This is a genomic window from Adhaeribacter rhizoryzae (assembly GCF_008629685.1).
In the GTDB taxonomy this organism is placed as follows: Bacteria; Bacteroidota; Bacteroidia; order Cytophagales; family Hymenobacteraceae; genus Adhaeribacter; species Adhaeribacter rhizoryzae.
The window spans coordinates 1-115,343 of record NZ_VWSF01000007.1 but is presented as its reverse complement, the minus strand read 5'-3'; the positions used below and the strand labels follow the sequence as shown (position 1 = coordinate 115,343).

Below are 115,343 nucleotides of genomic sequence, written 5' to 3'. Positions count from 1 at the left end.
AGCCCCCCGGAATTATTGCGGGTGGCGAGGCAATATTTCAATCGCGGCATTTTGGCGAAGTTGATTTACTGAAACTATCAAGTAAACAACTACAGAAAATCCGGGGTAACGAAATATCCATGATTTTTCAGGAGCCCATGTCGTCGCTTAACCCAGTGTATACCTGCGGCAGTCAGGTAGCCGAAGTGTTGATATGGCACCAGAAATTAAGTAAAGCCGAAGCAAAAGAACGTACCCTCGCGCTTTTTGAGCAGGTAAAACTACCCCGGCCCGAAAAAATATTCCGGGCTTATCCACACGAAATATCGGGTGGGCAAAAGCAGCGGGTGATGATTGCCATGGCCATGGCATGTGGTCCTTCTATTCTTATTGCCGATGAGCCTACTACGGCTTTAGATGTAACAGTGCAAGCGCATATTCTGGATTTACTAAACGACTTACGGGTACGAAGTAATACTTCTATATTATTTATTACCCATGATTTAGGCGTTGTTGCTGAAATAGCCGATAAAATTATTGTGATGTACCGGGGCCGGATTGTAGAGCAGGGTTCCGTCTGGGATATTTTTAGTAATCCACAACATCCTTATACCAAGGCTTTACTGGCTTGCCGGCCAAAATTGTCGATGGGGATTAAATATCTGCCCACCGTTAGCGATTTTATGGAGGTTGATTCTAGTGGATATATTATCCCCAAAGTAGTTTCTGTAAGTAAGGAAGAATCTGGTAGCCAGTTAGATAGTGCGTATATAAATAATCAGGATAAACCTTTATTGCTGGTGAATAACTTAAAGGTGCACTTCCCGGTACGTAAAGGAATATTTGCCCGCAGCACCGAATATATTAAAGCCGTAGATGGTGTAAGTTTTGAGGTTTATCCAAATGAAACCATTGGTTTAGTAGGTGAATCTGGTTGTGGAAAAACTACTTTGGGCAGAGCTTTATTGCGGTTGGTACAGCCTACGGCAGGTTCTATCTATTTCAACAACATTAATATTGCCGGGTTATCCACGGAAGCATTACGTAAAAGCCGCAAGAACTTCCAGATGGTTTTCCAGGACCCTTATGCCTCGCTTAACCCTATGCAAACCATAGGAGAGGCCATTATGGAGCCGATGCAAGTGCACCAAGTGTTAAAAACCGAAAAAGAACGGCGAGATAAAGTATACCAACTTCTTGACACTGTTAATCTTTTGCCGGAGCATTTTCACCGCTATCCACACGAGTTCTCGGGAGGACAGCGGCAGCGTATCAGTATTGCGCGGGCGCTGGCCTTAGAACCAAAATGTATTATCTGCGACGAGTCGGTTTCGGCTTTGGATGTATCGGTGCAGGCGCAGGTGCTCAACTTGCTTAATAAACTTAAAGCCGAGTTTGGCATAACTTATATTTTTATAACCCACGATTTGGCGGTAGCGCGGTTTATGGCCGATCGTATTTTTGTAATGAATGCTGGCAAAATAGTAGAGTCGGGTCCGGCGCACGAAGTATACACTAATCCGCAGAATGCGTATACACGTACATTATTAGCCGCTATTCCGAAGGGCGAACTGGAAAATATTAAAGAAGCCCAGGCTCGGCGAGAAGCCCTAATGATCCAATATTCTGCTTAGCTATATAAAGAATACTTCTGTAATCAGATGGAAAGAAAAAAGAAAAACAGTGATTCCGGCCGTAGTAACCGGTCCGAAGGTAAAAACAGGACCGGTAAACGGGGTGGGGTAGAAATAACCAAAAGTAAGTTGTTGCAAATATTTGTGACCCACCCCGGTAAAGCTTTTGGCTATAAACAAATATCGCGTCGGTTTGATGTAACTGATAAAGAAGGCCGCGATCAGATAAACGATTATTTAAAGCAACTCCGGAAAGAAGGTAAAATAGTGCCGCTCTCCGAAGGCAATTATATTTTAAATATTACCGAAAGCAAAGAAGTAATAGGTACCGTAGATTTGGCTAATAGCCGGCATGCTTACGTAATTTCGGCCGAGAGCGAAGAAGATATCAGGATACCCACCGAAAATCTGCAATTTGCCATGGGCGGCGACCGCGTGAAAGTACGCATCAACAATACCCGCGATGGCCGCCCCGAAGGCGAGGTGGTAGAAATATTAGAGCGGGTGAGTGATGAAGTGGCCGGACGCATAGAAGTTTCTAAAAATTTCGCTTTTGTAATTCCTAATTTCCGCAAGCTGTACTTCGATATTTTTATCAACGAAGAAGATATAAATGATGCGCAGAACGGCGATAAAGTTTTAGTTAAAATTACCGAGTGGCCCAAGTCGGCGAATAAAAGCCCGATTGGTAAAGTTACCAGGGTGTTTGGCCCCGCTGGCGAAAACGAAGCCGAGATAAATTCTATCATGGCCGAATTTGGGCTGCCGTTCGAATTTCCGGAAGTAGTAGAACAAGAGGCCGAAGCTATTCCCGAAACCATTACGGAAGAAGAAATAAGCCGTCGGCGCGATTTCCGGGATATTACTACCTTCACTATAGACCCGGTTGATGCCAAAGATTTTGATGATGCTTTGTCAATTCGGTCTCTAGAAAACGGGCGCTGGGAAATTGGCGTGCACATTGCCGATGTAACGCATTACATTGAAGAAAAATCAGGCCTGGAAAAAGAAGCTTTGCACCGGGCCACTTCGGTTTACCTCGTAGACCGCACCATTCCCATGTTACCCGAAAAGCTGTCGAATGGCTTGTGCTCTTTGCGTCCGCACGAAGATAAACTTACCTTTTCGGCGGTATTTGAAATGGACGAAACTGGCCGCTTATACGATACCTGGATTGGTAAAACCATTATTCATTCAGACCGTCGCTTTGCTTACGAAGAAGCGCAGGAAGTAATGGATACCGGTGATGGTGATTACGTAGAGGAATTGCAAACCCTGAATAAAATTGCTAAAGCTTTAAAAGATAAACGTTTTAAAAACGGTGCCATTAGTTTCGAAACCGTTGAAGTACGTTTTAAACTGGATGAAAATGGCAAGCCGCTTCACGTTTATGTAAAAGAGCGGAAAGATGCGCATAAGCTGATTGAAGAATTTATGCTGCTGGCTAACCGCAAAGTGGCTGAATTTGTCTTTAATATTAAAAAGCGCGGCAAGCGCTATACCATGGTGTATCGTACCCACGATGCCCCTGACCCGGATAAACTTACTAACTTCTCCTTATTTGCTTCTAAATTCGGGTATAAAGTAGATTTGGAAAGTAAAGAAGTATCTAACGAATTAAATCGGTTGGCCGAGCAAACGTTAGGTAAACCGGAGCAAGGTGTACTGCAAAGTTTAGCTATTCGTACCATGGCCAAAGCCAAATATACCACCGAGCCTTTGGGCCACTTTGGTTTGGCTTTCGAGCATTATTCGCATTTTACGTCGCCAATCCGGCGATACCCTGATATGATGGCGCACCGGCTAATATTTAAATATTTAAACGGCGAGCAATCCCAGGAAAAAGAAGAATACGAAGAAAAATGTAAGCATTCGTCGGAGCAGGAGAAACGAGCCGCCGATGCCGAACGGGCTTCTATTAAGTATAAGCAAGTAGAGTTTATGCAGAATACCGTTGGCCAGAAATTTAAAGGCATTGTGTCTGGCTTAACTGAGTGGGGCTTGTACGTAGAAATAGAAGAAAATAAATGCGAAGGCATGGTGCGCCTAAGCGATTTGGAAGATGATTTTTACGAATTAGATTCACAAAATTACCGCATTATAGGCCGCCGGAACAAACGCATTATTTCGTTCGGCGATGAAGTTTGGGTAGAAGTAAAAGCCGCTAATCTAAATGATCGTACCATCGACCTCATTTTATTAACCAATGGCGATTCTACGGATGGAACGGAAAATAGCCGGTTTGCCGAACGTAATGAACGGAACCGCGACAAATCTTCTCGTTCCAGAGGAAGAGGCGAACAAAATGAACGTGCCGTTGTTGAAGCTAAAGGAGGTGGAGGTAAGAAAAAGAAAGCTAAAGCTTCGGAAGTAGTCCCGGATTGGGAAGAGCAAGACGAACAAGTAATTACCGAAACTCCTAAATTTGAAAAAGAAAAAGGATTGCCGAAAGAGCGAGAGCAAAGAGGTCGCAATCTGAAAGACTACTACGGTTTTGATGAATAATAATTATGTGTTACCGGAAGCAGCGCAATCAGCTACTTCTGTGGATATTTCCTTTTTTTCAGAAAAAATAAATCAAACTTTATCCACCATTTCTTATGGGGATAATCCGGTCGAGTTATACGAACCTATCCGCTACATTATGCAATTAGGCGGTAAACGGTTACGGCCATTGGTTACTTTGCTTGCCGGTTATTTATTTCAGGATGATATTCAGCAATGCTTAAAGCCAGCCTGTGGGGTAGAGGTTTTCCACAACTTTACCCTTTTACACGACGACATTATGGATAAGGCTCCGCTGCGGCGGGGCCAACCAACCGTTCACGAAAAATGGAACCATAATATTGCCATATTGAGCGGCGATGTAATGATGGTGCGGGCTTACGAGCTTTTTTTAGATGTAGAGCCAACCAAACTGCAGAAAGTACTCCGGTTATTTAGTAATTGTGCCGCTGCTGTGTGCGAGGGTCAGCAACTGGATATGAATTTCGAAACCCAGGATGCGATTACCATTGATAATTACCTGCACATGATAACGTTGAAAACAGCCGTTCTGCTTGGTTTTAGCCTGGAACTTGGCGCTGTTTTAAACGGTGCTTCCGATAATGATGCCTTGCTGCTCAAAAACTTTGGCATAAATGTGGGCATAGCTTTTCAGCTGCGCGACGATTTGCTGGATGTTTACGGCGACCAGGATAAGTTTGGTAAACAAGTAGGCGGCGATATATTAGCCGATAAAAAAACGTTTTTGTTAATAACAGCTTTAGCCCAGGCCAACGAAGTACAGAAAGCAGTTCTTACCCGCTATAAAAACCAAACTGTTTTTTCTTCGGAGCAAAAAGTACAGGAGTTTACTACAATTTATAACGAATTAGCAATCCGTGCCCAAACCGAAAACAAAATAAATACTTATTTTGAAGAGGCTATTCAAAGTTTAGATGCCGTTAATGCGCCGGAAGTGCGCAAAGCTTTATTGCGTAACTTGGCTATGCAATTAATGGAGCGAGAAAGCTAAACTTCTTTTATTGGCTAAATTTGCTGCCAATAACATCTTTTCCCCTAATTAATCAACTCATGAGTGTAACGCTTATCTTAATTATTATTACAGTTGGTATATCTATGTATGCCTGGTCTAACGAAGACTTAATGCGTAAATGGATATTTCACCCGTTTTACGTTAATAAAAATCACCAATATTACCGGTTTATCACTTCGGGGTTCCTACACGCCGATTGGGTGCACTTATTTTTTAACATGCTTACCCTATACTTTTTTGGCGATATTGTAGAAACTGTATTTGTTTATCATTACGGGCCGGAGATAGGAATATTGTTATACCTGTTTATTTATTTTGGCGGGATGATTGTGGCGGATATTCCATCTTACATTAAGCACAAAAAAGATTATGATTACCGGGCTTTAGGTGCTTCCGGCGCGGTATCAGCCATTATTTTTTCCAGCATTTTGTTTAGCCCTACCCGCGAAATTTGCTTGTATGCTTTTATTTGTATGCCAGGCTTTATTTTTGGGTTGTTGTACCTGATTTATTCTTACTACCAGGGCAAACGGATGGGCGATAACATAAACCACGATGCTCATTTTTACGGAGCGGTATTTGGCTTTATTTTAACTATCTTCCTGGTGCCAGGATCATTCGGCAACTTTGTGCAAAAAATAATGCACTGGGGAATATTCTAATTCTTTACTCTAATTTGTGGGATGATGTTAATTCAGTTTGTAGATTTTAACATCTTCCCACAAACCCATTATATTTTCCTTTTCTCCTACCAAAATATCAATCTGGTTTTTAATGCGCTTGTTCATGGTGTCGCGCACTACGTAAAAACCGTCCATCTTATTATTAATGCCTTTTACATGTAGGGTGTCGCCGTAATTAATAGTGCCGCCCCAACGTGTTAGCAAATTACGCGATACAGCTACCCAACGGTGTTTGCTTGGTTTAGTATACTTAATCTTAGAATTATCGGCTGTTATTAATGGGCTATCATCGGTTTGGTTTTCAACCGGAAAATATACCGAGGCTTTAACCTTTATGGGTTCGATGGGCTTAGTAGCTACTGCTACTTCTCTAATTGGTAATTGTACAACTTCGGTTATTTTGGTAGGTGCGGCTGGCGCAGGATTCTCTTTTTTAGTGGGTGTGGTGAAGGGAAGAATCTTAGGAAGGGAAAAAATAAACATCGAGAGAATACCAAATAGCTTGTATTTAATCATAGATAGTGCTTTAGTGGAACATATTTTTAAAAAGCATGGAGTTCTTTAACGAACCTAATTAGTAAAGGTTTCAGAACTAGATTAAGCCACCTTTGGTAATTAGTTCAGCACGAGTATACTTAACGGGGTTTGTTATTGTGGATAAGTGGTATGTTCCACGTGAATCCGGGCTTTAAAAGAAGAAATTCGATGTAGAAAAAGAGGTTTAATAAAGTAGTTAAAGATAAATATTGATAAACTTATGCTGGGTCAACTATTAAATGCATCAGCTATATTTTTAAGTGATAATCTTGCAGGTATTAGATAAAAAATTGCCGATTTAAGTAGAATAAATATTCAATAAAATTTAGGTAAATAAGTACTACTAACCAGCAAGTAGGAGGTTCGGGAAAGTAGTTCAAAGAAAATAATGTAAGTGTATTTTACAGAATACCAACAAATATTTAATAGCTGCTATAAAAGAAAAACGGGGTGCCGGCTAAAAGATTAAACCGGCACCCCGTTATTATGAATGTATTTTATAATTAAAAATTATTTTCAGTGTTGGCATCACCATCATTATTATCCCGGTCTTCTATATCCTTTTCATTCGTTTGACGGAACGTATTATCAAAGTTCTCGTCAGATTTTTGAGCTCCAGTACCTATAAAGGTTCTTTTATAGAAATCGCTATCAGACTTTGTTTCGTTTGCCGGATCTTCTTGCGTTTGTTCGTTTTTAGTTTTGGTTTGATCCTGGCGGTCTTTATTTTTATCTTCTTCCATAATTGTATGTTTTTAAATAATAAACTTATGCTCGCTTGTATTACTCCGTCTGGTAAGAGAAGGTTTTATGTAAGATTGGCCAGTAAATTAAATTCGGAGATTTCCTGTAGCTATCAAGTAAGAATTCAGTAAGTAATAATTATCAGTATTACTTCAAAAGCTATAGCTTACGCCAGGTATAATGTTGATAAGAATATTCAAACACCCGGTTATTGCTTATCGTAAATACAAGAAGGGCAGAGGTTTGTAATATTTTAAAATTATTGTTATAAACAAGAAATCCTGCCAGGAAGCAGGATTTCTTGTTTAAGTCTTGGTCATTTATTCGGCTTTGGCATTTATCCAGCCTTTAGCTAATTTATTTAATTTAGCATCGGTATCTTTTTCTTCTTTTAAGGTAGCAGCCAGCAATTCATGTGCTTCAGTTTGTCCTAATCTTTCGGCGTAATAAGCAGCAGTACCATAACCGGATATTTCGTAATGTTCTATGCGCTGAGCCGAAGCAACCAAACCAGCATCTTTAACAGCGGGCTCTGCTTTCTCATCTATCATATCCTGACCTTCTTCTATTAAACCTTCCATGGCTTTACACTTGGTACGGCCAGGACTGATGCCAACGATTTCACAAACTTTTTCCAGCCGTTCTTTCTGCGCTTTGGTTTCTTCTAGATGTTGCTCAAAAGCTGCTTTCAGCTTTGGGTCTTGAGCCGTTTCGGCCATTTTAGGTAATGCTTCTAATAATTGCTTTTCGGCACTATATAAATCTTTTAGTTCGTGGTGAAAAAGGTCTTCTAAATTCTTAAGTTTAGTCATAGCTCTATTTTTTTCAGGTTTAATTATTATCTTTCACCCTATACGGGCAAGTTTTAACAGGGTTAAAACCTATTTTTCATTTAAAGTAGGTTTCAAATTAAGCCTTATTGCATTTATAAAACCAAACACAATAAAAACTATGGATAACTTTATGCAAAACACAAAAACCAAATTATTTACTTTATTAATCGCCAGTAGCTTATGGGCTTGTAACAAATCGGCTACCAACACTACCACAGAAGGCGAAGCCACTACAGACACTTCTACATCGGAATCTGTTACGCTGGAAAAAAAGTGGGAAACAGAAGGGAATTTATTAACACCGGAGTCGGTGTTATACGACCGCACAAATAAAGTGCTTTATGTTTCTAACATTAATGGGCAACCCGGTGAAAAGGACGGCAACGGCTCTATTGGTAAAGTAGATTTGAACGGTAAGATAGAGCAAGCCGAATGGGTGAAGGGATTAGATGCTCCTAAAGGAATGGGCTTACACAACGATCAGCTTTATGTAGCCGATTTAATCAAAGTAGTAGTAATAGATATTAAAACGGGGAAAAAGGTAAAAGATATTCCGTTGCCGGAAGCACAGTTCCTGAACGATATTACTGTGGATGCAGAAGGTAATATTTACGTTTCTGATTCGAGCGCCAAAAAAGTATACCTGATTAGCGGCGACAAGGCGAGTGTTTACATGCAAAGTGACTCGTTGGAAAGGCCAAATGGTTTGCTGGCCCACGAAGGCAAATTATTTTTAGTAGATATGCAGCCTGGCATTTTTTACGAGATAGATAAAAGCACGAAAGCTTTAAATAAAGTGGCCGAAGGCTTAACCAGCGGTGACGGCATTGTGCCGGTAGGTAATGGCGATTATGTTGTTTCTAACTGGAACGGTGAAATTAACTACTTATTTGCCAATGGGCAGGTGAAAAAACTTTTGGATACAAAAGATGCTAAAATAAATGCCGCTGATATTGATATAATTCCGGACCAGAATTTAGTGCTGGTACCTACCTTTTTCAACAACAAAATAATGGCTTACGAACTCAAGCGCTAATATTTAATTACAAATGTTAATAGCGGCCGGATGAGTTTTAAACTTGCCCGGCCTTTTTATTTCTGCTTTATATGCTGCTCTTCTTTATTCTGCTGTATTTGCTTTTTAATGTACTGTTGGGTTTGTGGGCTTCGCGGCGCGTTAAAAGTACCGATGATTATTTGTTAGCAGGGCGAAAGCTTAATTTCCCGATGGCAACGGCGGTGGTTTTTGCTACTTGGTTTGGTTCCGAAACATTGTTGGGTGCTTCTTCGGAGTTTGCGGAAAAAGGAATATTAGGCGTAATTGAAGATCCTTTTGGTGCATCACTTTGCTTATTGTTAATAGGGGCGTTCTTCGCCAAAAAATTGTACCGCCTCAATTTACTTACCTTCGGCGATTTTTACCGGGTACGTTATAACCGACAAACCGAACTACTTGCTTCTTTTTTCCTGGTTATTTCTTACTTCGGCTGGATTGCCGCACAGCTGGTTGCTTTAGGCATTATCTTAAATTTAATTGTGGATATCTCTTTGCCAGCGGGTATTGGGTTAGGCTTTGTGGTAGTAGTGGGATATACCTATATGGGTGGTATGTGGTCCGTGTCGATAACCGATTTTCTACAAACCATTATGATCATATTGGGCCTCGCGGTAGTAGTAATTAGTATGTGGATTAAATACCCAATTGAGACTATTACCAAACAGCTTCCACCTGATTTCTTTCGGTTTACACCTTTGCCAACTGCTAATAATACAGCATGGATTAACTATTTTGCCATGTGGATAACCATTGGCTTGGGTTCTATTCCGCAGCAAGATGTTTTTCAAAGAGTAATGTCTTCTAAATCGGAGAAGGTTGCCATAAAAGCTTCTTTTGCCGCCGCCGGACTTTACCTCACGGTCGCCTTAATGCCGCTATTGTTAAGTTTATATGCCAAAGCAGCGCATCCGCATCTCATGCAACAAGATACTCAATTGCTTCTACCAGGCTTAATTTTAAACCAATCTTCTCTGTGGATAAAAGTATTATTCTTCGGGGCGTTGCTTTCGGCTATTATGAGTACGGCAAGTGGGGCAATATTAGCGCCAGCGGCTATCTTAAGCGAGAATATTTTTAAACCGTTATACACCAATATCACCGATAAGCAACTGCTGCACTTATCCCGGTTAAGTGTGTTATTCGTTGCCTTTGTATCATTAGGGTTTGCTTTGCTGCGCAGTAATATTTACGAATTGGTTAGTGAATCGTCGGCGTTGAGTTTAGTTTCTTTGTTTGTGCCCATGGTGGCCGGTATTTATTTGCCGCGTACCAGTTCAGGGGCGGCTATATTATCTATGCTATTGGGTATGGGTGTTTGGTTGGGCGCTTTAGCTTTTAATACTCAAATTAATCCTTTAATATACGGTTTAGCTGCTAGTGTATTTGGGCTGGGAGCAGGCTTACTATTCTGGCCAATTACTAAAAAACAACAGGCTTAGTAACCTAGCACAATTAGATATTTTAACAGGCTTTTTTAACTTTGTAAAATACACTCAAATTATAATTACCAGAACCTATAACTATTATGGGAAGAGCATTTGAATTCAGGAAAGCCCGGAAGTTTAAAAGATGGGATAAAATGTCTAAAGCCTTTTCGCGACTGGGCAAAGAAATAGTAATAGCGGTTAAAGAAGGTGGCCCTAACCCAGAAGGTAATGCACGTTTACGCACCGCAATCCAGAATGCGAAGGGCGTTAACATGCCCAAAGATAGGGTAGAAGCAGCTATTAAACGGGCCTCGTCTAAAGAAGAGAAAGATTACGAAGAAATTGTTTACGAAGGCTACGGGCCTTACGGCATTGCCATTTTAATTGAAGCCGCTACTGATAATATTAACCGCACGGTTGCCAACATTCGGGTATATCTTTCCCGGTCTGGTGGCAGTCTAGGTAAAACCGGTTCACTCGATTTTATTTTCACGCGCAAAGGTATATTCCGGTTACCCGCCGAAAATATTAACCTGGAAGAACTGGAACTTGATTTAATAGATTATGGTGCCGATGATATTTACGAACACGAAGGTGAAATAATTATTGAAACGGCTTTTACTGATTTTGGCGCCATGCAGAAAGCTTTAGAAGAAAGAGGCTTACCCGTTACTACCGCCGAACTGCAGCGCATACCCAATACCCGCACCGAATTAACCGATGAACAAGCGGAAGAAATTGAGGAACTGCTGGAGAAAATAGAAGAAGATGATGATGTACAGGCTGTATATCACAATATGAAATAAGTGGATAACGTTAGAGGAACTAACTGAATAACTTATTAGTTGGGTTTAGATAATTAACTAAGAAACAGCCTATTTCATGAAAAAACTGCTCTTGTTTTTAACATTATTCCTCTTCCTGTTTGCTTATGCCGAAGCTGCTAAACCCAAGCGTTATGGCTTTACTGCTTCCTTCCGTGTTCCACGTGCAACAAAAGAAATTTTACTCGATTCTACCTTGTCCTGGATCAGAGAAAACTTACCTACTAATCAGTTTTATTTGCGCGATATTAACGAAACTGAGAGCTACGTAACTTACCGGGCAACCAACAAAGGCGACTTTGGTAAAGTATCTTATGACCTTACTTTTTATGCCAAAAAGAACGTAGTTGATATGGTGGTAGATAATGTGGTGCATTCCAGAAGCGGGCGTTTACCCCGTGAGCTCCGCACCAAAGGAACACCTAAGCATAAGACCAAGCAATATTTAACTTCCTTGTCCCGCGATTTAGGGCATCATTTAAGAAGGCTAAAAGGCTCCCGCGAAATGGCTTTTGTAAATTAGTGAATTTACTTTTGTAAGAATTAGGAACGCCTGGTAAATGCCGGGCGTTTGTTTTTTTAGTTAGTGCCAGCTATAGGCATTTAACCAAGCTGCTAATTTTAACTAACCAAAATTTCCATAATTCGTTACCTCTACCTGTTACTTAAAAATATTACCTATTATTTACCCTTATTTTATGAACGAGAAATTTGCCGTAATTTTTGATATGGATGGTGTAATCATCGATAGCAATCCTTACCACCAAGAGGCCTGGCTACAGTTTGCCGAAAAATATAATGTTGCGTTAAAAGAAGAAGAAGTACCGGAAAAGATTTTTGGAAAGACTAATACCACTGCTTTGCGCGATGTTTTTCAACGGGAATTCAGCCCCGAAGAAAACTTTAAAATGGGCGAAGAAAAAGAAGCTATTTACCGCGAACTACACGGCAAAGATATGGAGCCTATTACGGGGTTTCGGGAATTTATTCAAATGCTGAAGGACAACGGCATTCCCATGGCCGTAGCTACCAATGCCCCGGTATCTAACGTCGATTTTATTATGGAGAAAATTGGCCTGCGCGATTATTTTAGTGTGGTAATAGATGCCAGCTCTGTTAAACACGGCAAGCCTGATCCGGAAATTTACCTGAAATCGGCAGAGCGCTTAGGTGTGCCGCCCGAGCATTGTATTGTAATGGAAGATTCGGTGCCGGGTGCCGAAGCTGGCATAAGAGCCGGTATGAAAGTAGTGACTATTACAACTTCGCATTCCAAAGAAGAACTAAACCATACCGATTTGGTAATAGATGGCTACGAAGAATTAACCATGGAAAAACTAATATCTTTGTTCGACTAAAAAGAACAAAGCAAAAATATTCCTCACTTAACCTATCAACCCATGCCCGCACATCCGTGGCTCGAATTTGCTAAACGCGTACAAGCCCTGGCCCAAGCCGGCCTTACATACGCCGAAAATAGTTATGATCAGGAGCGCTACCAGGAACTTAGTGATATAAGCGTGGCCATGCTGGCCGAACTCACTGGCGAAGAAGTACCCCGGATTAAAGAATTATTTACCAACGAAATTGGTTACCAAACGCCAAAAACCGATGTGCGGGCAGTTGTTTTTCAGGAAGGCAAAATTCTGATGGTGCGCGAAAAGATAGATAATTGCTGGTCGTTGCCCGGAGGCTGGGCCGATGTGGGGTTTTCGCCGGGCGAAGTGGCTGTAAAAGAAACCCGCGAAGAAGCCGGTTTAGAAGTGAAACCAGTAAAAATATTAGCTGTCCTCGACAAAAAATACCATCCGCATCCGCCCTCGCCGTACCATACCTACAAAATATTTATTCAGTGCGAAATTATTGGTGGCTCTTTGCAACAAGGTTCCGAAACTTTAGCTGTTGAATATTTTAATAGCACGGAATTACCCGAATTATCTACTGAACGTGGTACAGCATCGCAGGTGCAACTTATGTTCGAGTTCCTGGATAACCCAGATAAAGCAACAATTTTTGACTAAGCTAGATTTTTGTTAATCGTTTTTCAGGCTTAGTTTAGAAAGTAATTTATATTCCTCTGCAGCTACAAAGCTTACTGCTGAAATCATTTTCCTGCTCAAAATAAAAGCAAGAGTAGGGATAGAAGCATTTATAAATTGCTTCGGAAATTTCCATGTTAATTGTTTGCGCGATGTACATATAAGAAATATATCGTTGCTAAAAGAAGAATAAGAAGGCCATTCTGAATATTGTTGCGATCACAAGGCAAGCCATACATCTAAGCGTCTAATCAGGAAGTAGTGGTTTTAATATAGGTTAAATCTTTCGGGTAAGATTTTCGTAAATATTTTGTAAAACCAATATTTATACGAACCCTAATAACCCGAACTATGAAAAAACTAGCAATATGGAGTTACAGTCTGGCTTTAAGTGCCGTTATTTTGGCCTGCGAATCCCGGACTACCACCCAAACCACAACTACCACGGATGGCAACGATACCACCACGGTAACCCGCCGTACTACCAAAGCCTCCGATGAACTGGAAGAATTTCGGGGCTGGGTGAAAAATAAAGCTGACCGCACCGATAGCGCTGCCCGGGAAAACTGGCCCGAAGTAAAAGAAGACTTTAAACGCCGTACAGCCCGCCTCGACAGCAAAGCGGATAGCTTATCGGCAGAGGCTAGGGCCGAATACAACCGGTTAAAAGCAGAATATCAAATCTGGGAAGAGAAAAATGCGCAACGTGCTTCGCAGCCTTTAGACCCGAATAAATTGCGGCAGTGGGAGCAGGAATTATTAGGCCCTACGAAAGAATTAACCACCTTAACGGCCGCCGATATGCGCGAAACGTATTTATTGTTTATGGGTATTGTGCGGGCGAAAAAGAACAAATGGACCCAGGACGATTGGGATTATGTAGATAATGTGTATGCGCGGCTGAACGACCGCAAAGAAGAATTAGAAGGCGGCTTATCTACGGCAGATAGGCTTAAAATTAAATCGTTGCAAGCGGAATATTTAGCTTTGGAAGCTACCCACGATGCCAAAGATTTGTACCAGCACGTTCGGAAATAAAAAATATTCTTTTGGTAAGCAAAGCCTGTTATAGTACATAACAGGCTTTTTTATTAGTTTACACCTGAATATTTGCAAATCTATAATCTGCTGCCAAATAATTAACCGGAACGGCTTTGGTAATTATTTGATCAGCTAGCCTCAACCAATATCAGGTAACCAATATGCGGGTAAAACTGCTTCTTGCGCTCTTTTGCTTAGCCAGTCCGGCAGCTTTCTCCCAAACCGGTACCAACCCGCCATCGGTAAAATGGCGGCAAATAAATACCGAAAGTTTTAAAATAATATTTCCGGCCGAACTGGAGCAGGAAGGACAGCGCATGGCCAACACCATGCAATATATTCATAAGCCGCTGTCGGGATCGCTGGGCCACGCGCCGCATAAAATTCCGTTGGTGTTGCAAAACCAGGGGGTTATTTCTAACGGCTTTGTAGCTTTATCGCCGCGCCGCAGCGAATTTTATACCACTGCCCCGCAGAACTACAACTTAGGCGGTACCAATAACTGGCTAAATTTATTGGCCATGCACGAGTTCCGGCACATGGTGCAGTACGAAAAAGCTTACCACAGCCGCGTTAAGCTGGCCTATTATCCTTTCGGGCAGAATGGTATATTGGCTTTGAGCAACGCCGCCGTGCCGAGTTGGTTCTGGGAAGGCGACGCCGTAGCCACCGAAACAGCATTCTCGCCGAGTGGCCGCGGGCGTATTCCGGATTTTGATTTATTGTTCCGGACTATTTTGCTCGAACGCAAACCTTACAGTTACAACAAGCAGCATTTAGGTTCTTTCCGCGACAATGTACCCAACCATTATGTTACCGGCTACCACCTGGTTACGCACCTGCGCCGCAAAGCCGGTACCGATATTTGGGGAAAAGTGATGCAGCAAGCCCTGGATCAGTTTTATGTGCCGTTCACCTTTTCGCGAGCCATGCGCCAGCAGGCCGGCAAACGGTTAACCCCTACTTACCGCGCCATGACCCACGAACTGGATTCGCTCTGGACCCAACAAGCTAATAGCTTACCCGAGACACCGGCTACTATTTTAACCCAGCGCCGCAACCGCACTTACACCGATTATTTATACCCGCAGCCTTTATCCGACGGCGGCATTATTGCTATTAAAAGTGGGTTGAGCGATATACAGACTTTTGTGCGTTTAGATGCCGATGGTGGCAACGAACGCAAAATATTTACGCCGGGTATTTTAACGAGCAACGGTATGCTTTCGGTGGTAGACGATAAAATTGTCTGGAGCGAATACGAGTACGATCCGCGCTGGGATACCCGCAACTACTCCGTAATAAAAACTTACGACTTAGAAACCGGAACTTACCAGGTACTTAAACGCCAGACCCGCTTGGCTGCTCCGGCTTTTTCGCCCAACGCCCACACCATTGCCGCTATTGAGGTAAACACCCAAAATATTAATTCGCTGGTTTTGTTAGATGCCGATACTGGCGAGGAACTAAAGCGCTGGCCTAGTCCGGAAAACGATTTTATTTCGATGCCGCGGTGGGCACCCGATGGAAAAAGCGTTGTGTTGCTGCGCACCCGAAATAATACCCGCACCATTGCCCAGGTTGCTATAGAAACCGGCACCTTCACCGATTTAATACCACCCACCTCCGAAAATATTGGGCACCCGGTTATCACCGATAAACATGTTTTCTATAATTCGCCTTACAACGGCATTGAAAATATTTATGCAATAGATTTAAGTACCCGCCAGCAATACCAGGTGGCTTCCCGCCGCTATGCTGGCATAAATCCGGCCGTAACTGCCAATGGAAAAGGAATATTGTTCAACGATTTTTCTTTAAGCGGGTACAACATTGCTACCATGCCGCTCAGCCCGGCCAATTGGACGCCACTAGAGAAGGTTGTTCGGAGTAAAGTAAATTATTACGAGCCATTAGTGGAGCAGGAGGGAACCCCTAATATTCTGGCCGATGTGCCAGCCAAAACGTACCCTGTTCAGAAATATAGCCGCCTGAAACATATTTTTAACCCGCATAGCTGGATGCCGAGCCTGGACCCGGAAGGTAATTCTGTTTCGCTGGCTATATTATCCCAGGATATTCTGAGTACGGCGGTATCGACGGTAGGCTACACCCGCAATTTAAGTGAAAGCAGCAGCCGGGTATTTGCCGGTGTTAGTTACCTGGGTTATTACCCGGTAATTAATTTAAACGGTGCTACCGGTTACCGTGTCACCCAGGAAAACGACTCGACTTACCAGTGGCGCGAAAAAAATATTACCGCTGGTCTGGCTTTGCCGCTCAACCTGACCCGCTCTAAATATTTGCAATCTTTAACTCTAGCCACCAATGCCCAAATTAATAGCATCTCGGATTTTTACCGGCCCCGCCGCCTTTTAACCGAACAAGCTAACGGCATTTTGCGCAATGTTAATTATTCGGCCAGCTACAACCGGGTACTGCGCCAAAGCCGTCGCGATTTGGCGGGTCGCTTCGAGCAGCGGGCTTCTTTGTATTACAACCATACACCTTTTGGTGGCGACTATAGCGGCGAAATTTTTACGGCGACTACCCGGCTGGCTTTCCCGGGTTTGTTTAAGCACCACTCGCTACAGTTAACCGGTAATTACCAGAAAGAAGATACCCACGATTATATATTTAGCAGCCCCATGCGGTTTGTCAGGGGTTATGGTTACCGGCCGCACGACGAATTCTACGGGGGCTCGGTGCAGTACAAGTTTCCGGTGTTTTATCCTGATTTTGCACTCGGCCCATTCTTCTATTTTCAGCGCCTGAAGAGCAATATTTTTTATGATTACGGCCACGGCGAACGCTACGACCGGCGAAACCGAGTCAACCGAAATTATACTTATCAATCAGTCGGGTTGGAGCTTACCACCGATTTTAATTTCATGCGCTTACAAGGCGTTTTATTTGATGCCGGTGTACGGGTGCTTTATCGGCCAGATACCCAAAAACCTTCTATAGAATTTATTGTGGGTGAGTTTAATTTATAAGAACATTGTGAAAGTGAGTAGTTGATTATCTTCCACGAATAAACTTTACCTCGCGCGAGCGTCTCGCTCGTGTGGAATATCTTCTGGCCTCTGGCCACTTTAATATTTTGTTGAAGTTTCAATACCCGTTTAGTTTGGATAGAAAACAGCTAAATACAAAAACACCAGTTTAGACGTCTAGCTGAGGAAAAGAGTAATTCGAAAAATAGCAGTTAAATACCTGGTATATAATAGAATAGAAGAATATTTCTTGTGGATAAGTAGGAGTTGTAACAAAAAAAACTCCGGCTAAAAACAAATTGCTTTTAACCGGAGGTTTTTTGTTGATAAATAGATATCCACAAAGATTATTTATTGCTTATTGGCTCCTGTAGTAGTTTGAATGGCTAATTCGTCTTTGCTTTTAGCTTCCAGTTCGGCTAGTGTCCAGGCTTTGGTGCGGTTAGCATGGGCAGTTCTGATTCTCTTTACTTCTTCGGGCATAACAGCGGCTGAAACAGTAGGCCGGATTGTAAAACCATTCGCCTTGCTCGCGGAAGGTGGCGCCATGCCGGGTTGCACACCACCGTAATTGCGGGGCGGGGGGCCGCCAAACTCATGGCGAATATAACTGACAATGCCCGCTATCCATTCATCGCTGTTCTCCGCCATAGCCGGCATTACACTCGCATACGTTTTGCCATCTACCGGACCCGATAAGCCATGCATTACAATCCGGATAGCAGTATTTTTTTCGAGGAAGCCAAGACGCTTAGAGTCTTTAAGCGGCGGTGCGGCCATGCTGCTGCCGGCAACCGCTAATCCTTTGCCATCAGCGCCGTGGCAAGAAGCACACAACGATTTAAAAGTAGCGGCGCCCTGTAATATTAAGCTGCGGTCAGCGGCAGGTAAGTTAGCCAGTTTGCTGCCGAAATTTTTGGTATTTTCGTTCTTAACTAAAGCCGTTTGGGTAGCTACCAGCATCTCGTTATTAGCGTTTATGTCCAAAATATGTTTAGTAATGGCTTTCGCAGCCGGGGCTTTACTTTCGTACAATGATAAAAGCAACTGTACCCGTACATCGTAGCTGGCATCGTTCTGAAGCTTAGCTACTTCGGCCAGCATTGGGGCATCATTCTGCTTTAAATAAGGTTCACTTATCCACACGGCAGTTTTTCTTACTTGCGGATGTTCGTCTCTTAAAGCAATTGTTAATGTTTCTTTATCCACCGCTTCTAAACCTTCCAATGTCCATAGTGCATGAATGCGGGCCAAGTGGCTTGGGGTTTTGGATTTTCCAATGGCTTGGCCCGAAATAATGCTTTTCAAGGCGGGAACCACCGATTTATCCTGCTTTACAATTATTTGTTTCTGCGCATTATCGCGCCACCAACCGTTCGGGTGGTCGAGGTAAGTCAGGAGTTCTGCACTGGTTTGGTTTAGGAGTTGGGGCTTAGGTGCCTTGGTGCGGGCGGTGCTGTTGTGTACCAGGCGGTAAATACGGCCGTGACCAACATTTTTATCTAAGCCTAAACTATCAATCCGCTGGCGCAGAAAGGAGCCGGGTTTAGTCCAGTTGCCTTGCTGAATAATTCCCCGGTGCATATCCACAATATACAGGTTCCCATCAGGGCCGGTTGCGGTATTTACCGGCCGGAAATTCATATCAGAAGAAGCTATAAACTCCTGACGGTCATAGGCATTCTCTAAAGTGGTTTTACCGTTGTTGTTGATAACTTTCGCACGGCGGATAATACGGGCCACCGGTTCGCAAACAATATAATCGCCGCGTAAATCAACTGGTAACCGGTCGCCGCGGTAAATAGATTGTCCACAAGAAGCGGTGAAGTGGTTCAGGGTTACATCCGGCCGTAAGCGCGGAAAGCCGCCTTGTACATCGGGGGTAGCAATAATGGGCCATACTTCCTGAAACTCGGCACTGTACTGGTCTGGGAACTCCAAGCCGCCGTAAACCGGATTTATCTGAAAGCCAGAAGCCGGAATTTCGCCGCCCGCCCGCGAATAATAGATGCGGCCGTAATCGTCGTGGGTTACGCCCCATTGCCCACCCGAACCGCTGGTCATGGTATCTACCTGCATGGTGCCGTTGGTATACCGCAAACGTACTGGGTCGTAGGTCATGTACATCCAGTTATCCAGGTTCCAATCTAAGCCGCTGCGCTGGTGTTCCATGTTGGCGCCGTTTACATCGTACTTATCGTTCTGGTAAACTAATTTTTTCTGGTCGGCTTTGCCGTCGCCGTCTGTATCGCGATAGCTATGAATATTAATGGTATTGGTTTCGTTTACCAGCAGCTCGTCGTTTACGCATTGTATCATCCGGGGCAAAAGCAGTTTATCAATAAACACCGAGCTTTTATCCATTTTACCGTCGTTGTTCGTGTCTTCTAACCTGGTAATGCGACTAATGGGCTGGCGTTCGCCACTGGCATCGGCATCCTGCATGTAAGTCAGCATTTCGGCCACATACAAACGACCATTTCCGTCCCAGGCTATGGCTACCGGTTCCTTAATCATGGGTTCACTAGCCACCAGTTCCAGTTTGTAGCCAGCCGGCACGTGAATGGTTTTCATGCTTTCCTGCGGCGATAAATAAGCCGGCGAAGGTTTTGGATTAAATTCGGGCATTGCATTGGCCGTATCGCCGGAAGTACCTTGGGGTGGCTGACAGGAGAGTACCAGCAGGGAGCAAGCCAGCAGACTCAGGAACGATTGATTTTTTTTCATTTTAAATATTAGTGGTGGTAAAAGCAGCCTTAAAATAAACACAGGCCTTATCAGGAATTTAATTTATGGTCTTTCGTGGTAATAAGCTGTGTTTTATTATTTTAAAGCAGTTTGTAATTTATACAAAATAAAATATTGATGCCGTAATTTTTTAGAACTTGATAGTAACTGCACAAAAAAACCTGCCGGTTTAGAGCAGGTTTTTAGAGATAATAAATATTTAGGTTGGCTACTTTTCTAAACTGCCGGAATAATCCTGCAAAAATAACCCAATGCGGTCGATGGTTTGAGCCAATTCTTCTACAGTAGGCAGAAATACTACCCTAAAGTGATCCGGCTGCGGCCAGTTAAAACCGGTACCATGTACTACTAATATTTTCTGATCGATTAATAAATCTAACGCAAATTGCTGGTCGTCTTTAATATTAAATTTTTCGACATCAATCTTCGGGAACATGTAAAAAGCACCCTTTGGTTTAACGCAGGTAATACCCGGAATTTGGGTTAGCTTTTCGTAAGCCGCATCGCGTTGCCGGCGCAAACGACCAGTGGGTAATACCAAATCTTTTATACTCTGGTAACCACCCAAAGCCGTCTGGATGGCAAACTGCGAAGGCACGTTGCTGCACAGGCGCATACTGGCCAGGGCGGTAATACCTTCTATGTAAGATTTGGCCCGGTACTTGGCGCCGCTCACAATCAGCCAGCCGGCCCGGAAACCGGCCGCCCGGTAATTTTTAGACAAGCCGCTAAATGTCAGAAACAAAATATCATCTGAGAAAGTGGCCGGCGAAAAATGAACCGCATCGTCGTACAAAATTCGGTCGTAAATCTCATCCGAAAAAATAATCAGGTTATGGCGTTCCGCAATAGCTACCATTTGCCGCAATACTTCTTCGGAATATACCGCGCCGGTTGGGTTGTTGGGGTTAATAATAACCATGCCTTTGGTGCGGGGCGTAATTTTACTTTCCAAATCGGCTAAGTCGGGGTACCAGTCGGCCGCTTCGTCGCACCGGTAATGCACGGCTTTGCCGCCCGCCAGGTTAACCGAGGCAGTCCAAAGCGGGTAATCCGGGGCCGGAATCAATATTTCGTCGCCGTTGTTCAGCAGGGCTTGCATCGAGAGTAATATTAACTCGCTAACACCGTTGCCTATATAAATATCGTCTATTTGCACGTTAGGTATGCCTTTGCGCTGGCAATCGTGCATTACGGCTTTGCGCGCCGCGAATAATCCTTTAGAATCGGTGTAGCCTTGCGCTCGCCGGATATTAATAATTACATCGTGAATAATCTCGTCGGGGGCATCAAAGCCAAAAGGGGCCGGATTGCCGATATTCAGGCGGGTAATTTTGTAGCCTTGCATTTCGAGCTCCAGCGCTTTTTCAAATATCGGACCGCGAATTTCGTAAAAAACGTTCAGCAGCCGGTTACTTTTCTGAATCATGGAATTAAAATTTGGGCTTAAAGGTAAAAATTAGTTTTAAGCTTCAAACCATTAGTAGTTAGTTTTTAGGTATTTGAAAAGCTTTTTATTACATTAGAATTATTGAATATTGTAACATCTTATTCGTTAAGGGAGTAAGTGAGGCGTCTACCTGCTTAGAATATTTTGAAAGTGTATACTGGTTGTTTTTTAAATAAAATTCCTTTCCGGGTTTTATTACTGATAAGTTTTTGGGGAATACTGGCCAGTTGCGAACGCCACAGGGCACCACATAAAATTGTGGTGTTTAAAGCGCCGGTGGTGTTGCCCGAAGATACCATTAAATACCCCAACGCCTTAATTACTACTTTAAATCGGCGCAACGATTGGGTCGATTCGGTGTTCCGGACGTTAACGCCGGCCCAACGGATTGCGCAGCTCATGATTGTAGAAGCTTTCCCGAATAATGGCAAAAAAAACGAGGAAGATGTTTTAAACTTAATTAAACGCTACCGGGTAGGCGGCATAATATTTTTTCAGGGTGGCCCGGTGCGGCAAGCCAAACTCACGAATAAATTTCAGGCGGCTTCTAAAGTACCTTTGCTCATCAGCATGGATGCGGAATCGGGCGTGGGGATGCGCATGGATAGCGCCATGCAGTACCCGCTGCCCATGTTACTGGGCGCCATAAACAACGACAGCCTGATTTACCGGATGGGCACCGAGATTGCTTACGAGTTTAAGCGCCTGGGTATGCACCTTAATTTCGCGCCAGTGGTTGATATTAACAATAACCCGAATAACCCGGTTATTAGTTACCGATCTTTCGGCGAAAATAAAAAAGATGTTACTTCTAAAAGCCTGGCGTATATGCTGGGGATGCAGGAACACGGTATTATTGCTACTGCCAAGCATTTTCCGGGCCACGGCGATACCGATGTTGATTCGCATTTAGATTTGCCGGTAATTAACTATGGCCGCGAGCGGCTAGATACGCTGGAACTTTATCCTTTCCGGGAACTGATTAGGAGCGGGGTAGGCGGTATTATGGTGGCGCACATGCATTTGCCCCAACTCGATTCATCGGTTCAGAATATTCCTACTACTTTATCGCGGCCGGTGGTTACCCATTTATTAAAGCGCGAGCTCGATTTTTCGGGGCTGATTATTACCGATGCTATGGTAATGAAAGGCGTTACCAAATATTTTAAATCGGGCGAGGCCGAAGTAATGGCTTTGGTTGCAGGCAACGATATTCTGGAACGTTTGGTAAGTGTGCCGGTGGCGATAAAAGCTATTCAGGAGGCAATCCGGGAAGGTAAAATTAGCCAGGCCGAAATAGACCGGCGGTGCAAAAAGGTACTAGCAGCTAAATATTGGGTGGGTTTAAACCGGTATAAGCCCGTACCATTGCCCAATATTTACCAGGATTTGCATACATCGCGGGCGCACGAAACCAACCGGCGTTTAGCCGAAGGCGCTATTACGATGCTGCACAACAAGCGTAATATTTTGCCCTTAGAAAAGCCTAAACGTAAGAAACAGAAAATAGCCGTGCTAGCCGTGGGCGCCGCCCGTCCTACTTTTTTTCAGCGTAAACTAGCCGAACGGACTCCCATAGAAGCCTTTTGGTTGCCGCGCCGCAGCACCAAAAAAAACCGCGATATATTAACAAAGAAGCTTAATAAACACAGCCGGGTAATTATTGCTATTTACGGTCCCAGCATCCGCCCCAGTAATCATTTGGGTTTATCTAAAGAAGAAAGAGATTTGGTAGATAAGTTAATCCGGGATAAGCAGGTAATTGTAACTTTATTTGATAATGCTTACACGCTTAACCAGTTTTCGGATATGGCCAGAACCAATGGCCTGATTGTAGGTTATCAGCAATTGCCGGCGGTGCAGGAAGCCGCAGCCAAACTTATTTTTGGCGAAATAAAGCCCAACGGTAAACTGCCGGTAACGGTAAACAGCCACTTCCGGTACGGCGATGGTTTGTAAGAATAATGGCTATAACTACTTATAAAAAAAGAAACCCGCTGTTTCCGGCGGGCTTCTTTATATAATCAGAAACGTAATACTAGTGCTGGGCGTCGTGGGCTTCTTCTTTTACTTCTTCACCAGCTTTGTTAACACCTTCGGTGGTCGCATCAACGGCCTGATCGGTGTTGGCTCCTAAAGAATCGGCTGAAGCTTCGGCATCTGCTTCAATCGCATCACCGGTATTTTCAATGGCGTCGCCGGTATTTTCAGTAGCATTCTCGGTATTTTTGGTTTCGCAGGCTGCAAAAGAGAAAGTTGCTACTAAAGCTATGAACGAAAATTTTACTAATTTTTTCATCATCTTAGAATTTATTTTCTCTTTATACCAGAAATATAGAAAAGTAACCCGCCGTTTTAGAAAATTTTAAATTTTTTAGTTTTTTAATTGAATCTACTATTCTTATTTAGTGCAGGCGCAACGGCAATATTAACCGGAAGCATTATTTTCGTCTTTTTCTGATTCAACTGGGTTTAAGCGGCTAATTAATATTTAATCCCGCTTGGCTTGGTTTACTTCTTCTCTTACTTCATCCCGCGCTTTTCGGGCACCTTCTTTCATTTCGTCACCGGCTTTTTCTAATTTATCACCGGCTTTACGGGCAGCCTCTTTGGTTTCATCAGCAGCTTCTCCCAGATTTTCTTCTATTTCTTCGCCGGCATTTTCCAAGTCTCTTTCCACGGCATCGCCGGTATTTTCAGCGGCGCGCTCGGTATTGCTATCGCAGGCGGCAAAAGCAAAAGTGCCCATAAAGGCAAAAAATAATATTTTAGTTAGCTTCTTCATAGTTTTAAATATTAGTACACAGGGGGTTTATACGATAAATGCGTTGCTTTTCCTGTTATTATTTCAAGATTAGGTTTTTCACACCTGAAAGCAAAACAAAAATATTTACCCAAAACTTAAATAATACCCTTCAGTTTGGCCCATTGCACCGCAATTAAGGTTTTGGCATCGTTGAATATTTTATCTTTTAGCTCGGCTTTGGTTAGTTCTATTAATTTTATTTTTTCGTTTTCACCATCAGCGCCACCGCCTTCGCCTACTTTACGGCTTACTTCGGCGTAATACACGTGCAGCTTTTCGGCAAAAGCGCCCGGCGAAGGATAAAAATTAATAACCGGCTCCAGTTTATCTACGGCGTAGCCCGATTCTTCCTCAATTTCCCGAATCATGGCCTCTTCGGGGCTTTCGCCTTCTTTATCCAGCAGGCCAGCCACTAACTCCAGCATGTCCTGGTTTACGGCCGGCCGGAATTGCTTTACAAAAATAAATTTATCTTTTTGGGTATCGTACAGCAAAGCGGCTACAGCATTGCCGGTTACAAATACTTCCCGGTCAAAAGTTTTGCCATCGTCTTCGTAGGTTATTTTGTAGAGCTTAAAAAAGCCGTCGTATACAGTTTTTCTATTTATTTCTTTCATAAAATATTAGCTGATTCTAAAATACGCCGGGTTCTATACGCAAAAAGCCGGCAGAAGGCCGGCTTTCTGATTAATGTGTTTTTATTTGCAGAAATGGAGTAATCTGCCATTTACATAAACCGAAAAACAATCAACCTTAATCAATCTTTGTTGTGGGTAGAGTTAGCGTAGCGCTCTACCCACTTTACGGAAAGCCAATCTCTGATTGGCGTATCTTCAAAAATCGACCACGTACAACTATGTCTGATTCTGACTGTAGTGCTCCTATGTTGCAAATTTAAGTTATGGTTAACTAATTTTTTGGCTGTTCCAGATTGTTTAATACGCCAATCAGAGATTGGCTTTCCATAAAGTACGTAGAGCGCTACGCTAACTCTACGCACAACAGCGCAAAAATCAGCAACTAGCCATTAACCACCAGCAATTAAAACTCAATGCGGTAATTCAGTACCGGTATTAAGCCGCTCATGGTAGAAGTTTTAATGGTTTCGGTTTCCAGGTCAAAATATTGGTTGTACACATTCAGGCGGTTGGTAGCATTTTGTAAATCCAACGACAAAATATAAGAAGCCTTGGGTTTGTTCTTGCGGTAGCTTACCCTAATATCGGTCCGGAAATAATCAGCGGCTTGCAAGGTATTGCGCTTATCTTGTACATAAACGGCTTTGTTCTGCGTGCGCGATTTTTCTAAATCTACGGGGGTATAGCGGTTGCCACCGGCCCAGTTTAAGCGGAAGTTTACGCCAATTAAATTTGTTTTCTGGTTACCAACTTTAAATTCCTTACCAATTAACGCATTTAACAAATGCTGACCATTAAACCGGGTATCAAATTCCTGGCCGTTGCTAGCCGTATATTTAGAATTATAAAGCGAACCGGTTATTAAAAAGTAATAATTCTTGGTAAAGAATTTTTCCAGGGTCATTTCTACCCCGTAGTTTTTGCCCCTGCCAGTATTTATCAAAGAATCAGTGGTAAAGCCATCGGTTGCGTTTAACGCCGATTCAGTATTGGTCTGGTTGGCCCACACGGGTACGTTGTATAAACTTTGGTAATAGCTTTCTACTTTCAGGCGCAGGTCTTCGCGCAACTGGTTATCGTAAGATATTACATAGTGCTTAGATTTGGTAAACCCAAGTTCTTTGTTGGGGTAGCTGAGCTGACCGTTCGCCAAAGGCTTTTCGGCAAAGTACAGGTTCATCGATTCGTGGCGGCTGTGCACCCCAAACCCGGCGCCCAACGATTGGGTAGGCGAGAAGTTCCATTTCAGGCCCAAACGTGGTTCTACCGAAGTATTACCATTTAAAGCCAGCGAGATAGCGTGCAAACCGGTATTCAGCGTCCATTTTTCGGCAAAGCGATATTTCCATTGGCCATAAGCTTGCCACAAGCCGGTGCGGCCATCGTTGCTTACATAGCGCTGCAGTTCGTGCTCATCGTTGTTGGTACCTTCGGAGAATAAATCGAAACCCAGGTTGCTGTAAATAATACCGGTGCGTAACGTATGGCGGGCGTTAAATTTTTGGTTGTACAGTACCGAAGCCCGGCCGGTAATATTATTAAATTGGTGGCGGTAAATCAGGTTTGGGCTGAATTCGGTACTGAGCGAATCCTGGCGGTATTCGTTGCGGCTGCCCGAGAACGTAATAGCCGATTCTAAGTAAGCATTATTCGGCAGGAAATAAGTATGCGAAATGCCGGTGGCGGCCATACTCGAAATAAATTTATCGTCGTAATTATCCCAACGGTTTTGCCATTTGGTTACATCGCGCGCGGCTTCTATATTTTGCTGGCTGTGGCCACCAATGCCCCACACCGAAAATACCCCGGCTTTAGCGGTTGGTAAATGCAGTTTATAAGAGAAGTCCTGGAAATCGAGGGCACCATCGCCGGCAATATTTACCCCTATTTTATTTAAAATGGCGAGGGTAGAGTAGCGGTAATTAACCAGGTAAGAACCTTTATAACCAGCTTTAAACGGACCTTCAGCAGCAAAATCCAAACCTAGTACGCCCGCTTGTAAAGCGTATTCGCGTTTTTCGTTGTTGCCGCGCCGGAGTTTAATATCGAATACCCCCGATAAAGCATTGCCGTACTCGGCCGGGAAAGCACCGGTATAAAAATCAGAATTATCGAGCATGTTTACACTCAAAATACTAACGCCACCGCCCGAAGCACCTTCTTCGCCGAAATGGTTCGGGTTGGGAACTTCTACGCCTTCGATGCGCCACAAAACGCCGCGCGGCGAGTTACCCCGCACTACAATTTCGTTGCTGGTATCGTCGGTGCTTCCTACGCCGGCGTATGATTGCGCTGCCCGGGCCGGGTCGTTGATGCTGGCGGCGTAGCGTTTAGTTTCTTCTACCGAAATTGAGCGGGCGCTTAGAGTAGCCATTTCGTTCAGCGGTACGCCTTTTTCCTGTTCGCCCGTAATTACCACTTCGTTCATTTGCCGGATAGATTCAATCAGGCCAATATTTAACACCAGTTCTTTACCGGAACCCAATAATAATTCGGGTAAAACCTGCTCTTCGTAGCCTAAATAATTTATTTTTAGGGTATGGCGACCCACCGGAACACGCTCTATTTTAAAGTAGCCGTCGCTGTCGGTAATAGTGCCTTTCAATGGTTCGGTAGAGGTAATGGCTATAGAGGCGCCAATGAGCGGCTCCTGCGATTCTTTGTCGAGTACCCGGCCGCGGATGGTTTGGGTAAGGGTTTGGGCATGGGCCTGTAGCCCCAATAAGAGCAACAGGCATACGATTACATATACAAAACGATTTTTTTGAAACATGATTTAAATGGGTTAGGATTATTAGGGTCGTGCACCGGCAACTGCTTAAACTTTGCCAATTGCACCTGATTCTTATATTGCGAGTGGCGCTGAGTCCTTAAATACCGGATCTTAATAGCTAAATACCGGATTTCGGATATTCAGTAAGGTGGGGTTTAGGGGCGTTAAACGTCTTCGGCCAGTTGGCATTTACCCGGTTGTATTAAAACCGGACAGCTAATTGTCCGTTACCGGGCAGCGACTACGCTAAGGCGCTTTACTTCCGGCTGGTTGACGACCAAGTTGCCGTATAATTTCTTTTCTGCCGCTGTTCTTGCTTGTGCTGGCGCAAATATTCCTTTTGAGAAATTTCCCAGCCGCGCTGGTAATCCTGGGCAATGGTTACGGAAGTGATATTTTGTTTCATAGTCGTATTTTTTAGGCAATAAGGGTCGGGAGTGACTGAAAAGCCGCTTTGAATTATTTAGCTTAAGAAATGGATTATGCTGGAGTAGGGCGGAGGTTAAAACCGGAGACCGGCGTTAAAGCCAATCCACATTTTTACATTGGTAATACCGGCGGTGTGATCGTAAATTGTTTTAGAAACCAAGCCAGAACCTATTTTATCGGAACCCGGCGCCTCGTACTGCGATACCATTACATTATAAGTAGGACCACCAAATAAGGCCAGGTGCTTGGCAAATTGCAGGGTACCCAGTAAGCGGAATTTATTCAGCAGGTTTAGTTGATCCGCTTCTAAAAAACCATCCGGAAAATTCTCGTAGCTTTCTTCAATTACGTTGTAAGACATCAGGTCGGTATTCAATTTAAGTAATTTCGAAATTGGCCATTCCGCGCCAAACCCAAAACCGTAGGCCCATCTTTTCTCATCTTCGAGTTCGGCTGCCAAAGCTATCATGGAATAGAATTTCTGCACGCCCAATTTGTAGGTAAAGTTGGCATCGAAGTCATCGGCGGTGTAAAATTCTGCTCTTTTGTAGCCGCCGTGCTTTACAAAATTAAATATTCCAATAGGTACCCCCGAAATACTATCAGCAATGTTGAAAACCCCAATCTGGGAGCCTTTTACGTTGCGGGCAATATTCATGAAACCAGCCATTTGCGTGCCGTGTACGGTTTGTGCCCGGTTTAAAAATCCGGCACCCTGCACGCCCTTTACGTCCTGGGCCAGGTTCATAAAGCCGGCAAATTGGGTGCCTTTCACTTCACCGTTAGCAATATTCATAAACCCCGCAAACTGGGCACCTTTCATGGCACTTCCTCCATTCCGGACGAAAGCCAAATTCCGGTGTTCCGGTTTATTCTGCACAATATTCATGAAGCCGCTGAATTGCGCGCCGTTTACATAGCTTTTCTGGATGCTGGCCAGGCCGGTAAAATCAACTGTTTCCAAACCTTTGGCGGTACCAATAAGCAAATGTGCCGATACGCCATTTACGTACTGGTTAGCTTGCGTTCCGTTGGTGCTAATCGGGTAAATAATGCCAAAGTGCGTTGGCTTTATTTCGGTGGTATCGGCGGGCGATGCTTCGTTTTTCCGGTCCAGTTTAATGTTTTTCAGCTTTTCCAGGAAAGATGGTTTTTGCTCAGCGGTAGCCGTTTTCGGCGTGGTTTCGGTAGTCGCGTTACTGTCGGCGGTTACAGTAGTATTACTGGTTGGTGCTGGTTGTTCTGCTGGCGTATTGGCCGGGGTGGTTTCGGTTTTGAGCTGGCTGGCCGAAGTATTACCTTTCGGTTCGGGCGTTGGTGCCTGGCTGGTACTTGCTTTTACCGCTGGTTTAGGTTTGTTTTCGGGAGTAGCCGGCGGTAATTTTTGTAAAGTAGAGGCTTTGGGGGTACTTTTGGGAAACCCTTTTTTAATTATTACCTGGCCATTGCTTTCGCGGTAGCCCAAATCTGTACCCGACAGCAATACGTCCAGCACTTCAGCCAGCGGCTTCTCTTTAATTTCAACCGAATATTTCTTTTTCGCCGGCAAGGCATTGTTCATGTACGAAAAGCGAAAAGGATATTTTTGCTCAATTTTTTGCAGTACCTGGGGCAGGGTAGCTTCCCGTACCTCAAGCGAAACCTTTTTTTGCAGGTTCTGCGCTAGGGCGTAGCCCGAAAGTAAAAGGCATAGAAATCCTGTTATGAAAAATTTTGTTCTCATTCTTAAATTTAATTAAATAATTTAAAGATTTTTTTAGAAGATTAGTCGTAGCAACCTGCTCCCGAAATTAGGTATTGCGTTCCGTTTTGAGTTATGCTCAGATTGCCTGTTTCGGCGAGTATGGCTAGTACTTCTTTTAGCTCCGGATGCTGGAAAGAAGTAGTAAACCGGCAATTTTTTAAAGCATTGTTTTTAAATTGAATAGTAATTCCAAAATAATTTTCGAGTTCAGTAGCCAACGTTTCCAGACGGGTATCCCGAAATATTAAACTTTGGGTTTTCCAGGCCTGAAAATTGGGGCTTGGAATGGGTTGTTTGACGGCACGCACGGTTGTGTTATTAGCTATTACCCCTTCCTGACCCGGTTCCAGAAATACGGCATCGTCGGTGCTGGTTTTGGCAAAAGCTACTTTACCCGTTACTACCTGCACTTTTACCGGCTCTTTGGCATAGGCCCTTAAGTTAAAAGAAGTGCCTATTACTTCGGTTTTGGTGCCGGCTGCAAAAATGGTAAACCGTTTGCCTTCGGCTTTAGCTACCTCAAAAAAAGCTTCTCCTTTTAGCCGTACTGTCCGGTTTTCCTTCTGAAAATTGGTTGGGTACGAGAAAGTACTGTTTTTATTTAAGGCCACCTGACTGCCATCGGCTAAATGAATAATTTTGGTTTCGTTGGGGCCAGTACTGACTTCCGTCCAGCTTACCTGATTCTCCTGGGCCGTGTTAGAAGTCCAGTACAGGCCGGCTACCAGCAATAAGGCAACTGTGGCCGCCGCAACCCACATACTATAAGCTGGTTTTTTTACCGGTGGCGCTATGGTGCGGGCCTGCACCCGCACCTGAAACCGCTGCCAACCCTTTTCTACATCTGGTTCGTACGCGCTGCCCGGTGAGCCCGTGCGTGACCATACCTGCTCCGCCTTCCGGAATGCTTCTTCGTTTTCTTTTACCGAGGCCGTATTTTGCCGGACCCAGCTTTTTTCATCTTCCGAGGCATTCCCGCTGACGTAACTGGCTAGTTTTTCCCAGAGTGTTTGCGGGTTGTTATTCATTTATAGCTATAAAACCAATTTGGAGCCTTGCCTTACCAGGCAGATTGTTTAAAGCAAATTAAAGCAAATTAATCGGCTTTTGTTACCCGGCCGCTGCCCGAAATAGAAGTATCTACAGTAGGGTTGCCGCGGTACTGCACATTACCCGAACCACTGATTTTTGCCTTTAAGTGGTTGCTTACCGTTAATTCGCACCGCCCCGAACCGCTTACATTTACATCGGCAGTTTTGGTAGTCAGGCCAAAAGCTTTTATTTTTCCGGAACCCGAAATCTGAATATCAAAATCGTTGGCATCGCCGTTCAGGTTAATATTTGCCGAACCAGATACTTGGGTTTTAATTTCATCGGCGCTTTTCAGGTTTAAATCAATGGTATTGCTGCCCGAAGCCTCAATCTCGAAATCGTTTACATCCCAATCGGTTAAGCCCCGTACGGTGTTAGAACCCGATACCTCAATTTCGGTTAATTCCGGCGTAGTAATATAAATCCGGACGGGTTTGTGCGCTTTAACCCGGTTACGGTCGTATTTAATAATTAATTTACGATCTCTTACCTGGGTCGAAAGTTCGTTCAGGATATTTTCCTGGCCTTCGAGCAGAATATCTTTGGCGGGGCCCTGGGTTAAATAAACTTCAAAATCGCCGCCCATGCTAATTTCATCAAAAGCACCTACCGGGCGGGTTAAGGAAATGGTATCGCCTTTGCCGCGTAATGCTTCCTCGTCGCAGGCGGTAAATAAAAAGGCGGGGGCTAATAAAAAAAGAGCAGTAATGGTTTTTTGTGCGAAATAGCTTTTCATAGTTTTAAAGGTTTTCTGGTTGTTTTTTAATTAGGTCGATAATTTGTTCCAATAATAAAACAGCGGGCCCTTGCTGTCTTCTTCTATAAAACAATTAAAGGCGGGCTTACCCTACCTTGGTACCAGAAAAAAATTAAAAATATTTTAGAAGGGTTAACTAAGCAGGAATAAAAGTAGTCCTACGAGGTATTCGCGCAGGTTTTCGCGGAGGCGCTGCAACGCAATGCCCATGTGTTTTTCCACTGATTTAATTGAAATATCGAGCCGGTCGGCAATTTCTTTGTAGCTTAATTCTTCGAAACGGCTAAGAGAAAAGACCAGGCGGGTTTTAGGTGGCAGCGCTTCAATAGCGGCAAATATTTGCGATTCGGTTTCGGCAAAATCTAAACTTTTTTCCGCGGAGTCCTCGCCCGGCACAACCTCCAATATTGCCATATCGGTATTTTGCTTTTGTTTTTTCAGGAAATTAAGGGCCGTATTGTAGCACGAACGGTACAGATACGATTGGATGGCCTCATTCATTTGGAGCTGCTCGCGTATTTCCCAAACTTTCAGGAATACTTCCTGCACAATATCTTCGGCCAGGCTATCGTCGCGCAGAATGCGGTAAAGGCTTTTGCACAGGCCCGCGTAATACTGCCGGAAAAGCAATTCTACTTTTTCTTCCGGAGTATGGTGCTGGTACAGCGAAACAACTTTGCCGCTGGGGCTTTCTACTTTCATGAAAGGAGTGCAAAACTTTCACAAAAGTATTTTATTTATTTTTAATAGTATAATTATTGTACCACGATGTTGGGCTAGCCAAGCAAAATTAACTTTATTTTAACCAGGCCAGCGCAGTAGCTTCGTTATCGAAGAATTTCATTTCGAAAAGATTAATTTTGGTAATCTGCTGGTGAATATTCTCGACAGCCATTTGATTAAAAATATCTTCTGAGGTGAGTACCGCAAATTTGCGCAACGAAGAGGTAGCCATAATCGGAATTATTTCCTGGGAAAACCAATCCTGATCGGCTTTGCGCACCGCTTTCATTTTGCGGTTATCGGTTAACCAGAACTGTGGCTTTTCTTCCTGAATTAATTTAATGCATTCCAGTACACTGTTGCGGTGTTCTTCGCCGCTCGCAAAACCCGTCCAAACGGGGTGGCCCAGGCTGTCGGCCTCATGGTAATATAAGGTCAGGTAATTATTTTGGAAATAAATTATTGCCATTGGCTCATCATGCTATATTTCTCGTCGAGCCATTGGGTAGCCTCTTTTTCGTTTTTAAAATATTGGTGGTCGAACTTAATCTGGTCGTGAGCCCGTACAAAAAGGTTTTCGATGGCCATGCGGTTAAAAATATCTTCCGAAACCAGGGTAGCCATTTTGCGCAACGACGAAGCCACAATTTTGGGTACCAGATAAGCTTGTATCCATTCCTGATCTTTTTGCCGGATAGCTTTCATTTTGCGGTTATCGGCCAGCCAGTACAGCGGCTTTTCCTCATCTAAGAGCCGGGTGCATTGTTCAATTGCCTGGCGCAGCGTTTCGCCGCTTAAAAAGCCGTTCCATACAGCCCGCACAGTCTGATGCTGCCGATTATAATAAAGGGTCAGACAATCGTCTTTAAAGTAAACTTCTTCCATAGTATTTTCGGCTAGATGCACGCAAACATCAGGTAATACAATAGCAGTCCGCTTTTGAATTATACTCTTTTAAACGGGCTTGGTTCACCTTGATTTCCCACTTTTTATAAACAGCATTATGTTGAAAAGTAAGTTTGTTTATTTAATAAAAATAGCTTAAAGCAACTGTGTTTTAAACCAATTCAACTACTGCTCCAGGCCCTGGTATTAAGCCATTCCTAAACTTTATCAAGAAATAATTAGTTGATAATCAAAGCGCTACTAAAATATTGGCTGAACCAGGCTCAGAATTTAGTTTAAACTATGCCGCCAGTTTTTGCTGTTAAGTTTAAATAATTTAAAATAATGTAGCAAAAGAAAGTAGTTTTTGGTCTGGAAGGCTTAAGCGTTTAATAAAGCTTTAAAAAACAAAAACGGAAGCAAGCGGAATAGCACCAATTGGTTTTTAAAACAATATTTAGCCCTTAATATTTAAACTGGTGGCATGAAAAATATTCCGGGCCCTTAACTTGGAACATAATATTCCGGGGACAAAAGAGTTTATTTAGATCATGGCGAACTTTAAAGAAAAATCTTTTTTAAGATCTATCCGGCGAAAAGTTATTGCTGCTTTTCTGATTGGGGCAGTAGCGCTGGGTTCGTTCTGGGTGGTAACGCGGCTTGGTTTCACCGAAATGCTGTATGCCGTTAAAGAAGTTTCGGCGCCCAACGAAAAGCTGCAAATTGTAAATAATCTTTTTCACCACGTTTCGCAACTCGACCAACTACAAAAAGTTAATGTCATCCGGAAACCGGCGAAGGCAAGCCAGGCATTTAAGCAGGAGTCAGCTTATTTAATTCAAACCATTGATTCGTTGCGGCAATTAAGCGCCGGTAATGCCTTGCAGTTGCAGCAACTCGATTCGATGCAGGCGATTCTGCGTTCCCGCGATAAATTATTGAAGAGTTACTTAGACCTGCGGGCAGATTTTGTGCACAACGACGCTTTAACCAAACGCATTAATGCCATTTCAAAATTTATTGCGAAAAACAAACCCAAAGTAGATAGCAGTATTATTACCACCAACCAAAAAGTTACCACTACAACCGTTATTCCAACGGAATCCCAGGTAGAAATTCACCGGAAACAGCCGTTTTTAAGTCGTTTATTTGGCGGCCGCAAAGGTGAAAAATTGCCGCCGGCCCTGAAGTACGTGGAAGAAGAATTAAAAGTGCAGGTAGATACGCTCTCGGTGGCCCGGCAGGACAGCGCCCTGTGGCAGGTAGAAAAAATGATGCGCCGCATTGAGCGTGAACAACACGCCCGCACCACCAAATTATTAAACCGGGAATTAGCTTTGGTAAATTCTGGTAATCAGTTGCATAAGCAGTTATTGGTATTGCTGCATACCATCGAGGCCGAAGAAATAAAACAGGTAAAACAGCATAACCGCCTGGCCACCGAAGCCATGAACGCCAGCATCGGTCGCATTAATATTATCATGATCTGCTTTTTTATAGGAGCGGCAGCACTGGTTTATTTTATATTTATTGATATTTCGCGCAGCCATAAATACCGGCGGCAGTTGCTTATTGCCAAAGAAGAAGCCGAAAGTGCCCGCGAAGAAGCCGAGCAGTTGGGCCGGGTAAAACAACGGTTTTTGGCTAATATGAGCCACGAAATACGTACACCGTTGCAGGCCATTCTGGGTTTTGCCGAGCAGGTGCGCCATCAAAAGCAACCCGAACCCGCCGCCGTTGCCGCTATTTACCAGTCATCGGAACATTTATTGCAGATTGTGAACGAAGTGCTGGATTACAGCCGGATTGTTTCGGATAAGTTTACGTTGGAGCAACAACCTTTTTGTATGCAGCAACTAATAACCGAGGTAATCGAAACCATGCGGCTGCCGGCCCAAAACAAAAATCTGCCTTTGCGTCTGGAAAGCAGTTTGCCGGAGGCTGATATCTTTGTGGGTGATGCTTTCCGGTTACGCCAAATCCTGTATAACCTGCTGGGTAATGCAATTAAATTTACCGCCGCCGGCGAAGTAAAACTAATTATCCGGCATCAAAATATTGGCGAACATTGCGAGTTTAGTTTTGAAGTAAAAGATACCGGTATTGGTATTCCAGCGGCCGAACTAGACCACATATTTAATTCTTTCGAGCAAGCGAATGCCTCGGTGGCCCGTACGCACGGTGGCACCGGTTTAGGGTTGAGTATTGTTAAAACCTTGATCCAACTGCAGGGCGGGAATATTTTTGTTGAAAGCCAGCCCGGTGTTGGTTCCAGTTTCAGGTTTAACTTAACGTATGCAATTGCCCAACCCGAAGCTGTTGCGGAACAGAGCCAGTCGGGTTTACCGGCGCCAGGCAAACGGCAAGGTAAAATATTGGTGGTAGATGATGATGCTTTTATTCTGCAACTGTGCGCGGCTATTTTGCAAAAACACCAGTTAGCTAATATTTGCACCTCCGATGCCTTGGCAGTAGCTAACCAGGTGTGGGACGAAGAAATAAAATTAGTATTGCTCGATATCCGGATGCCGCAATTAAACGGCCTGGAGTTATGCCAGACCCTGCGGCAGCGCATTGGCACCAATGCTAAAATATACGCCTTAACGGCCCAGGCACTGCCCGAAGAACGGGATGCGATTCTGGCTCAAGGCTTTGACGGCATTTTAATGAAGCCGTTCCGGGAACAGGAATTATTAGCCTTGGTGCAACAACACTTACCCCCCTTAGAATTAAACTGTGCGGAAGCAACTAATGATAATTTAGCAGAGCCCGACTTAGCCGGATTGCTTCAAATGACCGGTGGCAACGAAGATTTGCTGGATAAAATATTGCACCAATTTATCCGGGATACCCAACAGGATCTGGAAAATTTGAATACCTATTTAGAAGCAGGTTTAGTGGAACCAATAAGCGAACTGGTACACCGACTGGCGGGCCGCACCGGGCAAATGGGTGCTGTGGCTTTAGCGGCCCGTTTACGCGCCATTGAAGCAGCGTTAAATCAACAAGAACCTTTGGCCGGGCTACTGGCCGAAATAATAGCTTTACAGGTTGCCGTAAAAGAGTTGGTAAAAAATATTCAACGCAAAGTAAATTCCCTGGCGGCCGTTTAAAGCATTAGGCCGGTATATTGTACTTGGTTAATTTCAGGTAAAGCGTTTTCCGGTCGATGTTGAGCAAACGGGCTGCTTTCGATTTGTTGTATTTAACCTCCTGCAAAGTTTTTAAGATTAACTCCCGTTCGGTGGCTTCCTGCCGGGCTTTCAGGTCAGGACCTTCGGTTTTTGGTATTTCCTGTATGGCTAATACCATTTCGTCGGGCAACGTTTCTTTTCCGGCTGTTGCACCAGGAGTTAAAAGCACTGCTCGCCGTACTACATTCCGGAGTTCGCGCAAATTGCCTGGCCAATGGTAAGCCTGAAATATTGCCATCACTTCCGGTGCAAAAGCAGTTACCTGCCGGCCTAGTTCCTGGTTAGCCAGGTTGGTAAAATGCCGGACAAATTCTTCCAGATCGTTGTCCCGGTCGCGGAGAGCCGGCACTTTAATTTTAAATTCGTTTAGGCGGTGGTATAAATCTTCCCGAAAGGTGTTGTTTTTAACACTGCTTATTAAATCTTCATTCGTAGCCGTAATCACCCGCACATCAATATTTATTTGCTTGTTGCTGCCCAAGGGTTGGATTACGCGTTCCTGTAAGGCCCGTAAGAGTTTCACCTGAATTTCGTAGCTTAGATTACCTACTTCGTCCAGGAAAACGGTGCCGCCCTGCGCCGCTTCGAATAGCCCATGTTTATCGTGTAAAGCCCCGGTAAAAGCGCCTTTCACGTGGCCGAATAATTCGCTGTTAGCCAGCTCACCCGAAATAGCGCCGCAATCGATGGCTACAAAAGGTGCTTCGGCGCGTTTACTCTGCCGGTGAATGGTACGGGCGGCATACTCCTTGCCGGTACCGCTTTCGCCTTGTATAATTACTGACATCTCGGTAGGGGCAACCAGACCGATAAAATCGTAAAGTTGTTTAGAAGCTTCGCTGTGGCCCTGAATCAGGAGTGAGGTTTGTTGTTCTTTGGCAGCGGGCGGAATTTCCTTTTTGTTTAAGGCTTCCTGCACCACCATCAGCAGTTCGTCGGGGTTAACGGGTTTGGTAATGTAATCGAAAGCCCCTAAACGCATAGCGCGTACGGCCGTGCCTACTTCCCGGAAGCTGGTCATCATAATAACGGGCAGCGGTAAAGCTTTGGCCTTAATGGCTTCCAGTATCTCAAAGCCGGTGCCGTCGGGTAGCCGGTAATCTATCAGCAATAATTGGTACGTCTGGTTAGATAAGGCCTTAATGCCATCCTTTACCCGGTGCACTACCTCTACTGCGTAGCCCTGGTTTTTCAGGAAACCTTCCAGAATAAGCGAAAATGTTAAGTCGTCTTCAACTAATAAGATTTTAGGCATGCCTGATAAAAATACGCTGATTACGTAAATGTAAAAGAAAAAGCCGGGGAATGCCCGGCTTTTTCTGGTTTGGTAAAAAGGTTAAAGCAATTATTAAACGGATTTTTTCATAATTTTATTTGACCAGACAGTACTACAATAATCAGGTATAAGGGGTATTCAGGCAGAATACATTATACAAACTAAGCTAATTGTTAAAAGTTACTGGTATTCTAGATTGATTTTTCGCTTTAACCTTTATTATCAGCGCAGATGCACTTTCGGTGCAAATTATTTATTTAACAGGTTTGCCTTCTTTATCCAGCTTTACACTGCCGGTTTCATTATCTTTTTTCAGGTTGATGGCATAATATTCTTTTCCATCGGCACCTTTAACTAAAAACGCTTCAGTAGCCGTCCACGGTTTTAAGGTGGCGCTGGCCAGGGTAGTTTTTACGCCGGCTGGTAATTCTTCTACCGTAACCGCTGTCTTAGTTTCTTCTGTAGCGGTAGTAGTAGTAGTGGTTGTTGTAGATTGGGTAGTGCCAGCTCCAGTTTGGGCAGCACCTTGAGTTCCGGTTTGAGTAGTGCCAGTGGCAGCAGGCGTCTGAGTTGATGGAGCAGTTTGGGCGTTAGCAGAAACCGCAGTGAACATAGCAAAAGCAAAGGCAGACAAAACAACTTTTTTCATAAGGGTATTTGTTTGTGATTTAATAGTGTTCATTGCCAGTTCTATATCCGATAGTCGTGCCAGAAATATTTATTTTAAATAAAGCACTTATTAACAATGAGTTATTGGATATTTAAGGAGGTTTGAATATTTCGGATGTGTGGAATTATTCTACAATGTGCGGAAGATAGGTGGTGGTCAATTCTACACTTTGGGGTAACAAGTAGCCGGTACTAAATTTTGGTTGAACTAAATGCACAAATAAAAAAGCTCCTCTTTTATAAAGGAGCTTTTTTAATATTTAGAATCTTGTCAGCGGCTAAATTTATTTGAACATGCCTTTCAGCTTGGCCAACTTCGCCTGAAAGTCATCCATTGGTTCTTCTTCGCGTTTACTGTTGCCACCTTTTCTACCGCCGCTTCCACGTTCGCCGCTTGGTTTACCGGCCGCATACGGGTCTGTTTTCATAGATAAAGCAATCCGCTTCCGAGCCACGTCTACTTCCAGTACCGTTACTTCTACTTTCTGGTGCACTTTTACGGCTTCGGCTGGATTCGAAATAAATTTATCGGATAAATGGCTCACGTGTACCAAACCATCCTGGTGCACGCCAATATCCACGAAAGCACCAAAAGCGGTAATATTGGTTACAATGCCGGGTAATTTCATGCCCGGATGTAAGTCCTTCATTTCGTTAACACCTTCGGTAAAGCTAAACGCTTCAAACCCTTCGCGCGGGTCGCGGCCGGGTTTGGCTAACTCGCTCATAATATCCTGCAGCGTTGGTAAACCTACTTCGGCGGTTACATATTTTTTCAGGTCGAGTTTCTGACGAAGTTCGGCACTTTTCATTAAATCAGTAACGGTGGCATTTAAATCAGTAGCCATTTTCTGTACCAATGCGTAACGTTCCGGGTGCACCGCGGAGGAATCCAGCGGATTTTTGGCATCGCGGATGCGGAGGAAGCCGGCTGCCTGTTCAAAAGCTTTATCACCTAAGCGCGGTACTTTTTTCAGTTCCGAGCGGCTTTTAAACGGACCGTTTTCATTACGATAAGTAACAATACTTTGCGCTAATGCCGGACCTAAACCCGAAACATAGGATAATAATTGTTTGCTGGCAGTATTTACTTCTACGCCTACGGCGTTTACCGAACTCATTACCACATCATCCAGGCTATGCTTTAAAGCAACCTGGTCTACATCGTGTTGGTACTGGCCCACGCCAATGCTTTTCGGGTCAATTTTTACCAACTCGGCCAGCGGGTCCATCAACCGGCGGCCAATAGAGACAGCTCCCCGCACCGTAACATCATAATCCGGGAATTCTTCGCGGGCTACATCCGAAGCCGAATAAATAGAAGCACCACTTTCGTTTACCATTACCACGGCAATATTGGCCGGTAAGCCTAAACTCCGCACAAAAGTTTCGGTTTCGCGGCTGGCGGTACCGTTACCAATAGCAATGGCTTCTACCTCAAATTTATTGGTTAAATATTTAACGGTAGATGCGGCTTCCTGGGCTTGGCGGTTGCCCGTGTGCGGATACACGTTTTCGTTGTGCAGTAGCTTGCCTTGTTTATCCAGTACCACCAATTTACAGCCGGTTCTAAAACCGGGGTCTAAAGCCAAAACGGTTTTCTGGCCCAGCGGCGCGGATAGTAACAATTGGCGTAAATTATCGGCAAAGACCCGGATAGCTTCTTCGTCGGCGCGTTTTTTAGAACTCATGCGCACTTCGGTTTCCATGCTGAGCTTTAACATGCGTTTGTAAGCATCTTTAGCGGCCAAACGTACTTGTTCGGCGGCCTCGTTGTTACCTTTTACAAACTGATTTTCCAGTATTTCCAGGGCGGCTTCTTCTTCCGGCTGCGCGTTCAGCATCAGAATCATTTCTTTTTCGCCGCGGCGCAAAGCCAATATTCTATGTGATGGAGCTTTTTCAATCGGCTCTTCCCACTCAAAATAATCTTTGTATTTCTGGCCTTCTTCTTCTTTGCCCAGCATTACGCGGCTTTTAAACACGCCTTTCTTCTCGAATAAATTCCGCATGCGCGCGCGGGCATCCGGATTTTCGTTTATCCATTCGGCAATAATATCGCGGGCACCGGCTAAGGCTTCTTCGGTGTCTTTTACTTCTTTCTCGTCGCTGATGTACTGCGTAGCTTCGGCGGTTACATCAAAACGTTCCTGCTCAAAAATACGCGTCGCCAGTGGCTCCAGGCCTTTTTCGCGGGCAATGGTGGCTTTGGTGCGGCGTTTTGGTTTGTAAGGCAGGTAAATATCTTCGAGCACGGCCATGGTTTCGGCCGCGTTAATCTGCGCTTCCAATTCCGGCGTTAGTTTCCCCTGGTCGTTAATTGATTTCAGAATAGACTCGCGGCGTTTATCCAGTTCGCGGAGCTGCTCCATGCGGTCGCGGATAGCAGCCACAGCCACCTCGTCTAGAGAGCCGGTTATTTCTTTCCGGTAGCGGGAAATAAACGGAACAGTCGCCCCCTCGTCTAATAACTGTACAGTGGCCTGTACTTGTTTTATACTGATGGTTAATTCAGTAGCAATTTTAAGGTAGTGGGTAATATTAATATTCTCTTCCATTCAGCACGCATTTGCTTTTATTTCTGTAGTCAAAAATACGGCTAAATATTGGGAAGTGAAAGGAGGGAAAGGGTTGATGTTTTGGTTTGTTTTTGGTATGGGTTGGGGCCGATGTGCTTGTTGGTGATAACACCAACAAGGGGATGAATTTTCGTTTTTTTGGTAGATAATTGGGTAAAGGATATGGATATTTAGAAATAAAAATTATAAATTTAATAGTTAACTTTCTTATTTATAATTGACTGGGTAATGGACTTTAAGAACTATTTTCAAGAGTTTTCTCAGAGAAAGGAAAATATTAAACTACTAGAGAAGCAATTAGAAGAAGATTATAAAAGGTTTGTTGATAGCAATAGAGCAGAAATACGAAAGCACATCCCTAAGAATGGTGATATTGTCGAATACATTCCAGATAAAGATAAAGGTAGTTATAGAAGTGAAGAGTGGAAATATTTGAAAGTAACGGATAATCGTATTATTTCTCATGACCGCTGGCATAGTTATATACCCGAAATAGGTGTAATACCACTAGACGAGCATTATACCCCTTTACAAAATTATAACGAGCGAATTACTATTTCATCCTTTAAAAAAATAGAAAAGCCAATAGCAGATAAGTCAGCAACAATAGGCTGTATTTATATTTTAAATATCGAGAATACTGATATTCATAAAATTGGGTTCTCTGTTAATCCTTTAAGTAGAATAAGTAGTATCCGCACATCAAATCCATTTGATATTAAGATAGCTGCGATTTTCAAATGTTTTCATGCAAATAAACTTGAACGAGAACTTCATAATCATTTTCAAAGCAAGAGAAAGAATAGAGAATGGTTTGTATTGGATAACGAAAATCTGAAAGAAATAAAAGAATATATAGGAGAGAACTTGATTGTGGAATTAGATGAAGATGGATTAGAAAGAGAAAAGCCTATTGATGATTCTAAATTGTGACTACAAGGGTATGAAATAGAGAAAGACCAAATAAAAGATGCTTTTAAAGATTTGATTCAAAAATATGTTGAAGAATATAAAGCAAATTCAATTGGTAAGAAGGTTAAATGTTCTAATGGAAATATTTATCTTATAACTGGTGTTTCTATTTGGGATACGTTAGACAGAAAACGGACAAAATTACTAATTGACTATTATGGCAAAAGAATATCTAAGACTGGAAAAATATCTGAAGAACAAAGTCGTTTTTTCCCAGATAAGCGCAATGAGTTAATAATACCTTCTTGGTTCAATAATGATGTTTATTTTGAGGAGAAAAAGGAGTTACTTAAACAGTATACAAAATTAAGAGCCAACTTCAGTAGGGAGAATAAGGCCTTTAAAAAAGGAGATAAGGTTAAAATTTATTCAGGAGAACATTTTATAATAGAAAGCACATCATTCTGCGATACTTTAACCTGGAAAAATGATGCATTCTTTAGCTATAGAGGCAGAATGATACTGAAGAGTGGAAAACTTTCTAATAAAAGCTATAACTTGTATCATAATCATATATCAAAGTTAGAATAATTTCAGTCTTCTACCCTTGTTGGTGTTATCACCAACAAGCACATCGGCCGTAGTATCAACATATTTCCCGGTAATCTGTAAGAAAGCCAAAAGCATCTTCATCAGTTAAATAAAATTTCGCCGACGAATACCGATAAGCCTCCGGTTCCTGCACCAAATCCCACCTTTCTTGCAAGGGATTCAGGTGAATATATTGCAGCTTTTGCTCTACCATCTCCTTCCCAAGTAAATCTACCGAAAGCGGATTGCGTTCCCAAATCTGGTAAGCCCGGTCTTTCGCATCAACCCGAAACTTCTCTAGTACCTGCGGATGATTTGCCTGTAAATCGAAACGAATCTGCTGAGCCGTGAACTTTAGAAAATCGCGCTGTACATCTTCCCGTTTGTGGCTGTTGTTTATTCGCCAAATTAGATGTAGGTGATTAGGCATAATAACATAAGCAAGTAGAATGATGCGCTTTTGGTTTACTAAAAATTGGAGGCTGCTTGTAATAATATTTTTGTATTTATCGGGCGTAAGCAGGTGTTTCCAGTTCAGAATAGTGGCGGTAAAAAATTGAATAGGGTGCTCGGATTCCATGCATTAGCATACGAGTTCTTCATGTTGGTGATAACACCAACATGGGAGGTAATAATAAAATACCAAATAAATACTACTCCTTTTTACCTAATTCCTCGGGCAAGTTATTCCGGTTTATAACTGTAGGTAAATCATACACGGCTTTAATATCATCCGGGGTTTTCTTTCTTAATAAAAAACCAGACCAAACCATAAACCATGACCATTGGGGTTGTTGTTGCAATAGTTGGGGAGTGGGTAATTCGCCTACTTCGCCGAGGGCAATAGGTTTGCCGTTGGCCAGTTGCACAAAGCGGTTATAATATTCTTGGTTGTAGTCGTTTTCGTAAATATCGGCGGCTAAAATATCCACGTATGCCGGACCCGGATAATATTGTTCTATTCCGGCCCGGGGGCGGTCGGTGTTCCAAACCCAAAGCAGGTTGTTTAACGCATGATGCTTTACCAGGCGGTTATATAGCATCCGGTAAAGGGCAGGGTAGCCGCGTTCGCCGGGTTTCTGGCCCCACCAAAACCAGCCACCGTTCATTTCGTGGTAGGGTCGCCAGATTACCGGAATATCAGCCGCTTGCAGTTGTTTTAAATAACTTGCAATGACGTCTACTTTTTGTACCCAGGCTGTGTGCATGGCCGTACCGGGCGTTACTAAATCTTCCCACTCCTGCGCGGTTAGGTCGGCCTGTACACTCTCTTTCCAGCCGCAGGGTTCTGGGTCCTGGGGCCGACAGGAGTGCCACATTAACGTAATAATGCTCCCGGCTGCGTAGTGCTTTTTAGCTTCTTCCACTAATTTCTGCCGGTATGCGATGTTGTCTGGGTCGTGAGAAGCACCCGCAAAGCCAAAGTCGCTGCCCCAAATAGCTGGGTATTTACCGGTTATGCTGTTTACTTCATCGGAATAACGCGATAATTGGCCGATATAATTATGTTGTCCGGATAAAGTAGACTTACCAGATATCGAATAAATGTATTGCAACAGCGCTCGTGCTTCTTTTGTAGCTTTGGAATTAACGGGCTCCGCTTTACTAAGGGTATTTACTGATGATGGTGGTGATAGCTTTTTAGTGCAACTAATCTGAGAAAGTATTAAAAGAATAAAAAGCAATTCTTTAAACCCAGTAGAATAGGAAAGGTGGGAGCCGTTATAGACAGGAATATAAATCATTAATTTTTGCTTTAGGAGTTAATTTATTTTTCCGCCTATGTTGGTATTAGCCATATAGCCATGGCTGCTAAAACTTGCTTTGGGCAATTTACCGTTACCAAATTAGCTTGTTTGCGGGTAATATTTTTTTAGCCAGAATAATAGCAAGGAACTGAGCAAATAATCTCTCCCGTCGCTTACTCATTGTGCAGCCCAGCGGTTCTTACCGGTTTATTCATAAGCCTAAAAGGGCATAATAACAATTATGGGCTATTCGGGATGCTGCTATTTCAGGGTTTTGGTAGATTGGTAAAAACTTAAAAAACCAGCTTTACACGCTAGGTTGAAATATTTCTCCTTTTCAGGACTGGTAAATTAGCAATATACCCCTTAACCTGCATACTTATGATAATAACACCAACCCAAGCAAAAATAAGTTACGGAAGTTACTTAAGTGCTATTCGGAAAAATAAAAAGACCATAGATTTATTGTCAAAAAATTTAACAATAAATCTATGGTCGAAAGTAATTGTGAAATCACAAGAGAGCTATCTAATTCTTCTCCACAAAATCCTTCAAGAGGTTGCCAATAATATCGGTCCAGCCGGCGACAAAGTTTTCTTTAGCGAACATAGGGCCGTAACCGGCAATTTTTTCTAAGCCTTCGTGGGTAAGCCGCAGGCGGGTTTTATCACCTTCCGGGAATAATTCGAAAGTAACAAAGGTTTCTTCGGGTTGGCCTTCGTATTGCCAGGTATGGGTTAGTTTCTGGCCCGGTATTACTTCGGTTATCCGGCAGATGTGCAGGAACTGGTTTTCGCCTTCGCCACCGTAAAACCGGAACTCAAACCCGACTTCGGGCTTAAACGCCTCCAGATCGAAGTACCATTGTTTCATTTTGTCTTTGTCCGTAATAGCTTCCCAAACGGCTTGCACCGGGGCATTGTAAGTGCGTTCGATTACAAAAGGTTGCTGCTGCATAGTTTTATATATTTTAGGGTTACCAGATTAATCTCTTTTCTGTTGGTCTTGTTCTTTCGCCAGAAATTCGCCTAACGCATCTAATTTGCCCGACCAAAAAGCCTTGTATTGTTCCACCCACTGGTTTACCTGTTGCAGTTTCCGCAAATCGGCTTGGCAATACCGCTCGCGGCCCTGCTGGTTAATAATTATCAGTCCGCACTCGGTTAATATTTTTATGTGCTTGGATATAGCCGGCCGGCTCACGTTAAATTTCTCGGCCACGGCATTTAAGTTAAGTTGCTGGTGCGCCAACAGGTTAATAATTTCGCGGCGGGTAGGATCGGCAATGGCCTGAAAAACATCTCTTCTCATATTTCGGTAATATACAATGCGTAACCGTTTGGTTACAAATTTAAGAACTTAGAATAAAATAAAAAGGCCGCTTTATAGTAAAGCGGCCTTTTTACTAATATTTTTTAATAGTAAGGTATTTACCTTTTAAAAATTACTTCTTCGTACTGGTTATAGTAGCTGCCATTTCGTTCTACTTTAAAACTGCCTTCCAATATCATTTCGGTAGCGGTAAGCGATTTAATGGTGTAGGTGCCGTTTATACAGGCGGGTTTGCTGCTCTTGTTGTCGAAGCCCAGGAAATAAGTAGTGGGAGCAGAGCGGTGGCCCGAAATGGTGAAGCCGCCTTTGGAAGTATTGCCGTCGAAAAAGTCGGAGTAAATCATCTGACCGTTGGTATAGGTATCAGTGGTAAGATTAATATAATTGCCGGAGCCAATTTCTCTTGCTTTCCAGCCGGCGCTTTCGAATTGGGTTTTGTAGGAAACCAGGTTCCACTTGCCTAAGATGGGCGCGCCCATTTTAAAGGAAACCGGCGAGCCGCTTACCAAAGAACCGTCTTTTTTCCGGGTAATGGCTTCTACTTCCTGTATGCCATCGTTGCCGGGGTAAAACTCAATGCTGGCAATGCCATCGTCATCTACCCAGCCAGAGCGTGATAGAGACGTGGCGGTATTTTGGACAGAGGCCGTTTGTACGGAATATAACTTACCACCACCCGATTTTATGCGCCATTCTACCTGAACGCCGGCTAATAACTTGCCGGCGGCATCTTTTACCTTTACTTGCAACGGAACAAATGCCCGGCGGTCGGTAATGGCAAAAGGTTGCAAATGGCCAATGTAGCTTTCTATGGTTTCGGCGTAAACTTTCAGACCGGTTACTTGGGCATTTACTACTTTCTCTTGGGTAAATCCTTCTTTGGTTACTTTAATTTTAAAATCAAAAGATTCGTCTTTCCCGGACAAAGACTTAAATCTAGCGCTTTCGCCGGCTTTGCTTACCAATTGCACCTGGCTGTTAGAAATAGCTGTTATTTGAATATTTTCGGTGGCTAGGCTAATCAACCGCTCGCCCGGCTGAAACGTTGGCAGCTCGCCGAATAATGCGTTCAGTTTATCCCAGTACGTGTTTACGCGGGCAAAAATATTTAAAAACGAAATGCTGCTGCGGGGTATATAATTGGTTTCGGTATTTTGATTATCAGCAGCGCTTAGGGTTCTAAAGCCCGCGTCTAAATTTAAATCTTCGTCTTTATCGGTCTGGAAAGAAATATTCATTTTTTCGAATAATTCCTGCCGGAAAATCCAGGGCGCTTTTAAAAATGCTTTTGTATCATCCCGTAATTTCAACCAGGCCGGCCAAACTTCGGTAACTCCTAAATATAAGGCCATAGTTAGCGGCAAAGACATGCCTACGGCGGTAATGCCCAACGCTACCGGACCCAATGCCGAAAGTTTTAAAGCCACGCCTCCCATTACGCTGGCCATGCTTAACATTTCGAGCATTTTTTTGGTGCTGCCCTTAAACTGCGCATAAGAGTTAGCCAGGTTAGCCGAAGTACATTCGTAAAACGATTTGTAATCTGTTTGGGGACAATCAGTTTGTTTGTTTACGTTCATCAGCCGGAGCGTAGTGGCGGCATTCAGGTTAATGGTTACGTAAGTTGAGAAAGAATTAAACGCTTCTTTGTTTGCCTCAAAAAACAGCATGGTTTGCTGTTTCTGCTCCGCTGATAAAGCATTTAAGCCTTTAGCTAAATTCTCCCGAAACTGGTTCATTTGCTTTACCTCTTCTTGTTGGGCCTCGGAAGTAGTAGTTAAAGCGGCAACCCGGCTATTAAAATTGCCAAACAAGTTATTAAATAATTTATCGGCATCCACGGGCAGGGTTTGGGTTACCGTAAAGTTGAGCGCCGCAGCATCAAATTTGAGCAGGTGCTCGCCGTTAGCAATATCGGGCACAATAAAAGTTAAAGTACTATCCGATGTTTTTATCAGATCAACCGAAATATTGCCCAAAGTTCCCTTGGTATGGGTTCCTACCGGCTTTTTAGCCTTCAAGGTTACAACTTCAAATGTTTGAATATGGGTGCTTTCGGCGGTAAAATTAGGGTCGGGAGGTGTACTGGGTTTGTTTTCTATTTCGGAGCAGCCATTAAAAAGTGCTACTACCAGCAAGAGCAAAGTTAATAAGGAAGAATAATTTCTCCTTAAAGCGTAAAAATGTTTCATTAAATTGTATTTTGGTTATAAATATTTTTTAATTTATAGGAGGAGGTGTATTGTGTGCAATAAGAAATATGCAATTTCAAAATAAAGGGTAAATTGTTAAATTAAAAAATATTTATTCATGAATATTTATAAAATGGTGTTTTCAGTGGCGATTAAATATGCTTAGGATTAATATATTAACTTAAATGGGGAAAATATGGGAGTGATTAATATACTTGAAGAATAATATTAAATTATTGCGGGTATAGCTATAGTGTAATTAATTAACTTTTAAGCAGTAGTTTTAGATGGTATTATAAATATTGATATTTTTATTAGTTTATAGTTAGTGTTAAAAAATAACAGCAGGCATTTATATAATTGTTGCATTAGTAAATAATGAAGTGGCAAGGCGGTTAGTACAGCTATGTTAAGGCGTATTTTGGGGTAAAATCAGGCGGCGTTTGTACATGTTTGCTTAGGTAATCGTATATAGGCCAAATTAAGACCAAAATTTACTTTATAGAGTAGCCTATGTGGAAGACGCTGAAAAAACCTTATAAAATAGTTTTAGGCATTATTTTACTGCTCCTGATTTTTCGGTTGGCGCTGCCCGGTATGGTAAAGCATTACGTAAATAAATCGTTAGATGAATTGCCGGGCTATAACGGCCGCGTGGCCGATGTAGATTTGCACCTGTACCGGGGCGCTTATACCCTGGATGAACTGGTATTAATTGAAGAAAAAGGAAATCCAAAGTATCCGTTTCTCCGGATTCAGCGCACTAGTTTAGCTATTGAATGGAAATCTGTTTTTAAAGGCCGGCTGGTAGGAGAGGTGCTGCTGGAAAACCCACAATTAAATATTGTTTTTTCGTCAGGAAACAAAGCTTCCGGCAATGAACCTACCCGCGAGCACTGGACCGAAACCGTAAAAGATTTAATGCCCATTACCATAAACCGGCTGGTGGTAAACAACGGCAAACTGGCTTACCTCGATTTTATTGCCAACCCCGATGTTAAGCTGCATATTAATAGCACGCAATTAATTGCTTTAAACCTGGCAAACGTAGAAAACACGGGGAATAAATTGCCTTCTACCGTAACCCTTACCGGCAAATCTATTGGGGGTGGCACTTTAAAGGGCAACATGAAAGTAAACGCTCTGAAAGAAATACCCGATTTTAACCTGGATATGCAGCTTACCAACGTAAACCTGACCAGCCTGAACAGTTTTATTAAAGCTTACGGCAAGTTTGATGTGGAAAGAGGCCAGATGGATATGTACAGCGAAGTAAAACTAACCAATGGCCAACTGGATGGCTACATAAAGCCTTTCTTCGAAAACATAAAGGTGCTGAACTGGAAAAAAGATAAGAAAGAAGAAGGCTTTTTGCACGCCGCCAAAGAAGCCATAATTGGTTTATTTACCGAAGCCGCCGAAAACCAGCCCCGCGACCAGATTGCTACCGTGGTACCTATTTCGGGCCATATAAACCAACCCAATACCGATAACTGGAAAACCTTTGTAAATGTGCTGAAACACGCCTTTATTAATGCTTTTAACAAAGGGATAGAAGGTAAAATACAAGGGTAATGTTACCCTTAGGCCAATAAGGTTTGTAATTGTTTTACTTTTTGTACTAAATAACCTCTTTGTTTTTTATTGAGATTAATCAGTTACGGCACTATTATTTATCATTTTATTACAATCCTGTTCCGTTGAACTTTGCAGCATATTTATTTAACCGAGTCTAAAAAGAGTAACTGATTCCGGTTAATCTTACTTAACCTATAGTTAGGTGAAATAAGAAGTGGTAATCAGTTAGTTATTAACCACTAAATATTTAAATAATGCTCACAGCAAAGCAAAAAGAATTAGTTAAAGCCACAGTGCCTATTTTAAGAGAACATGGATTTGCCCTAACCTCGCATTTTTACAAGCGCATGTTTAGCCACAACCCCGATTTAAAAAATACTTTTAACATGGGTAACCAGCAAAGTGGTAAGCAACAAACCGCGCTGGCCATGGCGGTGCTGGCCTACGCCGAAAATATTGATGATCCATCGGTACTGGCGGCAGCCGTTACCAAAATTGGCCATAAACACGTGAGTTTAGATATTAGGCCCGAGCAATATGCCATTGTGGGGCGCAACTTGCTGGCCTCTATCAGCGAAGTTTTAGGCGAAGGCGCTACGCCCGAATTAATTGAAGCCTGGGGTGTGGCCTACAAACAGCTGGCCAACCTGATGATTGGTTTGGAAAGCAATTTATACCGCGATGCCGTAGCTAAAGACGGTGGCTGGACTGGCTGGCGGCCTTTTATGGTAAAGCAACGGGTAAAAGAATCCGAAGAAATAACTTCTTTTTATTTACATCCCGTAGACGGCGGCAAGGTAGCCGATTTTTTACCGGGCCAATATATTAGCGTGCGCTTATTCTTACCCGAAATGAAATTATTTCAGCCGCGGCAATACAGTTTATCTAACGCTCCTAACGGCGCTTTTTACCGCATTTCGGTTAAAAAAGAAACCGGTGCGCATATTAGGCCCGATGGCATGATTAGCAACCGGCTCCACGATTTTGTACAGGAAGGCGATATTATTGAAGTAGCGCCGCCGGCCGGCGATTTTGTGCTGGATGCGAATAAAAATACCCCGGTTGTTTTCATCAGCGGCGGGGTAGGGCAAACGCCTTTAATCAGTATGCTGGAATCGTTGGTGAATACGGGACATAACCGCGAAATTGTTTGGATTCATGGCAGCCGCAACAAAGCCGTGCATGCCTTTCACGAGCCGGTAGTAACGCTGGCAAACCAGAACAACAAATTAAAAAAACATATTTTTTACGATTCGCACCACGAGCCTTTACCGGTAGAAGGTTATTACACGGGCGTAGTAGATTTAAATGTGCTGCAAGACAAAGCCATTTTACCCGATGCCGATTATTACATCTGCGGGCCGGCACCATTTATCAGAAAACAGTACCACGACTTAACCGCTTTAGGTGTGCCCAAAACATTAATTCATTACGAAGAATTTGGACCCGCTATGCTGACGTTGAATTAACCCCGAAGTTTACGCGCGACAAAGCCTATATTTATAGTAATATTTAGAAGCGGAGCAATTGTACTTGCTCCGCTTTTCTTTTTCAATTATTTATTATCTGGCTAGGGCAGTAGGGGTGGTAACTGATTTGTGGGAATAAGCTACCGCTGTCTCTTTGTGGTAACCAAAATAATAAACCCAAGCTATAAATAATAACTGCAAAGGAATCCGGAACCAGAGATAATTAACGCCGGGGCCGGTATAAGTAGCCGATGGAATATCTACGTGCTTAAGCGCGGCCACAATATTGGCGGGCAGCACGGCCAGGAAAAACAAGATTAGCAGCACGCTGGTTACGCGACGGGTAGATTCGAAAAGCAAACCAATTCCGAAAATTATTTCCAATACGCCGGTAAAGTAAACAAGGGCCTCTTTGGCTGGCATAAAATCGGGCATGGTAAGCACCATGCCTTTGGTCAGGTAAAAATGCGAAGTGCCGGTAAACAGCAACATGGCGCACATGGCTATGTGGCCGCTTTGGGCTAAAGTTAATTTTTGTGGTTTTAGGGCACGGCCCAATAACCAGGTGGCCGCAAAAACAACCAGTAAAACAATTAATGGTGCCATAACTTACTTATTTAAGGTTGTTTAAGGTTGATACAAATTTATTTACCTGCTTTAGCCCGGTTTAATATTTAGCTAAAGAGTAAAACAAAGATGCAACCAAGCTGACCCTAAAATAAATGATGTAGGTTAGGAATTTACGGCCAGTTTATGCCGGATGCGGCTTAAGCTTTCGGGGTGAATACCCAGGTAAGAGGCCAGGTGCTTAACCGAAATAGAACTGATTAACTTCGGATTTTTTTGCAACAAATTCAAATATTGCTGCTCCGCCGATAGCGAAAGTAAATCTATTTCGCGGTTGGTTTTTTGCACGTAAAGCGTTTCGGCAAACAAACGGCCAATTCTTTCGGCGTGGTGGTATTGCTGATACGTTTGGTACAAATGCTGGTGGTGGATGCGCGAGGCTTGCACCGGCTCCAAGGCCTGCAAATTTACCCGCGAGGGTGTTTGGGTAATAAAAGAAGAAAAAGCGGTTACAAATTCGTTTTCGAAATGAAAGTTTAAGGTAAACTCCTGTTCTTCGGTTTGGTGGTAAACGCGTACGGCGCCCCTATAAATAAAATATAAATAATGGGCCGTTTCTCCGGCCCGGCACAAAAAACTATTTTTCGGAAAGCTTACTTCTTCCAGGTGTTCCGTAAAAGCCTGCCACTCCTCCGGACTTAGATCAACCAACTGCCCAAATATATTTTTTATTCGGTCACTGCGCAGCATGGGGCTAATCTTGCTCCGGGGCTATTAGTTCGTCCAGGTTATTTTCCAGTTCAAAAATTACTTCGCCGGTTTCGGTAGTGCCAATTTTTTGCCAGCCCGATTTCAAATAAAATTTTTCGGCGCGGGTTTCGGGAGCAGTAGTTAAAGTTAATTTAGCCATGCCGCGCGAGAAGCACCACGATACCATCATGTCGTGTAGCATCCGGCCAATAAAGTTGCCTTCCTGCTCGGGCAGCACAAACAACGCCCATACTATTGATTCCTGCAAATCTACGATGGCAAAGCCCAATATGTCGCTTTCTACCTCACACACCCAACCTTTGCCGCGTTCAGTTAACATTTGGGTATAATCTTCCGGGGTTATCCGCGTCGGGTCCGACAATCGGTTTTCCTGCACCGATAATCTGATGGCGTGAATTTTGGGAATATCTTCTGTTTTAGCTTCTCTAAAGAACATGGTATGGTCTTATTTAGGTCAATGAACAATTGGCCGGCACAAGGCTGCTGCCCTACGCATGTTGCCTGGGTTTACCGCCGGTAGGTTATACTGGCAGGTATTTTTTTCTCTACGATAGAAACCGTTATAAAGAGAACCAATATTCTGGTAAATAAGTAAATTATATTTAGATTTTAATGCTTTTTATTACCTGAACCAGCTTTATGCGGTGTAACCGGTTAAACCCGGTAAATAAAGTATATTATTCATGTTCAGGATTTTAGGTGCTATTGGTTAACGGGTTAATTATTTATAAATTTGTTACCACTCCAATTATATGACTACTTACGATAGTACCGTTGTTGCCAAATATTTACTGGCCCTGGCCTACCAGAAAGGCATTGTGTTAAATGTAACCAAGGTGCAGAAGCTGCTTTTTATACTTTATGGTTATTTTTTGGCGCGGTACAACCACCTGTTATTAAACGAAGAACCCAGAGCCTGGCCCTTTGGCCCTGTTTTTCCCAAAACCCGGAAAGGCGTGGACTTTGGTAAAGTCATAGACGTATCCGACGATTCGCTGAAAGAAGTAGTCACCGACCCGGCCGTTACCGAAGCTCTGAATAAAATTATTGATAACTACGCGCAATTTAGCGCTACGCAGTTATCGGAGTGGTCGCACATGCCGGGCAGCCCCTGGGATAAAACCACCAAAGAAACTTCTTTCACCTGGAATCAGCCCATTCCGAACCAGTACATAAAAGAATATTTTTCCGAAATAGAAATATAAACCTACGTGGCCAGGAAACTAGCAGATATTATTGGGTCGCGGCCAACCAGCCCCGATCCCGAAACAGATATAGATTCGGACGACTTAACGGTTCAGCGCCGCTTATTCGAAAACCAGCGTTACCGCGAAGATACCTCGCACCGCAAATGGCTCGCCGTCTGGACGGCCGTCATTGTTACTCTCTGGTTAATAGCCGTACTCTTTATTTTGCTGATGAATAAAAGCATTATTGGCTTAGGCGATACGGTTTTAGTGGCTTTGCTGGGTACTACTACCTTAAATGTGCTCGGACTGTCTTATATTGTTTTAAGAGGCCACTTTAATATTGTTGAAAGAACTGGTTAAGATAGAGCAAAATTGCTACTTAGGTTAAGGAAATATTTATAGCCTACTTCTTAACGAGAAAAATAATCTTTTATAAAAGAAAATGCCTGATCTGAAATTTCAAACCAGGCATTTTCTGTTTTAATAATATTGCTTAATAACCCGGATTTTGTTCAAATTCGCCTTCGTTCAGAATAAGGGCACGCGATGGGATAGGGCGCAGCACTTTCAGGGCGCCGCCGGTACCTTCAAAAGGATTAATGCCCCGGTTAAACCAGTTGCGGATATCGCGGTTATACAAGCGGGTTCTTTCTACTAAAGTGCCGGTCCGTTTCAGGTCGAACCAGCGGTGGTATTCACCGGCCAGTTCGCGGGCTCTTTCGTCCAGAATAAAATTAATATTTACATCGGCCGCCGAAATGGCCATTTGGTCTGCGGTACCAGTTTTGGCAGCTCTTTTTCTTACCTCATTTATGCGTTGGGCCGCCGTAGCGTTATCGCCTAATTTAAAGTAAGCTTCGGCAGCCATCAGGTACGTTTCGCCTAAGCGGGCCAGGAAAATATCGCGGGTACTGGTAGGGTTGCCAAAAGCGGCTTTAGGGTCGTCGAACTTTTTAATAGCCGGCGTAGCATTATCTAAAGCGGTGCTGGTAGAGGCCTCCCAAGCGGCGGAGTAAGGAATTACCTGCGCGGCATTGCGGCGGGTAGGGTTAGCGGCCTTCCAGGCCGCAATATCGGCCGCACTGGAAGCCCACTTGGGCGCATAGTAAAACCGTACGTTCAGGTTATTTCTTTCGGAGCTCTTATCGTAGTAATCGTAATATCGGGTATAATATTCTATCATAAAAGTGGCATCAAACCGGGCATCGTTCTGGGTAAAAGCATCGAACAAATACATAGTAGGTACCAGCCGGTAAGCCCTCTGCGGATAACCTTGCGCCGCTCCTTGGCCACCCATGTAAGGACCAAACCAATAATTCTGGTTATGACCACCACTTTGCGGATTTTGGATAGAACCCGGATCGTACTGAATGGAGAATAAAATTTCAGCGTTGCGTTCGTTGCCGGGGTAGAAAAGCGTTTCGAACGGAATGGTTAAGGCCTGGTTGGCAATAGCGGCATCGGCTAAAGCAGCGGCTTGTACAAAATCTTCGCGGCTGCCAAAAGTTTCGTAACCCCGGGTCAGGTGTACCTTGGCTAAATAATGCCGGATGGCTCTTTTAGATACCCGCCCGAATTCAGATGGATTTTCTGGTACGGCTGCCAAGGCTTCGTTCATTTCTTTTAAAATAAAGGCATAAACTTCTTCGGCCGAATTACGCTGGAACGAGCCCTGCGGAGCGGTGAATCGGTCGGTAACCAATGCTACACCGCCAAAATTCTGAACCAGCAGGAAATAATAATAAGCTCTTAAAAACTGAACTTCGCCTTTCCGCACGGGTAAATTAGTGTTAGCAGCGGTTTTGTCGTTGAAGTACAAAGCTGTATTGCAAACCTGAATGGCGTTATAAGCATTGCGGTAAAAAACTTCTACGGCAGCTTCTTCGGGCGTTAGTTCACGGTATTCGCTAATGCCTTTGGGTTGCGCATCGCGGCCTTCCACAAATAAATCGGTACCGGCAGCAAACAACCAGGGCTCGCTGTAAACAGTGCGCAAAGTAGAGTAAGCCGAATTTACCAGTTTATCGTAGCCCTCGGCGGTAGCGTAATATTGGTCCGATTCCATATTAGACCGGTTTTCTTCTTCCAGAAAATCCTGGCAACTGGTAGCCGAAAGCAGGAAAATAAATATTAAACTTAATATATTATACTTTTTCATTTCTATTCAGATTAAAATTTAAGATTTACCCCAAACTGGTAAGTAACCGTGCTAACCCCGGTATTATTTAAAGATTCGGCGGCGTATTCCGGATCAAAACCATCGTAATCGGAGAAAACAAACGGATTTAATACATTGCTATACAACCGCACGCTCTTAATTTTTACGCGTTCCAGCAAACTGGCCGGCAAACTGTAACCCAGCGAAATATTCTGTACTTTCACAAAAGAGGCATCTTTGTAATAGCCTACCAACGACCAGTAATCGCCGGGGCGGCCCGGCATAGGGTAGGTGTTCGAAACGCGGGCTGGGGTAATATTATTGGCGGGCATGTAATAATCTACATCCAACTTAGTCCGGCCGCGGTCAGCTAAGTTCGTAAATTCCTGGTGAAACGTGCTGAGCACCTGGTGACCTTGCCGGGCAAATAAAGACGCCGAAAAATCGAAGCCCCGGTACGTTACGGAGGTAGAGAAACCACCGGTCCATTTGGGATCGCGTTGCCCAATTATAGCGCGGTCGGCATTATTTAAAACGCCATTGCCATCTGTATCTTTTACCCGGGCCATGCCAGGAATTTGCTTGTAAATAAGTGCCTGATCAGCTTGGTTTTCCTGCCAGATACCATCAAAAATATAGGTATAGTTTACGTTAATGGGCTCGCCGATAAACCAGGAGTTACCGGGTAAATCTTCTTTTTTATCGAGTAATTCCACAATCGCGTTTTTGTTGCGGGCAAAGTTAAAAGTAGTAGACCACTCAAAGTTATCGGTAGCAATATTTACCGTTCTTAAAGATAATTCTACGCCTTTGTTGCTTACCGAGCCTACATTGTCTTTAATAGATACCCAGCCGTTTTCCATCGCCACATCGCGGTCCATGATTACACCTTGCGAAAGTTTATCATACACATCTACGGAGCCGGAAACACGACCCATAAATAAGGCATAATCCAAGCCTAAGTCGTATTCGCGGGTCCGTTCCCAGGTAAGGCCAGGATTGGGCAGACGATTAGGTGTATATCCTAAGCCCAGCGTACCACCAAAATCGTAGAAGGTAGGGCTACTCAGGTTCATTTGTGTACCGTAAGCACTAATGTTGTTATTATTACCAGCAACCCCCGCACTTAATCTTACTTTTAAATCTGTCAGGAAATCGAAACCATCCATAAAGCCTTCTTCGGATAAGCGCCAGGCAATAGCCGCCGACGGAAAAGAAGACCATTTATTACCCGGCGATAATTTAGAAGAACCATCCCAACGAGTAGCCAACGTTACCAAATAGCGGTCGCGGAAGGCATAATTAATCCGGCCCATGTACGAAATAAGCGATATTTTGCTGAAATCACTTTCAATGCGTTCGCGGCTGGAAGCAGTACCCAGGTTATAGAAAGAAGAATTAAAAGGCAGGTTGGTTACGCGGCTAAAATTGCTTTCGTAACGTTCCTGCTGAATGCTGTGCAACCCGGTAAAAGTAAAGCTATGCTCTTTATAAGCTTTGTTTACAGTAACTATATTATCTAAAATATAGGAGAAAGCTTCGTTGTTACGCAACTCGGCCGCCGGCTGTAAGCCGCCCCGGCTTTCGGTTTGGGAACCCCAGAAACGACCGTTTCTTTCGAAAGTAACGCGCGGCGAAAAAGTAGACCGGAAACTTACACCTTCTAAAGGCGAATATTGCAGGTATAAATTACCAACGCCAAACGAACGGCGGGTATTATTATCGGAGTTTTCGTTATCGAGTAAAGGGTTTACCGAACTGGTCATGCTGGTAACGTTGGTAGTGCCGGGTATTGGAATTTGCCCGGGCCGGAACACCAGGTTGCCCGCATCGTCGTAAGGTTTAAAGATGGGCGCCATCCGGAAGGCATTGGTTACCGCCAAATCGCTGCCCCGCTCAATCTCCGAAATAGCAAAATTAAAGGCAGCACCGGCAGCCCAGCGGTCACTAATTTTATGGTCTACACTGGCTTTAAAGTTATAGCGGTCGAAATATTCGTTAATTAAGTTACCTTTTTCGTTTTGGTAACCTGCCCCCAATACATATTGCATGTTGTTGCTGCTGGTACCCGAAACCGTAAGCCAGTGGTTGTTCTGTACCCCGGTTTGCATTACCAGATCGCGCCAGTTGGTATAATCATTTTCGGCAATGCGACGCGCTACTTCGGGGTTACTGCTACCGGCCGCGCCAATATCGGTTGGGTTGTTGCCAGCTATTAATTCAGGCACGATGTAAGAGTTTTGCCGAAATTCCCACCATTCTGGCCCTTCCATAAAATTGGGCATGCGTACGTTTTGCCGGATACCGGTATAGCCGTCGTACGAAATAGTAGCACCGCCTTTTACCAGATTGCCTTGCTTGGTGGTAACAATTACCACCCCGTTAGAACCCCTGGAACCATATATTGCCGTAGAAGCCGCATCTTTCAAAACGTCCATTTTGGCAATATCCTGTGGGTTCAAGAAGTTAATATCCGGTACAATTACGCCGTCTACCACGTATAAAGGCGAGCCGCCCGCCAAGGAGTTTTGCCCCCTGATTTGAATATTATAGTTAGTACCGGCCCGACCAGAACCCGCTGAAATATCGACCCCGGCCACCTGACCTTGCACGGCTTGCAACGGGTTTACCGTACCGCGTTCGGCAATGGCTTCGCCTGCTACGCTGGCAACCGCTACCGTTACATCACCTTTTTTCTGGGTGCCATAACCTACCACTACCACTTCTTCCAGCGCTTTAGCATCGGGCCGCAGCGTAACGTTTAGCGTGGTGCGGTTATTAATGGCTACTTCCTGGGTAGTGTAACCTACATAAGAAAAAACCAAAGTAGCGTTGCCATCCGGTACGGTAAGCGAATAAGAACCATCTACGCCGGTGCTGGTACCAGTAGTGGTGCCTTTTACCTGCACCGTTACGCCGGGCAGCGCATCGTTGGCTTCGCCGGTTACTTTACCCTGAATGGTAACTTCTGCAAGCTTATTATGAAAGCTGGTATTATTGCTTTTTTTATTTAAAAAAGCAACGGCCGCTTTACTTGCCTCCGGAGAAACGTAGGTTCCGGCTATGGCAACGTTGCTTTCAGCCTGCGCTAAGTTGGGCTGCAGCGGAAGCAAAGGCAATACCCAAAATAAATAGTGCGGGCAATGTATTCTTTTTTTCATGTGCTTACATTTAATAAGTGGGTGGTAATAATTTAGGGTTAGCTGATGCGTTTTGCACTTTAAAGCCAGTTAAATATACAATCAAAAAATCAACAAAATGAAATAAAATTTGAATATTTTGTAATTATTTAAGAATATTATTAAAATTTTGTAAATTATTTTTACGCAATCGATGTAGTTTTTAGAAAATTTCAACAAACGAGCAGGCAAATTTTGGGTAAATGCTAAGGGTTTAGGATGACCGGAATAATTTGCGAGGGGAAATTGTTGCCGGCAAACCCGTTGTTCTTCTTGCGCTTAATTCTTAAAACAACAACATCAGGAAACTGGCTTTTGCGAAATATTAATTTTAAACAAGCCAGACAGCGGAGCAGGAACTTCTTTTTTTATATGGTTAAGCCAACCAATGTTGGGTGCGGCGGGATATATATTATTTAGCTTTTATGCTAAATAATAATTCGTTGATTTACACCACAAAAGCGTAAATATTATTTATATTTTAACGATACAAGCTGGTATAAAGATTATCGTTAGGAGTAAAACAATCGGTTTTAAACCACTTTAGTATTGTATACCTTTGCTACCCGCAAGGAGTAAACCAGCTATACTTACCGGAATTTAGATAGAAATTAGGTGGCTGGGCGTTTTGGTAACAGAAAATAATGCGGCATGGCTTAGCCTAGATAAATTTAAAACCCGCAACAAAAACTCATGAAAGATAAAAACTTATTTATAGTAACCACCCAGGATAACCGCCAGATAGACCTGACCAAAGGCAAAGAGTTGCGCAGTAATAATTTGTACCCGTTCGGGAAGCATAATTATGCTATTTACCGCTCGCCGGAAGGTTTATATGTAAAAGGTTTAAATACGGGTTTGGCTACCCACATGCTTAATACCTACGAAATAATTTCTGAAACAGAAGCTTTGCATTACCAGCATCCGTACGTGCGCGAAGAATAAAAATGAAATATTGCTTTATTCACAGGCAAGAAAAAAGGGTAAACATTTAATTGTTTACCCTTTTTAATTATTAAAATATCGGGGGGTTATTGTATCCATTGTAATTTGTTCCGGGACTTAGATTGAATTAAAGAATTAAAAGATTGCTTTTCTGCTTCGTACAGTTTTTCGTATTCGTCCTGCGATAGTTCTTCCTGAAGTGCTATATAGAACTTAGACAATTCGGGGTAATTTTGGAATCGTTCCTGTCTTTCCTGGGGGCTGCTTAAATCATAGTCAAAAAAATTTTTCATTACATAGCTTTTAAGAGGTTGATAAATAATTAGTTGGAAGGGATATTACTAACATTTTATTTAAAAGGTTAGTGCTATTACAGATATTTTTATACTTAACAAAAATTTAGGTATTTATGCGGAGGGAAATTTGTATTTAACAAAGAATATTTTGACGAGCAAAAGGCAGAAACCTTAAAAAAACAGCTTATTTGCCAAAATATAAAGGATTGGCTTTTTGGTAGCGCAACTATTTTTGCGCATATTTAATAACCTGTAATTTATCAGCTTTTTGCCCATGCTTACCACCTTGCTTGCACACCAATGGAAAGAATCGCGGCGTTCTTCTGTATTCGGACAGAGTATTGCCATTAATATTATTCTGGGGTTCTTTATTGCGTACTTTTTGCTTAGTTTTTTGGTGCTGGGCTTTTTCATCGATGATTTATTGCGGCAGGCTTATCCTAACCAAAACCCGGTAGCAGTTTTCAACGGCTTTTTGCTTTATTTTTTCCTGGTCGATTTATTTATGCGGTTTATGCTGCAGGATTTGCCGGTGCTGGCTATTCAGCCGTATTTGCATTTGCCCATCAAAAAAGCCCGACTTATACATTATGTATTATTAAAATCGGTGCCAAGCCTGTTTAATTTTTGGGCCTTGCTGATTTTGGTGCCCTTTATGGTTAAAATATTGATGCCGGCTTACGGCATTATGGTAGCAGCGGGCTGGCTTTTAAGCGTATTACTGCTTACGTTTTTTAATAATTTTATACTGATTTACTTTAAACGCCAGCTAAGCAGCAACCCTAAACTTACCTTGCTTTTTGGTGTAGCAGTAGTGGGTTTAATGCTGGCCGATTATTTTGGCTTGCTTTCGTTGCGGATAGCCTCTGCTTCGGCATTTAATTTTCTGCTGCAAAACCCCTGGCTGGTGGTGTTACCGGCTGTTTTGCTGGCATTGGCTTACCGCTTAAATTACACTTTTTTGCTGGCGCACACCTACCCCGAAGAAATTGCCTTAAAGCGAAATAATGCCGTTGAAGGCGGTGATATTACTTTTCTTAACCGGTTTGGTAACACAGGCAAATTAATAGCCCTGGAAATGAAATTGATCTGGCGGCACAAGCGGTCCAAATCGGTTGTATTTATGTCGCTGCTAATATTAAGCTACGGCTTTATTTTTTACCCCAATAAGCTTTATCAGGAAGGTTTCGGCATGTTTTTGTTTGCGGGCATTATGATGACCGGCATGTTTATGTTTAACTACGGGCAGTTTGTTCCGAGTTGGCAGAGCGGCCATTTCGATGCTTTACTCACCAAACAAATATCGCCGTACCAGTTTTACTTAGCTAAATTCTGGTTTTTTGTGCCTACTAGTTTAGTGGCTTTTCTGGTAACGTTGCCCTATGCCTATTTTGGTTGGAAAGTAGTAGCCATAAACTTAGCCGCTTGCCTGTTTAATATTGGCGTTAACACATTTGTAATATTTTACTTTTCGGTCCTAAACACCAACCGCATCGACCTGAGCAAAAGTTCGGCTTTTAACTGGCAGGGTGTGGGCGCTTCTAAGTTTGTAATGATGATACCGCTTATTTTATTGCCGCTGCTGGTGTATGCCCCTTTTGGTTATTGGGGTATTCCGTACTGGGGAATTTCTGCTGTTGGGTTCTTGGGGTTGGTGGGTTTTGCGCTGCACAAGCAAATGCTTAATCTAGTAGCCAGCCGTTTCCTATCCCATAAATACAAAATAGCCACCGGGTTTAGACAGTAAACAGGTTGCAGGGAACAGTTAACAGTGAACAATAAACAGTTAACAGAAATAGGTTGATGGAAAAACACTCCAGCAACTAATAATTCAACACTCCAACACTTCAGTAACCAGCAATAATTTAACCATGATAGCAATAACAAATATTCAGAAAGCTTATAATGGCCGCACCGTGGTAAATATTCCGGAGCTGGTTATTAACCAGGGCGAAACGGTTGGCTTGGTTGGCAACAATGGCGCGGGTAAAACTACTTTGTTCCGGATGCTGCTGGATTTAATTCGGCCTACTAAAGGCGAAGTATTCTCGAAGGGCATAAACGTAGCGCTGCACGAAGATTGGAAAGCCTATACTGGCTCGCACCTCGACGAAGGTTTTTTGATTGATTACTTAACACCCGAAGAATATTTTAAATTTATTGGCGATTTGCAGGGTTTATCGGCCGGCGATTTATCGGAGCGGTTAGCGCCTTTCCTGGATTTATTTAACGGCGAAATATTAAACCAGAAAAAATATATTCGCGATTTCTCGAAAGGCAATCAGAAGAAAATTGGCGTAGCGGCGGCAGCGCTTTCTAACCCCGAAATATTAATTCTCGACGAACCTTTTGCCAACCTCGATCCCAGTTCCCAAATCCGCCTGAAAAACTTACTGAAAGGTCTGCGTTACCAAAAAAACATGACGCTCCTGATTTCCAGCCACGACCTGAGCCACGTAATTGAGGTATGCGAACGCATTGTAATTCTGGAAAAAGGCGAGATTGTACAGGATATGGTAACCAACGAAAACACCCTGCAAGAATTAGAAGCTTACTTTACCGTGTAATTAGAATTATCTTTTCTGGCACCTAACAAAAGAAGTTAGCCAGATTATACTGCTATTCCGGTTTCTGAATATATTTGCTTTTTCAGCTTAAAAGTAACAGCTAGTTACTAACAACTAACTACTAAAACCAACCACTACTAATAATGAACCGACGGAATTTTATTAAAACTTCGGCTGCAGCCAGTGTAGCCTATTCAGCGTGGTCGTTGCCGTTAATTTCGGTGGCGGGTAAAACCCGGCCGTACCGTACTGCTTTAATTGGCAGTGGCTGGTGGGGCATGAATATTTTACGCGAAGCCATTGCTGCCGGCGAATCTAAAGTAGTAGCCTTGTGCGATGTAGACCAAAATATGCTGGCCGCTGCGGCCATAGAAGTAGGAAAATTAAACGGCGATAAACCTAAAAAATACGGCGATTTTCGGGAGTTGCTGGCCCGCGAAAAACCCGAAATTGTAATTGTAGCTACCCCGGACCATTGGCATCCGCTGATTACCATTGCGGCCGTGCAGCAAGGTGCGCACGTGTACGTCGAAAAACCCATTGGCCACACCGTAAACGAAGGTAAAGCCATGGTAAAGGCCGCGCGGGCCAATAACCGGATGGTGCAGGTGGGAACACACCGCCGCGTATCGCCGCACAATGTTTCGGGCATGGAATTCCTGAAATCAGGTAAAGCGGGTAAAATTGGGATGGTGCGAGCTTTTGTGCATTACGGCGGTGGCCCCGGCCAAATAACCCCCGACAGCGAAGCGCCGCAGGGCTTGGATTGGAATATGTGGTGCGGACCGGCACCGTTGCGGCCCTACAATAAAACCATTCACCCCAAAGGTTTCCGGGCTTATTTAGATTATGCCAACGGCCAGCTTGGCGATTGGGGTATTCACTGGCTCGACCAAGTTTTGTGGTGGACCGAAGAGAAGTTTCCTAAAAAAATATTCTCTACCGGCGGGCGCGCTATCCGGAAAGACAACACCGATGCCCCCGATCACCAGGTGGCTACTTACGAGTTCGAAGATTTTACCGTAAACTGGGAGCACCGTCAGTTTGCCGGAAATAATGCCGAAAAAGGCGAAAACGTAGGCTGCTATTTTTACGGCACAGAGGGCACGTTTCACATGGGTTGGCAGCAAGGCTGGACTTTTTACCCCACCGATAGAAACAAGCCGGTACTGCACGAAGATGCTAAACTAAACCAGCCCGACAGTCAGAATATTAAACAGCTCTGGGCCAATTTTCTGCAATCGATAAAAAGTAAACAACTACCGGTTTGTGATATTGAAGTAGGTCACCGTTCTACCAACATGGCTTTGCTGGGCATGCTCTCTTATAAACTGGGGCGCAGCATTGCCTGGGACGGAGACAAAGAAATAATCCTGAACGACCCCGAAGCGAATAAATTACTTAGTCGCGAGTACCGCGGCGAATGGAAATATCCGGTAGTATAATTTAGTTACGGGTGCTGGTTCGGGCAAAAAAAATAAGTTTTTACAGAAGTTTGCCGGGATGAACAATATGCCTAAATTTAAATATTAGGTTGATTTTGTATAAATACTTCATTCATGCGTTTTCTGCTTCTTATAGTTTCTTTCTTAACCCTTAGTTTATCGGCATATAGCCAAACCGAAACGGAATATTTCGACCAGAAATTTAATTTATTGCCTGGTAAGGAAGGAGCAGCTTATTATAAAATTACGGAGTTCGCAGATAAGGAAAAAAGCAGTAAAACCGAAACTACTTATTTTATAACCGGCGAGAAACAGGCCGAAACAAAGTTTATTAAAACAGCTGATGGCTTGTTTATGCCCGAAGGTTTAGCCCAGAAATGGTACAAAAATGGTCAGTTGTATTATACCACGCAATACCGGCTAGGTAAAAAAAGTGGGCAGGCCGTAGGTTACTATGCCAGCGGCAAATTAAAGCGCCGCGAACAATTTATTTTAGGAGAGCTAACGATGGGTGAATGTTATAACGAGGACGAAACACCCGCTAGCTTTTATCCGCACGAAGTACTGCCGGAACTGCCGGGCGGGCCTAAGCAATTAAATGAGTTTGTAAAACGTACCTTAAAATACCCGGTAAATGCCATGCGCAACCGGGAGCAAGGCACGGTAGTGGTGGAATTTACAATTAATGAAACCGGTAAAATGGTTGGTTCGAAAGTGGTAAATAAAGTTTCGCCGACGCTGGATGCAGAAGCATTACGTGTGGTACGCGCCATGCCGGATTTGAAACCAGCTACGGAAGAAGGTATCGCAAGAGCATACACTTACGTTTTCCCACTTCGGTTTGGATTAGTAAATTAACCCGAACAGGCTGTTGTGCCACTTAATAACAGTTTTGGTAGTGAAATCAGCGAAAATATTTTAGACAAGATTTATTTACCCCAAATATTTAAGGCCCGCTTTAACCAAAAATTATTTTGGCTAGAGCGGGCCTTTTTTATAAAATTTATTCTGCTTTGTACTCCAATATATCGCCGGGCTGGCACTCCAGTTCGCGGCAAATGGCTTCTAAGGTAGAAAACCGGACGGCTTTGGCTTTGCCTTGTTTCAGAATAGATAAGTTAGACATGGTAATATCTACCCGCTCCGAAAGCTCCGTGAGCGACATTTTCTTTTTTACCAGTTGTAAATCTAAGTTTATATAAATCGGCATCGGGCTCAAACGGTTAATTCCTGATCTTCTTTTAACCGGGTACCAATCCGGAATATTTCGGCAATTATCAGCAAAATTAAACCAATAAATATGGTTTTAAAATCGAGCGTCAGGTGGGTTTGAATAGCGCTGCCATCAATAACAAAGTTTTGCCGCAAATACCAGTTCAGAAATAAATCGCGCATAAAAGTAATAGGCGCAATCAGAATAATTAGCAGGGCAATCTGCCGCAGGCGCTGTGCATTTTCAACCACGAACGGGTTATTATCCGTCAGGCTATCGAATATTTTACGCAGCAGGTTAGTAATACCCAGCGAAATAGCAAAGCCAATCCACATAACACCTAGGTTATAAATTACCAGGGGTAGGCTCTTGTCTTGGGTAAAGTGCAGTTCGCCAGCGTTTAATTTTAAGGTAACGTTGTTAATATTGGTAGCCGCTGGCGCAGGTTTAACCGCTAAAGGTTGGCTTTGGGTTAATCTTACGGTTAAGTCGCTTTGAATATCTTCTTTAGCAATAAAGCTAATGGATAAAAGTACCGTGAGCAGCACCAGAAACAGCAGCTGAATATACCAGCTAACATAAATAATTAATTTTATTAAAGCGGAGAGGGAATATTTGCCTAAGGTTTTCATAGCATAATAAGTTTAGATGCTTTTAATACAACCAAAGGAAACAATTAATTATTAATAAACAAAATATATTTATTGTTTTTCGATAAATTTATGTTGATTATTAATAATTTTAAAGATGCTCAATAGGCGAATAAATTTATTGAAAACCAGCTTGTTTACTTCCGGACACCAAACTTTCGTAAATCTTCATCAATGCGCTGGTTCCAGGCTTCCTGGCTGGCGTGGTTGGTGCCGTGGCCGGTTTCACTGTCGTATTGCTCCTGCAGGCGCGTCATTTCCCGCCACGATTCCAGGTACTCGTACTGAATAATGCTGTTGTAATCTTCTACAGTAAGAATGCTGGGTTTTATTTTTTGTTTAAACCGTTCGGCAACTAGTTTTACAATATCAAAATGGCGCTGCTCATGGTTCAGGCCGTGATCGTCGCGGCCGGCCCGCACCCACGAAGCATCGCGCACTACAAATACTTTCATGGTTATGGTCAGGTGCACTACGCCGTTAATGGTTTTGCTTTCGCCTTCGTAAGCAAAGCTAGGAAAAACGGCCGCCGCAAAACGACCGCCGCGGGGCTCAGCCCGAAAATCGCTCCAGGCCAATGGGTTTTTGGGGTTATAAAACAAGGTATCCGGGTCGGTGTTCTGGTTAAAATCTTTAAATGTTACTTTTAGGCCTTGGGCGAGTTCTTCGGTATGGTGGGCATTCTTTTCCATCCAGCCGTTCAAATAGTTTAAAGCATCGGTCAGCGATTGCCGCAAGGTTGGTTCTATTACGGTAAACTGGTTGGGGTGCCGCCTGTAACGTGCGCCACCTTTATAATCTACCGAGCGCATGGTTTTGCCTTCGTTCTGAATATCAAACGCTAGCACTACACTTGCCTGTCCATCTACCCAACCAGTCGCATCAGCGGTTTCGGTTAATTTAAATTCTTTTACGCGTACCACCACCGGGCGTAGCTTCATATTCCGGCGCATACCTTGCAGAATAAATTGCCGCATAGCGGGTAAGCCACCACCTTCTAAATCGACGGGCTGAGCTGGACTAGGTTTGGGCGGAGTGCCGGTTGACGGTATTAAATATGCCACGGCTTTGCGGTCGTGGCGCTCATCTACTACGCCTGCCACAAAAAATTCTTTAGGAGTTATAGGTGTAGTTATCTGTTTTAATACAATAGACTTTGGTACTACTGGCTGGGTTTGGGCCGAACTTAAAATAATTAAAAGCAAAATAGCCACTGGCCAAACCCTAAGGTTTTTTAAAGAATTGTAAAAAAGAAGTACGCTGTTAGGCGTGGCTAGCCTTTGGCCTTTATATTTTTGATTCATGAAGTTTACCTGCCAATAATTTAACCGGTTAAGTTGGGTTTTTAGCTTGCATAAATTACAAAACTTTTACCGGCAAATTGTGCAGACAGAACATTTCTGTACTAGTTCAGGTTCAAAGCTTTTGCTTTGTTACAGAGTTGTTGATTTTGGTTTCTTAGGAATATTTTGGGTCGCCAGAAAGTTAACCTGGGTATAGAGGATTACTCCCAATTATTTACCAGTTGGTATCAAGTAATCAGTTAAATATTTTTAAAGCTTTTGGAGCCCACATTTGTCATTCAGGAGGAAACTATTTGGCTATCTGCAACATAGTTTCCTCCTGAATGACAGGTGTGAATTACTTAAACTTTTGTGTTTTTACTTAGGCAGATATTATTTATAAGCTTAAGGTAATAAATTATTCAGGAAGGAAATTACTGTCTTGGAATAGAATTAGTTAAATATTGGCAGTAAAGAAGGCCATTAAATATTAATGGATAAAGTCAGATAATTTTATTTTGACTGGTTTAATGGGTAATTCAGGTAACTTACTTTGCAGCGTTCGCCTTCCAGCCGGCTGAGTTCCTGTTCTACGGTTAAGTTGGTTTTGGCATTGTTAAATTCTTCCTGGAATAAGGCTTTCATTTCTTTGCGTTTAATGGCTTCCAGAAAGCGGCGCACTTCTTCCCGGTTTTCCAGAATAAGGCCTGGTACCTGGGTAGGTTTATTACTTTCGTCTTTGGCTACCATGGTAAAGTAAGAGGTATTGGTGTGTTTTACGGTGCCGGTTTTCACGTTTTCGGCAATAACTTTAATACCGAGCAAAATAGAAGTGCGGCCCACGTAATTTACCGAGGCCATTAAAGATACCAATTCACCAACTTCTACCGGCTGCAGAAAATTTACGCCATCTACGCTTACCGTTACACAATAATTGCCCGCGTGTTTGGCCGCACAGGTATAAGCCACCTTATCCATAAGCGAGAGCAAAATGCCCCCGTGAATTTTGCCGCCAAAATTGGCGTAAGCGGGCACCATTAACTCGGTTAAAGTAGTTTGGGAGTAAGCTACCGATCGGTATTCCGGGAGTATCATAAAGCAGTACTTAAAATAGAAATATTCCGAAAGATAATAATCTTACTATTGAACCATACAGAATTAATGGTTGATGATTATTTTTTTACCGGCAGTAATAATTTGGCCATTGGTATCTATTACCTGCAAATAATAGAGGCCGGGTTTAAGTTTACTTATTGCTAAACTGGTTTCGTGCGCAAATTTCTGGTGTAAAACAACTTCGCCGTTTAAGGTAAAAAGCTGTAAACGCAATTCCTTATCTGCGGCAACGCCCCGTAGGTTTACCCGCAAATATTCAGAAGCCGGAACCGGAAATACTGTCAGCTCAGGCGCCAGATAATTAAGGCCTTGTACTGCTACTACGGGTGAGTTTTGGGCTTTACCATCAAAATCGGTTTGTATTAATTGGTAATAATTTATACCGGCAGGGGCTGCTTTATCTTCCAGATAATAATGGCTTAGGGTTTGGGAATTACCTTTACCCACAACAAAACCAATTTGCCGGAACTCTTTTTCGCCTTCGGTTTTCCGGAGTATGGTAAAACCGGCATTCTGATTTTCTACGGCCGTTTGCCAGCTTATTTTAATATTTTGTCCTTGGCGCGCGGCTTTAAAATTAATTAACCTTACTGGTAAAGCGTTATTCTGGGTAATCACCCCAAAAGTAGAAGGGCCAGAAAATTCGATATTTAACGTGCTGGTAGTTGTGTTGTAACTGTAATCGGTAATATTAGCGCCCACCACCGTGGCAGGCGGAGCGGTAAGCGCCAGGGTTAAGGTGGTGTTGCGGCTAACATAACCTTCGTAGCGGGTTAAATCGGTTTTCTGCCAGCTAATATTCGCTCTTTGCGTGGATTGCAGTACCTGGTTTTCGCCGTACTGCAGAGCCGTACCTTGTTCTACAAAAGCCTGCGAAAAAATATTGCTGGCATCCAGCGAAAACAAAGTAAGCCGCGCATCCGAACGTACATCCGGGAGATTATTGCTGTTGCGGTAAGTCGTAAAACTGGTATCGGCCTGGGCCCAGGCAATATCTTTGTAACCGGAATCGGTAGTAGCTAAGGCTGCGGAGTTGGCCGTACTGGTAGTGGCTACGGTAGCGGCATTACTGGTATAAGGGTACAGCAGCGATAAGAACTGGGTTTGCGTAACGCCATTCTTCTGCACGAGCAAAGTGGTGTGCTTTTCCGATTTGTTATAAGTTACTTCGTGAATATTCGTGCCTTTAGTATATGCATCGGCCGAACCGGTAGCCGTTACGTGGGCTTTTAAGTTAACGCCTTTTTTCTGCCAGATACCTTCCTGTTGGGTAGCTAAGTTATCGGTAAAAGTGCCGGTGGCGGTGGTGCCGCCTTCCAGGCCGTAGCCGTGTAGCTGCCAGGTGTAATTATGGGCGGCGGTTGCGTTTACAAAATCGGCGATTAGGTAATAATTTTTGCGCACCTGCAAGGTTTTGCGGGTAATATTGGCGCCTAAGTAAGCCGTGCGTACTTCGCCGTAAGCTAATTGTTTGGTGTTAAAAGTATTCTGAATAAAAGCTTCGGCATCGTTGGTAGTGCCGTCGGTGCCAATTGCCGGACCAGCGCCATCTACTAATATTAAATTGTGGTTAGTGGCTTTGCCAACTGAATCGCGGTAGCTGGAACTCAGGTAACCCGCATCTAAAGCCAACAACTGGCCTTTGGCGTGTAAAATAAAACTGCTGGCATCGCCGTGGTTGTGGCCGCCCGTTACCGATTGTGCTAGTCCGTGTTTGCCGTACAGGTGCAGGTAATTGGCCAAGGAATCGTTGCCAGACCGGAACACCAGGTTGCCGCTTTTAGGTAATACGGTTAAGGTGTTATTAGCGGCTGCTGACGGTTCAATATTGGCGGCCAGGTAAGCGGCGCGCATATCTACGGTTAAGTCGCGCAACTGCTCGGTTAAGCTGTTGAGCTGGTTAGCAGCTAAATTTTTCAGATGCAGGGGCTGCACATATTTGCTTTTGCCGGCTAGCGCCAGTTCAGGCATTCCCATATCTACATACGAATCTTCCAGGGCCGGATAGCGCCCATCGGGCATTAAAATCGCCGACATCCAATCGTACAGCAAATCATATTTAGGATCGTAATAAGGGTTGCGGATGCTGCGGCTGATGCCATTGTAGGTATAACGATTTCTGCCATCGGGTAAAAAATTGCCCATGGCCCGCACAAAAGGCAATACGTTTAAAAAAGCGTATTTAAAATAATAAGGGCCTTCGGCGTAGCCCGCCACCCCTGTAGAATCGGATTGCCGCTTGGCATCGCGCCATAACACATTATCAATGTTATACAGGCCATTGTTTATCCAGTTTAGGGGTTTTTGGGCAGCGGTTGTGCTGGTAGCATCGTTTAAAACTACCGCCGATAAACCCAAAGCGGCGGCCGTCATAAGCGCGTGGTTGTTTTTAATATTGTTATAGAAATAATAGAACCCCATATACCCGGTAACCGACTGGTTATATAAGTTGCCGGCAAATTCCTGTAATTTAACCTTGCCAGCGGCCAATGTAGTTTCGTTTTCCCCGGCTCCCCGCAGCAGGTCGTAGGCTATCATGTAATCTATTAATTCTTTGGAGCGCCATTGCCAGTTGGTATAGCCCGTAACTACTTCTACGGCCGGGTTAATATTTTCTAATAAACTTTTAACATTAGAGACAAACTTAATGCGATCTTCGGGCAGTAAAGTGGTGAGTGAGCCGCCCGCTGGTTTGCGGTCCATTAAAATTACAAATGCGGTATTCTTGGCAAAGGTAGCCCGGGTGCGGCGTTCATCCGAGGAAGTATTGCCACTGGGGGGCGTGGTGTTGATGCTGTTATACACGCCGCTATAAATGGTTAGCTTGGTTGCGGTGGTAAGCGAGTTTTGGACCGGTGCAATTTGGCCGGCTTTCAGGAGCGTGCGCGGATAACTCAAATCTGCCCCGGGCGGCAGCCAGCTACCGTTGGTTTGGGCACTTACGCGAAAGCAAAAAAGAAGACTCAGGAATATAGTGTAAATGTAAATTTTCAAAGGCATACTCAAATTTAAGTGCCTTTAAAGGTTTTCTGCAACTAATTGGTTCGGTAATAAATTGTAAAATATTAACTTGTTTAAAAATTAATTCAGGATATTATAAAAATACAATTTCCTGAATAAAGTCGTGGCCTACTTCTTCGTTTATTAATTGTATAACGCGTGTTTTAGACATAATCAACTCATGTTTTAAAGAGGCCGAAGTTAGATTAACAAAAAGCTTGCGATCCTGAAAATACAACTCTTTTGTTTTAAGCGAAATGCCTTTGCCCATTATTTTTTCCCAACTGGCAATAACCTTTGCCTGGGTAACTTTGCCTTGTATGCGGTAAGCTTTTAATAATTCCTGAATAGTATCTTTTAAAGGCTGTATATCTGCCTTGCGGGCATGAATATTTTTATCCAGGTAATTATTTTTGTTGGGTCTTTTGTAGTAAGCCACAGTTTCGTATTTAGCAAGCTTGGTATTCCAGAGTTAAATTTAGGCAATATTAATTACAATTTGTGGGTTAATCTTACTGGCCTTGGAAAGGTGCAACCGTGCCATTTGCCACTACATACCGTTCAATATTTTCGGATAGGCCAGCCAGAATAGCATTGGTGCGTTCCAGATGCGAATCGGTAATAAATAATTGCCCGAACGTTTGGTTAGCTACCAGTTGCATCAGTTTGGTAATGCGTTTTTCGTCGAGCCGGTCAAAAATATCGTCGAGCAGGAGCAGGGGTTTCTGGCCTTTGTAGCGGGCTACAATCTCGAAGTGGGCGAGTTTTAAAGCAATTACGTAAGATTTCTGCTGGCCCTGCGAGCCGTAGTTTTTTATGGGCCAGCCATCCATTAGAAAAACAAAATCGTCTTTATGCGTGCCTACGGTGGTGCGCTGCAACAGCAAATCTTTGCGCTGGGCTTCGGTTAATAATAAGGCAAAATTAGCGCCGGGCAAATGGCTTTTGTATTGCAAACTTACGTGTTCGTGGCTATCGGAGAGGTGTTCGTAGTGTTTTTGAAATATAGGTACAAACTCCGCCAGAAAAGCTTCGCGGGTAGTGGAAATCTGCTCGCCGGCCGGTACCATTTGTTCATCCAATATTTGTAAATAATCGCGGTCAAAGTAATTACGTTCGGCAAATTGCTTTAACAACGAGTTACGTTGTTTTAGTAAATAATTGTAGCGAATCAGGGTTTCGAGGTACTCATGGTTTAGCTGCGAGAGCAAGCTATCGAAATATTTACGGCGCTCTTCGCTTCCTTCCCGGATCAAATCCGTATCATAAGGAGAAATTAGCACCACCGGAAACCGGCCAATGTGCTCGCTTACTTTTTCGTAAGGTGTTTTATTATGGGTAATTATTTTTTTCTGACCAGTCCGGAAGGTGCACTGAATAACATCTTTGTGGGCTTGCAGGGTATCAAATTTGCCCCGGATCATGAAATAATCTTCGCCCTGTTTAATATTTTGCAGGTCGGAGGCGGTAAAAGCGCTTTTGCTCATCGATAGGTAATAAATAGCATCGAGCAGGTTAGTTTTGCCGCTGCCGTTATCGCCAATAAAGCAATTTATATGAGGAGAGAAAGTAAGATCCGCTTCTTCATAGTTTTTAAAATAAAGTAAACTTATATTTTCGAGGATCATTAATTTCTTTGAAAGATATTTTTTAATTAATTTCGCACTCTAAACAGAATTGGGAACATAAGTTATGGCAATTACGAAACAAATGCCCGAAACAAAGGTAAATTCGGACCTGAAATTCTCCAAGGAAACTTACCTGCGTTGGTACGAGATGATGCAGTTAATGCGTAAGTTCGAGGAGAAAGCCGGGCAGTTATACGGTCAACAAAAAATTAAAGGCTTTTGCCACTTATATATTGGCCAGGAGGCTTGTGCCGCCGGCGCTATTACCGCGCTTACCAAAGACGATAAATGGATTACCGCTTACCGCGATCACGCGCATCCGCTGGGCTTAGGTACTTCGCCTAACGCCGTTATGGCCGAATTGTTTGCCAAATCTACCGGTTGCTCTAAAGGCAAGGGTGGTTCTATGCACATTTTCGATAAAGAAGTAAACTTTGTGGGTGGCCACGGTATTGTGGGCGCGCAAGTGCCGCTAGGGGCTGGTCTTGCTTTTGCCGAAAAATATAACAAGACCGGCAACTTGTGTATTTGCTACATGGGCGATGGCGCCGTGCGGCAAGGTGCTTTCCACGAGGCTTTAAATATGGCCATGCTGTGGAAACTGCCGGTAATATTTGTAATTGAAAATAATGGTTACGCCATGGGAACTTCGGTAAAACGGACTTCTAACGTAACCGAATTATATAAATTAGGTAGCGCTTACGATATGCCGTCGGAGCCGGTTAACGCCATGCGCTGCGAAGATGTACACGAAGCTGTTGCCCGCGCTGCCGAACGTGCCCGCGCCGGCGAAGGCCCTTCTTTACTGGAGTTCAGAACTTACCGCTACAAAGGCCACTCCATGTCGGACCCAGCTAAATACCGGACCAAAGATGAACTGGAAACTTACCGGAACCAAGACCCGATTGAAGTAGTGCGTCAGACTATTCTGGAAAACAACTTTGCTACCGAACAGGATTTAGAGCAAATTGATGCCCGCATTAAAGAGCAGGTGCTAGAATCGGTAGAATTTGCGGAGAAATCGCCTTACCCAACTGCCGATGAGTTGTACAAAGACATCTACGCGCAGCAAGATTACCCTTACATTCAAGACTAATTGTTGATTGTTGATTGTTGATTGTTATTTGCTGATTGTTGTTTTAAAGTAATCTGCAACTATCGGAATGAAAAATAATCTTTCATTGTTAACTTGCAAAGAGTCATCTGTTTATTTAATTATTAATTTTAATTTAGAACCGGTTGCTAATTATTTGTTCAGAACAATTAACAACCAACAATCAACAATAATAAAGTAATGGCAAAGAATACCCTCAAAAAAGAAAGCGATTTAGAAATTCTGGAAAATCCGGATGTATTGGCGGATCGCTTGACTCACGGGTCGGAAGACTTCGTGAAAAAGAATAGAAATGTGTTGCTTGGTTTATTTGCCGTTATTGCAGCGGCGGTTGTAGGCGGGCTTTTATTCTACAACTTCCGCAGTAGCCAGAACGAAGAAGCCCAGGCGGCCATGTTTCAGGCGGTTCATTATTTTGAGGCTGATTCTTTAAATGTTGCTTTAAAAGGCGATGGCCAGCACGATGGTTTTGTAAACATTGTGGAAGATTACGGCAGTACCAAAGCCGGTAATCTGGCTAAATTTTACGCCGGGGTAGCTTACCTGAAGCAAGGTAAATACCAGGAAGCGCTCAATTATTTAGAAGATTATAAATCGGATGACCTGATTTTGCAGGGCCGGGCGCTTTCTTTACAAGGCGATGCCAATCTGGAATTGGGTAAAAAGCAGGAGGCTGCCGAGTTGTACATGAAAGCAGCTAACTACAAAGCAAATGAGTTTTTCTCGCCGCAATATTTACTAAAAGCCGGTATGGCCTACGAAGAAGCTAATAATTTTAATGGCGCTTTAGAAGCTTACAATAAAATTGTTCAAAGCTACCCCAATGCGGCCGAAGCAAATGATGCTAAAAAATATCAGGCTCGTGCTGAATTGCTAGCCGGTAAATAATAAATTTTCTAAGTACTAAAAGCGGCGGCGTTTTTGTCTTCAGTGTGATGGCAAAAACGCCGCCGCTTTTATTTTATTTAGAAGATTGTTGTTTATTTTGGGCTCGAAATATTTAAATATCTTTTAGCATAACCTTTATCCGGGAATTATTTTTTCGGAAATGAGCAAATAGAACTATGGCGACAGCTTTAAAAAATTTAAGTGAGTACAACTCCGACAATTTAATACCAATTGATGGCAAACGGTTTGGCCTGGTAGTAGCTGAATGGAACAAGGCTATTACAGATACTTTGTGTAAAGGTGCGTACGAAACCTTGGTAAAACACGGCGCAAAACCCGAAAATATTGAGCGCATAACCGTGCCTGGCTCTTTTGAGCTAACGTTGGGCGCGCAGTTTTTGGCGCAAAGCAGCGATATAGATGCCGTAATTTGCTTAGGGGTGGTAATAAAAGGCGAAACCAAACACGATGATTATATCTGTCATGCGGTGGCGCAAGGCATTACCCAAGTTGGCCTGAAGTTTAACAAACCCATAATATTTGGGCTGGTAACCACCAACGACGAGCAGCAAGCTTGGGATAGAGCCGGCGGCAAACACGGCAACAAAGGCGTAGAAGCCGCTGCTGCCGCCATTCAGATGTTAGGCGTGCAACTTATTGATTAATACTGATTAGGGTATTATTACTTGCAAATAATCTTCTAAACGTTTCCTTTTAAAGTAAGCCGATTTTGATGCATAAGTCCGGTACTGCAAATAAAAAGCCCTGACCATATTATTGGTCAGGGCTTTTGTTATAAAAGTAAAAAGGTAATTATTAGCCGGCCGAAATCTGATCTTTTTGGTTTTTGTAGCCTTTAAATTGGTTAAAATCTTTCCGGAAGCCTTGCAGCCACAAAAAGCTTAAGACCGGGAAAGTAACAAAAGCCAATTTATTAAATTCGTACGCCCCCTTAAAATCCAGGTGAATCAGGTGCATAATGGCCCGGGTCATGCCACAGCCATAGCATTCTACCCCGGCCAATATTTTGCTTAAACACAGCGACTGCCCTGAATCGAAGAAGTCGGTGGGTAAAAGCAGCAAAATTAGGGGTACCAGTAAGTACCCGCTAATTTTTGCTGCTAAAATATAATAATTACCTTTTTTCAATTTAATTAAAACTTGGTTGTGTAATCACCGCCATCTTTTGGTTTTAAGTCACCAATAATAATCCGAATTAAGTCTATCAGGGCCCAGATGCCGCAGCCACCTAAAGTTAAAAGCTGCGCAATACCAATACCGGTGTAGCCTAAATAAAAGCGGTGAATACCCAATACACCTACCACGAAGGCCAGCACCGCCGCAATAATCTGGCTTTTACCTTCAGCAGCGGTACCAGCAATATCGTTATTTTTCTTGGCTTCTTTTACAATAGCTTTAACTTGTTTGTTAACTTTTATAGCCGCTTTTGCCTGTGCTACTTTCGACATTTTTTCGGCCTGAACTGGTGCCGTTACTTTGGCCTGGTATAAAGGTTTAGCTTTGGTAAAATCTTTTTTAGAAACAGCAGCTGTTTTCTCGGTGCTGGCAGTCAGGTTTTCCGGTGCTGTTGCGTCTTCCTGGGCTACAGCTACTTCAACAGCAGCAACTTGCTCATCGGCAACGGCCGCTGTAGCTTCTTGTTTAACTTTTTTAGAGCCGTAGCTAGAGCCAGTATTGGTAAAATAAAAGCTTTCTTTCGCACACGACGACAGTAACAAAGTTACGGCAACAAAGAAGGTAGAAATTTTGGTTTTCATAGGTTTTTGGTTTTTAAATTAAGAGATAAGTTAGCGTTTGTTTTTAAGTTATTAGTATAGATAATAGGTTATATAGCGCGCTTAAATATATTAAATTTATTAATTAATATACAAAAATTAATATTAAATATATCATGGTTTAATTACAGCCTTTTTGCCTGCTCAAAATATTATATTCTGGTTTTTACCTTAGCCTTCAGTAGATAATTTACCAACTATGTTGCTACCTGGCATTAGTACATTTAGTCAGAAGGCATTACAAAAATGCGGGTTGATAAATAATATTGCTTGGAAATGTACCTGAAAGGCCGAACCAACTGGTTGAATGACTAAAATAAATAGTTAAAAGCCGATATGAGGAAGGAGCTTTAACAGAATACTGCTTTATAAATTAAGCTGCTAAATAAAAACGTCGGCTAAAAGAAAGTTTAAAGTGCTTTCTTTTAGCCGACGTAAATCTTGAAATTTAAGACGAAACCTGAATTACTATCTTTTTTTGTCGTAACCTAAATTAAACTGCAAGCCCAACGAGGGCACAATGGTTACCCCTTTGTAATTCCGGCTTTGCAAGCCAAATATTTCGTAGTTGCCATAATTCTGGTAGTAAATACTAATAGCCGGAACTACGTAAGCATATTTGTAGCCCAATTTGGCATTTAAAAAAGCTCCGTACGAAGCATAATTCTCTTTGTTCATAAACGGGTTTACTTTTTCAACTACGTTATCGGCATATTTCCGGAACAGTTTGCCGGGCGCAAAGCCATATTTTATAAAGCTGTGGCTGTAAACCAAACCCCACGAAATATTGCCAATCTCTTCTTCTGGCCCCAATGAATGGCTAAAAACCAGCGGTATTAAAATATCCTTACGCGATAGTTCGTAGTTTAATATAGAGCTTAGCGCACTAAGGCCTAGTTTAGAAGGCAAATTAGAGTTCTGACCAGAATATTGTAAACCAATGCTGCCGTAAAGGCCGGTTGGTCCGGGGTTGGCCGGTGTACCGGTAGCGCCTAAAAACTGGTACATGGCATCAAACACGTGCGCCCCGGAAGCATATTTATAACCCACATCTACCCGGGGCACTAAACCATACCGCAGGTAAAACTCAGAAGAGGTACCTACCGGATCTAAAGAGTATGCCAATAAGCCTTCGGTTAAAGGTTGTACATCTTCCAGGTAAAGCGAGTCGCGGTTTTTAATGGCATTAACGGCTGCCCGGGTTACATCGTCTATTTCGGCCAGGGGGGCAGTAGCAATATTAAAGGCCGAGTTGTAGCCTAATTTAAATTTACCCTGGGGTGTTACTTTGCCCGATGCAGTAATGGTGCGCGAGGTAGAACAGCCCGTTACCAATGCTACTAAAACTAGCAAGCCAAACTGGTATAAGTAAATAATTTTTCTCATTTAACTAATAATTTATCAAGTGCTACAAAGAACTTAAAAAGAACGATATAATGGTAATATTCTGAAAACTAACTTAGCAGATATTAGGCCAAAAATAGCCCGAAAGAATAAAGGAAGGATAATATTAATATTGTAAAATTTGTATTAATTTTGCGCGTAATTTAGCCAAGTACCTTTTTATTTAAAACGAAGCGCGCAACCTGCTGGTGCAGGTGCCATTTTATTTTAAACTAAATTGATAGACTTGGTGTTAGCTAATGTAATACTTAAAAAGTTATAATATATATACAACTGTTACTGCCATGAGTCAAGAACCAATGCGTTATTCCCGCGAAGAGTTGATGGAATTTCAGGAAATTATTCAGGAGAAGCTTAATAACGCGAAAAAAGAAGTAGCTTTTATTAAAGAAACATTAAGCCGCCGGAATGATACCGGTACCGATAACACCGCTTCTTCGGCTAAAGTATTAGAAGATGGAGCCGATACGGCTGAAAAGGAAAGTTTAAATCAGTTGGCTTCCCGTCAGTTAAAATTTATTCAGCAGTTAGAGAATGCTTTAATCCGCATCCGGAACGGCAGTTACGGCGTTTGTATTGCTACCGGCAAGCTTATTCCGAAAGAACGTTTACGGGCCGTTCCGCATACCCAGCATTCGATAGAAGCTAAGTTACAACGCCGCGATTAATAACATTTGAATACTTTAAAAAGTAACATACAGGCACTTATTTTTTGTGCCCAGGCACCGGTAGCTATCGAAGATTTACAGAAATGTTTATCGGAGGTAATGCAGTACGAGGTAACCATAAGCGATGTACTGGAAAGTATAGAAGAAATTAACGAACAGCTTGCTGCCGATGATTTCGCTTTCCAGATTTACGCTATTGGTGGCGGCTACCAGTTCCTGACCAAACCCGATTATCAGGATGCGGTTGGGCTGTTTTTAAAGCAGAAATCTAAACGCAAACTTTCGGCTTCTTCGCTCGAAACGTTGGCTATAATTGCTTACAAGCAACCTATTTCAAAATCCGGTATTGAGCAGATTCGTGGCGTTAGCTGCGATTATGCTATTCAGAAGCTCCTGGAGAAAGAGCTTATCCAAATAAAAGGTAAGGCCGAAACCATCGGCCGCCCTATTATTTACGGCACCACCCAAAAGTTCATGGACTACTTTGGCATCAATCACCTGAAAGACCTTCCACAATTAAAAGATTTCGTATCCGAAGAAAACGCTATCGGCGAGATTTCTGAAAACTAATAGTACATCCTGATCCAGTAGCGATACTGCATCCTAATTAATCTAACATGGCATTTAACAAAGAAAAACCGGGTTCAGGCAAGTTTGCCTCCGGCGATAAATTTAAAGGCCGCGCCTCTGGTGCCGGCAACACAAATAATTATTCCCCGCGCCGTTCCAGTACCAGCCCAAATTCCGGCGAAAGCAACGAAAATCGTCCGTCTCGGGGTAATGATGAGCGTCGTCCGTTCCGCGAAGACCGGATGGCAAAGTTTAAAGGCGAAGGCAAAAAAGTATATAACCGCAGCGAACGCTTTACCCGCCCCAATGAGGAAGCGGGCAACCGTACAGGTGGCGAACGCCCCCGCACTTTCGACGACAAACGATCTTCCTTTAAATCAGGACCTAAATTTAGCAAAGGCGCTACTTTTAAAGGAAATAATCGCGCTGAAGGCAATGAGCGTTCAGGTGAGCGGGGAGGCTTTAACCGCGAACGCTCCGAAAGAACAGACCGCCCGGAGAGAAGTGAACGTCCGGAGCGCGGTGAACGCCCGGCGCGCGCCCAAGGATTCTCCAGAAATAATAACGACCGCTCGGAGCGCCCCCGCAATGATGAGCGGCGCAATACGGAAGGTGGCTATGCCGCTCGCAGTGAGCGCCGCCCAGCCGCCCCTGGCAGTCGTCCGGCTTACCCATCTAAACCTTATGGCGGTAAACCAACTGGTGCTAAATCGTACGGCGAGCGGCGCTCAAACCACGACGGCGAGGATAAACCCCGTTATAATAAATTCAAAAGCAACGACGAAAATACCGAAAGGCCTAAGCGCGCGGCTAGTTACGAAAGTGCTCGGCCGGAAAGCCGTAACCGATTTGGTGGTTTTAACCGCGAAGAAAACCGGGGGGAGAACCGTTCTGCGGAGCGGCCGCGGGGCAATACTGCCCGGCCAGAAGGCAACGAACGGCCTTTTAACCGCAGCCGTGGCGAAAATGACCGGTATGCCGGTAAGGAAAACAAAAGAACTTTCCGTTCAGATGCCGACGAAGTAAAAGAAGCACCTAATTACGATTTAAAGCGTTATCAGGCTCGTGAGCGCCAAAGCGAAGAAGAAAAATCGGGTTTAGTACGTTTAAACCGCTACATTGCCAATGCAGGCGTTTGTTCGCGCCGTGAAGCCGATAGCTTAATAGCCGCCGGTGAAATTAAAGTAAACGGTCAGCCGGTTACCGAAATGGGCTACCTGGTTAAGCCCGAAGATACTGTTACCTACGGTAAAAAGCGCCTGAACCGTGAGAAAATGGTTTATGTGATGCTGAACAAACCCAAAGATTTTATTACGACTACCGAAGATCCCGAAGGCCGGAAAACAGTAATGGATTTGGTAGCCACTGCTTCTAAAGAACGTATATTTCCGGTAGGCCGATTAGATAGAAATACTACTGGTTTGTTGTTGTTTACCAACGACGGCGAACTGGCCCAGAAATTAACGCATCCATCTAATAATATTTCAAAAATATATCAGGTAGAGCTGGATAAACCTATTACCCGCGAGCATTTTGAGCTGATAACCAATGGGGTGGAACTGGAAGACGGTAAAGCCGAAGTAGACGATTTAGCTATTATTGGCGATACCAATACCTTCTTAGGTATTCAGATTCATATTGGTAAAAACCGGATTGTGCGCCGCATTTTTGAGCATTTGGGTTACGAAGTAGTATCGCTGGACCGCGTACAATATGCCGGCTTAACAAAAAAAGACGTTCCCCGCGGTAAATGGCGTTTCCTGTCGGAGAAAGAAGTAATCCGGTTAAAGTACTTTTTGTAATTAGCGCTGCGTAAAAGTATTGGGCATGCAGAACCTGGCCATAGATATGGGCAACAGCGCCATTAAATACGCTTTCTTTGCCGGTTCGGCTTTGGAGCGTACTAGCCAGGTGAGCACCCCCGACGAACTGTTGCAACAACCGGAAATAGCGGCCATTGATAATATTATTTTATCGTCGGTGCGAACCGGGGGAGCAGAGTTGGCGGAGCGCTTGGCTTATACGGGTACTTTTATTTCGCTGGACTATACAACGCCGGTGCCGCTGCAAAACCATTACCAAACGCCGCAAACGCTGGGTATGGATCGGTTGGCCGCAGCGGTAGGGGCCAACTACCTTTTTCCGGATTGTGATTGTCTGGTAATTGATGCAGGCACTTGTATTACCTGCGACCTGGTAGATAAAGAAAAAAACTTTCGGGGCGGTAGCATATCGCCGGGTTTGCAGATGAAATTCAGAGCGATGCATACTTTTACCCAAAAGTTGCCGTTAGTTGAACAAACTAATTTGCCAGTGCCTTTGGCCGGCCGAACCACCGTAGAAGCCATGCAAAGTGGCGTTTTAAATGGTACAGTAGCCGAGTTGAACGGATTTATTTCGGCTTATGCCGAAATATGCGACCAATTAGTAGTAGTTCTTTGCGGCGGAGATGCAGCTTTTTTTGAAACTAGCTTAAAAGCACCCATCTTTGCAGTGCCGGAGCTGGTGCTCATTGGGTTAAATAGAATATTAAATTATAATGTATAAAATTACTTCTTTGCTAAGTGGGGTATTGGTGCTGGCTTGCACCCAGCTTGGCTTGGCGCAAAATACCGGTAATTCGCCTTATTCTCAGGTAATGAGTGTGGGTGAGGTAAACGATAACAACGGCAATATTCGCAACTTTGGTATGGGAAACCTGGGCGTAAGTACGCCCAATAGCTTTAGCGTTAATTTCTTAAACCCCGCCCTTTTAATTTACAACAGCCGGGTTACTTTTGAAATGGCGGTAGACGGCAGGGTGGCCAATGTTGCCAACTCGCAAAAATCGCAAACGGTAGGCTCCGCCGGATTAGGTTATTTAACCCTGGCTTTACCTATTAATAAAAACTGGCGTTCGGCGGTTGGGCTGCGCCCGTACAGTGCGGTTAGTTATGGCTCCTACTCAGAAGGCACCGTGCAGAACGACCCGAATAATACGCCGGTACAAACTGGTTTCCAGGGCGAAGGCAATATTTCGGAAGTGTTTTTTGGGAACGGCTTTAAAATATACAAAGGCCTTAGTTTAGGCGTATCGGGCTCTTATTTATTCGGCGTAATCGATCGCAGTTCGTATTCAGTTATTCTGGATGATGCTACTGCCCAGCAACCCGAAAGGTTAGTAAATAATGTACAGTCTAATTATAATGGCCTGATGTTTAAAGGCGGCCTGGCTTACCGGCAATCCTTAAACAAGAAAATAAGCCTGAATCTGGGCGGCTCTTACGTGTTGCAACACGATTTAAATGTAGAAAGCCACACTGTACAAGAACGGCGCGATGTTAATAATGTAGTTATCGGCGATACTAACCCGGTAGGCGATACTATCAGCAGCAAAGTAGGCATGCCCGGGCATATGCTATTAGGATTGAGTTTCGATAATAACAAGTCGTGGGTAGCCGGCGTAGAATATTCAGGGCGCAAATGGTCTGAATATACATCTGAAACCGGGCAAGGAGGCTTAGCCGATAGCTACCGGGTAGCGGTAGGCGGCGAATTTACGCCCGATGCCGGCTCTTTTGATAGTTATTTAAAGCGGGTAAGTTACCGGGCTGGCTTAAGCTACGCCAAAACCCCCATTAACTTACAAGGCACCCAAATAAACAACACTGCCGTACACGCTGGATTTTCTTTCCCAATTGGTTTTCGCCCGCAGCCACCTGAATATAACCAGGCCGCTTTAAATTTTGGTTTTGCTTTTGGTAAAAACGGTACCACCGATAATAATTTAATCCGCGAAAATTACTTGCAGTTTAATGTGGGGTTATCGTTGAACAGTTCGTGGTTTGTTAAACCTAAAATTGATTAACCCTGTTTAATGCACTTCGCTCTTTTAAAAAAATATATAACGCTATTTCGGGTAACAGCATGAAACGTTTTGTGCTTTATCTCTGGTTGCTGGTGGCTTTAAGCAGTTTAACTTTTTGCCAGAAAACCGACGATGACTTAAAAAAGAAAGTTGTTTACAAAGGGCCCATTGCGGAAACCCGCGATCTTTTAACCTTATACAGCGATTCGGCTAAACTAAAAATAAAATTAACTTCTCCGCTGCAGTTGCAGTACGAATCGGGCGATGGCGTTTATCCCAAAGGCCTTGATTTGGTGTTCTTCGACGAAAAAGGCAACGTTAATAATACCCTGCGGGCTAATTACGGCAAGTACCTTCGGCAGAAAGATATGTATATTATCCGGGGCAATGTAATATTGCACAACCCCAACAAAAGCGAAACCCTTCGCACCGAAGAATTGCAGTGGGACCGGCAAACCCGAAAAATATTCACCGATAAGTTTGTAACCATTCAAACCAAAGATGATATTCTGAAAGGGTACGGCATGACCTCTAATCAGGATTTCTCGAACCCAATAATTTTAAAGCCAACCGGCATTATTTCTTTACAACAATAAGCATGAAACTAAGTAGCGTGATTTTAATGGCAATAGCCGTAGTTTTCACCGTTATTGGTATTCACCGGGTAATCGTAGAAAATGATATTATTGCCAATTACTGGATATTTATGGTGTCGTTAGGGGCCCTGATGTTATACCGTTATCAGAATCGCAAAAAATAAATTATTTACCAACTTATCCTGATTGCGTAAAATAAAAGCAGTAACATAATGGCTGCATCATTCAGCAAGCCTATATCGGTCCATGATTCACCCGCAGATACCACTTATTCTGACAGCCCTTTTGTTTTCGGCATTTTTTTCGGGTATGGAAATGGCCTTTATGGCCGCCAGCAAGCTGCAACTCGAACTCCAGGAAAAACAAAATTCACTCACCGGGCGCATTATTACCCACTTTTCTACGCGTAAAGCCCGGCTCACGGCCACCCTCTTAATTGGTAATGTGTTTGCGCTGGTGCTTTTTGGCATTGGCATGGCGCGAAGTCTTTATCCGATTTTAACGGCCTACTTACCGGCCTCTTGGCAATATCCGGCAGTTTTTATTATTATTCAAACCCTGGTAACGGCTATATTGGCTTTAACCGTGGCCGAATTTATTCCCCGCAGCCTTTTCATGATTCGGGCCAACACCATGCTGAATGTACTGGCCGTGCCCTTGCTTATAAGTTATTACATTTTATACCCGGTGGTTTTTCTGGTGGTAGGCGCCATCCGGCTGGTGGTGGTTAAACTCCTGAAAATGGAATTTTCGGAAGAAAAGCCCGTTTTTGGCCTAACCGATGTAGATCAGTTTATGAAAAAAAGCCTGTACCAGCACGAAACCGAGAAAGTACCGGAAGTAGACGCGCGTATTTTTCATAATGCGCTGGAGTTTAGAACGGTAAAGGTAAGAGAGTGTATGGTGCCACGCACCGAAATAGAAGCCATTGAAATAAGCGAACCGATTAACGCGCTGCGGCAGGCTTTTGTACAAACCGGGCATTCTAAAATATTGGTTTACCAGGAAACTATTGATAATGTGGTGGGTTATTGTCACCAACTGGCTATGTTTCAGAAACCAACCGATATTTCGTCGATATTAACGCCCATTATAGCGGTACCCGAAACCATGCTGGCCAGCGAATTATTCGTGAAATTTGTGGCCGAGCACCGGAGCATAGCGTTGGTGGTTGATGAATTTGGCGGAACTTCGGGGTTAGTTACTACCGAAGATTTATTGGAAGAAATTATTGGCGAAATAAACGATGAGTTCGACGAAGAATCGCTGCTGGAACAGGAACTGCAACCAGGCATATATTTATTTAGTGCCCGGCAGGAGATCGATTATCTGAACGATAAATATAATTTGGCTTTGCCTGTTGGTGATTACGAAACCCTGGGCGGGCTGATTTTGGAGATGCACGGCGACATTCCCAACGAAGGTACCATTATTCAGGCGCCGCCGTTTACCATTACGGTTTTGTCGATGGATGAAAACCGGATAAATACGGTACAACTGGTGCGACAGGCAGAGTTAACGGCAGAAGATTAATTTAATTTCAAAAATTTACATCTAAGTAATTACTTAATCAGAAATTAATTCTTCTGACGGGAACGATCTAAAGGCATATACGCTTCAAATATTTAGAACAGAACTATTTCCGGTAAGCTGAATTTTGAATTTAAGCGATATTCTCCTTATTTTGCATTTCTTTATTTACACATACAAATGGCTTTAATTAATAACATTAGAAAGAAATCTGGATTAGCAGTGGGCATTATTGCTATGGCGTTGCTAAGTTTTATGGTTTTGGGCGACTTACTGGGCCCAAATTCCCGGTTGCTGGGTGGTAACGATAACGTAGTTGGCGAAATTGCCGGCGAAGAAATTACTATTCAGGAATTTGAAGAAGCTTTAGCAGGCGTCAAACAAAATTATGCCGCCCAAACCGGCCGTCAGCCCGGCGAAGAAGAATTAGCTTCGTTGCGCGAGCAAACCTGGGGACAGCTAATTTTAAAAACTGCTTACCAAAAAGAATTTGATCGTTTAGGTATTACTGTTTCCGACGAAGAACTCGTGGATATGGTACAAGGTAATAATATTCACCCGGTTATTAAGCAAACCTTTGTAAACCAGCAAACCGGTCAGTTCGATCGCTCGCTGGTAGTAAAATACCTCCGCGATGATTTACCAAAAGCGCCGGTAGAGCAACAAGCTGCCTGGTATAACTTCGAGAACAACTTAGGCCCGGAGCGGCAGTTAACCAAATACAACAACCTGATTAAACTATCGCACTACATTACCACCGCCGAAGCCAAACGTTACCAGGCAGAGCAAACAGATAAGGCTAATGTTAAATATTTATTTGTGCCTTTCTTCAGCATTCCGGATTCTGCCATTAAAGTAACCGATAGCCAATTGCAGGCCTACCTCGATGAAAATAAAGAAAAATATAAAGTAGAAGAAAGCCGCAGCATCGAGTACATTACCATTCCGGTAAAGCCATCCGGCGAAGACAGTGCGGCTGTGCAGCAAGATATTAACGCGGTAGTACAACAATTTGCCGCTACCGAAAACGACTCGTTGTTTGTAAAAGCTAACTCGGATGCGCCGTACAATGGCAACTGGGTAAATGCCGGTTCATTGCCCGAGCAATTAAAAGGACAAGCCCTGGAGCAAGGTAAAATTTACGGACCATATAACGAAGGCGGTATTTTTATTATACACAAAGTAACCGGTGTAAAAGATGGTGGTGCAGCTTCGGCCCGCGCCAGCCACATTCTGATTAAACCAGAAAACGATACCCCGGAAGCCAAAGCAGCTGCCAAAACTAAAGCGCAGGATATTTTAAATAAAATTAAAGGCGGTGCCGATTTTGCTCAAATGGCAGCTCAAAATGGCCAGGATGGTACAGCCGCTTCCGGCGGTGATTTAGGTTTCTTCTCCGAAGGAGCCATGGTACCTCCTTTCGAAAAAGCGGTTTTTGGCGCTACCGCTGCGGGCTTACTGCCTAACCTGGTAGAAACCGATTTTGGTTACCATGTTGTAAAAGTTACTGCTCCTAAAACTACCCGTAACTACCAGGTTGCTACGGTTATTCGTTCTATCTCTTCCAGCGATGCTACCCGCGACGCTGCTTTCCGGAAAGCCGATGAACTGGCCAGCACTGTTAAAAGCTTAGAAGACTTGCGGCAACGCGCTATTCAGGATAAAACTTTAGCCAGAACCGAAGCTAAAAATATCCGGGTTGGCGACCGCGCGGTAAATAATTTAACCAATGCCCGCGAATTAGTACGTTGGGCCTTTAACGACAAAACCAACGTAGGTGAAGTTTCGCCGGTATTTGAAATTGGTGATCAATTTGTGGTAGCAGCTTTATCAGCCGAAACCGAGAAAGGTTATGCTAAAGTAGCCGACATTCGCGAAGAACTAACCGCCGCTGTACGCAACGAAGAAAAAGCCAAGCAAATTATTGCTAAACTAAGCAAGCTGCAAGGACCGTTAGAGCAAATGGCTACTAAATATGGTTCTGAAGCGGTGGTTCGTTCGGCTAATGGCGTAACCTTTGCTTCCGGCACCATCGAAGGTTTAGGTTATGACCCAATTGCTACCGGCAAAGTTTTCGGCTTAAAACAAGGTGCTCGTTCTAAGCCGTTTGAAGGCCAGAACGGCGTAGTAGTAGCCGAATTAACCAATATCGAGAAAATTAACTTCTCAGGCGATATGTCGGGCGTGAAGAAAAATATTGAAATGAGCCGTTCCGGTCGGGCCGAAGGTAGTGCGTACCAACTCATCCGGGAAAAATCTGATATTAAAGACGAGCGGGTTAAGTTCTTCTAATATTCTTAACTATTAAACAAAAGAGCTGCCTGGTAACCAGGCAGCTCTTTTGTTTTTAAGGGCTCTAATATTTAGGCAGTTTATAACGAGGTAGCAATTTGCCCGAATGGGGCGCTTGATTAAGTTTAATAATAGCTGGGCAATTAAACGAAACAGATTTAAGCAGTTGCTATTAAAATAAAAATCAAATTGCAATGGTTTGGATGTGACTAAAACTGAGCAAAATCCGTTATATTGAACATACTATTTTCCTGGTTTGTGTTCCGGTATCTGATACTATCCCGCATGATGAAGTTTTTCTTATCTCTCCGAATACTTGTTTTGGGCGCTTTGCTGTTGCTGGTGGGGCAGGGTGCTTTTGCCCAGGCCGATGAAATTGCTTTGGCAAAAGAATATTTCCGGAAGCAGGAGTATGAAAAAGCCGAAAGTATTTTTGAAAAGTTAAGCCGCAACGACCAGGTTTTTGCTACTATTTACCCCGAGTACCTGAAAACGACTTTGGCCCTCCGCAAATACAAAGACGCCGAGAAGCTGGTAAAAAAAGCCATTAAGAAAAGCCCCGACCAGGTAAATTACCAGGTAGATTTGGGCTTGGTGTACCAAGCGGCAGGCAACGAAGCTAATGCCGCTAAATATTTTAATAAGTTAATAGATGGCGTAAATAACAACGCTTTACTGGCCATGGCCAATGCCTTTGAGCAAAATAATTTATTGGAATACGCCGAGAAAACTTACCTGCAAGGCCGCAAGCTGTCGAAAAACGAATCGGAATTTACCGGCCAGTTAATGCAATTATACTCTTACCAGCGGCAATCGGAGAAGCTGATTAACGAAATATTAAACCTGGTAAAGGTAAACCCTAACCAATTGCTGCTGGCGCAAAATATGCTGCAAAACAGCCTGAAAGAAGAAAAAGAATTTGAGGCTTTAGAAAAATCGCTTATTTCTAATTTGCAGAAATATCCTGACCAGGTAGCTTACAGCGAAATGCTGATTTGGTTATATATTCAGCGGAAAGACTTTTTTAGTGCCTTGATGCAGGCTCGTTCTTTAGATAAACGTACCAAGGGCGGCGGTGGCCGGGTAATGGAACTAGGCGCAATCAGCCTGAAAAACAAAGATTACGAGAGTGCCATTGAAGCTTACGATTATATTACCAAAGAATACCGCACAGGTCCGTTTTACGAAATAGCCCGGGAACGCGCCATTAAAGCCCGCGAAGAACAGGTGCGGAATACCTACCCAGTAGATTTAACCAAAATAAAAATATTGGTAGGCGAATACGAGAGCCTGCTGAATGAGTTAGGAAAAGGCGCGCGTACCGTTGAGATTATGAAAAATATGGCGGGCTTGTACGCTTTTTACCTCGATGATAAAGAGAAAGCCTCCACCATGCTGGAAGAGGTCATTAACACGCCCCGCGCTAACCCGGATATTGTGGCCGATGCTAAAATAACCCTAGGCGATATATTCTTGTTAAAAAGCGAGCCTTGGGAAGCTACTTTGCTGTACTCGCAGGTAGAAAAAACGCATAAAGATATGCAGTTGGGGCACGAAGCTAAACTGCGCAACGCTAAACTAAGCTACTACAAAGGCGATTTTGAATTAGCCCAGGAGCACCTCGATATTTTAAAGTTGGCCACCAGTCGTGAAATAGCTAACGATGCCATGGATTTAAGCTTACTCATAACCGATAATACCGGCCTCGATTCTTCTACTACGGCCTTAACGGAATACGCGGCCACCGAACTGCTCATATTTCAGAATAAGCAAGAAGAAGCCCAAGCCAAACTAGACCAGATGCTGCGGAAATACCAGGACCATAGCCTCACCGATGAGATTTATTTCTTAAAGGCTAATATTTACCTCAAAGCCGGCGATTTTCAGCGGGCGGTAACTAATCTGGGTCAGATAGTAGGCAACCCGCAGTACGATATTTTAAGCGACGATGCACTTTTTCTGTTAGCCAAAATTTACGAAGAGAACCTGAACGATAAAGAAAAGGCCAAAGAACTGTATAATTCGCTGTTGGTTAAATATCCTGGCAGTATCTTCACCGTAGATGCCCGCAAGCGTTTCCGGAAGCTTCGCGGCGACGTAATAAATTAAGAGTTAACCGCCTGAATATTCCTTTAAATAAAAACTGTTTAGTATTTCTGTTTCGAATAGATGCTAACGCCATTGCTGTTGAAAACACCATGTAGGCTAAGCGCAACATTGTATTGCCCGGGTGCTTTAGCCCCGGGTTTTAAGAAAATATTCCATACCCCTGACTGAAATCAGGGGCAAATCAAAGTCAGGCGATTGGGAAAAGGTGGCTGTAGTGGTTCTTTTTCTCTTAGCCTGCATGCCTATGGTGTTATCACCGCTAATTCTAAAGTTTAAGTTAGACTAATTTCCTGTTCCTTATTTAAAACACTCGAACAAGGTTAGAATTCAGAAGACAAAAATTTCCAAACAGTTATAGCTTCGGTTCTTAAATCCTAAACCAAATAGCAAGCTTTAGCAACGCAATGATTAGAGAAAAGCTCTCCGCTACAGCAGAAGCAGAGCAGGCATTTTGGTTTCCTGGGCGTTGGCTTGGCGGCGTTTCTATGATGCTTGCCCCAATTCTGCTGCTTACGGGCGTGCTGCTCCGCATTCAGTTCTATTTCTTCTTTCCGCAACAATTAGCTGCTTTTAAAGAAAACCCGGTATTGCTGGTTACAGCGTATAACTTTTTTGTTGCCGGTAATATTTTGCTTTGGCCAGCTATTATTACCCTGGCCCAACTCGTAGGTAACAAAAAGAGGCAGTTAGCTTTGTGGGGTGGTACATTTGTTATATTCGGCCTTTTTGCCCGAACCTTTCACGGGGGCGCAGATCATCTGGCGTTTCAGTTGGTTCGGGTGCAGGGCTTGGAATTGGCCACTAAAGCTATTGCCAGTTCATACGGGGCGTTTAATATTGTAGCAACGCTTAACGGTGCAATTCTCCTGGGCTGGATAATATTGGCTGTTGGCGCTTACCTATCGGGTACCCTGGGGCTATTCCGGTCTGTTAGCCTGGGGCTTATGGCAGCCCTAATGTTAGGGGTGCTTAAAGGCAGTTCCTGGGTTTCAGTTATTGCAACGGCTGGGCTTTGCATAGCCTTGGTGCCGCTTGGTATAAAAGTGTTGCAATCTGGGCCAATCCCCAATCTTAAAGCTGTAATAGGCTGGTTACTAATTGTTCTTACGGTAGTGGTTGTTTTTTACTTTCTAGGACAAGCTGGTTAAAATATTAATTGCACCCGCATTAAAATCTTAATCAGGAAGAATTAAAACTTTTCCTGTACCAATTGCCACTAATTATGCTGCATCTGCCTCAATTCTGTTTTTATAAATCAGGAAGGTAGTTGGTATATTCGCTGCATCCTTTGTTATTTGCGGCTCTAAATTTGCCGGGTTATCTGTAACTCACAACTCAATCTTTTTAGCAGAACTATCATGTTACAAAAAATCAGTACCCATTCCGGCTTAAATATGCGGCAATTGGGCGGAGCCTTGCTGGTTTTTTTATCGGCGGTTTGTTTTTCTTCTAAGGCCATTATGGTAAAACTGGCTTACCGTTACCACGTAGATTCGGTATCGCTGCTTACCCTGCGCATGGCTTTCTCGGTACCGGTGTTTTTAATTGTGGGGTATTTATCTAAAGCAAACAAAGGCGAACAACACGCCAATATAAGCCCCAAAGATTATTTCTGGTTGGTGTTAATGGGTTTTGTGGGTTATTACCTTTCCAGTTTGTTCGATTTTTTAGGTTTGCAATATATTACCGCGGGTTTAGAGCGGCTAATATTATTTATTTACCCCACGTTGGTAGTGGTGCTTTCGGCAATATTTTTAGGCAAGCCCATTAGTCGCAACCAATTTATTGCCTTGGGACTGACGTACGCCGGCGTTTTGCTGGTGTTGGTAGGCGATGTGCACACCGAAAGCCAGGCCAATATGATCAAAGGCGGGTTATTAATATTTATTAGTGCCGTAACCTACGCTACTTACCTGATGGGCAGCGGCCAATTAATTCCGAAATTTGGGGCGGTGCGTTTTACTTCTTACGCCATGACGTTGGCCGCCCTCGGCGTTTTTGCGCATTATTTAATAGCGGGGCAGCATCATTTGTTGCAATTACCCATGCCGGTTTATGGCTACAGCTTTTTAATGGCTATGGTTGCTACCGTTGCTCCAGCTTACTTACTCTCCGAAGGTATCCGGATGGTAGGAGCCGGCAATGCCTCTATTATTGCCAGTATCGGCCCTATTTCGACCATTATTTTGGCCTATATTTTCCTCGGCGAGCAGGTGTCGTTTATTCAGATGGTAGGCACCTTAATCGTGCTGGCCGGTATTATTCTAATTACCCTCCGGAAAAATTAAGCAGCCAATATTTTACCTGGCGCTTTACTACAAAAAGTAATCGGCTACTTCCTGCCAGTTATTCAGGCGCGTGTATGCGGTGAGGTGCGTGTTGTGCGGCGCAGTATAAACCATGGGCGTTCCTTTAAAGGTTTTCAGGTTGCGTTCCGCATCATCCAATAAATAATCGGTTCCCAGAATATTTTTGTGGCCGCAGAAAATAATATGCGTCCAGGAAATAAAGGGGAAATGTTGTTTTAACCAGTTATACTTATGGGTTAAGCAATGCTCAAATTCCATCGCTGCTGTCGCAATATAAACCTCGTATTTTTCCTGTAGCTGGCGTACCACCTCCTGGCAATTTTCCTGTAAATCCATGTCTTTAAAGAAATCGTGGCGGTGCGGAAACTGCTTTACAAGGGCGAGGCGCTCGGGCGGTACGGTGTTGTCGAGGTTGCGGCCGGGCAGCCGTAAATCCGGTAAGTCTTCGTTAAATTCTTTTTGGTAAAGTTCTATAAACCGGCCAACGGCATCGGTCATTACATCGTCCATATCAATGGCAATGCTTTTTTTAGTCATAAGTAAATATTTTTGGTTGGTCTTAGTTGCTTCTGCATCAGCAAAAACAGTATTACGAAAATTAGCTACTATAGATGTTTTAATTTAACCTGGCGCTTAGCTGCAGCAAAATAATAAAACCTGTGTTTATGGTGGTGCCTCTGGGCTAATTATTCAAAAGATTTGCATGCTGAATTTTAAATATTTCTGTCAGCGACCAATCTGGCAGCTATTACTTGATTAAAGTCCTGCTCGCGTAATAAACCGCGATAAATTTGATTGCCGATGATAAAAGTAGGAACAGCCGATATTTTTACCTCTTCGTAGGCGTGCCGTAAAGCTTCTTTGTGCAGGTCTTTATAAGTTCGTTCTTCCAAGGCCTGTTCAAATGCTGTTGGATCTAAACCAATTTCGGTAGCCAGTTTGGTAAGTACACCTATATCACCAATATCCTGTTCTTCCTGAAAAAAGGCTGTAAACATCCGGTGGTTATAAACATCAGCTAAGCCGTGCTCCTTCGCAAACTGGTAACCTTCAAAAGCAAGATGTGTGTATGGCTGCGGCGAAACCCGGGGCAGTACAATGGGTATATCCAGCATTTCGCCCATAGGGTAAACCGATTGCTGCCAGGTTTGCTGCAGGTATTCGCCTTCGGGTTTTAGCGTAGGCGTGGGGTAAGGCCGTAATTCAAAGGGCATCCATTCTATATTTATTTTATCTTCCTGCCCTTGGATGGCCCGCAGTAGTACCTGTTCGCCAAAAAAGCAATAGGGGCAAACGTAATCAGAATAAACCTGGATGTTCAACATAAGCTAATTTTGTGGTATTTCCTCCGGTAATATACCCCATGAGGCAAAAGGAGTTTTACTTTTTTTTGCTGTTCGGGTGGATTTCTCTCTGCCAGAATAAAATATTATTTGCCGCAATAGTTAACTAAACTTTTACGCAGCCAGGAGTTTAGCTCTTCATGCCCTGTCATTAGGCTTACTACAATTATTACTTTAAAAATTAGAGATGTAACAGTCAGGAATATTCCTATTGGTTTAATCAGAAAACCCGCTTTATTACCACAACAAATATTTAATAAATAAGTAAATGTACTACTTTGTTCCACGTGCAACTACCTGTTTTTAATAGGTAAAGGGCCTAACCGGAATATAATTAATACCTAATTTATCTGAATTTATACTGCTGATTAACCGGCGAAACTATAATTATATATTTTTTTATGGCACAAACTGAGGCTCAACAATTAGAAGCTGAAACCTATTACCGTGATGTTTTAGAACTGCTGAACCAAAATGGTTTGCAATATTTAGTAGGCGGCGGCTGGGCTTTCCGGCAATATACCGGCATTGTTCGCGACCTAAAAGACCTGGATTTATTTTGTAAAGCCGGTGAATATCCTAAAATATTAAAGCTTTTTTCGGACCATGGCTACAAAACCGAACTGACCGATGTACGCTGGCTGGCCAAGCTGTACCGCGACGACATGTACATTGATTTAATATTTAACACCGTAAATAATATTTGTACCGTAGACGATAGCTGGTTCGATTATGCCACTGAAGGCGAAGCTTACGGCGTGCCGGTAAAGCTTATTCCGGCCGAAGAATTGTTGTGGTGCAAAGTATACGTGCAAAACCGCGAACGCTACGACGGCGCCGATGTTAACCATATTATTGTGCGCTGGGGTCACCAACTCGACTGGAACCGCATCTGGTCGAGGCTGGAGCAACACTGGCATTTGTTGCTGTCACAGGTTTTATTATTTCAGTTTGTGTACCCCACCGAGCGCGATTTAATTCCTAAATGGTTATTTGATAAGCTCATAGAATTGGCTAAGAACCAGTACAATATGCCGCTGCCGGTCGAAAAAGTTTGCCTCGGACCTATAATTGACCAAACCCAATACCGCACCGATATTACCGATTGGGAGTATAAGGTAATTACCATCAAGACGATTTAAAAAACTATGGAAATTATTGAAGGCGGAAACAGTCAAAAGAAAACCCGTATTGCGGCCGTAGGCGATATTCACGTAAAAGAAACTGACCACGGCAAATGGACGGAATATTTTAAAAACGTTGGGCGCGAAGCGGATATTTTAATTCTGGCCGGCGACTTAACCGATACTGGCCATTTAAACGAAGCCGAAATATTAAAAGAAGAATTAAAGGCCTGCTCTATACCCATTGTGGCCGTACTGGGCAACCACGATTTTGAGCGCGATCAGCAAAAAGCCATAAAAAAAATGCTCGAAAGCGACCAGGTACATATTCTGGATGGCGAGGCTGTGGTAATTAACAATATTGGTTTTGCCGGCATTAAAGGTTTTGGCGGTGGTTTTGGCCGGTATATGCTCTCGATGTTCGGCGAGCAGATGTTTAAATCGTTTGTGCAGGAAGCCGTAGATGAAGCCTTAAAACTGGATCGGGCGCTGGCACACCTGGAAAGTAACTACGAAGAAGATTTGAAAAAATTTGTGGTGATGCACTACGCACCTATTAAAGAAACGGTAGAGGGCGAACCCCACGAAATATGGCCGTTTATGGGATCATCGCGGTTAGTAGAACCCATTAACCGCCGGGAAGTGGAGGCGGTTTTTCACGGCCATGCGCACGTAGGCACCCTAGAAGGCCAGACCTCAGCCGGCGTTAAGGTGTATAATGTAGCCCGGCCCATTTTGCAAAGGGCGCACCAGCTACAGCATTATATTTACGAAGTATAAAGCCCATATTCGCAAAAGCGTGAAAAAGAAAAGGCGGGAAATATTCCCGCCTCTTGCTTGTATATGCAGTATGAAAACTAGTTTCCGCTAATAGCGTGCTGAAACATTTGGCTTTCCAGGTTAATACCTAAGCCCATGGCTACGCCGATGCCCAGCGACATATCGGCCCGGAAGAAATGACACAACTGGCGGTTAATTATTAAGGTCCGTTTTTCACCCGTAATACCGCTCATAGCACCCACAATATTGCTGATAGTGGCCTTCTGCTCATCCGGCGTCATTAGCCGGAATAAATCACCGGGTTGGGTGTAGTGGTCGTTCTCGTTTTCGCCGTTGCGGTCGAACCAACCGGCAATCGAATTTTCCAAGTCCTGCGCCGGTTCCTGGTATTTCTCGTCGGGGTAAATATTATCAAAACTGTTCGGGAAATAATTAGGTGCGCTGCCGCCGTTGCCGTCGTAGCGCATGGCGCCATCGCGCTGGTAATTATTTACGGTGTATGGGCAGCGGTTAACCGGCAATTGTTCGTAGTTCGCGCCAATACGATAGCGGTGCGCATCGGGGTAAGCCAGCAAGCGGCCTTGCAGCATCCGGTCCGGCGAATAGCCAATGCCGTCTACCACGTGCGCCGGCGCAAAAGCCGATTGCTCTACATCGGCAAAATAATTATTGGGTACGCGGTTCAACTCCAGAATACCTACATCAACCAGCGGAAAGTCTTGCTGCGACCAAACTTTGGTTAAATCAAACGGATTCCATTTGTAAGTTTTAGCCTGGGCTTCGGTCATAACTTGTATTTTAAGTGCCCACTGCGGGAAATCGCCGCGGTCAATGGCTTCTACTAAATCACGTTGCGCAAAATCCGGGTCTTTGCCTTTCATTTCGGTCGCTTCGGCACCGGTAAAGTTCTTAATGCCCTGCAAGGTTTTAAAATGAAACTTCACGTAATGGCGCTCGTTTTCGGCGTTGATAAACGAGAAAGTATGGCTGCCGAAGCCGTGCATGTGGCGGTAACCGTAAGGCGTGCCCCGATCGCTCATTAAAATCATTACCTGGTGCAAACTTTCGGGGTTAAGGCTCCAGAAATCCCATACCATGGTCGCGCTTTTAGTGTGCGTGCGCGGGTCACGTTTTTGGGTATGAATAAAATCCGGGAATTTTTTCGGGTCTTTAATAAAGAACACGGGCGTGTTATTGCCTACTAAATCCCAGTTACCGTCTTCGGTGTAAAATTTAATGGCAAAGCCGCGTGGGTCGCGTTCAGTATCGGCCGAGCCGTTTTCGCCGCCTACGGTAGAAAAGCGTAAGAACAAAGGTGTTTCTTTGCCAATCTGGTTGAATATTTTCGCACGGGTGTATTTGGTTATATCGTGGGTAACCGTGAATTTACCGTAAGCGCCGGAGCCTTTGGCGTGTACCACCCGCTCGGGCACCCGCTCGCGGTTAAAGTGGGCCAGTTTCTCGTGTAATATAAAATCTTCTAACAAAATAGGGCCACGCGGACCAACCGTTTTAGAATTTTCGTGCTGGGTGTAAGGTATGCCGGAGGCGGTGGTTAATTTGTGGGTTCTTTCTTTTTCTTCCATGGTTTGGTTGTCAGTTGGCAGGGGTTGTTTTATTAAGTGCTACAAACTTCCGGTAATTTGCTTTATCAATCAAATTGATAATATTTAATGTGTAATAGTTTTTGTCTATATTTGACCATTGATTTACGCTGATTAATGGATTGCCCTGATTTCTTCTTCAATATTTAGAATCTGTGTGGCCATTCATAATTCATAATTTCTAATTCATAATTCTATAAAAGTGACGCTTGTACAATTAGAATATGTGGTGGCCGTAGATACTTACCGGCATTTCGCGACGGCGGCGGAGAAAACTTTTGTAACGCAGCCTACCTTGAGTATGCAGATTCAGAAACTGGAAGAAGAACTGGGTGTGAAATTATTTGACCGGAGTAAACAGCCTGTGGTGCCTACCGAAGTAGGAGTAGAAGTTATTCAGCAGGCGCGGCTATTACTAAATCAGGCGCAGGGAATAAAGCAGATAATCAGCGATAAAAAAGGGGAAATAGCCGGTGAACTGCGGTTGGGCGTAATTCCTACTTTGGCGCCGTATTTATTGCCTTTGTTTCTGAAAGCGTTCCTGCAAAAATACCCGAAAGTAAAATTAAAGATTACGGAACTAACCACCGAAAATATTGCCTCGTGCTTGAAGCAAAATAAATTAGATGCCGGGTTACTGGTAACGCCACTACAAGATAATAGCCTGAAAGAGCACGTTTTGTTTTACGAGGAACTGGTGGCCTACGTATCTAAAGCCAATGCGCTGTACGAGAAAAAATATGTGTTGCCGACCGATATTGATTTAAAAATGCTTTGGTTGCTGGAAGAAGGGCATTGTTTCCGGTCGCAAATATTAAACCTTTGCGAACTCCGCAGTGCCTTGCCCGAAGGTAAAGCTTTTGAATACGAGGCCGGCAGCATCGAAACTTTGCGCCGCATGGTAGAGCAGGATAACGGCATTACTATTATTCCGGAACTAGCCACTTTAGATTTATCAGCGAAACAACAAAAACTGGTGCGGTATTTCGATGCGCCGGCACCGGTACGCGAAGTAAGCCTGGTAACGCACCGCGATTATGTAAAGAAACGCCTGATAGAAGTTTTGAAAGAAGAAATAATGGCCGCTTTGCCCGATAAAGTGCGGAATAATAAAAACGAGCGGCTGGTTAATATTTAAGGTTGACACTACCTTAAAGGTTTGCTGCTGCTGCCTGGTAACTTTTGAATGAAAGGCTTAAACTAAAATCAGTATTTATTCAAAGCACCAATCTAAAATTGCCGCGTAGTAAATAGCTGTAATAAGTTCTGGGTTTAAATAAGTATGGTAATGGGTGAGATAAGAAATAATAGTGCAAAGGCATCGGATAATCAACTTAAAAATATTCGGTCGGAAAGTGGGCGTGAAGCTGGCGACTCTGGTAATTTAGAACAAGTGTATTCCCAAACTACTAACTCAGCGGATTTATCCCCACAAAGTGCCGCAACAGAAGAAATTAGTGGGGGTGAGGATGAACCGCAATCCGTAGCAAAAGAGGAAAGCAATAACCAGACAATGGGTATTCCTTAACGGCTTACCTTGTAAAGGCCACCATAACAGCGCCGTTAAAAGTATCGTATTCTGTAGTTTCGCCGGGGCCTTATAGGCGCGGGCTACACAAATATTTAGTTTAAAAGCATCTAAAACAGTTAGCTATGGATAAGAATATAGAAGGAATGGACGAAAGCATGAGAGCAATGCAACGGCGCTTGGAAGAGGTAGCGCAAGACAACGAAAGCAGCCAAAATTTTAAACCCGGCGGCAATGCCGAAACGCAGCAAACTGACCTGGATCAGATAAACCCAGCCGCCATGGCTGGAGCCGCGGGTGGTACCGGTGGAGTAGGTACCGACCAGGAATTGGGCGGTGACTTAGGCGCTGCTACCGGTACGGGTTGCCACGGCCATGTAGGGGATGGCGGTACCGCTACCGAAAATAATTATTAAGACAAAGGGCAAAGAAAGCACGCCTTTTAAAAGCCTTCTCCTGAGTTAAAGAGAAGGCTTTTTTATGCGCCATGCACCTGCAAAAAGGCCTATAATAAATTTAATCGCCGAAGAATATAAATAGAATAAGCAGAAATACGATAAAAAATACATACATCAGCAGATCGGTCTGAATGTAGTCTTTCCATTTGTTATAAAAATTGCGCAAATTTCTCAAAGCTTTGATATAAAATTGATTACCTCAAAATTAAAAAATATTTAATTAAGCTGCCGGATATAAACGGAACTTGTAGCGCAAAATTCTTCTTTAATCTATTACTTTTGTAATCCCGCACACGAACGCAGCAGCAACATGGAGAAACGATGGGTATTAAAAACAACCCCCGACCAAGACACCGTGAGCAGTCTGGCCAAGCGCCTGCTCATTAGCGAAACTTTAGCCACCGTTTTATGCCAGCGTGGCGTGTGCAACTTTGAGGAAGCCAAGAAATATTTCCGCCCCTCACTCGATGACCTCCACGATCCGTTTCTGATCCGGGACATGGACAAAGCCATCGACCGCCTGAACGAAGCCATTCACCAAAACGAAAAAGTTTTAATTTACGGCGATTACGACGTTGATGGCACCACTTCGGTGGCTCTTGTTTATAGTTTTTTGCAGCGCTACGTTAAAGAAATTGATATTTATATACCTAACCGTGATTTAGAGGGTTATGGCATTTCGGTACAAGGAGTAGACTGGGCCGCCGAGCACAACTTTACTTTGGTTATTAGCTTAGATTGCGGGATAAAATCGATGGAGAAAGTAGCTTATGCAAAATCCAAAGGCATTGATTTTATTATTTGCGACCACCACTTACCCGATACTACTATTCCGGACGCAGTAGCGGTGCTGGACCCTAAACGCAGCGATTGCCCTTACCCTTATAAAGAATTATCGGGTTGTGGGGTTGGTTTTAAATTATTGCAAGGCTTTTGCCAGCACAACGATTTAGATACCGCGCCGCTTTTTGGTTTGCTGGATTTATTGGTAGTAAGTATTGCAGCCGATATTGTGCCTATTACCGGCGAAAACCGGATATTTGCGTATTTTGGGTTACAGCAACTTAACTCCGGCGCACCGTTGCGGCCTGGTTTAGAAGCATTAAGAGAATTGGCTGGCCTTACCGGCGAACTGGATATTAACAGCATTGTGTTTGGCTTTGCCCCCCGCATTAATGCGGCCGGCCGCATGGGCGATGCTAAACGGTCGGTGCACATGTTGCTGGCCCCCACCAAGGAAGAAGCCTTTACCAAAGCCGATATTATTGATAAAACCAACAACGAGCGCCGCGGCCACGATACCAGCATTACCAAAGAAGCTTTGCTGATGATTGAGCAGGATGAAGTAATGCGCCGCTCGCGGTCTACGGTGTTGTTTAAAGAAACCTGGCACAAAGGCGTGGTAGGCATTGTGGCTTCCCGCTGCATCGAAAAATATTACCGGCCTACCATTATTTTAACCCAATCAAACGGTAAAGCTTCGGGCTCGGCGCGATCCGTACACGGTTTTGATGTACACAGTGCTATTCTGGAGTGCAGCGATTTATTGGAGCAGTTTGGCGGACACATGTACGCCGCCGGCTTAACTTTACCCGTTGAAAATATTCCGGCTTTCCGGGAGCGGTTCGAAGCAGTAGTAAGCCGCACCATTACCGAAGAACAACTTATTCCGCAGATAGAAATAGATACTCCTATCCGATTAAGGCAAATTACGCCTAACTTCCTGAAAATAGTAAAGCAAATGGAGCCCTTCGGGCCCGGTAATATGGGGCCGGTGTTTATGTCGGAGTGCGTGTACGATACGGGCGCGTGCCGCGTAGTAGGCGAAACGCACCTAAAGCTGAAAATTATGCAGGAAGATAGCCACCAACTGGATGCTATTGCGTTTGGCATGGCCGATTATTATCCGCGCATTTTAAAAGGTATTCCGTTTGATGTTTGCTATTGCGTAGAAGAAAACGTGTACCGCGGCGTTACTTCGCTGCAATTGCGCATTAAAGATATTCGGTTTGCGGAGTAGGGTTTCGAGGCTATACTCCTTGGCAAGTGTTCCTAACGCTTAACTTTTTTATGCTACTAATATTTTCACCATAAAATAGCGGGTATTATTAGGCAGGCGTATACTTAATAGATGTAACGCAATATTTTCCTATAAACAATTTACAAGTCTAAGGAGTCTAATTCTGTCATTCCGGAGGAACCTATTTAGCTGCCTGCTACATAGTTTCCTCCTGAATGACAGTAGTGGATTGTTTAAACTTCTTTTTTAGCATTTGTATAACAGCAGTACTTAAGTTGCTGATGAATTAAGATATTTTATTGGGCCTTAATTTCTTCAGTAAGAAACTAACAAGCGCATAAATAAATATCCATGCTGTTACATCAATTAGTAATTTGATGTTCCATAGGCCCTCGCTAAAAATATTATAATCGAAGCCGGCAACTTTATAACCTATTTTCTTGATGAGATAAGTTAATAGAATAGAGATAAAAGTAAACGGCATACTGTCCTGTTTCATAATATTCCCATGTTCAGGTAGTTAAGAAATAATACTATTTTTCTGCTAGCTTATTAGTTTATCCGGGTCAGCGTCGATTCGAAAAAAGGAGCCCATATTTTGCCTTCATCGGCACTCATTTCGCCGGTTTGGTACCATTGCCCTTTTTCGTTTAACCTGGCCGTATACCGAATAATATGGCCGGAAAAATGAATGCGCCAGATTATTTTCTTTTCCAGCACTTCGACATAGGCATCAATATAAGCGCCATCGTTGGTGTAAGCCTGCAAGTTGTACTTCGATTGTAAAACATTATAGCCCAGCAAACCAATATTTTGGGCAACTTTATCTTGCCCCTGCATAAGGCTTTCGTTTAGCAGCAATACAGTATTATCTAAATTATTAACAAACGCTAAGGTATGTTTAACTTCTTGCTTCTGCCCGTCTTGCCCCTTAATAGAAGCCGTTCCTTGCCATTTACCAGTCAGCCATTTTAAGGCTTGCATTTTTTGCTGCACAATTGGCAGCGGATTAGCCTGCTGGGCAAAAACTACCGGGCTAATTAGTAGTAAAAGAATAACAAAAGAGAGTCGCAGCATGATTTTGTTTTAAGAAGTTAAACTATTAGACCGAAAAATTTAAGTTGTAAGCTGCAACAAGAGCTAGGTTGTTTTTTCTAGTTCGTTTGCTTTGGCCAAAGAAACCAAGCCGCCCATCGCACCCAGGTTCATTGAGTCTAGGGCTGAACTAGGAACAATTACCATCGAGCCTTTTTCTTTTAAACCTTCAAACAGCATATTCATACCTCTGAGGTGTAACGCTACCGGATTATTCCGGTACTGTTCGCTGGCTTCGGCAAACTTATAAGCAATTTCAGTTTCGGCTGTTCCTAGAATTACCCGGGCCCGCCGTTCCCGTTCGGCCTGGGCTTCCTTGCTCATGGCATCGGCCAAGGTTTGCGGAATAATAATGTCTTTTATGCCCACACTCTGGCAGGTAATTCCCCAGGGGTTGGTATGTTGGTCCATTATAATTTGTAAGTCTTCTGCTACCTTATCTCTTTCCTGCAGCAAATCGGCTAATTCGTGTTTGCCTATCATATCTCTTAAGCCGGTTTGGGCAATGTAATAAATGGCAGTTTGGTAATCCTGTACTTCCAGCGCAGCTTTTTCAACGTCCCATACGGTCCAATACACCACGGCATCTACATTAACCGGCACGGTATCTTTGGTTAAAGTTTGTTCGGCTTTAAAATCGGTAACCCGTACCCGTTGGTCTATGTAATTATCTATTTTGTCGAGGATAGGAATAATAAAAAAGATGCCTGGTCCTTTTAAGCCCTGGTATTTACCCATTCTTAAAACCACGGCTTTTTCCCATTGGTTGGCAATGTGAATGGTGCGGGCAATAAAAAAGGAGAATATGATTAACGCCGCTAATCCGCCGGGATTTAAATATCCTACATGATGCAGCCCGACCGAAATGCCCAACATTATAATGAACACGGTAATTGAAATGGGATTCCACCATCTATCTGTAGTTGTTTTCATCTGATTTTTGTTTTTGAAGTTGATTAATCATGTCCTCCACCGAAAAGCCATAGCTAAAGGCAATTGCAGAAAATTCGTTACATATTTCCTTTAGCTTGTTTTTCTTTTCTTCCGCAGGTATTTCAATTTTAATATCACTAATAAAAGTACCGGTACCCTGTTGCGTGGCTAAAATATTCTGGATTTCCAGTTCTTTATAAGCTTTGGCTACCGTATTCAGGTTTACTTTTAAATCCACGGCTAAAGACCGGACCGTTGGTAACTGTTCGCCGGTTTTCAGTTTACCGGCCGCAATACCAAATTTTATCTGATCAATAATTTGGCGGTAAAACGGAGCCCCGGATTTAGGGTCTAGTTTAAAATTAATCATTATACTATTGTTGTAGTATCATAGTGTACTATATGTATAGTACAAGTATACAATATTGTTTGTTTAATGTCAAGTATTTAGCAATAAATATTTTGAGCGTAAACATTAAGTAAGGAGCCCGGGGTTGCTCAGGGCTGTGTGCATACAATTTTTACCAAGCAGGAAGAATTAATTATGCATTATGAAATCCCCTTATGTTGCCTGAATGATGCATCAATATTCCTTAAAAAGCCCGCTCAGCTGGTACCTGCTTTCTTTACAAGCACTAAATCTATAAACGGTATTGCTGGCGAATTTGCCAATTTGGCTGACAAGTGCCATGCTAGATGTTTATAAGGCAGAAGTATTTAAAGTGCTACTCTCTACTTTAAGGATAAAACTATTATATATTAGGAATTTGGCTATATTTTATATAACTTATCCTTTGAAATAAACCTCCCGCCGGAACAATCCAAGCCTTACAGGTGCAAACATTTGGATTGGGTAATACATTTCTGTCAGCTTATCTCCTTACATATCCTTTAATTAAATATTATGTTAGCAGAAGCAATACCGAGTTCTCAACTAAAGATGAGCCTGCGGGGTAAACTCATCGAACCGCAGGATGCGGATTACGAAACTTGCCGTAAAGTTTATAACGGCATGATTGATAAACGCCCTACCATGATTGCCCGCTGTTTAGATGAGGCAGATGTAATAGCGGCTGTTAACTTTGCCCGGGAAAATAACATGCTGGTTGCTGTAAGAGGCGGCGGTCATAACGGAGCAGGCCTGGGTATGTGCGATGGTGGCTTGGTTATCGACTTATCGTTAATGAAAGGCTCCCACGTTGATCAGGCTGCTGGTACGGTGCAGGTGCAGGGCGGTTGTACCTTAGGCGATGTAGACCACGCTACGCATGCCTTCGGAATGGCAATACCAATGGGAATTCAATCTACCACGGGTATAGCCGGGCTAACCTTAGGTGGCGGCGTAGGCCATCTTTCCCGCCAGTGCGGACTTGCCATTGATAATCTGCTGGAAGCTGATGTGGTTTTAGCAAATGGGCAATTTGTGAAAGCCAATGCAAAGGAGAACCCTGATTTATTTTGGGCTTTGCGTGGTGGTGGCGGCAACTTTGGGGTGGTTACTTCCTTTTTATTCCGTACCCATCCAATTAGTATGGTGTACGGCGGGCCTATGCTCTGGGAACTGGAGGATGCGAAAGAGGTGATGCGGTGGTATCATGAATTTATTCAGCATGCGCCCGATGAAATGAATGGCTTTTTTGCTTTTTTAATTGTACCACCCGGTGCGCCTTTTCCGGAACACCTGCACCTGAAAAATATGTGTGCAGTAGTTTGGTGTTACACGGGGCCGCAGGAAAGTGCAGAAAAAGCTTTTGAGCCAATCCGTAATTTCAAAACTCCAGCGCTCGACTTAGTTGGTCCACTGCCGGTACCAGCGCTGCAAAGTATGTTCGATCCTTTAATGCCCACTGGCATGCAATGGTACTGGAAAGGCGATTATGTAAAAGAGCTTACCGATGAGGCCATTGACCTATATATAAAATATGGTTCTCAATTACCTACCATGCTTTCTACTTTGCATCTTTATCCCATAAATGGAGCGGCGGCCCGGGTAGATAAAAAAGCAACTGCCTGGAATTACCGCGATGCTATTTATGCCATGGTTATTGCCGGCATAGATCCCGACCCGGCAAATAAAGATATTATTACCAATTGGGCCAAAGATTATTGGCAGGCCGTACACCCGTATAGCTTAGGTGGTTCGTATATCAATTTTATGATGGAAGAAGGCCAGGACCGGGTAAAAGCAACTTACGGCGACAATTATAACCGCTTGGTAGAAATTAAGAATAAATACGACCCAGATAATTTGTTTCGGGTTAACCAGAATATTATACCGGCCAGCAGCAAATAAAACTTAGCCTTGAAAGTACACCTGAAAAGGTGTACTTTTTTTATCTTTTATTTTCAAAAAGGTGCTTTCCTGAAGGCAAAACTATAATACTTACTTTATTAAAGTTTGGAATTAGCACTCTCCGAAAGTATACCGACTAAAGGTGAAATTTACGCTATAAACCATATAGGTGCAGCTAGCCCAAACTTGCAGTTTTCATCTCCTTATATAACGACCAGGTTTTGGATTACAGTCGGTTTCTGGATAATGGCTAACTTCTGGTAAGCAGTCATTGATACTGCAGCAGTTTTTAATTCAAATTTTTGTACTTGCGTGTTCTGGCCATTCCATACTTTCACATAGTACATCCCATCTGCCAACTCCGCTAAATCAAAGCGTACCCGGGTTGCTGTTTCTTTCTGAGGTACTTTTTTGGTGGCAATAGTAGTTCCGGAGGCGTTTATTAAACGGATAATTGTTTTAGGGCTGGCCGCTTCTCCTACTACTACATCTAACTTAGACATTAAAACCTGCACAACAGTTGCGGAGGCTGGAGCAACTTGCGCTGCATGATCCTTGGCAATATTTTGGGGAGTAGCAGCAAAACTAACAGAAGTGGTACTTACGGTTAAAGCAACAATGATGGCGGCAAATAAATTTTTCATGATTTAGATTTTTATAAGGATATAATATTAATTTAAATTACTAAGCGGCTGTTTTTAGCCGGTTTGATGTTACAAAGGAGGCACTTCTTCTGGTTAGTAAAAAATAGAATATACAGGCTTGAGAAGAGCATCTACAGCCTGGCCAATGGAAGCGATGAGATAGATAAAAGAAGCAGGCACTTGAATATAATTCCCGTTGGTAGATGAATTAGTTGGGTTTGGTAGATGTAATCGGAGCTTTGATAGATTAAAAAAGCACAAGTCCGGCTAATGCGGTAATTTAGCAGTTAGGCTTGCCTTTATTTCTAACACCTAAATATTCAGATGATTACTTTCCCTATACGGCCTTACTTACCTGCTCTAATTCATATTTTAGTGTGGACTACCTTGGGCGTAATGCTGCTGGTGTTGCAGCCTTTAAGCTGGAATATTGCGTTACCTACCCAGTTCTGGATAATGCAGGGCATTATTTTTTGTGTCTTTATTTGCTTATTTTATCTGAATGCCAATGTTTGGGTACCTCATTTTCTGTTTAAAAATAAGATATGGCTGTTTATATTTCTGGCTTTAGCCACCAGCGTAGGTGTTTTTATACTTCTAAACATGGCCAGCAAATGGTTAAACTTATCGGAGTTAATGTACCAGGCTACGCATGCAAACAGGCCGGGTAGCATGCGCCTGCACCGGCGGGAAGCTGGGTTTGATATGGGACGTCATTTTTTTACCAGCGGAATGATTCTGCTCATTCTTTTTATTAGTACCAGCGTGGCAGCCGTACAAAAATGGCGACTGGAAACAAAAGTCCGGCAAGATCTGGAACAGGAGAAAATAAGCTCTGAGCTTTCTTTTCTGAAAGCCCAAATTAACCCGCACTTCTTTTTTAATACCCTTAATAATATTTATTCGCTAACCATGTTTAACGTAGAGCTGGCCCAGAAAGCTTTGCATACCTTATCGCGGATGATGCGCTACGTGCTGTACGATACCCAAGCTGACAGCACATTATTAAGCAAGGAATTAGCCTTTGTGCAAGATTATATTGACCTGATGAAGCTACGGTTAACCGATAAGGTGCAGGTTATTTTTGAGCAGCCTGCCTCGTTAGCAGATGTACCCATTGCACCCATGTTGCTTTTGCCTTTTATCGAAAATGCCTTTAAATACGGCGTTAGCACCGATGCGCCCAGCCACATTTATATTGGCATTAAACAACAGCAAAATCGCCTGGCGGTGGAAGTACGAAATACTATTTTTACCCAAAAGCGGGTAACTTTAGATGAAAGCAATGGCATTGGTCTGGTAAATACCCGCCGCCGCCTCGACTTACTTTACCCCAATAAATATTCTTTAAATATTACCGAGAAAACACCCACAGACGAATATGTTATCTGCTTAGTCCTGAATTTATGATGACTTTAACTTGCCTGGCCGTCGACGACGAGCCGCTGGCTTTAGAACTGGTTTGTACTTTTATTAAGCAAACGCCTTTTCTGCAATTGGCCGGCCGGTATACGAGCGCGCTGGAAGCCCTGAACCACCTGCACCAGCACCCGGTAGATCTTATTTTTCTGGATATTCAAATGCCGGATTTAAGCGGCACCGATTTAGCCCGCGTGCTGGATAAAGGCCAGCCCGGCCAGGGGCCCCGCATTATTTTTACCACTGCGTTTAACCAGTATGCCCTGGAAGGTTACCGGCTCGATGCTTTAGATTATTTGTTAAAACCGTTTAATTACGTAGAGTTTCTGCGGGCGGCCAATAAAGCCCTGGCTTACGCCGAACTCCGGCAGAAACCAGTAGAACCCAACCCGGCTCTGGTAGAGGCGGAAGAAGAGAATATTTTCCTGAAAGTTGAATACCAACTGGTGCGGGTTGCGCTAAAGGATATTTTGTACATAGAAGGGCTGAAAGATTACGTAAAAGTTCACCTGCAAAGCGCTACCAAACCCATCCTGTCGCTCACCAGCCTGAAGGCTTTAGAAGAAAAACTACCGGCTAAAAAATTCATGCGCATCCATCGCTCTTTTATTGTGGCGTTAGATAAAATTCAGTCGGTAACGCGCCAGAGCGTACAAATTAAAGAAGTAAATATTCCGGTCAGCGATCAGTTTAAAGAACAGTTTAATAAATTTTTAAGCCGTTGGGTATAGTGCGTTGGTATTATCAGGGGTGTAAACGTAATATTAGTGTTTCGTGTAAGGGGCTTTTAGATGAACCCAAATTACTTAATTCTAGTGCTTCAATCTTTTCTAAATAATTGTATAAAGAAATATTATACTTCTTGTTGTAATAATATTTTAAAGCCGAATACAAGTATAATTACATAATGTATTATTTAATAAATTATATATTATTTATATTGTGGTTAGCAAGTCGTTTCAATTAGATAGCTGCTTGTGTTGTAAATAGTATGTTTTGCTTGTTAAATAATGTGTTTATTCCAATTATTTGCCACAAATCATACAGTTATCAAAAATAGTTTATATAATATTTTTGATAATTTTAATATGCGGGTAATACTTATGCTAAAACAATATACTATTTTTGATGGCTAATTTAGAAGTGGTTGTTGAGGATAAAAGTATAATTTAATTCTTTATAATAGCTAAATTAAAAATTAACTAAAATAAGGAAATACAAATTATAGCTTCATGGAGGTAATTAAAAGAAACAATATTAAAATCGTTGGTAAAGGGGAAAAAGTTATGATTTTTGTCCATGGGTTTGGCTGTGACCAAAACATGTGGCGTTATATTTTCCCTAGATTTATTGAAGATTATAAAATTGTTTTGTACGATCATGTAGGAGCCGGTAACTCAGAATTAACAGCATTTGATTACCAAAAATATAATACCTTAGAGGGTTACGCGGCCGACCTACTGGAGATTTGCCAAGAACTAGAAATTTATGATGCTGTTCTGGTCGGCCACTCGGTAGGTGCCATGATTGGGGTTTTAAGTGCTATTGCCCAACCGGAAAGATTTTCTAAACTAATCTTAATTACGCCTTCACCGTGTTATCTTAACCAAAATGATTATTACGGCGGTTTCGACTTTAGTACCATAGAAGGAATGCTGCAGCACATGAAACTTGATTATGCTGATTGGTCGGGTATTTATGCGTCGTTTATTATGGGAAATCCTGATAACCCTTCATTGGCAGAAGAATTAGCTTATAGCTTTTGCCATACAAATGCCGCTATTGCGCAGCATTTTGCGCGCGTTACATTCCTGTCTGATAACCGCAAAGACTTAAATAAACTTAAAACAAAGTCCTTAATATTGCAGTGTTCTAACGATGCTATTGCCCCGGAAGAAGTTGGCGAGTACATGCAAAAGCATTTGGCAAATACCACTTTGGTTAAACTTAAAGCTACTGGTCATTGCCCTAATTTAAGTGCTCCCTTAGAAACTATTGCGGCTATGGAGAATTTTCTGTTTTAAAATAACATTTATTAACTCATAGGCTAACTGAACTTTTGCTTTTTTTTACCTAATCAGACCTATAATAATTAAAAAGGTAAATACTCCTTTTACAATTTGCTTAACCAACCAGCAGTAATGTTTAACGTGTAAAAAATAAGGCTTATCGAATAAAGTTAAATTATCGGCTTACCTGAATTATTTTTAACCAAAGGAGTACGGGGGGATTCAGAATTTCATGTTACTAAATTTAACCGCAACGGGTATTTACGAATTTGAGAATTCTTATTTACACCTGTTGCTAGATGAGCCGGCCAGGCTAATGTATTCTACGTGGCTTCGTAACCCTAGTAGTGCGGAATACCGGGAAGCAACCCTGCGCTTTATCGACTACTTCCAGGAAAAAAATATTGCATACTGGATTTCAGATACTACCAACCTGACTGAAATAACGAAAGAAGATTTGGAGTGGGTGGTGAAGGTACTTATTCCGGCTGCTAATGCCTCTGGCCTACAGAAAATAGCCCGTGTTTCGGTAGTAGATACGAATATAAAAGCATTAAGGGAATTAGTTAATTTTAGCTCAACAAAATTAGTTACTACTATTGAAGTAGAGCAGTTTTCTACTTACCGGGAAGCAGTATCCTGGATAGTGGGAGAGCCTTGTTAATAAAAAAGAACTTTATTAACCTAGTTTACTACCAGGTTGTTAGATATATATGCCAAATTAAAAGTGTTATTTAGAACTAATATTTTATAATACTTGGTATATTCTTTTGAATTTTTAAATTCTTTAGCATAACCATTACAAGTAGGTTCTTCAAAATTTGAATAGGCGCTCTGTGCGCTATTTATTTAAAGAAACTTAGGGTCGGATTTATTGCTTCTTTGCTGGATTAATTTATATTGATTTAGAAGTGCTTTAGTCCGTTTCCGAATATATTTTAAGCAATTATTTCATTAATAACTCTTCCGTGTACATCCGTCAGCCTGAAATTACGCCCCTGGAAAGCATAGGTAAGTTTTTCGTGGTTCATACCCAATTGGTTTAAGATAGTAGCCTGCAAATCGAAAACATCAGTACGGCCTTTAATGCCATAATAGCCTATTTCATCGGTTTCGCCGTGGGTGTGGCCGCCTTTTATACCGCCTCCCGCCAGCCAAACCGTAAAAGCTTCGGTATGATGATCGCGGCCTTTAAAGGCCATTTGCTTGCCCTCCCGGTTTTCCTGCATGGGTGTCCGGCCAAATTCGGCTCCCCATACTACCAAGGTTTCATCCAGTAAGCCCCGCATCTTTAAGTCCTGAAGTAAGGCTGCTACCGGTTTATCTATTTTCTTACATAAATCGCCGAAGCCTTTATCTAAAGCATTGGTTGGGTCATTGCCATGCGAATCCCAGCCCCAATCGAATAATTGCACAAACCGCACGCCTTTTTCTACAAGCCGCCGGGCCAGCAAACAATTATTTGCAAAAGATGCTTTACCCGGCTCGGTACCGTACAGTTCGTGAATGTAAGCCGGCTCCTTGTTAATATCCATTACCTCCGGTACCGAAACCTGCATTTTAAATGCCATTTCGTATTGCGAGATCCGGGAAATGGTTTCGGGATCTTTCATTTCATCGTAATGCAGCTTATTTATTTCATTAATTGCTTCTATCGATTGTCTTCGCAGATCACGACTCATACCAGGTGGATTTTCAACGTATAATACAGGTTCGCCGTGTTGCCGGCACTCTACCCCCTGGTAAACGGTAGGCAGAAATCCGCTGCCGTAACCTGCTTTGCCCGCATCTGGTGCTTTGCCTCCGGATAACAATACCATAAAACCTGGCAGGTTTTCGTTTAAAGAACCCAACCCATAAGTAGCCCAGGCGCCCATGCTGGGCTTACCCAAGCGTGGGCTACCGGTTTGCATGAGCAGTTGTGCCGGCGCGTGGTTAAACTGGTCGGTGTGCATGGCTTTCAGAAAAGATACTTCGTCGGCCATTTTGGCAAACTCGGGTAAGTGATGCGAAATCCAGGCACCCGATTGTCCGTGCTGCTTAAACTGCGCCTGCGGCCCCAGCATTTTGGGCACGCCTTTAATAAAAGCAAATTTTTTGCCCTCCAGCAACGAAGGCGGACAATCTTGCCCGTCTAGTTTGTGTAGCGCCGGTTTATAATCGAAGAGTTCTAGTTGCGAAGGTGCGCCAGCCATGTGCAGAAAAATAACCGATTTGGCTTTTGGGGCAAAATGCGGCGGCAAAGGCAGAAAAGGCTTGCTCAAATCCCGGACAATACCAGTTGTTTCGGCAGCTGGGCCGCTACCGGATTTTTGCCAGTTACAGCCAATTAGCGAGGATAATGCCACCGCTCCCAACCCCGTAGTGCACTTCCAGAGAAAATGGCGGCGGGTTAGGTACTCGGCTTGGCGTAACTGGGCTTCTTCAAAAATATTCATTTCTTTGCGCTTAAATCTTTAACCAAACAGCTTAAACCTATTTTGGAAAAGAATTATTCTTTCATTACAAACTCATCTAAATTTAAAATGGCATTAGCTACCAACGTTAAAGCCGCTAGTTGCCGCGGCACCGGATTCTGATTAGCAGCTTCTTTGCCAATAAATTGGGATGCATCTTGTGGATGCTGGCTATAATAGATATCGGCCTGCTGGTATAATTTAGTTAAAGCTTTTAGTTTAAGGGTAGCGGGTTTCCGGAAAAGAGCAGCCTCATAACCACTAGTTATTTGTTCCGTTGGCGATTTACCGGATTGCTGCATTTTGCGGGCTAAGCCTTGCGCTGCCAGCATATAAACAGTATCGTTTAAAGTAACCAACGCTTGCAATGGCGTGTTTGTCCGGATGCGCCGGGAAACACAAATTTCTCGCCCCGCTGCATCAAAGGTTTGCAGCGAAGGATAAGGTACAGAACGGCGCCAGAATGTATAGACGGCTCGCCGGAAAGCATCTTCACCGGTGCTGGTTTCCCACTTCATGCCGCTGTATACTACCTGCCAAACGCCTTCGGGCTGGGGAGGCATTACGCTGCGGCCATACATTTTAGAACTCAGCAAACCCCCAACCGCTAATGCCTGGTCGCGTATCTGCTCGGCCGTTAAACGAACGCGTGGGCCGCGGGCCAGCAGCCGGTTTGCCGGATCTTTTTGGGTAAGTTCCGGCGTAGTTTTGGAACTTTGCCGGTAAGTATGGGAAAGTACCAGCAGCTTCAGTAATTTTTTAACTTGCCAGCCCTGCTCGTGCTGAAAATTTAATGCCAGCCAGTCTAATAATTCCGGGTGCGATGGCTTTGTACCCTGCGAGCCAAAGTCTTCGAGGCTCTCCACTAATCCGTAGCCAAAAAGTTGTTCCCAGAAACGATTAACCGTAACACGGGCCGTTAATGGATTATCCGGACTTACCAGCCATTTTGCCAATCCCAAACGGTTAGGTTGATATTTAACAAAAGCATTCAGGAATTTAGGCGTGCTAGGCCTTACGGCTTTGCCCTTGGTTTTCCAATCGCCACGCTCAAATAAGTAAGTTTGCCGCCAAAAGTCGCGCGGATTTTCCTGAATAATGGGTGTTTTTTCAGCTTCAGCGTTCAGGAGTTGTTGTAGCTTATTTTTTGCCTCTGCATAGCCCGGTTTACCGGCTCCGGGTAATGGCTCAGTAAACAGTAGCCATTCCAGTTGGTAAACATAATCCTGGGGGTTAGCTAAAGCCGGGTTCAGGAATACAACATATAAATCGTGTTTGCCGGTAGTTGGGTTCAGGTTAATTATTTCCCGGCGGTAACCTCGACCTTCCTGCTCCGGGGCAGTTTTAAATTCGGCCAGCACTTCGCCATCTAAGCGGTCTTGCCGAACTTGAAGCGTGCCACCACCTTTACGGTTTGCTATACTTACTATCAAATCGGTTTTGCCGGTTAGGTTTATTCCTTTTAGGCGGGCAAAGCCATTGTGGCCCCCTCCCAAATATTTACCATCAGCTAAAGCAGCATTCGTTAATTTATCAAAAGCATGCGGGTGAATTTTCGGCTCAGTAATTCTAACTAGTTTCTCAATGCGAATTATTTCGGTTGATTTTTGTGCAACGGGCAGTTCTTTTGTAACCCACTCTTTTAACTCCTTTATTAAAAGTTCGTCCTCGGGTTTTAAGTGCACCAGCGTTGGCGATTCGTTCGGAATATCCTCATCGCGGGTATTATTAAAAAATGCCATCGACTGGTAAAAGTCTTCGTGCCGGAAAGGATCGTAAGGATGACTATGGCATTGCACACAGCCCATGGTGGTGCCTTGCCACACTTCCCAGGTATTGCTTACCCTATCCAGTAAGGCAGCCGTCCGGAACTCCTCATCATCGGTGCCGCCTTCATCGTTGTTGGCTGTATTTCGGTGGTAAGCGGTAGCAATAAGTTGTTCTTCGGTGGGTTGTGGCAATAAATCGCCGGCCAGTTGTTCTATGGTAAACTGGTTAAAAGGTTTGTCTTGGTTAAAAGATTGAATAACATAATCGCGGTAACGCCATACGTTGCGGTAATCGTCTTTTTCGTAACCCTTTGAATCGGAATAACGAGCCAGGTCCAGCCACATCGCGGCCCAGCGTTCGCCAAAATGCGGGGAAGCCAGTAAGCGATCTGCCTGTTTTTCGTACGCTTGAGGAGAGCTATCTTGTATAAAGTCTTGTAGTTCTTTTTCGGTAGGAGGTAGCCCAATCAAATCCAGGCTTAGCCGACGTAATAAGGTGGCTTTATCAGCAATAGGTGCCGGCTTTAATCCTTCTTGTTGCAAACGGGCCTGCACAAAATTATCTATTGGGTTAACAGCCGCTCTTAATTCATCAGTGGGTACTTTCGGATTTTTAGGCGAGATATAAGCCCAGTGATCAGCCCATTTGGCACCTTCCTTAATCCATTGTTTTAATATATCAATTTCAGCCTGAGGCAATGGCTCGGCATGATACGGCATGCGTTCTTCTGGATCTTTGGCAGTTAAGCGACGAATAAATTCACTATTCTCTGGATCGCCGGGAATAATGGCGGGTTTGCCTGAATTATTTTTACGTAAGGCATCGGCCCGGGAAAATAAACTAAATCCGCTTTTTTCTTTTACGCCACCGTGGCAGGAAATGCACTTGGTGTTAAGAATAGGGCGAACATCAGCGTTAAAATCAACAGATTTCTCGGGTTGGCGGATGCAACTAAAATATACTACACCTGCCAGAATTAAAACTAAAGCAGAAGTGAATACATTTTTCTGAAACATTGTTAAGGAGTAGCTATTTGGTTTAAAGGTAAAATGGGGATTGTTTTTTGGATTCAAAAAGAAGCAATAAACAAAAAAGTAGACTAATATTTAAGTTAATTAAAAAATACCCATACCAATAATACAATTATTAATACAGAAGCACAAGAAACAATCTTAAATAAGGCTAGAATTATTAGTAGACAGAAACAAGAACATTGTCCTATTAAGCAAATTGATTGGTAAGTTATTGAGTAGTATTATAAACCAGCTAAAGTAAGCGTAAGAGAATGTCGTAGTAAAATAGTTTTAGCAAAAAATTTCTTTTTAAGTATTGCCAAATGGAAAATATTTTCTACTTTTGCACCTCCAAAACGGACAGCCGGTTCAAGATGGAAGAGTGTTGGAGAAAGGAGTAATAATGTTGAGCCAAAAGAAGCAAACGTAGGTTTACCTCTTTGGTGTTTTTAACTAGGAACAACTGGTAATAAAAACAAAATAATTTGGTTGCAGGTTTGCAAAGTTTAAGAATAAAGTCTTACCTTTGCACTCGCAAAAAAAGAAAAGCAGCAGGCTTTTAGAATAAGGTGTAGCAAGGAAGAAGCGGGGTTTAAAGCTGTTTGCTTAGTAAATATTTACCAAGACATCTCCAGAAAAGCAAAAAAAAATAATCTTCGAATATTTTGCAAAGAAGTAAATAGTTTTTACCTTTGCACTCCCAAACGGAAAGAAGCTAAAAAGTAGCTGCTAGCAGCTAACAAGTGGTTGGTTGAAAGGTTGGGAACAGGTAAATAAATGCAATAATTTATTACACATCACGACGG

100 protein-coding genes (1 of these 100 running past the window's edge) are annotated in these 115,343 nt (G+C 43.3%); 51 read left to right on the top strand and 49 right to left on the bottom strand.

The features are described from left to right. The 4 genes in view from F0145_RS11285 to F0145_RS11270 are tightly spaced (at most 59 nt apart) and all read left to right on the top strand, a layout consistent with a single transcriptional unit that may run on beyond the window. On the top strand, positions 1–1,613 hold the 3' portion of the coding sequence (locus F0145_RS11285) for an ABC transporter ATP-binding protein (protein ID WP_150088511.1). It extends 187 nt beyond the left edge of the window; the window shows 1,613 of its 1,800 coding nt (coding positions 188–1,800); the start codon falls outside the window, past its left edge; it ends in the stop codon at positions 1,611–1,613. A gap of 27 nt (positions 1,614–1,640) precedes the next feature. Then, complete coding sequence (rnr, locus tag F0145_RS11280; RefSeq protein ID WP_150088510.1) at positions 1,641–4,118, top strand: ribonuclease R; 2,478 nt, start codon at positions 1,641–1,643, stop codon at positions 4,116–4,118. A 40-nt stretch (positions 4,119–4,158) separates the two neighbouring features. After that, the gene (locus F0145_RS11275) at positions 4,159–5,130 is read left to right on the top strand and encodes a polyprenyl synthetase family protein (RefSeq protein WP_150088617.1); all 972 of its coding nucleotides are present in this window, start codon (positions 4,159–4,161) and stop codon (positions 5,128–5,130) included. Between the two features lie 59 nt (positions 5,131–5,189). Continuing rightward, positions 5,190–5,813: a rhomboid family intramembrane serine protease gene (locus F0145_RS11270; protein ID WP_150088509.1), complete on the top strand. Its 624-nt coding sequence runs from the start codon at positions 5,190–5,192 to the stop codon at positions 5,811–5,813. Positions 5,814–5,840: 27 nt separating this feature from the next. On the opposite strand, the gene F0145_RS11265 is transcribed toward F0145_RS11270, so the two are convergent. The 3 genes from F0145_RS11265 to F0145_RS11255 form a co-directional block, all read right to left on the bottom strand. After that, complete coding sequence (locus tag F0145_RS11265) at positions 5,841–6,350, bottom strand: RlpA-like double-psi beta-barrel domain-containing protein (protein ID WP_150088508.1); 510 nt, start codon at positions 6,348–6,350, stop codon at positions 5,841–5,843. A gap of 524 nt (positions 6,351–6,874) precedes the next feature. Continuing rightward, positions 6,875–7,114, bottom strand: a complete 240-nt coding sequence (locus F0145_RS11260; protein ID WP_150088507.1) for a hypothetical protein — start codon at positions 7,112–7,114, stop codon at positions 6,875–6,877. Between the two features lie 321 nt (positions 7,115–7,435). Further along, positions 7,436–7,927: a YciE/YciF ferroxidase family protein gene (locus tag F0145_RS11255; protein ID WP_150088506.1), complete on the bottom strand. Its 492-nt coding sequence runs from the start codon at positions 7,925–7,927 to the stop codon at positions 7,436–7,438. Between the two features lie 139 nt (positions 7,928–8,066). Between F0145_RS11255 and F0145_RS11250 the strand changes: the two genes are divergently transcribed. The 8 genes from F0145_RS11250 (at position 8,067) to F0145_RS11215 (ending at position 17,332) form a co-directional block, all read left to right on the top strand. Continuing rightward, entirely contained in the window at positions 8,067–8,984 is a 918-nt protein-coding gene (locus F0145_RS11250; RefSeq protein WP_150088505.1) for an SMP-30/gluconolactonase/LRE family protein, read from the top strand. 71 nt (positions 8,985–9,055) lie between these two features. After that, positions 9,056–10,444 carry a sodium:solute symporter family protein gene (locus F0145_RS11245; RefSeq protein ID WP_150088504.1) on the top strand — a complete coding sequence of 463 codons (1,389 nt, stop codon included), beginning with the start codon at positions 9,056–9,058 and terminating at the stop codon, positions 10,442–10,444. Positions 10,445–10,530: 86 nt separating this feature from the next. Then, entirely contained in the window at positions 10,531–11,238 is a 708-nt protein-coding gene (locus tag F0145_RS11240; RefSeq protein ID WP_150088503.1) for a YebC/PmpR family DNA-binding transcriptional regulator, read from the top strand. A 76-nt stretch (positions 11,239–11,314) separates the two neighbouring features. Continuing rightward, complete coding sequence (locus tag F0145_RS11235) at positions 11,315–11,779, top strand: hypothetical protein (protein WP_150088502.1); 465 nt, start codon at positions 11,315–11,317, stop codon at positions 11,777–11,779. Positions 11,780–11,954: 175 nt separating this feature from the next. Continuing rightward, positions 11,955–12,614: an HAD family hydrolase gene (locus F0145_RS11230; protein WP_150088501.1), complete on the top strand. Its 660-nt coding sequence runs from the start codon at positions 11,955–11,957 to the stop codon at positions 12,612–12,614. 42 nt (positions 12,615–12,656) lie between these two features. Further along, positions 12,657–13,277: an NUDIX hydrolase gene (locus F0145_RS11225; protein ID WP_150088500.1), complete on the top strand. Its 621-nt coding sequence runs from the start codon at positions 12,657–12,659 to the stop codon at positions 13,275–13,277. 369 nt (positions 13,278–13,646) lie between these two features. Continuing rightward, positions 13,647–14,333 (top strand): hypothetical protein, encoded by a 687-nt coding sequence (locus tag F0145_RS11220; RefSeq protein ID WP_150088499.1) that lies wholly within the window; start codon positions 13,647–13,649, stop codon positions 14,331–14,333. 164 nt (positions 14,334–14,497) lie between these two features. Then, a complete protein-coding gene (locus F0145_RS11215) occupies positions 14,498–17,332 on the top strand; it encodes a TolB family protein (protein WP_150088498.1) in 2,835 nt (944 codons plus the stop codon). A gap of 351 nt (positions 17,333–17,683) precedes the next feature. On the opposite strand, the gene F0145_RS11210 is transcribed toward F0145_RS11215, so the two are convergent. Next, positions 17,684–20,059 carry a DUF7133 domain-containing protein gene (locus F0145_RS11210; protein WP_150088497.1) on the bottom strand — a complete coding sequence of 792 codons (2,376 nt, stop codon included), beginning with the start codon at positions 20,057–20,059 and terminating at the stop codon, positions 17,684–17,686. Between the two features lie 229 nt (positions 20,060–20,288). Beyond that, entirely contained in the window at positions 20,289–21,509 is a 1,221-nt protein-coding gene (locus tag F0145_RS11205; RefSeq protein ID WP_150088496.1) for a pyridoxal phosphate-dependent aminotransferase, read from the bottom strand. A gap of 171 nt (positions 21,510–21,680) precedes the next feature. Here F0145_RS11205 and F0145_RS11200 point away from each other — a divergent pair, with 171 nt between their 5' ends. Then, on the top strand, positions 21,681–23,489 hold the full coding sequence (locus F0145_RS11200; protein ID WP_223815996.1) for a glycoside hydrolase family 3 protein: 1,809 nt from the start codon (positions 21,681–21,683) through the stop codon (positions 23,487–23,489). Between the two features lie 79 nt (positions 23,490–23,568). On the opposite strand, the gene F0145_RS11195 is transcribed toward F0145_RS11200, so the two are convergent. The 11 genes from F0145_RS11195 to F0145_RS11150 form a co-directional block, all read right to left on the bottom strand. After that, positions 23,569–23,832, bottom strand: a complete 264-nt coding sequence (locus F0145_RS11195; protein ID WP_150088494.1) for a hypothetical protein — start codon at positions 23,830–23,832, stop codon at positions 23,569–23,571. A gap of 189 nt (positions 23,833–24,021) precedes the next feature. Then, positions 24,022–24,315 (bottom strand): hypothetical protein, encoded by a 294-nt coding sequence (locus tag F0145_RS11190; protein WP_150088493.1) that lies wholly within the window; start codon positions 24,313–24,315, stop codon positions 24,022–24,024. A 116-nt stretch (positions 24,316–24,431) separates the two neighbouring features. Next, the gene (locus tag F0145_RS11185) at positions 24,432–24,953 is read right to left on the bottom strand and encodes an NUDIX domain-containing protein (RefSeq protein WP_150088492.1); all 522 of its coding nucleotides are present in this window, start codon (positions 24,951–24,953) and stop codon (positions 24,432–24,434) included. 424 nt (positions 24,954–25,377) lie between these two features. Continuing rightward, entirely contained in the window at positions 25,378–27,747 is a 2,370-nt protein-coding gene (locus F0145_RS11180; protein WP_150088491.1) for a TonB-dependent receptor, read from the bottom strand. A 256-nt stretch (positions 27,748–28,003) separates the two neighbouring features. Beyond that, complete coding sequence (locus F0145_RS26190; protein WP_190277529.1) at positions 28,004–28,153, bottom strand: hypothetical protein; 150 nt, start codon at positions 28,151–28,153, stop codon at positions 28,004–28,006. 96 nt (positions 28,154–28,249) lie between these two features. Further along, positions 28,250–29,899: a FecR domain-containing protein gene (locus tag F0145_RS11175; protein ID WP_150088490.1), complete on the bottom strand. Its 1,650-nt coding sequence runs from the start codon at positions 29,897–29,899 to the stop codon at positions 28,250–28,252. A gap of 41 nt (positions 29,900–29,940) precedes the next feature. Further along, positions 29,941–30,948, bottom strand: coding sequence for a FecR family protein (locus F0145_RS11170; protein WP_150088489.1), 1,008 nt, complete (start codon positions 30,946–30,948; stop codon positions 29,941–29,943). Between the two features lie 68 nt (positions 30,949–31,016). Continuing rightward, the gene (locus tag F0145_RS11165) at positions 31,017–31,748 is read right to left on the bottom strand and encodes a head GIN domain-containing protein (RefSeq protein WP_150088488.1); all 732 of its coding nucleotides are present in this window, start codon (positions 31,746–31,748) and stop codon (positions 31,017–31,019) included. A 153-nt stretch (positions 31,749–31,901) separates the two neighbouring features. Then, a complete protein-coding gene (locus F0145_RS11160) occupies positions 31,902–32,471 on the bottom strand; it encodes an RNA polymerase sigma-70 factor (protein WP_150088487.1) in 570 nt (189 codons plus the stop codon). A gap of 94 nt (positions 32,472–32,565) precedes the next feature. After that, positions 32,566–32,961: an STAS/SEC14 domain-containing protein gene (locus F0145_RS11155; RefSeq protein ID WP_150088486.1), complete on the bottom strand. Its 396-nt coding sequence runs from the start codon at positions 32,959–32,961 to the stop codon at positions 32,566–32,568. Beyond that, positions 32,952–33,377: an STAS/SEC14 domain-containing protein gene (locus F0145_RS11150; RefSeq protein ID WP_150088485.1), complete on the bottom strand. Its 426-nt coding sequence runs from the start codon at positions 33,375–33,377 to the stop codon at positions 32,952–32,954. Before F0145_RS11150 ends, F0145_RS11155 begins: the two co-directional genes overlap by 10 nt. Before the next feature lie 551 nt (positions 33,378–33,928). Between F0145_RS11150 and F0145_RS11145 the strand changes: the two genes are divergently transcribed. Then, on the top strand, positions 33,929–36,490 hold the full coding sequence (locus tag F0145_RS11145) for an ATP-binding protein (RefSeq protein ID WP_150088484.1): 2,562 nt from the start codon (positions 33,929–33,931) through the stop codon (positions 36,488–36,490). Positions 36,491–36,494: 4 nt separating this feature from the next. On the opposite strand, the gene F0145_RS11140 is transcribed toward F0145_RS11145, so the two are convergent. The 3 genes from F0145_RS11140 to F0145_RS11130 form a co-directional block, all read right to left on the bottom strand. Beyond that, positions 36,495–37,826 carry a sigma-54-dependent transcriptional regulator gene (locus F0145_RS11140; RefSeq protein WP_150088483.1) on the bottom strand — a complete coding sequence of 444 codons (1,332 nt, stop codon included), beginning with the start codon at positions 37,824–37,826 and terminating at the stop codon, positions 36,495–36,497. A gap of 274 nt (positions 37,827–38,100) precedes the next feature. Next, a complete protein-coding gene (locus F0145_RS11135; protein WP_150088482.1) occupies positions 38,101–38,496 on the bottom strand; it encodes a hypothetical protein in 396 nt (131 codons plus the stop codon). A 304-nt stretch (positions 38,497–38,800) separates the two neighbouring features. Continuing rightward, positions 38,801–41,074, bottom strand: coding sequence for a Tex family protein (locus F0145_RS11130; RefSeq protein WP_190277528.1), 2,274 nt, complete (start codon positions 41,072–41,074; stop codon positions 38,801–38,803). A 249-nt stretch (positions 41,075–41,323) separates the two neighbouring features. On the opposite strand from F0145_RS11130, the gene F0145_RS11125 reads away from it, so the two are divergent. Then, positions 41,324–42,028: a GIY-YIG nuclease family protein gene (locus F0145_RS11125; RefSeq protein ID WP_150088481.1), complete on the top strand. Its 705-nt coding sequence runs from the start codon at positions 41,324–41,326 to the stop codon at positions 42,026–42,028. A gap of 51 nt (positions 42,029–42,079) precedes the next feature. Further along, entirely contained in the window at positions 42,080–42,598 is a 519-nt protein-coding gene (locus F0145_RS11120; RefSeq protein WP_150088480.1) for a hypothetical protein, read from the top strand. A gap of 55 nt (positions 42,599–42,653) precedes the next feature. Here F0145_RS11120 and F0145_RS11115 read toward each other — a convergent pair whose 3' ends face one another. The 5 genes from F0145_RS11115 to F0145_RS11095 form a co-directional block, all read right to left on the bottom strand. Continuing rightward, the gene (locus tag F0145_RS11115; RefSeq protein WP_150088479.1) at positions 42,654–43,178 is read right to left on the bottom strand and encodes a transposase; all 525 of its coding nucleotides are present in this window, start codon (positions 43,176–43,178) and stop codon (positions 42,654–42,656) included. Between the two features lie 73 nt (positions 43,179–43,251). After that, a complete protein-coding gene (locus tag F0145_RS11110; RefSeq protein WP_150088478.1) occupies positions 43,252–44,343 on the bottom strand; it encodes a glycosyl hydrolase in 1,092 nt (363 codons plus the stop codon). Between the two features lie 531 nt (positions 44,344–44,874). Continuing rightward, on the bottom strand, positions 44,875–45,303 hold the full coding sequence (locus tag F0145_RS11105) for an SRPBCC family protein (protein WP_150088477.1): 429 nt from the start codon (positions 45,301–45,303) through the stop codon (positions 44,875–44,877). Positions 45,304–45,330: 27 nt separating this feature from the next. Then, complete coding sequence (locus F0145_RS11100) at positions 45,331–45,657, bottom strand: ArsR/SmtB family transcription factor (RefSeq protein ID WP_150088476.1); 327 nt, start codon at positions 45,655–45,657, stop codon at positions 45,331–45,333. A gap of 119 nt (positions 45,658–45,776) precedes the next feature. Continuing rightward, positions 45,777–47,870, bottom strand: a complete 2,094-nt coding sequence (locus F0145_RS11095; protein WP_150088475.1) for a lipocalin-like domain-containing protein — start codon at positions 47,868–47,870, stop codon at positions 45,777–45,779. Positions 47,871–48,383: 513 nt separating this feature from the next. On the opposite strand from F0145_RS11095, the gene F0145_RS11090 reads away from it, so the two are divergent. Both F0145_RS11090 and hmpA read left to right on the top strand, forming a co-directional pair. Then, complete coding sequence (locus F0145_RS11090) at positions 48,384–49,445, top strand: DUF748 domain-containing protein (RefSeq protein WP_150088474.1); 1,062 nt, start codon at positions 48,384–48,386, stop codon at positions 49,443–49,445. A gap of 257 nt (positions 49,446–49,702) precedes the next feature. Continuing rightward, positions 49,703–50,917, top strand: a complete 1,215-nt coding sequence (gene hmpA, locus F0145_RS11085) for an NO-inducible flavohemoprotein (protein ID WP_150088473.1) — start codon at positions 49,703–49,705, stop codon at positions 50,915–50,917. Between the two features lie 93 nt (positions 50,918–51,010). Here hmpA and F0145_RS11080 read toward each other — a convergent pair whose 3' ends face one another. From F0145_RS11080 to F0145_RS11070, 3 genes are all read right to left on the bottom strand, one after another. Further along, positions 51,011–51,523, bottom strand: coding sequence for a DoxX family protein (locus tag F0145_RS11080; RefSeq protein ID WP_190277526.1), 513 nt, complete (start codon positions 51,521–51,523; stop codon positions 51,011–51,013). 126 nt (positions 51,524–51,649) lie between these two features. Further along, entirely contained in the window at positions 51,650–52,234 is a 585-nt protein-coding gene (locus tag F0145_RS11075) for a Crp/Fnr family transcriptional regulator (RefSeq protein ID WP_150088472.1), read from the bottom strand. A 4-nt stretch (positions 52,235–52,238) separates the two neighbouring features. Then, positions 52,239–52,691: a GNAT family N-acetyltransferase gene (locus F0145_RS11070; RefSeq protein ID WP_150088471.1), complete on the bottom strand. Its 453-nt coding sequence runs from the start codon at positions 52,689–52,691 to the stop codon at positions 52,239–52,241. A gap of 316 nt (positions 52,692–53,007) precedes the next feature. Between F0145_RS11070 and F0145_RS11065 the strand changes: the two genes are divergently transcribed. Both F0145_RS11065 and F0145_RS11060 read left to right on the top strand, forming a co-directional pair. Continuing rightward, on the top strand, positions 53,008–53,460 hold the full coding sequence (locus F0145_RS11065) for a Panacea domain-containing protein (protein ID WP_150088470.1): 453 nt from the start codon (positions 53,008–53,010) through the stop codon (positions 53,458–53,460). Positions 53,461–53,466: 6 nt separating this feature from the next. Next, on the top strand, positions 53,467–53,805 hold the full coding sequence (locus F0145_RS11060; protein ID WP_150088469.1) for a hypothetical protein: 339 nt from the start codon (positions 53,467–53,469) through the stop codon (positions 53,803–53,805). Positions 53,806–53,938: 133 nt separating this feature from the next. Here the strand turns inward: F0145_RS11060 and F0145_RS11055 are convergent, their stop codons facing one another. Then, on the bottom strand, positions 53,939–55,603 hold the full coding sequence (locus tag F0145_RS11055; protein ID WP_150088468.1) for a RagB/SusD family nutrient uptake outer membrane protein: 1,665 nt from the start codon (positions 55,601–55,603) through the stop codon (positions 53,939–53,941). A gap of 11 nt (positions 55,604–55,614) precedes the next feature. Next, positions 55,615–58,764 carry a SusC/RagA family TonB-linked outer membrane protein gene (locus F0145_RS11050; RefSeq protein ID WP_150088467.1) on the bottom strand — a complete coding sequence of 1,050 codons (3,150 nt, stop codon included), beginning with the start codon at positions 58,762–58,764 and terminating at the stop codon, positions 55,615–55,617. Positions 58,765–59,475: 711 nt separating this feature from the next. Here F0145_RS11050 and F0145_RS11045 point away from each other — a divergent pair. After that, positions 59,476–59,727, top strand: a complete 252-nt coding sequence (locus tag F0145_RS11045; RefSeq protein WP_150088466.1) for a hypothetical protein — start codon at positions 59,476–59,478, stop codon at positions 59,725–59,727. Between the two features lie 86 nt (positions 59,728–59,813). On the opposite strand, the gene F0145_RS11040 is transcribed toward F0145_RS11045, so the two are convergent. After that, on the bottom strand, positions 59,814–60,020 hold the full coding sequence (locus tag F0145_RS11040; protein WP_150088465.1) for a hypothetical protein: 207 nt from the start codon (positions 60,018–60,020) through the stop codon (positions 59,814–59,816). Between the two features lie 277 nt (positions 60,021–60,297). On the opposite strand from F0145_RS11040, the gene F0145_RS11035 reads away from it, so the two are divergent. From F0145_RS11035 to F0145_RS11020, 4 genes are all read left to right on the top strand, one after another. Beyond that, positions 60,298–61,770: a DUF5687 family protein gene (locus F0145_RS11035; protein ID WP_150088464.1), complete on the top strand. Its 1,473-nt coding sequence runs from the start codon at positions 60,298–60,300 to the stop codon at positions 61,768–61,770. A 124-nt stretch (positions 61,771–61,894) separates the two neighbouring features. Beyond that, the gene (locus F0145_RS11030; protein ID WP_150088463.1) at positions 61,895–62,590 is read left to right on the top strand and encodes an ABC transporter ATP-binding protein; all 696 of its coding nucleotides are present in this window, start codon (positions 61,895–61,897) and stop codon (positions 62,588–62,590) included. Positions 62,591–62,733: 143 nt separating this feature from the next. Then, positions 62,734–64,035, top strand: coding sequence for a Gfo/Idh/MocA family protein (locus F0145_RS11025; RefSeq protein WP_150088462.1), 1,302 nt, complete (start codon positions 62,734–62,736; stop codon positions 64,033–64,035). Between the two features lie 114 nt (positions 64,036–64,149). After that, positions 64,150–64,893, top strand: a complete 744-nt coding sequence (locus F0145_RS11020; RefSeq protein WP_150088461.1) for an energy transducer TonB — start codon at positions 64,150–64,152, stop codon at positions 64,891–64,893. Between the two features lie 145 nt (positions 64,894–65,038). Here F0145_RS11020 and F0145_RS11015 read toward each other — a convergent pair whose 3' ends face one another. From F0145_RS11015 to recF, 7 genes are all read right to left on the bottom strand, one after another. Continuing rightward, on the bottom strand, positions 65,039–65,245 hold the full coding sequence (locus tag F0145_RS11015) for a helix-turn-helix domain-containing protein (RefSeq protein WP_146897515.1): 207 nt from the start codon (positions 65,243–65,245) through the stop codon (positions 65,039–65,041). Between the two features lie 5 nt (positions 65,246–65,250). After that, positions 65,251–65,880 (bottom strand): DUF2975 domain-containing protein, encoded by a 630-nt coding sequence (locus tag F0145_RS11010; RefSeq protein ID WP_150088460.1) that lies wholly within the window; start codon positions 65,878–65,880, stop codon positions 65,251–65,253. 155 nt (positions 65,881–66,035) lie between these two features. Beyond that, the gene (locus F0145_RS11005) at positions 66,036–67,202 is read right to left on the bottom strand and encodes a hypothetical protein (protein WP_223815980.1); all 1,167 of its coding nucleotides are present in this window, start codon (positions 67,200–67,202) and stop codon (positions 66,036–66,038) included. Between the two features lie 492 nt (positions 67,203–67,694). Next, positions 67,695–68,276 carry an acyl-CoA thioesterase gene (locus tag F0145_RS11000; protein WP_150088459.1) on the bottom strand — a complete coding sequence of 194 codons (582 nt, stop codon included), beginning with the start codon at positions 68,274–68,276 and terminating at the stop codon, positions 67,695–67,697. A 63-nt stretch (positions 68,277–68,339) separates the two neighbouring features. After that, positions 68,340–71,297, bottom strand: a complete 2,958-nt coding sequence (locus tag F0145_RS10995) for a T9SS type A sorting domain-containing protein (protein WP_150088458.1) — start codon at positions 71,295–71,297, stop codon at positions 68,340–68,342. A gap of 94 nt (positions 71,298–71,391) precedes the next feature. Then, positions 71,392–71,736 carry a DUF721 domain-containing protein gene (locus F0145_RS10990; RefSeq protein WP_223815978.1) on the bottom strand — a complete coding sequence of 115 codons (345 nt, stop codon included), beginning with the start codon at positions 71,734–71,736 and terminating at the stop codon, positions 71,392–71,394. A gap of 73 nt (positions 71,737–71,809) precedes the next feature. Continuing rightward, a complete protein-coding gene (gene recF / locus F0145_RS10985; RefSeq protein ID WP_150088457.1) occupies positions 71,810–72,925 on the bottom strand; it encodes a DNA replication/repair protein RecF in 1,116 nt (371 codons plus the stop codon). A 64-nt stretch (positions 72,926–72,989) separates the two neighbouring features. Here recF and pdhA point away from each other — a divergent pair, with 64 nt between their 5' ends. The 3 genes from pdhA (at position 72,990) to ribH (ending at position 75,592) form a co-directional block, all read left to right on the top strand. Beyond that, complete coding sequence (pdhA, locus tag F0145_RS10980) at positions 72,990–74,021, top strand: pyruvate dehydrogenase (acetyl-transferring) E1 component subunit alpha (protein ID WP_150088456.1); 1,032 nt, start codon at positions 72,990–72,992, stop codon at positions 74,019–74,021. Between the two features lie 198 nt (positions 74,022–74,219). Beyond that, positions 74,220–74,927 carry a tetratricopeptide repeat protein gene (locus F0145_RS10975; RefSeq protein ID WP_150088455.1) on the top strand — a complete coding sequence of 236 codons (708 nt, stop codon included), beginning with the start codon at positions 74,220–74,222 and terminating at the stop codon, positions 74,925–74,927. 176 nt (positions 74,928–75,103) lie between these two features. After that, positions 75,104–75,592, top strand: coding sequence for a 6,7-dimethyl-8-ribityllumazine synthase (gene ribH / locus F0145_RS10970; RefSeq protein WP_150088454.1), 489 nt, complete (start codon positions 75,104–75,106; stop codon positions 75,590–75,592). 151 nt (positions 75,593–75,743) lie between these two features. Here ribH and F0145_RS10965 read toward each other — a convergent pair whose 3' ends face one another. The 3 genes from F0145_RS10965 to F0145_RS10955 form a co-directional block, all read right to left on the bottom strand. Continuing rightward, positions 75,744–76,076 (bottom strand): DUF2752 domain-containing protein, encoded by a 333-nt coding sequence (locus tag F0145_RS10965; RefSeq protein WP_150088453.1) that lies wholly within the window; start codon positions 76,074–76,076, stop codon positions 75,744–75,746. Positions 76,077–76,081: 5 nt separating this feature from the next. Next, complete coding sequence (locus F0145_RS26570; protein ID WP_223815976.1) at positions 76,082–76,705, bottom strand: TM2 domain-containing protein; 624 nt, start codon at positions 76,703–76,705, stop codon at positions 76,082–76,084. 486 nt (positions 76,706–77,191) lie between these two features. Further along, complete coding sequence (locus tag F0145_RS10955; RefSeq protein WP_150088452.1) at positions 77,192–78,109, bottom strand: hypothetical protein; 918 nt, start codon at positions 78,107–78,109, stop codon at positions 77,192–77,194. 302 nt (positions 78,110–78,411) lie between these two features. Here F0145_RS10955 and F0145_RS10950 point away from each other — a divergent pair, with 302 nt between their 5' ends. The 12 genes from F0145_RS10950 to F0145_RS10900 all read left to right on the top strand — a co-directional run bounded on the left by F0145_RS10950 (position 78,412) and on the right by F0145_RS10900 (position 92,027). After that, entirely contained in the window at positions 78,412–78,795 is a 384-nt protein-coding gene (locus tag F0145_RS10950) for a TraR/DksA family transcriptional regulator (RefSeq protein ID WP_146897504.1), read from the top strand. Between the two features lie 6 nt (positions 78,796–78,801). Beyond that, on the top strand, positions 78,802–79,365 hold the full coding sequence (scpB, locus tag F0145_RS10945; RefSeq protein ID WP_150088451.1) for an SMC-Scp complex subunit ScpB: 564 nt from the start codon (positions 78,802–78,804) through the stop codon (positions 79,363–79,365). 47 nt (positions 79,366–79,412) lie between these two features. After that, on the top strand, positions 79,413–81,167 hold the full coding sequence (locus F0145_RS10940) for a pseudouridine synthase (protein ID WP_223815975.1): 1,755 nt from the start codon (positions 79,413–79,415) through the stop codon (positions 81,165–81,167). A gap of 25 nt (positions 81,168–81,192) precedes the next feature. Next, complete coding sequence (locus tag F0145_RS10935; RefSeq protein ID WP_150088450.1) at positions 81,193–81,912, top strand: type III pantothenate kinase; 720 nt, start codon at positions 81,193–81,195, stop codon at positions 81,910–81,912. Then, the gene (locus tag F0145_RS10930) at positions 81,905–83,212 is read left to right on the top strand and encodes a PorV/PorQ family protein (protein ID WP_150088449.1); all 1,308 of its coding nucleotides are present in this window, start codon (positions 81,905–81,907) and stop codon (positions 83,210–83,212) included. The genes F0145_RS10935 and F0145_RS10930 overlap by 8 nt, the downstream gene beginning before the upstream one ends. 59 nt (positions 83,213–83,271) lie before the next feature. After that, a complete protein-coding gene (gene lptC / locus F0145_RS10925) occupies positions 83,272–83,808 on the top strand; it encodes an LPS export ABC transporter periplasmic protein LptC (RefSeq protein WP_150088448.1) in 537 nt (178 codons plus the stop codon). A 2-nt stretch (positions 83,809–83,810) separates the two neighbouring features. Continuing rightward, positions 83,811–83,972: a hypothetical protein gene (locus F0145_RS26185; protein WP_190277525.1), complete on the top strand. Its 162-nt coding sequence runs from the start codon at positions 83,811–83,813 to the stop codon at positions 83,970–83,972. An 82-nt stretch (positions 83,973–84,054) separates the two neighbouring features. Continuing rightward, complete coding sequence (locus tag F0145_RS10920) at positions 84,055–85,341, top strand: hemolysin family protein (RefSeq protein WP_150088447.1); 1,287 nt, start codon at positions 84,055–84,057, stop codon at positions 85,339–85,341. A 177-nt stretch (positions 85,342–85,518) separates the two neighbouring features. Continuing rightward, positions 85,519–87,630 (top strand): peptidylprolyl isomerase, encoded by a 2,112-nt coding sequence (locus F0145_RS10915; protein WP_150088446.1) that lies wholly within the window; start codon positions 85,519–85,521, stop codon positions 87,628–87,630. Between the two features lie 285 nt (positions 87,631–87,915). Then, complete coding sequence (locus F0145_RS10910) at positions 87,916–89,739, top strand: tetratricopeptide repeat protein (protein ID WP_150088445.1); 1,824 nt, start codon at positions 87,916–87,918, stop codon at positions 89,737–89,739. A 404-nt stretch (positions 89,740–90,143) separates the two neighbouring features. After that, on the top strand, positions 90,144–90,887 hold the full coding sequence (locus tag F0145_RS10905; RefSeq protein ID WP_190277524.1) for a hypothetical protein: 744 nt from the start codon (positions 90,144–90,146) through the stop codon (positions 90,885–90,887). A gap of 210 nt (positions 90,888–91,097) precedes the next feature. Continuing rightward, complete coding sequence (locus F0145_RS10900) at positions 91,098–92,027, top strand: DMT family transporter (RefSeq protein ID WP_150088444.1); 930 nt, start codon at positions 91,098–91,100, stop codon at positions 92,025–92,027. Positions 92,028–92,054: 27 nt separating this feature from the next. Here the strand turns inward: F0145_RS10900 and F0145_RS10895 are convergent, their stop codons facing one another. Further along, positions 92,055–92,585, bottom strand: coding sequence for a 5' nucleotidase, NT5C type (locus F0145_RS10895; RefSeq protein WP_150088443.1), 531 nt, complete (start codon positions 92,583–92,585; stop codon positions 92,055–92,057). A gap of 176 nt (positions 92,586–92,761) precedes the next feature. After that, complete coding sequence (locus F0145_RS10890) at positions 92,762–93,373, bottom strand: DsbA family oxidoreductase (RefSeq protein WP_150088442.1); 612 nt, start codon at positions 93,371–93,373, stop codon at positions 92,762–92,764. Between the two features lie 419 nt (positions 93,374–93,792). Between F0145_RS10890 and F0145_RS10885 the strand changes: the two genes are divergently transcribed. Together F0145_RS10885 and F0145_RS10880 are read left to right on the top strand one after the other, a co-directional pair. After that, on the top strand, positions 93,793–94,533 hold the full coding sequence (locus F0145_RS10885) for a nucleotidyltransferase (protein ID WP_150088441.1): 741 nt from the start codon (positions 93,793–93,795) through the stop codon (positions 94,531–94,533). A 6-nt stretch (positions 94,534–94,539) separates the two neighbouring features. Continuing rightward, positions 94,540–95,295 (top strand): metallophosphoesterase family protein, encoded by a 756-nt coding sequence (locus F0145_RS10880; protein WP_150088440.1) that lies wholly within the window; start codon positions 94,540–94,542, stop codon positions 95,293–95,295. Between the two features lie 77 nt (positions 95,296–95,372). Here F0145_RS10880 and F0145_RS10875 read toward each other — a convergent pair whose 3' ends face one another. After that, positions 95,373–96,881 carry a catalase gene (locus tag F0145_RS10875; RefSeq protein WP_150088439.1) on the bottom strand — a complete coding sequence of 503 codons (1,509 nt, stop codon included), beginning with the start codon at positions 96,879–96,881 and terminating at the stop codon, positions 95,373–95,375. 220 nt (positions 96,882–97,101) lie between these two features. Here F0145_RS10875 and F0145_RS10870 point away from each other — a divergent pair, with 220 nt between their 5' ends. From F0145_RS10870 to recJ, 4 genes are all read left to right on the top strand, one after another. Beyond that, positions 97,102–98,037, top strand: a complete 936-nt coding sequence (locus tag F0145_RS10870; protein ID WP_150088438.1) for a hydrogen peroxide-inducible genes activator — start codon at positions 97,102–97,104, stop codon at positions 98,035–98,037. Positions 98,038–98,187: 150 nt separating this feature from the next. Further along, positions 98,188–98,427, top strand: coding sequence for a hypothetical protein (locus tag F0145_RS10865; protein WP_150088437.1), 240 nt, complete (start codon positions 98,188–98,190; stop codon positions 98,425–98,427). A 125-nt stretch (positions 98,428–98,552) separates the two neighbouring features. Next, positions 98,553–98,843, top strand: a complete 291-nt coding sequence (locus F0145_RS10860) for a hypothetical protein (RefSeq protein WP_150088436.1) — start codon at positions 98,553–98,555, stop codon at positions 98,841–98,843. Between the two features lie 352 nt (positions 98,844–99,195). Further along, on the top strand, positions 99,196–100,905 hold the full coding sequence (recJ, locus tag F0145_RS10855; RefSeq protein ID WP_150088435.1) for a single-stranded-DNA-specific exonuclease RecJ: 1,710 nt from the start codon (positions 99,196–99,198) through the stop codon (positions 100,903–100,905). 552 nt (positions 100,906–101,457) lie between these two features. On the opposite strand, the gene F0145_RS10850 is transcribed toward recJ, so the two are convergent. The 3 genes from F0145_RS10850 to F0145_RS10840 form a co-directional block, all read right to left on the bottom strand. Next, a complete protein-coding gene (locus F0145_RS10850) occupies positions 101,458–101,982 on the bottom strand; it encodes a hypothetical protein (protein WP_150088434.1) in 525 nt (174 codons plus the stop codon). Positions 101,983–102,045: 63 nt separating this feature from the next. Then, positions 102,046–102,933, bottom strand: coding sequence for a slipin family protein (locus tag F0145_RS10845; RefSeq protein WP_150088433.1), 888 nt, complete (start codon positions 102,931–102,933; stop codon positions 102,046–102,048). Next, the gene (locus F0145_RS10840; RefSeq protein ID WP_150088432.1) at positions 102,914–103,303 is read right to left on the bottom strand and encodes a GntR family transcriptional regulator; all 390 of its coding nucleotides are present in this window, start codon (positions 103,301–103,303) and stop codon (positions 102,914–102,916) included. Before F0145_RS10840 ends, F0145_RS10845 begins: the two co-directional genes overlap by 20 nt. Positions 103,304–103,837: 534 nt before the next feature. Between F0145_RS10840 and F0145_RS10835 the strand changes: the two genes are divergently transcribed. Continuing rightward, positions 103,838–105,226 (top strand): FAD-binding oxidoreductase, encoded by a 1,389-nt coding sequence (locus tag F0145_RS10835; protein WP_150088431.1) that lies wholly within the window; start codon positions 103,838–103,840, stop codon positions 105,224–105,226. Positions 105,227–105,429: 203 nt separating this feature from the next. Here F0145_RS10835 and F0145_RS10830 read toward each other — a convergent pair whose 3' ends face one another. Then, on the bottom strand, positions 105,430–105,870 hold the full coding sequence (locus F0145_RS10830; protein WP_150088430.1) for a T9SS type A sorting domain-containing protein: 441 nt from the start codon (positions 105,868–105,870) through the stop codon (positions 105,430–105,432). A 324-nt stretch (positions 105,871–106,194) separates the two neighbouring features. On the opposite strand from F0145_RS10830, the gene F0145_RS10825 reads away from it, so the two are divergent. The 4 genes from F0145_RS10825 (at position 106,195) to F0145_RS10810 (ending at position 109,962) form a co-directional block, all read left to right on the top strand. Next, on the top strand, positions 106,195–107,280 hold the full coding sequence (locus F0145_RS10825; protein WP_150088429.1) for a sensor histidine kinase: 1,086 nt from the start codon (positions 106,195–106,197) through the stop codon (positions 107,278–107,280). Then, on the top strand, positions 107,280–108,020 hold the full coding sequence (locus F0145_RS10820) for a LytR/AlgR family response regulator transcription factor (RefSeq protein WP_150088610.1): 741 nt from the start codon (positions 107,280–107,282) through the stop codon (positions 108,018–108,020). Before F0145_RS10825 ends, F0145_RS10820 begins: the two co-directional genes overlap by 1 nt. 501 nt (positions 108,021–108,521) lie before the next feature. Beyond that, on the top strand, positions 108,522–109,313 hold the full coding sequence (locus F0145_RS10815; RefSeq protein ID WP_150088428.1) for an alpha/beta fold hydrolase: 792 nt from the start codon (positions 108,522–108,524) through the stop codon (positions 109,311–109,313). Positions 109,314–109,530: 217 nt separating this feature from the next. Beyond that, entirely contained in the window at positions 109,531–109,962 is a 432-nt protein-coding gene (locus F0145_RS10810; RefSeq protein ID WP_150088427.1) for a hypothetical protein, read from the top strand. 274 nt (positions 109,963–110,236) lie between these two features. Here the strand turns inward: F0145_RS10810 and F0145_RS10805 are convergent, their stop codons facing one another. Both F0145_RS10805 and F0145_RS10800 read right to left on the bottom strand, forming a co-directional pair. Further along, entirely contained in the window at positions 110,237–111,736 is a 1,500-nt protein-coding gene (locus F0145_RS10805; RefSeq protein WP_150088426.1) for a DUF1501 domain-containing protein, read from the bottom strand. 53 nt (positions 111,737–111,789) lie between these two features. Then, positions 111,790–114,540 (bottom strand): DUF1553 domain-containing protein, encoded by a 2,751-nt coding sequence (locus F0145_RS10800; RefSeq protein WP_150088425.1) that lies wholly within the window; start codon positions 114,538–114,540, stop codon positions 111,790–111,792. Positions 114,541–115,343: the final 803 nt, after the last annotated feature.

Excerpts from the sequence above, each read along its gene's own strand:
- rnr (WP_150088510.1), top strand. The coding sequence starts at position 1,641 with ATGGAAAGAAAAAAGAAAAACAGTGATTCCGGCCGTAGTAACCGGTCC.
- F0145_RS11270 (WP_150088509.1), top strand. The coding sequence starts at position 5,190 with ATGAGTGTAACGCTTATCTTAATTATTATTACAGTTGGTATATCTATG.
- F0145_RS11265 (WP_150088508.1), bottom strand. The coding sequence starts at position 6,350 with ATGATTAAATACAAGCTATTTGGTATTCTCTCGATGTTTATTTTTTCC.
- F0145_RS11260 (WP_150088507.1), bottom strand. The coding sequence starts at position 7,114 with ATGGAAGAAGATAAAAATAAAGACCGCCAGGATCAAACCAAAACTAAA.
- F0145_RS11255 (WP_150088506.1), bottom strand. The coding sequence starts at position 7,927 with ATGACTAAACTTAAGAATTTAGAAGACCTTTTTCACCACGAACTAAAA.
- F0145_RS11250 (WP_150088505.1), top strand. The coding sequence starts at position 8,067 with ATGGATAACTTTATGCAAAACACAAAAACCAAATTATTTACTTTATTA.
- F0145_RS11245 (WP_150088504.1), top strand. The coding sequence starts at position 9,056 with ATGCTGCTCTTCTTTATTCTGCTGTATTTGCTTTTTAATGTACTGTTG.
- F0145_RS11240 (WP_150088503.1), top strand. The coding sequence starts at position 10,531 with ATGGGAAGAGCATTTGAATTCAGGAAAGCCCGGAAGTTTAAAAGATGG.
- F0145_RS11235 (WP_150088502.1), top strand. The coding sequence starts at position 11,315 with ATGAAAAAACTGCTCTTGTTTTTAACATTATTCCTCTTCCTGTTTGCT.
- F0145_RS11230 (WP_150088501.1), top strand. The coding sequence starts at position 11,955 with ATGAACGAGAAATTTGCCGTAATTTTTGATATGGATGGTGTAATCATC.
- F0145_RS11225 (WP_150088500.1), top strand. The coding sequence starts at position 12,657 with ATGCCCGCACATCCGTGGCTCGAATTTGCTAAACGCGTACAAGCCCTG.
- F0145_RS11220 (WP_150088499.1), top strand. The coding sequence starts at position 13,647 with ATGAAAAAACTAGCAATATGGAGTTACAGTCTGGCTTTAAGTGCCGTT.
- F0145_RS11215 (WP_150088498.1), top strand. The coding sequence starts at position 14,498 with ATGCGGGTAAAACTGCTTCTTGCGCTCTTTTGCTTAGCCAGTCCGGCA.
- F0145_RS11210 (WP_150088497.1), bottom strand. The coding sequence starts at position 20,059 with ATGAAAAAAAATCAATCGTTCCTGAGTCTGCTGGCTTGCTCCCTGCTG.
- F0145_RS11205 (WP_150088496.1), bottom strand. The coding sequence starts at position 21,509 with ATGATTCAGAAAAGTAACCGGCTGCTGAACGTTTTTTACGAAATTCGC.
- F0145_RS11195 (WP_150088494.1), bottom strand. The coding sequence starts at position 23,832 with ATGATGAAAAAATTAGTAAAATTTTCGTTCATAGCTTTAGTAGCAACT.
- F0145_RS11190 (WP_150088493.1), bottom strand. The coding sequence starts at position 24,315 with ATGAAGAAGCTAACTAAAATATTATTTTTTGCCTTTATGGGCACTTTT.
- F0145_RS11185 (WP_150088492.1), bottom strand. The coding sequence starts at position 24,953 with ATGAAAGAAATAAATAGAAAAACTGTATACGACGGCTTTTTTAAGCTC.
- F0145_RS11180 (WP_150088491.1), bottom strand. The coding sequence starts at position 27,747 with ATGTTTCAAAAAAATCGTTTTGTATATGTAATCGTATGCCTGTTGCTC.
- F0145_RS26190 (WP_190277529.1), bottom strand. The coding sequence starts at position 28,153 with ATGAAACAAAATATCACTTCCGTAACCATTGCCCAGGATTACCAGCGC.
- F0145_RS11175 (WP_150088490.1), bottom strand. The coding sequence starts at position 29,899 with ATGAGAACAAAATTTTTCATAACAGGATTTCTATGCCTTTTACTTTCG.
- F0145_RS11170 (WP_150088489.1), bottom strand. The coding sequence starts at position 30,948 with ATGAATAACAACCCGCAAACACTCTGGGAAAAACTAGCCAGTTACGTC.
- F0145_RS11165 (WP_150088488.1), bottom strand. The coding sequence starts at position 31,748 with ATGAAAAGCTATTTCGCACAAAAAACCATTACTGCTCTTTTTTTATTA.
- F0145_RS11160 (WP_150088487.1), bottom strand. The coding sequence starts at position 32,471 with ATGAAAGTAGAAAGCCCCAGCGGCAAAGTTGTTTCGCTGTACCAGCAC.
- F0145_RS11155 (WP_150088486.1), bottom strand. The coding sequence starts at position 32,961 with ATGGCAATAATTTATTTCCAAAATAATTACCTGACCTTATATTACCAT.
- F0145_RS11150 (WP_150088485.1), bottom strand. The coding sequence starts at position 33,377 with ATGGAAGAAGTTTACTTTAAAGACGATTGTCTGACCCTTTATTATAAT.
- F0145_RS11145 (WP_150088484.1), top strand. The coding sequence starts at position 33,929 with ATGGCGAACTTTAAAGAAAAATCTTTTTTAAGATCTATCCGGCGAAAA.
- F0145_RS11140 (WP_150088483.1), bottom strand. The coding sequence starts at position 37,826 with ATGCCTAAAATCTTATTAGTTGAAGACGACTTAACATTTTCGCTTATT.
- F0145_RS11135 (WP_150088482.1), bottom strand. The coding sequence starts at position 38,496 with ATGAAAAAAGTTGTTTTGTCTGCCTTTGCTTTTGCTATGTTCACTGCG.
- F0145_RS11130 (WP_190277528.1), bottom strand. The coding sequence starts at position 41,074 with ATGGAAGAGAATATTAATATTACCCACTACCTTAAAATTGCTACTGAA.
- F0145_RS11125 (WP_150088481.1), top strand. The coding sequence starts at position 41,324 with ATGGACTTTAAGAACTATTTTCAAGAGTTTTCTCAGAGAAAGGAAAAT.
- F0145_RS11115 (WP_150088479.1), bottom strand. The coding sequence starts at position 43,178 with ATGGAATCCGAGCACCCTATTCAATTTTTTACCGCCACTATTCTGAAC.
- F0145_RS11110 (WP_150088478.1), bottom strand. The coding sequence starts at position 44,343 with ATGATTTATATTCCTGTCTATAACGGCTCCCACCTTTCCTATTCTACT.
- F0145_RS11105 (WP_150088477.1), bottom strand. The coding sequence starts at position 45,303 with ATGCAGCAGCAACCTTTTGTAATCGAACGCACTTACAATGCCCCGGTG.
- F0145_RS11100 (WP_150088476.1), bottom strand. The coding sequence starts at position 45,657 with ATGAGAAGAGATGTTTTTCAGGCCATTGCCGATCCTACCCGCCGCGAA.
- F0145_RS11095 (WP_150088475.1), bottom strand. The coding sequence starts at position 47,870 with ATGAAACATTTTTACGCTTTAAGGAGAAATTATTCTTCCTTATTAACT.
- F0145_RS11090 (WP_150088474.1), top strand. The coding sequence starts at position 48,384 with ATGTGGAAGACGCTGAAAAAACCTTATAAAATAGTTTTAGGCATTATT.
- hmpA (WP_150088473.1), top strand. The coding sequence starts at position 49,703 with ATGCTCACAGCAAAGCAAAAAGAATTAGTTAAAGCCACAGTGCCTATT.
- F0145_RS11080 (WP_190277526.1), bottom strand. The coding sequence starts at position 51,523 with ATGGCACCATTAATTGTTTTACTGGTTGTTTTTGCGGCCACCTGGTTA.
- F0145_RS11075 (WP_150088472.1), bottom strand. The coding sequence starts at position 52,234 with ATGCTGCGCAGTGACCGAATAAAAAATATATTTGGGCAGTTGGTTGAT.
- F0145_RS11070 (WP_150088471.1), bottom strand. The coding sequence starts at position 52,691 with ATGTTCTTTAGAGAAGCTAAAACAGAAGATATTCCCAAAATTCACGCC.
- F0145_RS11065 (WP_150088470.1), top strand. The coding sequence starts at position 53,008 with ATGACTACTTACGATAGTACCGTTGTTGCCAAATATTTACTGGCCCTG.
- F0145_RS11055 (WP_150088468.1), bottom strand. The coding sequence starts at position 55,603 with ATGAAAAAGTATAATATATTAAGTTTAATATTTATTTTCCTGCTTTCG.
- F0145_RS11050 (WP_150088467.1), bottom strand. The coding sequence starts at position 58,764 with ATGAAAAAAAGAATACATTGCCCGCACTATTTATTTTGGGTATTGCCT.
- F0145_RS11045 (WP_150088466.1), top strand. The coding sequence starts at position 59,476 with ATGAAAGATAAAAACTTATTTATAGTAACCACCCAGGATAACCGCCAG.
- F0145_RS11040 (WP_150088465.1), bottom strand. The coding sequence starts at position 60,020 with ATGAAAAATTTTTTTGACTATGATTTAAGCAGCCCCCAGGAAAGACAG.
- F0145_RS11035 (WP_150088464.1), top strand. The coding sequence starts at position 60,298 with ATGCTTACCACCTTGCTTGCACACCAATGGAAAGAATCGCGGCGTTCT.
- F0145_RS11030 (WP_150088463.1), top strand. The coding sequence starts at position 61,895 with ATGATAGCAATAACAAATATTCAGAAAGCTTATAATGGCCGCACCGTG.
- F0145_RS11025 (WP_150088462.1), top strand. The coding sequence starts at position 62,734 with ATGAACCGACGGAATTTTATTAAAACTTCGGCTGCAGCCAGTGTAGCC.
- F0145_RS11020 (WP_150088461.1), top strand. The coding sequence starts at position 64,150 with ATGCGTTTTCTGCTTCTTATAGTTTCTTTCTTAACCCTTAGTTTATCG.
- F0145_RS11015 (WP_146897515.1), bottom strand. The coding sequence starts at position 65,245 with ATGCCGATTTATATAAACTTAGATTTACAACTGGTAAAAAAGAAAATG.
- F0145_RS11010 (WP_150088460.1), bottom strand. The coding sequence starts at position 65,880 with ATGAAAACCTTAGGCAAATATTCCCTCTCCGCTTTAATAAAATTAATT.
- F0145_RS11005 (WP_223815980.1), bottom strand. The coding sequence starts at position 67,202 with ATGAATCAAAAATATAAAGGCCAAAGGCTAGCCACGCCTAACAGCGTA.
- F0145_RS11000 (WP_150088459.1), bottom strand. The coding sequence starts at position 68,276 with ATGATACTCCCGGAATACCGATCGGTAGCTTACTCCCAAACTACTTTA.
- F0145_RS10995 (WP_150088458.1), bottom strand. The coding sequence starts at position 71,297 with ATGCCTTTGAAAATTTACATTTACACTATATTCCTGAGTCTTCTTTTT.
- recF (WP_150088457.1), bottom strand. The coding sequence starts at position 72,925 with ATGATCCTCGAAAATATAAGTTTACTTTATTTTAAAAACTATGAAGAA.
- pdhA (WP_150088456.1), top strand. The coding sequence starts at position 72,990 with ATGGCAATTACGAAACAAATGCCCGAAACAAAGGTAAATTCGGACCTG.
- F0145_RS10975 (WP_150088455.1), top strand. The coding sequence starts at position 74,220 with ATGGCAAAGAATACCCTCAAAAAAGAAAGCGATTTAGAAATTCTGGAA.
- ribH (WP_150088454.1), top strand. The coding sequence starts at position 75,104 with ATGGCGACAGCTTTAAAAAATTTAAGTGAGTACAACTCCGACAATTTA.
- F0145_RS26570 (WP_223815976.1), bottom strand. The coding sequence starts at position 76,705 with ATGAAAACCAAAATTTCTACCTTCTTTGTTGCCGTAACTTTGTTACTG.
- F0145_RS10955 (WP_150088452.1), bottom strand. The coding sequence starts at position 78,109 with ATGAGAAAAATTATTTACTTATACCAGTTTGGCTTGCTAGTTTTAGTA.
- F0145_RS10950 (WP_146897504.1), top strand. The coding sequence starts at position 78,412 with ATGAGTCAAGAACCAATGCGTTATTCCCGCGAAGAGTTGATGGAATTT.
- F0145_RS10940 (WP_223815975.1), top strand. The coding sequence starts at position 79,413 with ATGGCATTTAACAAAGAAAAACCGGGTTCAGGCAAGTTTGCCTCCGGC.
- F0145_RS10935 (WP_150088450.1), top strand. The coding sequence starts at position 81,193 with ATGCAGAACCTGGCCATAGATATGGGCAACAGCGCCATTAAATACGCT.
- F0145_RS10930 (WP_150088449.1), top strand. The coding sequence starts at position 81,905 with ATGTATAAAATTACTTCTTTGCTAAGTGGGGTATTGGTGCTGGCTTGC.
- lptC (WP_150088448.1), top strand. The coding sequence starts at position 83,272 with ATGAAACGTTTTGTGCTTTATCTCTGGTTGCTGGTGGCTTTAAGCAGT.
- F0145_RS26185 (WP_190277525.1), top strand. The coding sequence starts at position 83,811 with ATGAAACTAAGTAGCGTGATTTTAATGGCAATAGCCGTAGTTTTCACC.
- F0145_RS10920 (WP_150088447.1), top strand. The coding sequence starts at position 84,055 with ATGATTCACCCGCAGATACCACTTATTCTGACAGCCCTTTTGTTTTCG.
- F0145_RS10915 (WP_150088446.1), top strand. The coding sequence starts at position 85,519 with ATGGCTTTAATTAATAACATTAGAAAGAAATCTGGATTAGCAGTGGGC.
- F0145_RS10910 (WP_150088445.1), top strand. The coding sequence starts at position 87,916 with ATGATGAAGTTTTTCTTATCTCTCCGAATACTTGTTTTGGGCGCTTTG.
- F0145_RS10905 (WP_190277524.1), top strand. The coding sequence starts at position 90,144 with ATGATTAGAGAAAAGCTCTCCGCTACAGCAGAAGCAGAGCAGGCATTT.
- F0145_RS10900 (WP_150088444.1), top strand. The coding sequence starts at position 91,098 with ATGTTACAAAAAATCAGTACCCATTCCGGCTTAAATATGCGGCAATTG.
- F0145_RS10895 (WP_150088443.1), bottom strand. The coding sequence starts at position 92,585 with ATGACTAAAAAAAGCATTGCCATTGATATGGACGATGTAATGACCGAT.
- F0145_RS10890 (WP_150088442.1), bottom strand. The coding sequence starts at position 93,373 with ATGTTGAACATCCAGGTTTATTCTGATTACGTTTGCCCCTATTGCTTT.
- F0145_RS10885 (WP_150088441.1), top strand. The coding sequence starts at position 93,793 with ATGGCACAAACTGAGGCTCAACAATTAGAAGCTGAAACCTATTACCGT.
- F0145_RS10880 (WP_150088440.1), top strand. The coding sequence starts at position 94,540 with ATGGAAATTATTGAAGGCGGAAACAGTCAAAAGAAAACCCGTATTGCG.
- F0145_RS10875 (WP_150088439.1), bottom strand. The coding sequence starts at position 96,881 with ATGGAAGAAAAAGAAAGAACCCACAAATTAACCACCGCCTCCGGCATA.
- F0145_RS10865 (WP_150088437.1), top strand. The coding sequence starts at position 98,188 with ATGGGTGAGATAAGAAATAATAGTGCAAAGGCATCGGATAATCAACTT.
- F0145_RS10860 (WP_150088436.1), top strand. The coding sequence starts at position 98,553 with ATGGATAAGAATATAGAAGGAATGGACGAAAGCATGAGAGCAATGCAA.
- recJ (WP_150088435.1), top strand. The coding sequence starts at position 99,196 with ATGGAGAAACGATGGGTATTAAAAACAACCCCCGACCAAGACACCGTG.
- F0145_RS10850 (WP_150088434.1), bottom strand. The coding sequence starts at position 101,982 with ATGCTGCGACTCTCTTTTGTTATTCTTTTACTACTAATTAGCCCGGTA.
- F0145_RS10845 (WP_150088433.1), bottom strand. The coding sequence starts at position 102,933 with ATGAAAACAACTACAGATAGATGGTGGAATCCCATTTCAATTACCGTG.
- F0145_RS10840 (WP_150088432.1), bottom strand. The coding sequence starts at position 103,303 with ATGATTAATTTTAAACTAGACCCTAAATCCGGGGCTCCGTTTTACCGC.
- F0145_RS10835 (WP_150088431.1), top strand. The coding sequence starts at position 103,838 with ATGTTAGCAGAAGCAATACCGAGTTCTCAACTAAAGATGAGCCTGCGG.
- F0145_RS10830 (WP_150088430.1), bottom strand. The coding sequence starts at position 105,870 with ATGAAAAATTTATTTGCCGCCATCATTGTTGCTTTAACCGTAAGTACC.
- F0145_RS10825 (WP_150088429.1), top strand. The coding sequence starts at position 106,195 with ATGATTACTTTCCCTATACGGCCTTACTTACCTGCTCTAATTCATATT.
- F0145_RS10820 (WP_150088610.1), top strand. The coding sequence starts at position 107,280 with ATGACTTTAACTTGCCTGGCCGTCGACGACGAGCCGCTGGCTTTAGAA.
- F0145_RS10815 (WP_150088428.1), top strand. The coding sequence starts at position 108,522 with ATGGAGGTAATTAAAAGAAACAATATTAAAATCGTTGGTAAAGGGGAA.
- F0145_RS10810 (WP_150088427.1), top strand. The coding sequence starts at position 109,531 with ATGTTACTAAATTTAACCGCAACGGGTATTTACGAATTTGAGAATTCT.
- F0145_RS10805 (WP_150088426.1), bottom strand. The coding sequence starts at position 111,736 with ATGAATATTTTTGAAGAAGCCCAGTTACGCCAAGCCGAGTACCTAACC.
- F0145_RS10800 (WP_150088425.1), bottom strand. The coding sequence starts at position 114,540 with ATGTTTCAGAAAAATGTATTCACTTCTGCTTTAGTTTTAATTCTGGCA.